The 99,374-nt window shown below is 42.7% G+C and carries 76 protein-coding genes, 3 tRNA genes and 1 pseudogene; 21 read left to right on the top strand and 59 right to left on the bottom strand.

All coding sequences use genetic code 11. The features are described 5' to 3' along the window. Window positions 1-226 precede the first annotated feature (226 nt). From M2135_RS11810 to M2135_RS11790, 5 genes are all read left to right on the top strand, one after another. Window positions 227-1,153, top strand: a complete 927-nt coding sequence (locus M2135_RS11810) for a hydrogen peroxide-inducible genes activator (protein ID WP_280748711.1) — start codon at window positions 227-229, stop codon at window positions 1,151-1,153. A gap of 278 nt (window positions 1,154-1,431) precedes the next feature. Then, entirely contained in the window at window positions 1,432-2,277 is an 846-nt protein-coding gene (locus M2135_RS11805; protein ID WP_280748710.1) for a prephenate dehydratase, read from the top strand. Continuing rightward, window positions 2,252-3,454 carry an aminotransferase class I/II-fold pyridoxal phosphate-dependent enzyme gene (locus tag M2135_RS11800; protein ID WP_280748709.1) on the top strand — a complete coding sequence of 401 codons (1,203 nt, stop codon included), beginning with the start codon at window positions 2,252-2,254 and terminating at the stop codon, window positions 3,452-3,454. Before M2135_RS11805 ends, M2135_RS11800 begins: the two co-directional genes overlap by 26 nt. Window positions 3,455-3,503: 49 nt before the next feature. Then, a complete protein-coding gene (locus M2135_RS11795) occupies window positions 3,504-4,568 on the top strand; it encodes a bifunctional 3-deoxy-7-phosphoheptulonate synthase/chorismate mutase type II (RefSeq protein ID WP_280748708.1) in 1,065 nt (354 codons plus the stop codon). A gap of 33 nt (window positions 4,569-4,601) precedes the next feature. After that, window positions 4,602-5,375, top strand: coding sequence for a prephenate dehydrogenase/arogenate dehydrogenase family protein (locus M2135_RS11790; RefSeq protein WP_280748707.1), 774 nt, complete (start codon window positions 4,602-4,604; stop codon window positions 5,373-5,375). A gap of 97 nt (window positions 5,376-5,472) precedes the next feature. Here M2135_RS11790 and M2135_RS11785 read toward each other — a convergent pair whose 3' ends face one another. Continuing rightward, window positions 5,473-5,979, bottom strand: a complete 507-nt coding sequence (locus M2135_RS11785) for an RNA polymerase sigma factor (protein WP_280748706.1) — start codon at window positions 5,977-5,979, stop codon at window positions 5,473-5,475. 713 nt (window positions 5,980-6,692) lie between these two features. Here M2135_RS11785 and M2135_RS11780 point away from each other — a divergent pair. Further along, window positions 6,693-7,100 carry a DUF5053 domain-containing protein gene (locus M2135_RS11780; protein ID WP_280748705.1) on the top strand — a complete coding sequence of 136 codons (408 nt, stop codon included), beginning with the start codon at window positions 6,693-6,695 and terminating at the stop codon, window positions 7,098-7,100. 164 nt (window positions 7,101-7,264) lie between these two features. Here M2135_RS11780 and M2135_RS11775 read toward each other — a convergent pair. The 4 genes from M2135_RS11775 to M2135_RS11760 form a co-directional block, all read right to left on the bottom strand. Then, window positions 7,265-7,339: transfer RNA gene (locus M2135_RS11775), tRNA-Val, on the bottom strand. 335 nt (window positions 7,340-7,674) lie between these two features. Continuing rightward, complete coding sequence (gene corA / locus M2135_RS11770) at window positions 7,675-8,745, bottom strand: magnesium/cobalt transporter CorA (protein ID WP_280748704.1); 1,071 nt, start codon at window positions 8,743-8,745, stop codon at window positions 7,675-7,677. Between the two features lie 59 nt (window positions 8,746-8,804). Continuing rightward, window positions 8,805-11,276: a Smr/MutS family protein gene (locus M2135_RS11765; RefSeq protein ID WP_280748703.1), complete on the bottom strand. Its 2,472-nt coding sequence runs from the start codon at window positions 11,274-11,276 to the stop codon at window positions 8,805-8,807. 15 nt (window positions 11,277-11,291) lie between these two features. Next, on the bottom strand, window positions 11,292-12,713 hold the full coding sequence (locus M2135_RS11760) for a PDZ domain-containing protein (protein ID WP_280748702.1): 1,422 nt from the start codon (window positions 12,711-12,713) through the stop codon (window positions 11,292-11,294). A 216-nt stretch (window positions 12,714-12,929) separates the two neighbouring features. Between M2135_RS11760 and M2135_RS11755 the strand changes: the two genes are divergently transcribed. From M2135_RS11755 to M2135_RS11740, 4 genes are all read left to right on the top strand, one after another. Then, entirely contained in the window at window positions 12,930-13,511 is a 582-nt protein-coding gene (locus M2135_RS11755) for a nucleotide exchange factor GrpE (RefSeq protein ID WP_280748701.1), read from the top strand. Window positions 13,512-13,548: 37 nt separating this feature from the next. Next, window positions 13,549-14,706: a molecular chaperone DnaJ gene (gene dnaJ, locus M2135_RS11750; RefSeq protein WP_280748700.1), complete on the top strand. Its 1,158-nt coding sequence runs from the start codon at window positions 13,549-13,551 to the stop codon at window positions 14,704-14,706. 198 nt (window positions 14,707-14,904) lie between these two features. Next, window positions 14,905-15,456, top strand: coding sequence for an RNA polymerase sigma factor (locus tag M2135_RS11745; protein WP_280748699.1), 552 nt, complete (start codon window positions 14,905-14,907; stop codon window positions 15,454-15,456). After that, complete coding sequence (locus M2135_RS11740; RefSeq protein ID WP_280748698.1) at window positions 15,457-16,680, top strand: outer membrane beta-barrel protein; 1,224 nt, start codon at window positions 15,457-15,459, stop codon at window positions 16,678-16,680. Between the two features lie 65 nt (window positions 16,681-16,745). Here the strand turns inward: M2135_RS11740 and M2135_RS11735 are convergent, their stop codons facing one another. From M2135_RS11735 to M2135_RS11725, 3 genes are all read right to left on the bottom strand, one after another. Further along, a complete protein-coding gene (locus M2135_RS11735; protein WP_280748697.1) occupies window positions 16,746-19,112 on the bottom strand; it encodes a BamA/TamA family outer membrane protein in 2,367 nt (788 codons plus the stop codon). Between the two features lie 67 nt (window positions 19,113-19,179). Further along, window positions 19,180-20,487: a Na+/H+ antiporter NhaC family protein gene (locus M2135_RS11730; RefSeq protein WP_280748696.1), complete on the bottom strand. Its 1,308-nt coding sequence runs from the start codon at window positions 20,485-20,487 to the stop codon at window positions 19,180-19,182. 323 nt (window positions 20,488-20,810) lie between these two features. Further along, entirely contained in the window at window positions 20,811-22,475 is a 1,665-nt protein-coding gene (locus tag M2135_RS11725; RefSeq protein WP_280748695.1) for an AMP-binding protein, read from the bottom strand. Between the two features lie 209 nt (window positions 22,476-22,684). Here M2135_RS11725 and M2135_RS11720 point away from each other — a divergent pair, with 209 nt between their 5' ends. The 4 genes from M2135_RS11720 to dgt are packed head-to-tail and all read left to right on the top strand — an operon-like array spanning window position 22,685 to window position 29,446. Beyond that, window positions 22,685-24,556, top strand: coding sequence for an FAD-dependent oxidoreductase (locus tag M2135_RS11720; RefSeq protein ID WP_280748694.1), 1,872 nt, complete (start codon window positions 22,685-22,687; stop codon window positions 24,554-24,556). A gap of 6 nt (window positions 24,557-24,562) precedes the next feature. Beyond that, the gene (locus M2135_RS11715) at window positions 24,563-26,656 is read left to right on the top strand and encodes an alpha-galactosidase (RefSeq protein WP_280748693.1); all 2,094 of its coding nucleotides are present in this window, start codon (window positions 24,563-24,565) and stop codon (window positions 26,654-26,656) included. Window positions 26,657-26,684: 28 nt separating this feature from the next. Continuing rightward, window positions 26,685-28,079, top strand: a complete 1,395-nt coding sequence (locus M2135_RS11710; RefSeq protein WP_280748692.1) for a carboxylesterase family protein — start codon at window positions 26,685-26,687, stop codon at window positions 28,077-28,079. Between the two features lie 38 nt (window positions 28,080-28,117). Further along, window positions 28,118-29,446, top strand: a complete 1,329-nt coding sequence (gene dgt / locus M2135_RS11705) for a dGTP triphosphohydrolase (protein ID WP_280748712.1) — start codon at window positions 28,118-28,120, stop codon at window positions 29,444-29,446. Here the strand turns inward: dgt and M2135_RS11700 are convergent. The 7 genes from M2135_RS11700 to M2135_RS11670 form a co-directional block, all read right to left on the bottom strand. Beyond that, window positions 29,432-30,946 (bottom strand): STM4011 family radical SAM protein, encoded by a 1,515-nt coding sequence (locus tag M2135_RS11700; protein ID WP_280748691.1) that lies wholly within the window; start codon window positions 30,944-30,946, stop codon window positions 29,432-29,434. The two genes, dgt and M2135_RS11700, sit on opposite strands and share 15 nt — an antisense overlap. Next, window positions 30,943-32,217 (bottom strand): STM4012 family radical SAM protein, encoded by a 1,275-nt coding sequence (locus tag M2135_RS11695; RefSeq protein ID WP_280748690.1) that lies wholly within the window; start codon window positions 32,215-32,217, stop codon window positions 30,943-30,945. The genes M2135_RS11700 and M2135_RS11695 overlap by 4 nt, the downstream gene beginning before the upstream one ends. Next, window positions 32,214-33,020 (bottom strand): STM4013/SEN3800 family hydrolase, encoded by an 807-nt coding sequence (locus tag M2135_RS11690; protein WP_280748689.1) that lies wholly within the window; start codon window positions 33,018-33,020, stop codon window positions 32,214-32,216. Before M2135_RS11690 ends, M2135_RS11695 begins: the two co-directional genes overlap by 4 nt. After that, window positions 33,017-34,000 carry an STM4014 family protein gene (locus M2135_RS11685; RefSeq protein WP_280748688.1) on the bottom strand — a complete coding sequence of 328 codons (984 nt, stop codon included), beginning with the start codon at window positions 33,998-34,000 and terminating at the stop codon, window positions 33,017-33,019. Before M2135_RS11685 ends, M2135_RS11690 begins: the two co-directional genes overlap by 4 nt. After that, a complete protein-coding gene (locus M2135_RS11680) occupies window positions 34,001-35,083 on the bottom strand; it encodes an STM4015 family protein (RefSeq protein WP_280748687.1) in 1,083 nt (360 codons plus the stop codon). Between the two features lie 7 nt (window positions 35,084-35,090). Further along, window positions 35,091-36,134, bottom strand: a complete 1,044-nt coding sequence (locus tag M2135_RS11675; RefSeq protein WP_280748686.1) for an MBL fold metallo-hydrolase — start codon at window positions 36,132-36,134, stop codon at window positions 35,091-35,093. 63 nt (window positions 36,135-36,197) lie between these two features. Further along, a complete protein-coding gene (locus M2135_RS11670; RefSeq protein ID WP_280748685.1) occupies window positions 36,198-37,271 on the bottom strand; it encodes a metallophosphoesterase in 1,074 nt (357 codons plus the stop codon). A 661-nt stretch (window positions 37,272-37,932) separates the two neighbouring features. Here M2135_RS11670 and M2135_RS11665 point away from each other — a divergent pair. Both M2135_RS11665 and M2135_RS11660 read left to right on the top strand, forming a co-directional pair. After that, a pseudogene (locus M2135_RS11665) lies at window positions 37,933-39,118 on the top strand (6-bladed beta-propeller). Between the two features lie 134 nt (window positions 39,119-39,252). Beyond that, window positions 39,253-42,105, top strand: a complete 2,853-nt coding sequence (locus M2135_RS11660; protein WP_280748684.1) for a TonB-dependent receptor — start codon at window positions 39,253-39,255, stop codon at window positions 42,103-42,105. A gap of 63 nt (window positions 42,106-42,168) precedes the next feature. On the opposite strand, the gene M2135_RS11655 is transcribed toward M2135_RS11660, so the two are convergent. The 11 genes from M2135_RS11655 to M2135_RS11605 all read right to left on the bottom strand — a co-directional run bounded on the left by M2135_RS11655 (window position 42,169) and on the right by M2135_RS11605 (window position 50,200). Further along, complete coding sequence (locus M2135_RS11655) at window positions 42,169-42,597, bottom strand: SufE family protein (protein ID WP_280748683.1); 429 nt, start codon at window positions 42,595-42,597, stop codon at window positions 42,169-42,171. A 4-nt stretch (window positions 42,598-42,601) separates the two neighbouring features. Further along, window positions 42,602-43,603: a M28 family peptidase gene (locus M2135_RS11650; RefSeq protein WP_280748682.1), complete on the bottom strand. Its 1,002-nt coding sequence runs from the start codon at window positions 43,601-43,603 to the stop codon at window positions 42,602-42,604. A 58-nt stretch (window positions 43,604-43,661) separates the two neighbouring features. Next, the gene (locus tag M2135_RS11645) at window positions 43,662-45,437 is read right to left on the bottom strand and encodes a membrane dipeptidase (RefSeq protein ID WP_280748681.1); all 1,776 of its coding nucleotides are present in this window, start codon (window positions 45,435-45,437) and stop codon (window positions 43,662-43,664) included. Window positions 45,438-45,447: 10 nt separating this feature from the next. Then, window positions 45,448-47,403, bottom strand: coding sequence for a DNA topoisomerase (ATP-hydrolyzing) subunit B (gene gyrB, locus M2135_RS11640; protein ID WP_280748680.1), 1,956 nt, complete (start codon window positions 47,401-47,403; stop codon window positions 45,448-45,450). Window positions 47,404-47,578: 175 nt separating this feature from the next. After that, window positions 47,579-48,088 carry a mechanosensitive ion channel domain-containing protein gene (locus tag M2135_RS11635; RefSeq protein WP_280748679.1) on the bottom strand — a complete coding sequence of 170 codons (510 nt, stop codon included), beginning with the start codon at window positions 48,086-48,088 and terminating at the stop codon, window positions 47,579-47,581. Window positions 48,089-48,135: 47 nt separating this feature from the next. Then, a complete protein-coding gene (locus M2135_RS11630) occupies window positions 48,136-48,477 on the bottom strand; it encodes a hypothetical protein (protein WP_280748678.1) in 342 nt (113 codons plus the stop codon). Between the two features lie 17 nt (window positions 48,478-48,494). After that, window positions 48,495-49,010 carry a DUF4833 domain-containing protein gene (locus M2135_RS11625; RefSeq protein ID WP_280748677.1) on the bottom strand — a complete coding sequence of 172 codons (516 nt, stop codon included), beginning with the start codon at window positions 49,008-49,010 and terminating at the stop codon, window positions 48,495-48,497. Window positions 49,011-49,154: 144 nt separating this feature from the next. Next, window positions 49,155-49,226, bottom strand: a tRNA-Glu gene (locus M2135_RS11620). A 66-nt stretch (window positions 49,227-49,292) separates the two neighbouring features. Continuing rightward, a complete protein-coding gene (gene rpsT, locus M2135_RS11615) occupies window positions 49,293-49,547 on the bottom strand; it encodes a 30S ribosomal protein S20 (protein WP_280748676.1) in 255 nt (84 codons plus the stop codon). Between the two features lie 61 nt (window positions 49,548-49,608). Beyond that, a tRNA-Glu gene (locus tag M2135_RS11610) sits at window positions 49,609-49,680 on the bottom strand. 133 nt (window positions 49,681-49,813) lie between these two features. Then, entirely contained in the window at window positions 49,814-50,200 is a 387-nt protein-coding gene (locus M2135_RS11605; protein WP_280748675.1) for a DUF2721 domain-containing protein, read from the bottom strand. Between the two features lie 54 nt (window positions 50,201-50,254). On the opposite strand from M2135_RS11605, the gene recO reads away from it, so the two are divergent. Continuing rightward, window positions 50,255-50,980, top strand: a complete 726-nt coding sequence (gene recO, locus M2135_RS11600; protein ID WP_280748674.1) for a DNA repair protein RecO — start codon at window positions 50,255-50,257, stop codon at window positions 50,978-50,980. A 19-nt stretch (window positions 50,981-50,999) separates the two neighbouring features. Here recO and M2135_RS11595 read toward each other — a convergent pair whose 3' ends face one another. The 8 genes from M2135_RS11595 to M2135_RS11560 form a co-directional block, all read right to left on the bottom strand. Further along, on the bottom strand, window positions 51,000-52,451 hold the full coding sequence (locus M2135_RS11595) for a PKD domain-containing protein (RefSeq protein ID WP_280748673.1): 1,452 nt from the start codon (window positions 52,449-52,451) through the stop codon (window positions 51,000-51,002). A gap of 51 nt (window positions 52,452-52,502) precedes the next feature. Further along, complete coding sequence (locus M2135_RS11590) at window positions 52,503-54,440, bottom strand: IgGFc-binding protein (protein WP_280748672.1); 1,938 nt, start codon at window positions 54,438-54,440, stop codon at window positions 52,503-52,505. 26 nt (window positions 54,441-54,466) lie between these two features. Continuing rightward, window positions 54,467-54,919, bottom strand: a complete 453-nt coding sequence (locus M2135_RS11585; RefSeq protein WP_280748671.1) for a hypothetical protein — start codon at window positions 54,917-54,919, stop codon at window positions 54,467-54,469. A 1,188-nt stretch (window positions 54,920-56,107) separates the two neighbouring features. Beyond that, window positions 56,108-57,112 (bottom strand): histidine kinase, encoded by a 1,005-nt coding sequence (locus M2135_RS11580; RefSeq protein WP_280748670.1) that lies wholly within the window; start codon window positions 57,110-57,112, stop codon window positions 56,108-56,110. A 377-nt stretch (window positions 57,113-57,489) separates the two neighbouring features. Next, window positions 57,490-58,449 (bottom strand): radical SAM protein, encoded by a 960-nt coding sequence (locus M2135_RS11575; protein WP_280748669.1) that lies wholly within the window; start codon window positions 58,447-58,449, stop codon window positions 57,490-57,492. A 72-nt stretch (window positions 58,450-58,521) separates the two neighbouring features. After that, entirely contained in the window at window positions 58,522-59,613 is a 1,092-nt protein-coding gene (locus M2135_RS11570) for a GTP-binding protein (RefSeq protein WP_280748668.1), read from the bottom strand. Window positions 59,614-59,643: 30 nt separating this feature from the next. Beyond that, window positions 59,644-60,456, bottom strand: coding sequence for an MIP/aquaporin family protein (locus M2135_RS11565; protein WP_280748667.1), 813 nt, complete (start codon window positions 60,454-60,456; stop codon window positions 59,644-59,646). Window positions 60,457-60,498: 42 nt separating this feature from the next. Then, entirely contained in the window at window positions 60,499-61,512 is a 1,014-nt protein-coding gene (locus tag M2135_RS11560) for a hypothetical protein (protein ID WP_280748666.1), read from the bottom strand. A gap of 451 nt (window positions 61,513-61,963) precedes the next feature. On the opposite strand from M2135_RS11560, the gene M2135_RS11555 reads away from it, so the two are divergent. The 4 genes from M2135_RS11555 to M2135_RS11540 all read left to right on the top strand — a co-directional run bounded on the left by M2135_RS11555 (window position 61,964) and on the right by M2135_RS11540 (window position 67,214). After that, entirely contained in the window at window positions 61,964-64,318 is a 2,355-nt protein-coding gene (locus tag M2135_RS11555) for a carboxypeptidase-like regulatory domain-containing protein (RefSeq protein ID WP_280748665.1), read from the top strand. 71 nt (window positions 64,319-64,389) lie between these two features. Beyond that, window positions 64,390-65,433: a histidine kinase gene (locus tag M2135_RS11550; RefSeq protein WP_280748664.1), complete on the top strand. Its 1,044-nt coding sequence runs from the start codon at window positions 64,390-64,392 to the stop codon at window positions 65,431-65,433. A 3-nt stretch (window positions 65,434-65,436) separates the two neighbouring features. After that, window positions 65,437-66,504 carry a histidine kinase gene (locus M2135_RS11545; RefSeq protein WP_280748663.1) on the top strand — a complete coding sequence of 356 codons (1,068 nt, stop codon included), beginning with the start codon at window positions 65,437-65,439 and terminating at the stop codon, window positions 66,502-66,504. Next, window positions 66,501-67,214 carry a LytTR family DNA-binding domain-containing protein gene (locus M2135_RS11540; protein ID WP_280748662.1) on the top strand — a complete coding sequence of 238 codons (714 nt, stop codon included), beginning with the start codon at window positions 66,501-66,503 and terminating at the stop codon, window positions 67,212-67,214. Before M2135_RS11545 ends, M2135_RS11540 begins: the two co-directional genes overlap by 4 nt. Window positions 67,215-67,492: 278 nt before the next feature. On the opposite strand, the gene M2135_RS11535 is transcribed toward M2135_RS11540, so the two are convergent. The 25 genes from M2135_RS11535 to M2135_RS11415 all read right to left on the bottom strand — a co-directional run bounded on the left by M2135_RS11535 (window position 67,493) and on the right by M2135_RS11415 (window position 98,979). After that, window positions 67,493-68,770 carry a PQQ-like beta-propeller repeat protein gene (locus M2135_RS11535; RefSeq protein ID WP_280748661.1) on the bottom strand — a complete coding sequence of 426 codons (1,278 nt, stop codon included), beginning with the start codon at window positions 68,768-68,770 and terminating at the stop codon, window positions 67,493-67,495. Between the two features lie 14 nt (window positions 68,771-68,784). Continuing rightward, a complete protein-coding gene (locus M2135_RS11530) occupies window positions 68,785-70,050 on the bottom strand; it encodes a glycosyltransferase family 4 protein (protein WP_280748660.1) in 1,266 nt (421 codons plus the stop codon). Window positions 70,051-70,092: 42 nt separating this feature from the next. After that, entirely contained in the window at window positions 70,093-73,224 is a 3,132-nt protein-coding gene (locus tag M2135_RS11525) for an ABC transporter permease (protein WP_280748659.1), read from the bottom strand. After that, on the bottom strand, window positions 73,221-73,892 hold the full coding sequence (locus M2135_RS11520; protein WP_280748658.1) for an ABC transporter ATP-binding protein: 672 nt from the start codon (window positions 73,890-73,892) through the stop codon (window positions 73,221-73,223). Before M2135_RS11520 ends, M2135_RS11525 begins: the two co-directional genes overlap by 4 nt. 57 nt (window positions 73,893-73,949) lie before the next feature. Next, window positions 73,950-75,104 (bottom strand): PQQ-binding-like beta-propeller repeat protein, encoded by a 1,155-nt coding sequence (locus M2135_RS11515; RefSeq protein WP_280748657.1) that lies wholly within the window; start codon window positions 75,102-75,104, stop codon window positions 73,950-73,952. A 54-nt stretch (window positions 75,105-75,158) separates the two neighbouring features. Next, window positions 75,159-76,124, bottom strand: coding sequence for a 2Fe-2S iron-sulfur cluster-binding protein (locus tag M2135_RS11510; protein ID WP_280748656.1), 966 nt, complete (start codon window positions 76,122-76,124; stop codon window positions 75,159-75,161). A 17-nt stretch (window positions 76,125-76,141) separates the two neighbouring features. Continuing rightward, window positions 76,142-77,059, bottom strand: a complete 918-nt coding sequence (locus M2135_RS11505; protein ID WP_280748655.1) for an MBL fold metallo-hydrolase — start codon at window positions 77,057-77,059, stop codon at window positions 76,142-76,144. A gap of 6 nt (window positions 77,060-77,065) precedes the next feature. After that, the gene (locus tag M2135_RS11500) at window positions 77,066-79,474 is read right to left on the bottom strand and encodes an NAD(P)H-dependent oxidoreductase subunit E (RefSeq protein ID WP_280748654.1); all 2,409 of its coding nucleotides are present in this window, start codon (window positions 79,472-79,474) and stop codon (window positions 77,066-77,068) included. Between the two features lies 1 nt (window position 79,475). Beyond that, complete coding sequence (locus tag M2135_RS11495; RefSeq protein ID WP_280748653.1) at window positions 79,476-81,278, bottom strand: PQQ-binding-like beta-propeller repeat protein; 1,803 nt, start codon at window positions 81,276-81,278, stop codon at window positions 79,476-79,478. 34 nt (window positions 81,279-81,312) lie between these two features. Beyond that, the gene (locus M2135_RS11490; protein WP_280748652.1) at window positions 81,313-82,635 is read right to left on the bottom strand and encodes a 4Fe-4S binding protein; all 1,323 of its coding nucleotides are present in this window, start codon (window positions 82,633-82,635) and stop codon (window positions 81,313-81,315) included. Between the two features lie 12 nt (window positions 82,636-82,647). After that, window positions 82,648-83,220: a ferredoxin gene (locus tag M2135_RS11485; RefSeq protein ID WP_280748651.1), complete on the bottom strand. Its 573-nt coding sequence runs from the start codon at window positions 83,218-83,220 to the stop codon at window positions 82,648-82,650. A 6-nt stretch (window positions 83,221-83,226) separates the two neighbouring features. Beyond that, entirely contained in the window at window positions 83,227-84,267 is a 1,041-nt protein-coding gene (locus M2135_RS11480; protein WP_280748650.1) for a hypothetical protein, read from the bottom strand. 115 nt (window positions 84,268-84,382) lie between these two features. Further along, window positions 84,383-85,303, bottom strand: coding sequence for a hypothetical protein (locus M2135_RS11475; RefSeq protein ID WP_280748649.1), 921 nt, complete (start codon window positions 85,301-85,303; stop codon window positions 84,383-84,385). A gap of 6 nt (window positions 85,304-85,309) precedes the next feature. Next, window positions 85,310-86,734: a PQQ-binding-like beta-propeller repeat protein gene (locus M2135_RS11470; protein ID WP_280748648.1), complete on the bottom strand. Its 1,425-nt coding sequence runs from the start codon at window positions 86,732-86,734 to the stop codon at window positions 85,310-85,312. Window positions 86,735-86,809: 75 nt separating this feature from the next. Next, complete coding sequence (locus M2135_RS11465) at window positions 86,810-88,015, bottom strand: PQQ-binding-like beta-propeller repeat protein (RefSeq protein WP_280748647.1); 1,206 nt, start codon at window positions 88,013-88,015, stop codon at window positions 86,810-86,812. A gap of 39 nt (window positions 88,016-88,054) precedes the next feature. Then, window positions 88,055-89,254, bottom strand: coding sequence for a PQQ-binding-like beta-propeller repeat protein (locus tag M2135_RS11460; protein ID WP_280748646.1), 1,200 nt, complete (start codon window positions 89,252-89,254; stop codon window positions 88,055-88,057). Window positions 89,255-89,287: 33 nt separating this feature from the next. Beyond that, window positions 89,288-91,012 carry a prenyltransferase/squalene oxidase repeat-containing protein gene (locus M2135_RS11455; protein WP_280748645.1) on the bottom strand — a complete coding sequence of 575 codons (1,725 nt, stop codon included), beginning with the start codon at window positions 91,010-91,012 and terminating at the stop codon, window positions 89,288-89,290. Continuing rightward, window positions 91,009-91,881: a prenyltransferase/squalene oxidase repeat-containing protein gene (locus tag M2135_RS11450; protein ID WP_280748644.1), complete on the bottom strand. Its 873-nt coding sequence runs from the start codon at window positions 91,879-91,881 to the stop codon at window positions 91,009-91,011. Before M2135_RS11450 ends, M2135_RS11455 begins: the two co-directional genes overlap by 4 nt. 10 nt (window positions 91,882-91,891) lie before the next feature. Beyond that, a complete protein-coding gene (locus tag M2135_RS11445) occupies window positions 91,892-93,445 on the bottom strand; it encodes a polyprenyl synthetase family protein (protein WP_280748643.1) in 1,554 nt (517 codons plus the stop codon). 11 nt (window positions 93,446-93,456) lie between these two features. After that, window positions 93,457-94,674 (bottom strand): radical SAM protein, encoded by a 1,218-nt coding sequence (locus M2135_RS11440; protein ID WP_280748642.1) that lies wholly within the window; start codon window positions 94,672-94,674, stop codon window positions 93,457-93,459. Further along, entirely contained in the window at window positions 94,671-95,381 is a 711-nt protein-coding gene (locus tag M2135_RS11435) for a ferredoxin family protein (RefSeq protein ID WP_280748641.1), read from the bottom strand. Before M2135_RS11435 ends, M2135_RS11440 begins: the two co-directional genes overlap by 4 nt. A gap of 172 nt (window positions 95,382-95,553) precedes the next feature. Beyond that, entirely contained in the window at window positions 95,554-96,843 is a 1,290-nt protein-coding gene (locus M2135_RS11430; RefSeq protein ID WP_280748640.1) for a PQQ-binding-like beta-propeller repeat protein, read from the bottom strand. 34 nt (window positions 96,844-96,877) lie between these two features. Beyond that, on the bottom strand, window positions 96,878-97,717 hold the full coding sequence (locus tag M2135_RS11425) for a carboxypeptidase-like regulatory domain-containing protein (protein ID WP_280748639.1): 840 nt from the start codon (window positions 97,715-97,717) through the stop codon (window positions 96,878-96,880). 57 nt (window positions 97,718-97,774) lie between these two features. Then, on the bottom strand, window positions 97,775-98,707 hold the full coding sequence (locus M2135_RS11420) for a PQQ-binding-like beta-propeller repeat protein (protein ID WP_348537115.1): 933 nt from the start codon (window positions 98,705-98,707) through the stop codon (window positions 97,775-97,777). A gap of 11 nt (window positions 98,708-98,718) precedes the next feature. Further along, a complete protein-coding gene (locus M2135_RS11415; protein ID WP_280748637.1) occupies window positions 98,719-98,979 on the bottom strand; it encodes a hypothetical protein in 261 nt (86 codons plus the stop codon). Between the last annotated feature and the right edge of the window lie 395 nt (window positions 98,980-99,374).

Genomic DNA, 99,374 nt, shown 5'->3' with positions numbered 1-99,374 from the left:
TATGTTTGTAAACTCTTTTAAGGACCATGAGTGTTTTGGTCTTTTTCGAAACTTAGAAACAGTCAAACTTGACAACCAATTTTAGGACGGGACAACGTCTGACAAATTTATCTCTCAAATGTTTCTGAAATTGGTTCTGCATGCATTTCTTTATTCGTTTAGTGAGTGCAACAAAATATATTTTGTATTTTTACATTCCGCGAAAGCGAACAAACCAATAGACAACATGAACATACAACAACTCGAATACATATTAGCGGTAGAACGTTACCGCCACTTTGCAAAGGCTGCAGAACATTGCCATGTGACCCAACCGACACTCAGTATGATGATACAAAAACTGGAAGACGAGTTGGGAGTCAAGCTTTTTGATCGGAACACCCAGCCCGTATCTCCTACCCCGGCAGGGCGTAAAGTGATCGAACAGGCACGTATCGTTCTTCAACAGACTGCGTTGATCAAAGATATTGTCACCGAGGAGGAGCAGTCGTTAAAAGGAACATTCAAATTAGCTGTTCTACCGACAATCGCCCCCTATTTATTGCCCCGTTTTCTTCAGCAACTGAATAACAAATATCCGGATTTGGATATCCGGATCCTTGAAATGCAAACCAGTCCAACCATTTCAGCTTTACAGAAAGGGGATTTGGATGCTGCCATTATCGCCAACCAACCAACCGAATCCTTCTTAAAAGGAGATATCCTCTTTTACGAACAATTTTACGCGTATGTAGCCCGCAACGAATCTATTTTCAAAAAAGAGATGATCCGCACGGCTGATATCAGCGATGAGCGATTATGGTTGTTGGATGAAGGGCATTGTTTTAGAGACCAATTGATGCGATTTTGTCAGATGGAAAAGGTCAAAGTTCGTCAGGCCGCTTATAAACTGGGAAGTCTGGAGACATTTATGCGGATGGTCGAGAGCAACAATGGCATCACATTTATACCGGAACTGGCTGTTTATCAATTAAGCGACGGGCAAAAAGAGTTGGTTCGCCCGTTTGCCATCCCCAAGCCGGCCAGAGAAATTGTATTGGTCACCCGGAAAGATTTTATCCGACACACCATTTCCCAAATTCTTATTGATCATATAAAAGCGTCTGTTCCTGAAGAGATGCGGACACTTCAAGGAGGGTTAAAAGTGGTCTGACCGCATACTTTTGAGTAGTACAGCTATAAAAAATTACTTTTTACTTGTTTTTTCAAAAAAATCATTACTTTTGTGCCCAACAATGCGACAAATACGCAAATGAACAAGTTTAGCTTTACATATTATTATTTTTACTTTTATTTTAGCAGAATAAAGGCAGGAATTTGTATGTAACGCATTGATAGATGAATATATAATAAGATCAATAAAACGATATAAGTCCTGCCGAGTACGGTGGGACTTTTTTTGTGTGTTGAATTTTGAAAACAGAAAGACAGATGAAAAAGAAAGTTGCCATTCAGGGAATAGCCGGTTCGTATCACGCGATAGCTGCCCATCATTATTTCGAAGATGAAACGATCGAATTAGTCGGTTGCAATTCTTTTAGAGAAGTGATTCACACTGTAAAGAAAGATCCTGCAGTGTTTGGCCTGATGGCTATTGAAAACACAATCGCCGGAAGTCTATTGCAAAATCATGAGTTGATCCGTTTAAGCGGATTGAAAGTGTTTGGCGAATACAAACTACACATCTCCCATTCACTAGTCGCACTTCCCGGTACATCTATTCACGAAATTACAGAAGTCAACTCACATCCTATTGCGCTAATGCAATGCGCTGATTTTCTGGATACATTACCCAATATCAAATTGGTAGAAAAAGAAGATACGGCCATGAGTGCCCGATGGATTGCCGAAGACCAACTGAAAGGGCATGCGGCCATTTGTGGAAAACAGGCAGCAGCCATTTATGACATGGAAATTCTGGCAGAAGGGATCGAAACCAACAAACGCAATTTCACCCGTTTCCTGGCTATTGCCGACAGGTGGACAGCGGAAGATCTTATCCGCAAAGAGGATATCAACAAAGCGTCATTGGTTTTTGCACTTCCACATACTTCCGGAAGTCTGTCCAAAGTACTCTCCATTCTCTCTTTTTATGATATGAATTTATCCAAGATACAATCGCTCCCGATTCTGGGTCGCGAATGGGAGTATCTCTTCTATATTGATCTGACTTTCACAGATTATACCCGATACAAACAAGCATTAGATGCAATCATTCCATTAACAAAAGACTTTAATATTTTAGGTGAATATGCAGAAGGAAAACAAAGTGTGTAAAATCACACCCGCAGATAGAGTCAATGAGGTTCAGGAGTACTATTTCTCTACCAAACTGAAAGAAATAGCCCGAATGAACAGTGAAGGCAAAAACGTCATTAACCTGGGGGTTGGAAGTCCCGATCTTCCCCCTTCCAAAGAGACGATTCATACATTATGCCAACATGCACAGAGTGCCAATGAGCATGGATATCAACCGTATATCGGTATTCCTGAACTTCGCAGAGGTTTTGCGGATTGGTATAAAAGGTGGTATCAGGTTGATATTGACCCGGATACGGAAATTCAACCGTTAATCGGTTCCAAAGAAGGCATTCTTCATATCTCGATGGCTTTCCTTAATCCGGGCGACGCTGTTTTAATCCCTAATCCCGGATACCCCACCTACTCGTCTGTCAGTAAACTGGTAGGTGCTCAGATTAAAACCTACGATTTGACTGAAGAAAAAGGTTGGATGCCCGACTTTGAGCAATTGGAACTGAGCGATCTATCCAATGTTAAACTCATGTGGGTCAACTATCCACATATGCCAACCGGTGCAAACGCGAGTGTGGCGTTATTTGAAAAACTGGTCGATTTCGGACATCGTCATGGTATCATCATCTGTAATGATAATCCGTACAGCTTTATTTTAAATGATCAACCGTTAAGCATACTCAGCATACCCGGCGCCAAAGAGATCTGTATCGAGTTGAATTCCATGAGTAAATCTCACAATATGCCCGGGTGGCGAATCGCAATGCTGGCTACAAATGCCCGGTTTGTCCAATGGATATTGAAAGTAAAAAGCAATATCGACTCCGGACAGTTTAAGCCCATGCAGTATGCCGCTGTTGCAGCACTCGACTCGCCCCAGGCGTGGTATGAAGAGATGAATCAGACATACCGCAGCAGACGGGAACTAGCCGGAGAGTTAATGGATCTATTAGATTGTACATACGACAAGAATCAGGTCGGTCTTTTCTTATGGGGGCGAATACCCGATTATATAGAGAATGTTTCTACTTTTGCGGATAAAATACTGTACGAAGCTCATGTGTTTATCACACCTGGTTTTATCTTCGGCAGTCAGGGCGAACGTTATATCAGGATCTCTCTTTGTTGCAACGAAACGACTTTTAAAGAAGCGATCAATCGGCTCAACAAAATTCAAACAGCTTATAAAATCGCCATATAAATCACTCAATTAAAACAATTTATAATAAAAAATCAAACAACAGCATATCATGACATTAGAATCAATCATGCTTCCCGGAATAAATACGCAACGACCAATGGTCATCGCCGGCCCTTGTAGCGCTGAAACAGAAGAACAAGTAATGGCAGCCGCTCGCAAACTAGCCTCATTCGGCATCAAAATATTCCGTGCCGGAATATGGAAACCGCGAACAAAACCGGGAGGCTTCGAGGGTGTCGGCGCAGCTGGTCTTCCATGGCTAAAACGGGTTAAAGAGGAAACCGGTATGTATATTTCGACCGAAGTAGCAACCAAAGATCATGTACTTGAGGCGTTGAATGCCGGTATCGATCTTTTATGGATCGGTGCCCGAACAACCGTCAACCCGTTTGCTGTGCAAGAAATTGCCGATGCGTTAAAAGGGGTCGACATTCCTGTATTGGTCAAAAATCCGGTCAATCCCGATCTCGAATTATGGATTGGCGCTATCGAACGGCTACAAGGAGCCGGTATCTGTCGGATTGGAGCAATTCATCGCGGGTTCAGTTCGTATGACAAAAAGATATACCGCAATCTTCCTTTATGGCATATCCCGATTGAACTGCGTCGCAGACTACCCGATTTACCCATCTTTTGTGACCCCAGTCATATCGGAGGGAAACGTGAACTGATTGCACCTCTCTCACAACAAGCCATGGACTTAAATTTTGACGGGTTAATTATTGAAACCCACTGCGATCCCGACAACGCTTGGAGTGATGCCTGTCAACAGATCACCCCTGATGTATTGGATTATGTGCTCAATCTATTGGTGATCCGTGATGCGAATCAAACCACAGAGAATCTCAGTGAATTACGCCGGCAAATTGATCAGATCGACGAACAACTGCTTGAACTTCTGGCCAAACGTATGCGTATATCCAAAGAAATCGGGATTTACAAAAAAGAGCACAATATGCCAATTCTTCAGACGCCCCGTTATAATGAGATTTTAGAGAAACGTTCTCACCTGGGAGAAAGCATGGAACTGAGTCCTGATTTTATCACAGAAATCCTTAAAGAAATCCACGAAGAATCTGTTCGTCAACAGGTGATCGTCATGAACGAAAGATAAGATAAAACGAGCCATTAAATGAAATAATAACAGATGAAAATATTGATATTGGGTGCCGGAAAGATGGGATCTTTCTTCACCGATCTGCTCAGTTTTAATCATGAAGTAGCTGTATTGGAAAAAGATCCGAAACGAATGCGTTTTATCTATAATGCAGTCCGCATGCAATCACCGGAAGAGATTACGGACTTTGCTCCTGAATTAGTCATCAATTGTGTTACACTAAATTACACCATAGAGGCTTTTCAGACTGTCATTCCTTATTTACAACCCTATTGCATCATTGCGGATATCGCTTCGGTAAAAACGCATCTGAAAGCATTTTACGATACCTGTGGATTCCCTTATGTCTCTACTCATCCGATGTTCGGACCGACTTTTGCCAATCTCGGCAAACTGGAGAAAGAGAATACGATCATTATCTCCGAGGGAGATCATCTGGGTAAAATATTCTTCAAAGACCTCTACGCCGGTCTGCATCTGAATATTTTCGAATATACTTTTGAAGAACATGATAAGGTGGTTGCCTATTCATTAGGCATCCCTTTTGCTTCAACAATGGTATTTGCTGCAACGATGAAACATCAGGATGCTCCCGGCACCACATTTAAACGGCATATGAAAATTGCCCGAGGGTTGCTTTCCGAAGATGATTACCTGTTGACAGAGATTTTGTTTAATCCAAGAACTCCACATCAAATCGAACGGATTCAGGAAGAACTGTCTTTATTGTTGGATATTATTCGAAAAAAAGACAGTGAAGCTATGAAAAAGCAACTCCAAAAAATCAGAAAAAATATTGAATAGGGATTCTGTAGATCAAATCATTTTATTCAAACAGAAAAGCCGGCTTTCCTTATCGGAAAGCCGACTTTATATATAATGGACGGTTTAATTATGCTATTTATGCATGAAAAGCCTTCAACGACTTCTGTAAATCCTGACGTGCAAAAAAGATGCGACTCTTAACCGTTCCTAACGGTAAATTTAGTTTATCCGCAATTTCATGATATCTGTAACCGCTGACAAACAACGCGAACGGAACCCGTAAATCATCACTTAAACGCTCTACAGCCTTGTTGATCTCCTGCAACTGATAGGATCCGTCAGGTGAATCATAGCCCGACTCACTCATCACTTCCAAATTATAGATATCAGCACCCTGATCTATGACAGATTGTGTACGCACGATTTTATGATAATTGTTAATAAAGATATTCCGCATCACAGTCATGACCCAGCCTTTAAAGTTCACATTATCGACATACTTTTCCTGATTATCTAACACTTTAAGTGTGGTATCCTGTAATAAATCAGCCGCATCATCTTTGTTTGCGGTTAACATCAAAGCAAAATTCATTAAATTGTCCTGCATCCCTAATAATGTCTTCTGAAATTGTAGTGTGTTCATACCCTTGATTTTTAGTGATTTTTTGTTTTACCCGTCCTCTTTATTGAAAAGGATACCCAAATGTAGGGAGAGCAAAACAAATGCAAAATTTATCCCCAGACAGATTTCGACTAAACTTTGAAATTGTTCATTTTGCACCTTTCCGACCAAAAAATGACCATATTTTACAACTCTTTCAAGTCGGCCTTTTCGGATTTTACAACAAACCGATTACAATTTGCAACTTTCATGTTTACCCAAAAACTAAATTAAAGCCTTTTTTATACAGAGTACTATATGTAGAAAATCTATTGCATAGATCTTCCCATCCGGCAGCGTTCATGCCAGTTCAAAACTGACATAAACAGAGGTTTTGAAATAATGCGGCCAAACAGATCATTGATGGGGGATATTTTCGATTTCAGATCTGAAAGCATAAAAAAAGTTGCTGAAATACTTGAATAATAAGCAAAAGCATATTATATTTATATTGTCAAGTTGATCAAGTTATCTGAAATTGTGAAGAACAAAAAAGACCTTGAAAGAGATATTAAGAAGCTAAAAGAGGATTTACAAGTCTATTTAAGACTTGCGCCGATTTTAGGAGTAACAGAAATGGAAAAGGAAAGAGTCGCAAAGTAGTTTTTAGACGACATCCTAAACCGAAAAAATAGATTAGAAAACGAGTAATCAACAAACCCCTTCTCCGGAGGGGGGGCTAAAAAAATCTAACAATGGATATTAAAAACTTAATGATCCGGATACGTGAAGCTGATCCGGAAGAAAAAGAAATCCTAATGAATCAGATAAAACACGAATTTGGCAATCTTCCTGAAAGCGAACAGGAGGAAGTCAAAAAACTGTTTTTGGAATCATGGGACAACAAGTTGTCCGAAGCAAGAGAAGTAATTGAAAAAATCGATCTTGCTTTAGAGATAGAACAGATATCGAAATATGTATCTTTGTCCGCGATTTCTAAAGAATATTTTGGAAAATCAAAGGAGTGGCTATATCAAAGGATAAAAGGTTATTCTGTAAACGGCAAAAAAGCAATGTTTACTAACGAAGAAAGAACTATCCTTTCAAATGCCTTGAAAGATATTAGCAACAAGCTAAAAGACACATCTCTTAAAATAGCTTAGGAGGTTAGCTTGACAGCTTTTAACCCCGGCTGCTTTTAGTGGTCGGGGTTATTTTTTTGATAATTCCTTCAAACAGTACGAAAATTAGCGAAGATAAACGAATAAACAATATTGTAAAGCTATTTATTTTACAACAAAAGCCGCTATTCAAGCGGCTCTCATTGTGAACTGTGCCGGATTCGAACCGGCGACCCCTACCCTGTCAAGGTAGTGCTCTAAACCAGCTGAGCTAACAATTCGTTGCAAACTTAAAAAAAATATACGATTTAATCTGTTATTCGCTGTACAAAAAATCTCCCCTTTTGCTGTACCCTCGTGAATGAATCCAAACAAAAACCGTAACGTCGCTGTCGGTTTATTTGATGCATCATAAACACTTTTCTGTTAGAGGTACGTCTAAATTCATTTAGAGGTACGTCTAAATCCGTTTAGAGGTACGTGTAAAATAATTTAGAGGTACCTCTAACAAAAAACAGACCTACGTGTAACAAAAAAGTAGTCTGTATACGACAGAAAAACAGTCAGAATCATGTTTTTATGTCCATAGGATGATGTAGAAAAAATAGATAGTGCTTCAATATCCCTTTCTTTTCATAAAATACCAGGTCAATCCGCCGACGACAAAAATGGCCAGCCAGGCTATTGCATAACCATGAGGCCAGTTGAGTTCGGGCATAAAGGCAAAGTTCATGCCCCATACCCCAACCAGGAATGTTAAAGGGATAAATAAGGTGGAGACAACGGTGAGTTGTTTCATTATGGCGTTCATGCGCATGTCGTTGTTTGAGATATACAGGTCGACTAATGATGAGATAATATCGCGGTTACTTTCATTGGTCTGGATAATGAACTGGATCTGGTCGGACAAATCGGTATAGACCGGAAGCATATCCGGAGTGATGAGTCCGCTCTCGCTACGCAACAGTTTAGGGAATTGTTCTTTTAGCGGTTGACTGTTTTTACGGATAACCATATAGTCGCGTCGGCGTTGCTGGATATCCGACCCAAAATTCTTTTTCTGTGCATCCGTATCTAACAACTGATCTTCGATCTCTTCCAGAAGTTCCTGCACTTTGGATGCCGACTCTACCAGGTTGACAACAATGGTATTCAATAAAAAAGCGAGTAAAAGCCCTGTTCCTCTCTTTCGTATATGGAGTAAATCATCTTTTAAGGCATCCATCACTCTGTCGAATACGGGATTATTGCTCTCAGTAAAAGTAATCACGATATTTTCAGTCACCACGATACTGATATGTTCCGAATGGAGTTCGTTGTTTTCATCATAGTAGCTGGAGTTGAGAATAAGAAGTAAACGTTTATGATACTCTTCGATTTTAATGATATGTTGCGGGGTCAGAATATCCTTTGCATCCAGATTATTCAGGCCGCACTCCTGCACGATGCGTGTTATTACATCCGAATCGGTGAGTCCGCTTATCTGAAACCAGTTGACGACATCAGGGTGCGTCAACTTGCTGAAACGGCTCTCTGTGGTTTGCACATTTTTTGTATGCAACACATTTTCATTGTACTGTGTCAAACGGATATTGGTCTCCGTATCATGCACACCCACATAGTCGTACTTATCCGACAGACGGTGATTATTCTTCTTTTTATGTTTTTTATTCGCGGAATGCGTCATGAATGCCCCTTTTCTAACTTCTCACTTCTTACTTCTAAATTCTCACTTCTAATCTATTATCATTCCAACTCCACAACAGTAATCCCCGCTCCTCCGAACTGAATGTGTTCGTCGTGATACTGTCTGATTCCAGGTACCGAGCGCAGATAATCACGTATCAACTGCCGCAATATACCGGTTCCCGTGCCATGCAGGATACGTATCCTTCCTGCTCCGACCTGTATCGCATCGTCTACAAAATAAGTAACAGCCTGAAGCGCTTCGTCTCCTCTCATTCCTCTAACATCGATCTCCTGCTTAAAGTTTATTTTCTTTTCGTGCATCTCATCCACGGTCTGCGAACTGACAAACGTACTTTTCGGCGATTCGCGTTTGATTTGTCCTTTACTGACTTTTTCGAGTTGCTCCAATTTGACATTACTTTTTATCATTCCAAAAGCGACAAGTAGTTGTTTCCCTTGTATCTCCATCACGGTTCCGACAGATGTTTGCCCTTTCAAACGCACAAAGTCTCCAATTTCGATCACATCCCGGTTAAACGTCTGCTGGTTTGAAATCCCTTTCTGTGTCTGTTTCTTTCGTTCATTACGTTCCTTGATCTTGGCCATTTTACGGGCGATCTTTGCATCTTCCTCATCGGCATTGAGCACTGAGGCTTTAAAGTCATCAAGTGCCTTACGGGCGAGTTTGGTCTGTTCTTTTTCCGCCTGTACTTTTTTGATATCACGGATAGTGGTCTCTATTTGTGCATTGGCCTCCGAAAGAATACGTTGTGCTTCGGCTTTTGCTTCGCGGATAATCTCTTTCCGTTGTTTATTTACCGTCTCCAGATCCTGTTCATACCGTGAAGTCACATCTTCCAGTTTTTTCTCTTGTTGACGAATATTCTGTCTTTTTCCTTCCCAATAACGTTTATCCCGAACAATATCCTGCAGATATTTATCCATATTGACATAATCGACTCCAACCTTCTCGGAAGCATCAGTGATCACCTCTTCGGGCAGTCCGATCTTCCTGGCTATTTCAATGGCAAAAGAACTTCCCGGATTCCCGATCGACAGTTGAAACAGGGGTTGCATATGATGCCGGTCGTACAACATTGCTCCATTGACAATACCTTCGGTCTCTTCGGCAAAATGTTTCAGATTCTGATAATGGGTCGTAATTACCCCATAACTCTGATTGCGGTTAAAGCGGTCTAACAGCGCTTCCGCTATGGCACCACCGATCTGAGGTTCTGTTCCGCTACCAAACTCATCGATCAGGATGATTGTTTTCGCATCGCAATGTTTGACGAAATATTTCATATTGGTCAGATGCGAACTATAGGTACTCAGGTCATTCTCTATGCTCTGTTCATCTCCTATATCAATAAATATCCGGTTAAAAATGCCTGTCTTTGAACTTTCGTGAAGCGGTATGAGTAAACCACACTGCAACATATATTGCAACAATCCGACAGTTTTCAAGCAGACTGATTTCCCGCCGGCATTAGGACCGGAAATAATCAATAGCCTTTTTTGCGCTGTAAGTGTAATATCCAGCGGAATGACTTTTTTACCTTGCCGCTGATGCGACAGGTAAAGTAAGGGGTGCACGGCTTGCCCCCAATCCAGCTGTTGCATATTTTCCATAACCGGCCGAATCCCCTGTATCTGCCCGGCAAAAAGGGCTTTGGCGCGAATAAAGTCGATATCGGCCAGAAATTCATACGATTGAAGGATGTCAGGGATCAAGGGGCGAAGCATATCCGTAAAAGTGGTCAATATCCGGATAATCTCCCGGCGTTCTTCACCTTCCAGTTCACGTATACGGTTATTGGCTTCGACCACCACATCCGGCTCGATAAAGACCGTTTTGCCACTTGCCGATTCATCATGGACAATGCCTTTTATTTTTCGCTTAAAAGCCGGAGCAACAGGGATCATCAACCGTCCGTCGCGCATCGTCGGCGCAACATCTTTATCTACGATACCTTCCGACTGGGCGGCGCGAAGGATGGATTGCAGACTCCGGGAGATGCCATTCATCGTTGTGGTCATCTCTTTACGTAGTTGTGCCAGTTCGGGAGAGGCATTATCTTTTACTTTTCCGAATTTATCCAGGATGGCGTCGATCTGTTTGATTAGTTGAGGAAAAACCAATACATCTCCGGCCAACTCTGTTAAAGCCGGATATAACACTTCGCCTTCTGTGGTCGGTTTGAAAAAGCGGACAATTTCATTAATGGTTTGCAAAGAGCGTTTTAAGTCAAACACCTCTTTCTCATCCAACCAAGTTCCTTCCGGACGGATACGCTTAAGGGAATAACGCACATCATAAAAATAGTTGGCCGGGAACTCTATATCACCATGAATGATACGAACAAACTCTTCCGTCTGATTCAATCGTACAGAGACTATGTCGAACTCGGAAGAGAAATTCATTTCTCCTACCCGTTCTACCCCTAAAGGGCTTAAACATTTTTCGGAGATTAGTTGGCGTATTTTATCAAAACCTGTTTTCTGTTCAAAATTTTGCGGATATATCACGTTGTCAATATTCTTTTAATTAATTCCAATCGTCAACTCCGTTCGGATCGTAGGACGGATAATGACTTCCATTTTATTTTTACCCCGCGCGATATGGAATGTACAGGCATTATTACCTGCAGGATTGACATAGGGGGTAAAATAGTATAAATAAGAAAAAGCTGTACGGAATTCACTTTTTTCAATCGCAGTGGTGACCAAAGGATATTTATTGGTATCCCAATACATACAATACCTGAATCCATTAATATCGGTATAAATAGTTTCAGGATCGCGATAAATCATCGTTTTCTCTATGAATTTTTTATACCCGTCACTGAATGCTTCTGCCGAATGGTTCATCGCATTGGAACCGATACGTTCTATAATATCCCCGGGGCGTATGCCTGCAGCATAAGCCGGAGAGCTGCGATCGACATCGAGCACCTGTTCCAATCGATCAATATTATAACTGATTCCGGTATAGTTATATGATTTTTTATTTACACTAATGGGTAAATACTGCCCGTACTTCACATAGGGGTATTGCATAAACATCAAAGGGATATGCAGTAGAGCATACTCTTCCAGACGGAAAGGTTCTTCCAGCTTTTCATTGGCTATACATTCCCACAGTACACGCCCCGGAAGTTCACGCTGATCGATAAACCTCAAACCCAACTGAAGCAAATAAGCTGCTTCGGCCTCTGCTGCGAAATAACTTAAAAAAGGAAGTTTCACCATCTTGTTCTGTGTAAAATCATAGCGAAAAGACGCTTCTTTATCCACCAATATTTTATTTTCACCGACATAATTGGGGTTGGCATTAAACATATAATAGGATTCAATCAACATATCGGGCTGGTCGTTATCCACTTTCAACCCTTTTTCGATCAAGACCTTTTCGACGACTCCATTAATGACTGTTTCCAGATTGCGATTACTCTCTTCGATCGGAGCAAATGAGAATGTTTTGATTTGGTCGAAATCAAAGGCATCCTCAGTTGTTGTCGTTGTAAATGGACAGATAAATTCCCGCTCGGTAGTAGTCTCCAGGCTGTACATATTATAAGCCGAAGCCAGTTGATCTTCCGAAATGGCATTCTGTGGCTTACACTGCTTGGAAATTAAGACTTTCTTCAACGGACTTGTCATATTCCGCACGCCAATCACCACCTCATTGTTTCCTGACGGATTCAATAACATCGGGATTTCATCCACTGCGATCTGAGCAATAGGTATTCCATCTATTTCTTCGATAATATCATCTACTTTAATCCCCGCTGATTCAGCAGGTGAATAGGGAGTTACCCGGTTCACTACCGGCTTATTCAGTCCCCAATGCGGATTTCCACTTATTTCATAGGTAAACCCTAAACGACAAATTGAATTTCGACCTTGTGCAACACTTAAAACGGCGATCAAAAAGAGTAATACAGATAGATTTATTTTTCTCATAATACAACGATATTCTCAGTCATGACAAGTATAATTGTCTGTTAATAAGACAAAGGTAAAGATATTTTTCAATCACTCGGAACAGTTGGCAGTATATTTGATATTATAATAAATGGATATGATGAATAGTTGTATAAACCGGGAGAATGCTTTTGGACGCATTCCCCTTATTATCTATCTAAAAACCAACAAGTAAATAAAAAACAAAGATAAATTATGAATACGACAAATCAGCATGGAGAGTCTAAAAGAGTCCCTACAAATGAAGATGAAGAACTGATTGAAACGACAAATTTGCAGAAAGAACAGTCAGATGCGGCAGACGAAAAGAAAGAAACTGACAATCTGACGGACGTTGAGGCATTAGAGGTTAAATATAATGACTTAAACGATGCTCATCTTCGCCTTATGGCCGAATTCGACAACTACCGTAAAAGAACATTACGTGAAAAAGCAGAATTAATCAAAAGTGGAGGTGAATCGACTCTGATACATATACTCCCGGTTGTCGACGATTTTGAAAGAGCGCTTCAAAACGTTCGTGTAGCGGAAGATATTGAAGCTGTGAAAGAAGGGATTGAACTTATCTACAACAAGTTTATCTCATATCTTTCTCATCAGGGAGTCAAACCGATCGAAGCGATAGGAAAACCGTTTGACACAGAAATGTTTGAGGCAGTTGCTATCATACCTTCACCGGAACCGGAACAAAAAGGGAAAGTCTTGGAAACAATACAAACCGGATATACATTACACGATAAGGTTATTCGTCACGCCAAAGTCGTTGTAGCAGAGTAAAGGGAATTTTCTGACGACAAATAGAACAAATACATAAATGGCTAAAAGAGATTATTATGAAGTATTAGGTGTTACACGTGATGCTTCTGCCGAAGAGATAAAAAAAGCGTATCGCAAAAAAGCTATAGAATACCATCCCGATAAAAACCCGGGGAATCAAGAAGCCGAAGAACTCTTTAAAGAGGCCGCCGAGGCGTATGATGTATTAAGCGATGCTCAGAAGCGCCAACGATATGACCAATTCGGACATGCCGGCGTAGGCGGTGCATCTTCATCCGGTGGTGGTTTTGGCGGCGGGATGTCGATGGATGATATATTCTCTCAGTTCGGAGATATCTTTGGCGGACATTTCGGATTTGGGGGGTTCAGTGGTTTTGGTGGAGGTTCACGAGGAGGTCGCCGGGTAAACCGAGGTTCCGATTTAAGAGTGAAAGTAAAACTCAACCTAAAAGAAGTCGCCAAAGGTGTAGAAAAGAAAATCAAAGTCAAAAAACAGATTACATGTAAACATTGTCATGGCAGTGGAGCGGAAGACGATAAAAGCGTCAAAACATGTGATACCTGCCACGGCAGCGGTGTGGTTACACGGGTAACAAATACATTCCTGGGGCAGATGCAGACACAGTCGGTCTGTCCGACCTGTGAAGGCGATGGCAAAATCATTACAAAAAAATGTACGGTATGTGAAGGGGAAGGTATCGTTCGTGACGATGATATTATCACAATCAATATCCCGGCCGGAGTAGGCGAAGGTATGCAATTATCGATGAGCGGAAAAGGAAATGCGGCACGTCATGGAGGGGTAAACGGCGACTTGCTGATTCTGATTGAAGAAGAGCCGCATCCGGAGTTAATTCGTGATGAAAACGATCTGTTATACAACCTGTTGTTAAGTGTTCCGCAAGCGGCATTAGGAGGAACCGTTGAAGTGCCTACCATAGAAGGAAAAGCAAAAGTAAAGATTGATCCGGGAACACAACCGGGTAAGGTACTTCGCTTACGCAACAAAGGATTGCCTTCTGTCAACAGCTATGGTACAGGCGACTTATTGGTCAATGTCAGTGTGTATATTCCCGAGACATTGTCTGATTCGGAAAAAGAGATTATGACCGGTTGGGAGAATTCGCCTAACTTTCAACCGAATAAAACCATGAAAGAAAAAATATTCAGTAAATTCAGACATATGTTTGACTAAGTCAAACGTCGTAGAAACAAAGAAGGGCTGTCCAAGAATAATATTGGATAGCCTTTTTTGTATGATCCGGAAGATGTTCAGCAAACAGGAGATAACTCTGGGCATCTTCACTTTTTTCCGCATTTCAGTCAAAAAAAATTATTTTTATGCAGTATAATTCAACTATGTGCATTTATCTATTAAAGTACGGAAAAATTGATGAGTGAGTCCGAGATGATCTCTGGTTGCCGGGAAGGAGATAACAGTTCCCGCAAAAAGTTGTATGAACTTTATGCGGAGAAGATGTTACGTCTTTGTTACAGGTATACGGGAGACATGGACATTGCGCATGATCTCTTACATGACGGTTTTATTAAGGTATTCTCAGCAATATCTTCTTTTACCTCAAAAAGAGAGGGGAGTTTAAATGCCTGGCTGAATAAAATATTCACCAATACAGCACTGGAATACTTACGTAAAAAAGATTTATTGAGAACAGGAATCTCTTTAGACCATATTGCCGAATTACCAGAAGAACCAGAACCAGACGCAAGTCTGATTTCAATAGAACAATTAATGAAATTTGTCACTGATCTTCCGGTCGGGTATCGTACCGTATTTAATTTATATGTTTTTGAAGAATGGTCGCATAAAGAAATTGCTCAACACCTGCATATCAATGAGAAATCGTCAACATCCCAGTTAAGCAGAGCCCGTAAAATACTGGCCGATCGCATCAGGGAACAACTAAAAAAACAGGAGAGAATCTGAATGGGAAAAAAGAACGATATCATACAAACATACCGTGACCGGAAGGATGAACTCCAGCTTCCCCTGCCCAATGATGGTTGGAAAAAGCTTGAAAAGGAGTTAACCGGATCTGCACCCACAAAATCAGTCATGATGCGTTGGTGGCTGGTAGCGGCTATCGCTTTATTGTGTCTGTTTATCACCCTCCCTTTATTGTTTCATAAAAGTGATGTTCCGGTCATATCCGAGAATGTGGAGATAGAAAAAAAGGAGACGAAAGCACCATCTATCAAACTCATAGAAAGCCAACCGATCGTCTCTCCTTCACCCCTTATCGCCTCCATCGTAGATAAAAAGCCGGTCGAAACAATGGAAAAACAGACAAAAGAGGAGGTGAATAAATACGAAGATCATCCCCCAAAGGAACCCGAAAAGGAAAAAGAGGAAATCCTTCTTGATGAGGAAGAAAAGCCTATTACAGAAAGAAAAGCGATTGGTCCGCCTCAGGAGTCCGGATCTGATCTGCCTGAATCAACGGATGATGAGAATAAAAATACGAAAACCAAACCGATTTCGCGTGGTTCTATCGGTTTTATGACCGGAACATCCGCTTTCTCCTCCGGGTGGGGAGGTCTGCAATCGGATATGGTGACCAACCCTGCCCCAATGGAGCCGGGAGAAGAAAACCCGGAAGATCCGGATCCCGAGACAAGAGCCAGCTTTAATCAACAGACTCCCGCACTCCGATCCGAACTACCGCTCTCTTATACGCATCGGTTACCTTTAACTGTTGGAATTTCAATCAGAAAACATATCACAGATCAATTCGCCTTGGAAAGCGGACTGGTTTACAACTATCTATACGCCGATTTAAAAAGAGATGACACCAGAGGATATATCGGCCATCAAACGGTTCATTATCTGGGAGTGCCGATTAAAATCAACTGGTTGTTTTTCTCCAAAGCGAACTTCTCCTCTTATCTTTCCGGCGGAGGAATGCTTGAGTATTGCCTTTCTGCGCGTCAAAAAATCAACGATCATCATTTTTCTGTTGCTGCAGATCGGTGGGAAACCTCATTAAATGTGTCAATAGGTCTCCAATATCAATTCCATAAACCTTTGTCGATCTTTATTGAACCCGGATTCAGTTACTATTTCAAGGCCGACGAACGAAAGATAGAGACAGTCCGTTCCGATCACCCGTTCACCTTTAACATATCAGCCGGCATTCGTTTTTCCTATTAAACATCAGCCTTATTCTCGTATTTTGTATTGAATATTTCAGCAAACAGAAAAGTTATCCCAGTGGATCAAAAAGGATATCCGACCGCAAAATGCCATGCGAAATTATGTCCGAAATTCGGATCTTTAATCGCCCATTTACGCGAGCCGCTTTGTTGAGGATCATACGCTTTAAATCCGGTATCAAAACGGATCAGGAAAAAATCAAAGTCCATACGAAGACCTAAACCATAAGAAACCGCAATCTCCTTATAAAAACGAGAAAAATCAAAATTCCCATCAGGTTGATCCTCTTTATAATGCCGGATGGTCCATACATTGCCGGCATCCAGATAAGCGGCCAATTCAAATTTCCAAAAAAGTTTCGTGCGATATTCCATGTTGACATCCAACCTGACATCACCCACCTGATAGGCAAAATTAAGACTATCCCGAAGCGGCATACTGCCCGGTCCTAACCGTCGGGCAGACCATCCACGCACACTATTGGCTCCTCCCGAAAAATAACGTCGTTCGAACGGCAGAACTTCTGAATTACCATAAGGTATACCTACCCCTACCCCTAAATGAAAAGCCAGTGTATTCCGACTATCCAGAATAACCGCTTTACTCATATCCACATCTATTTTCGTAAACTGCGAATAATTTGTACCAAACAGGCTATAACGTCCGTTTTCATCTTTCTTAGCCTGGGTCAGGGATGAAGCAGCATGTAACAAATTCCCGGCCAGTTCAAGGGAAAATCTGAACGAATGATTATTTCTTAATCGATTTTGCGGATTAAAATTACTGAATGAATAGGTATATCCCGACGACATGATAAACTGATCAGAATAGTTATAGAGCTGAATCAGTTGAGGGAGATCAGCATAGAAGGTAGAGTCTTTGCTTGGCAAAAACACATAGTCGACGTCTACCAACTTAAACGTATGCCGCGCCATGGTATTATTACGATCATACCAGATGTAATTCCATCCGGCAGAGACAATCGCCCGTTCATACTCCGGACGACGTTGCCGGTTATAACTCATCTTCAACTCTGTAGATGCGCGTATTTTGCGTCTGAAATCATTACTGACAAACGGAAACAGAAAACGAGGGAACAAGATAGACATATCCCCTCCAAGTTCCCAGTAGCTGCCTTGTCCGCTCCCTTTATTTGTCGACAACGACTCATACGCCCCGCGCACACGGGCAGAGAAGGTTTCAGCGCCTTTAAAGATATTCCGGTGCTGATAATTTAGACTTGATGCAAATCCCAGATCGCCGGCTGAGTTTGTCCCATCCAATTCTACACCGAAACTTTGCAGTTTGGCCGGAGAGGTCAGTATGATCGCATTCAGTTTAAGCGTATCGTTTTCCTCCGATTCCGTAAAACGTATATTGATATTTTTTAAAGAGCGCAATGCGGAAAAAGCAGAATACGTCTGTTCGACATTCCGCTCATTATACAGTTGACCGGGAGAGAGGTAAGAACTGTTAGCCAATACACCCGGCCGGACACTCTTCCCATTGACGCCATACAGGATCCGGATACCATTCCGTGTCACCGAATCGGTCGGAATAAAACGCGTCACTTGTTCATCCAACCCCAAGGCGTCATAATCGGTTAATATGGTTACGTTTTTGATATAATACTGACGATGTGTCGTATCAGCAACTACCCCATTTCCAGTATTTATACGGTATGGGCGCAACAACATTTCAACATCCACCCTATTCTGATTCAACGAACTATCCGCCAGATAAGCCAGGTAGTCCCTGTTAAATGCATAATAGCCATTCCGGCGCAATAAGGTAGAGATCCTTTGCCGTTCAAGATCAAGATTATCACGATCAAAAAGCGTTCCACTACCCACTAACGGCGTATATCCTGCTTCCGGCACCGAGCGGAATGTAGTAGCCAAAGCCGAACGGCGTGGTGCCTGAAGCCGGGCAATACTATCGATCTTCGAATCATCCAAAGTCATCGTATACTCCCGGATACGGTAAGGTTCGTTTGAGGTAATATGATACGTGACAATCGCTTTTTTCTGGCGGGAAGTATCGATGGAGGTGACAACCTCTGCATTCACATACCCTTTATTAAATAAAAAGCGTTCCAGTTCATTCGTCGATTGCTCAACAAGCGTCGTATCCATTATGACGGGAGCCTCTCCCATTCGGCGCAGTTGTTTGTTCACCCATTTATTGCCATCTCTTCCCGACCAGCCATAGACGTAGAGTTGCCATTTCATTAAGCCGAAAGCCTTAAAATTGGGTTGTTGGCGCAGGTAAGATTTTAATTCGGCAGGTTTGTAATCCGGATTATCGGAATCTATACGCACTTTATCCAGCAGGTACTCGCCTTCATTGACAAACTTCGTCGTACTACACGAAGCAAACAGGCCTATGAGTATAAAAACAAACCATATCCTCCCGGATTTTTTCATCATCTTATCTTCGATTTACAGAAACAAATGTAGGCAATATTTGATAAATCAGAAAACAATATATTCCGGTTCATCGACTGTATTTGCGTGGATAATTAAACAGTATAGACAAAACACCTCCCAACCCTAATAAATACGGGTAATACAGGTAACCCATGATTTCAATCGGAGAGACCTGACTCAAACCTGCTGCCATAAGGAGTTGTGCCCCATAAGGAATTATGCCTTGCACAAAACAGGAGAAGATATCCAATAAACTGGCACTTTTCCGGGGATCGACATGAAACTTATCAGCGATATCTTTGGCAATAGGTCCGGCCATAATCAAGGCGATCGTGTTATTTGCCGTACACAGATTAGCAAAACCGACCAGAGCGGCAATACTCCCCTCCGCCCCTTTCGGAGACTTGATATGAGTCGTCAACTGTTGGATTATCCAGTCAATCCCTCCGTTGAACCGGATCATTTCAAGCATTCCGCCAGCCAATAAGGTGACGATAATCAATTCGCCCATTCCCATGATCCCATCGCCCATAGCGCCGCACCAACCCCAGAGATCAAAACCTTCTGTAGCCAACCCGACAAAACCCGACAATAGAATTCCGATCACCAGAACCAACAATACGTTCATCCCACTCACAGCTATAATCAAAACAATCAGGTAAGGAAACACTTTGATCCATTCGATCTGTTCCACCATATACCCTCCACTATGCCCACCTCCTACAAAAATATAGATGATAGCTGTCAGTATCGCTATCGGAAGCGCAATCCGGATATTCACCTTGAATTTATCAGACATGCGGCAGCCTTGGGTACGAGTCGCTACAATAGTGGTATCGGAGATGAAAGAGAGATTATCACCAAACATAGCACCACTCACAACGACTCCCAGCATTAAAGCCGCAGGGAGTCCGCCACGTTCGGCTATTCCCACAGCAACAGGCGCCAGTGCCACAATGGTGCCGACGGAGGTGCCGACAGAAATGGAGATAAAACAAGAGGCTAAGAATATCCCGGCAGCCAATAAGTTTTCCGGCAATAAAAACATGGCCAGATTCACTGTCGCATCGACAGCCCCCATTATTTTAGCGGTCTGAGCAAATGCGCCTGCAAGAATAAAGATAAGTACCATCAACATGATATTGCTATTGGCCGCTCCACGACAAAATTGCTCGATCCGGTGTTCCAATTTACCACCTTTTGAGATCGCTATCGCCACAACCGAAGAGATCAGAAAAGCCACAGTGATAGGCATTTTATAAAAATCACCTGCGATCAGGCTGACAACAAGGTATGTCACCAGAAAAACCCCTAAAGGAATTAAGGCCCACGGATTTGGCGAGTGATGCAATGGCGAATTTACGGTGTTATTCATAGGCGCGAATCCTTGACGGATGATTTTTACGGGAAACAAAGGTAACTTTTTTCAATGGATGACAGAATGGTTACGGTCTTATTTCTGCAATTAAAGGATCACTTCCCTACACTATCTGAAAGACTTTTTTGTCAGACGTAGATCTGTTTTTTGTTAGAGGTACCTCTAAAATAATTTAGAGGTAGGTGTAAATCGATTTAGAGGTACGTCTAAATGAATTTAGACGTACCTCTAACAGAAAAGTGATTCAAACGCTTCACTTTTACGATCTGTATGTTTCAATAAAGTGATGGTGTTATTGGCGTTTGTAAACGCTCTCACTTCTAAATATCTTCTTTCGGCTGATATAAATAGCGCCGTATACTTCGTTTGGGCGTTTTCTCGAATTCTTCCTGGAATAATTTAAAGGAAGAGACACGACTGTAGGCCGGAATCTCCTTATTCAACTGATCGATATTGGTTTGCATAATACCTTCAACGGCTGAATGTTCAATACCATCTTTATCCATATCTTCCAAGTTTGGATAAATCAATGCAACGATCTTTCCACTTTGTGATATCACGATAGATTCGGCTACATACGCCATATTATTCAACTTATCCTCTATCTCTTCCGGATAGATATTTTGTCCGTTAGGACCCAGAATCATCGATTTACTCCGTCCGCGAATGTATAAGAAACCGTCTGCGTCCATTGTCCCCAAATCACCCGTCCGCATCCAGCCGTCTTCCATCATCACCGATTGAGTGGCTTCCTGATTTTTATAATATCCCAACATCACATTTGTTCCACGCACAAGAATTTCTCCTACCACTTTCTCGGGCGATTCGGAATCTATCCGAACTTCCATACGATCGACGATACGTCCGACCGAACCTTGTTTAAAAGTATCCCATTGTTCATAAGCCACCAACGGGCCACACTCCGTCAACCCATAACCGACCGTATATCGGAAATTGATTACACGAAGAAAACTCTCCACCTCCTTATTCAACGCCGCTCCACCAATAACTACTTCTCCAAAATTATCTCCAAATGCTTCATCAAGCTTTTTGGCGACCACCTGAAGTATTTTTTTATTGATAAAAGGAACATTCAATAAAAACTTATTTAGCGGTTTCTCCAATTGAGGAAAAATACGGTTCTTAACAATCTTTTCGATGATCAACGGAACAGCCAATATCAGCGTTGGACGGAGGGTGGCAAAAGCCTCTGTTATGATTTTCGGGCTGGGTGTACGTGTCAGAAAATGCACATGACACCCTTTGCCAACGGAGTTGAGGATCTCAAACGCCAACCCGTACATATGCGCCATCGGAAGCATACAGACAATATTGTCTCCCGCTTTTACAAATGGCACATTCTCATTGGCATATTTCGTGTTACTCCACAGACTGCGATAGGGCAACATCACCCCTTTTGAAAAACTGGTTGTCCCTGAAGTATAATTCAACACGGCCAATTCTTCCGGATCTTCTTTATGATAATGGATATCTTTCGTGCCAAACGAGGCGGGATATTTCTTTTTAAAATAAGTATCGATCTGTTCGCGCACAGAAAAGACCGTTTTCTGCTCTGCCGAAATGATTGAGAAATCATCCAATAACATGAACAACTTGACCTCCGGCATACATTCCTGTGTCATATTCTCCCAGTTATTTCCTCCTGCCAAAACGGCTTTTGCTCCTGAATGATTGACGATATGATGTATATTATCGGGCTTAAAATCATGCAATATAGGGACAACGACCGCACCATAGGCTAAAATACCAAAAAAACTAATGGCCCAGTTCGATGAATTACGACCTACCAAGGCTATTTTATCTCCTTTTTGGATTCCGGCATGTTCGAAAATAATATGCAGTTTCTCTATACGATGGGCGACATCTTTATAGGTGTAGGTTTCTCCTTTATAATCAGAGAAAGCTGGGAGCCCCCAATACTCTTTTATACTATCTGCTATGATTGCTAAAAAACGCTTTTCCATTTTTTTCTATTTTATTGAATAACTCCAGGTTATACCCCTTTGTTGCAAACTTACGTAAAATCTTTGGATTATATAAACAATCGATCTTATGCAAAAGGAATAACCTGTTTGAATTTATCCAAAAAAAAATAACCCGGCAAAAACAAACACTTTTTTATTTATCTTTGGTTGCATTTTGTCTGATTGATTACCTTTAATTTAATATAATTATGAGAACTAACCTGAACATTTGTTTTTTATTGGTTTTAATGCTTTTCTCTCCCTTATTGAATGCTGCTGACCTCCTGGTCGAAGCTGAAAATTTTAAACATAAAGGGGGATGGGTTGTTGATCAACAGTTTATGGATCTGATGGGTTCTTCTTATCTGATGGCTCACGGGATGGGTCAACCTGTGCAACCGGCTTCTACGTTGGTCGATTTTCCGGAAACGGGTACTTATGATGTATTTGTGCGGACATTTAACTGGACATCCACTTGGCATAAAGGGGAAGGTCCGGGGAAATTCAAATTGGGTGTTGGAGATCAGATACTCCCTGAGGTGTTAGGAGTTAAAGGTGACCAATGGATGTGGCAACGTGTGGGCGAGGTAAAAATCAATAATCGTCAGACGACTGTCTCACTGCATGATTTAACGGGATTTAACGGGCGTTGCGACGCCATTTATTTTACAACTCAAAAAGGGAATATCCCTCCTTCCGACCAGGAAGAGTTAGCCGCCTTTAGAAAAAAAATGTCCGGATTTCCGGACATTCCGAAAGAGTCGGGTTCATACGACTTGGTGGTTATCGGTGGTGGAATAGCGGGTATTAGTGCGGCGGTGTCGGCTGCCCGGTTAGGATGCAAAGTAGCTTTAATCAATGATCGTCCGGTATTGGGAGGAAATAACAGCTCGGAAATACGTGTACATCTTGGAGGAAGGATTGAAGCCGGTCTTTACAAAGAGTTGGGTAGTTTACAGAAAGAGTTCGGCCCTGAACGTGGAGGCAATGCGCAACCGGCCGACTTCTATGAGGATGATAAAAAGATGGATGTCGTAACGGCAGAAAAGAATATCTCACTTTTTTCAAATTGTAGGGTGACAGATGTCAGAATGTCGGGACAAAAAATTCAAGCGGTAGTCGGTCGACATATTGAGACAGGTGAAGAGTTGATTTTTAGAGCGCCTCTGTTTTCTGACTGTACGGGTGACGGGACGGTCGGTTATCTGGCTGGTGCCGATTTTGCCATGGGACGTGAAGGCAGCGAAGAGTTTGGAGAAGAGACTGCTCCCGAGCAGGGTGATAAGATGACAATGGGTTCATCAGTGCAGTGGTATTCGTTGGAACATGAAGAGACACAAGGATTTCCTCGCTTTGAATATGGTGTTGAGTTTAATGATCAATCCTGCGAAAAGGTTCCGATGGGTGAATGGACCTGGGAGACCGGAATGAATTATGATCAGATCTATGATTTTGAACGGATCAGAGATTACGGACTGATGGTGGTTTTCTCGAACTGGAGTTACCTGAAAAACAGGTTAAAAGAAAATGAACCGTTTAAAAACAGAGCATTGGAATGGGTCGCTTATATTTCAGGGAAACGGGAATCAAGACGTTTGATAGGCGATTATATGTTGAAAGAGAGTGACCTTAAGAATTATGTGGTGTATGAAGATGGTACTGCCGCTACGACATGGAGCATCGACTTACATTATCCCGATCCGAAAAACACAGCGAATTTCCCGGGGGCTGAGTTTAAATCGATCGCGGTACATATGCCGATTCATCCCTACCCGATACCGTATCGATGTCTCTATTCGCGGAATGTAGAAAACCTGTTTATGGCGGGACGGAATATCAGTGTGACGCATGTGGCGCTGGGTACAATCAGGGTCATGCGTACTACGGGTATGATGGGAGAAGTTGTCGGAATGGCAGCTACGCTGTGTAAAAAACACGGAGTAAACCCGAGAGGCATTTACCAATCGCATCTGAACGATCTGAAAGTGTTGATGACAGAGGGGATTGGCAAGAAAGGATTACCGAATAATCAACAGTATAATGAAGGAAGTACACTCGGTGAATTTCCTGGTAAAAATTAATCGTATATGAAGAAGGTTGTCATCAGATTTTGGGGACTGATTATTGGTTTGCTTTTAATTCCTTTTCAGGGGAATACTATTCAATTCCGGTTTGTCGAAGGTCGTTGTGTGGTTGAATTGAGAAATGATTCCCTCTTCCTTGAAAACGACTTGATCAAACGATCATGGAAATGGAACGGAGGGCATCTTGTTTCTGCGGGATTATGTGATAAAAAGAATGACATTCATTGGGAGGTCAACAACAACAAACCGGATTTATTATTGCCGGGCGAGAAGGATATGGGAGTAGAAGCACTTATCGATGCTGAGATTATTGAACCTTCACTTCAATCTGTTAAACACGTTCAGGTAGCTATACATTATAAATTAGGCACATTAGAGATCAAAAGGTTGTTTAAACTGTACGATGCTGTGCCGGCTATTGCCTGTGAATTCTTTATCCGCGGGAAAGCTTCACAAAATTGGGTCAGGTCATTGAGCCATGCTGCCGATCTGCAGAATATTGAAGTGTTAACATCCAATACAGAAGGAGGTAAAGTGCCAACTCTTGACCATCTCTCACTTTCTGGTAAACACTGGAAGATTGAAGCGGTAGAATTTTTCGATATTACCGACCGCTTCAATACATTGGTTCGTCCTGTTCATGCGCTCTCCTACCGGGATTGTATCTACAGAGGCAACCTATTATTTGCAGAAAACACAGAAAAAGGAGCCGGATTCTTTATGTTGAAAGAAGCACCTACCTCCAATGTACAATTACATTATCCCAATGGAGATTTTCTGACGAATAATGGTTCTTTTCAAATGATCGGTATTGGTGTTGACAGTATTGATCTCAAACCGGATGAATGGACTAAAACCTATAGTTATGCTACCGGGGTATTTCGTTCAAATGAATTTGAAAAGCGAGCTGCATTGAGGAGTTATCAGATGCAACTTCGTCCTTTTCTGGCAGACCGGGATGAGATGGTGATGCTCAATACCTGGGGCGACCGAGGGCAAGATACACGGGTGAATGAAACGTTTTGTCTCAATGAACTGGAGTTGGCATCACAACTGGGCATCACACACTTTCAGATCGATGATGGATGGCAGGCCGGACGTAGTGCGAACTCCGCTTTTGGCGGTTCGTATAAAAACATCTGGGACAATCCGAATTACTGGACTCCCGACCCGGATCGTTTTCCTAATGGATTGGCTCCTATTGTAAAACGCGGGAAAGAGTTAGGCATCGAGGTTTGTTTGTGGTTTAACCCAAGTATTCAGCATGATTATGCTGATTGGGAAAAAGATGCCGATGCACTCATTTCGCTGTATAACACCTATGGGATACGGACGTTTAAGATTGACGGGACAGCTATACCAAATAAACTTTCCGAGAATCGTTTGCGTAGTTTGTATAATAGGGTGATGGAAGCGACAGGCTGGAAAGCAGTATTGAATCTGGATGCTACGGCTGGTAGACGAGGCGGTTATTTCTTTTTTAATGCATATGGTAATATATTCTTGGAGAACAGATATACCGACTGGCAAAATTATTATCCTTACTGGACATTACGTAATTTATGGATGTTATCGAAGTATGTCCCGCCACAAATGTTGCAAATCGAGTTTCTGAATAAATGGAGAAATACGGAAAAATACGGAGATGACAGATTCGCTCCTTCACAATACGCTTTTGACTACCTTTTTGCAATTACGATGGCCGCACAGCCTTTGGCTTGGTTCGAAGCAGCCAATTTACCTCAGGAAGCGTTTATTACAGGAGAACTTATTAAAACATATAAAACGATTCAACATGACCTTCACCAAGGGTATATTCTTCCTATCGGAGAAGAGCCCTCAGGCAGATCATGGTCGGGTTTCCAATCCGTGAAAGAAAACAGTGGCTATTTTCTGATTTTCAGAGAAAATAACGAACAAACCGTTTGTAAAATCCCTACATATCTGAAGGCTTATCAATCGATCAGATTAACGCATCTGGCAGGTTCAGGCGACTCTTTTGAAACAAAAACAGATGCCAATGGAGAAATCTCTTTCTCTTTGCCGGAAGTCAACTCTTTCGGACTTTATCGGTATGTTGTCAATTCGCAACAATAAGATTTTTCATTACAAAAAAAATAGAATTATGAATTCCAATTTATTCCATCCACTACTTTTTGCATTTGTCATTTGTCTATCTCTTCTATTTATACAATGCCAGGAGAAAAAGAGTTCTTCACTGGGTCATGTGAGCGTTGAAGGTGGAGTAGTCTCGGGAAAGATGACTTCATCTCCTGATGTGATGCTTTTTGCCGGAGTGCCCTATGCAGCTCCTCCGACAGGCGACCTGCGTTGGCGGGAACCTCAACCGGTGATCCCCTGGGAAGGAGTCAAAACCGCGACTGAGTTCCCCAAAATTTGTCCGCAGTATGGCATGGAACCAGGTTCGTTTTATGAAAAAGAGTTTTACCAGGATGGATTGCCGGAGACAAGTGAAGATTGTCTATACCTGAATGTATGGACTCCAGCGAAGAGCAATCAGGAGAAATTGCCGGTAGTCATGTGGGTACACGGTGGCGCTTTTGATCATGGTTGGGGGCACGAACTTGAATTTGATGGTGACGCATTTGCCCGAAAAGGAGTTATTCTTGTAACAATCAATTACCGGGTGGGCGTATTCGGTTTTATGGCACACCCTTGGTTAGATGAAGAATCTCCCAAGAATGTTTCTGGTAATTATGCCATTCTCGATCAGGTTGCGGCTTTAAAATGGATCCGAAATAATATTTCGGGATTCGGCGGTGATCCGGATAAGATCACAATTATGGGACAGAGCGCCGGAGCACGCAGTATGATGGCCTTACTCGCTACCCCGCTGACCAAAGGCCTGATTCATGGAGCAATTATCCAAAGTGGTGGAGGTTATCGCAGAGGAAGGCCGATGCCGACTCTTCAGGAACAGGAAACAGGATGTATCGCTTTTGCCGACTATTTAGGGGCAAAAAACCTGGAAGAATTAAGGACTGTTCCGGCAATACAACTGATGGATTCAAGAAACAGATTTAATACCGAACGCCGGGAGAACAACGAAAGTGGTTTCGCTTTTTCAACAAATATAGACGATTATGTTTTTCCGGAAGATATCGATGTCTGCCTGGATAATGGTAATCAACACCTGATTCCTGCCATTATCGGTTATAACTCACAAGACGGTTCACCTGAAAATCTGAAACGGGCAGCCACCGAGTGGAGTACCATCCGTATATCACAGGAGCAACCCAACACCTATATTTATCTTTTTCAACGCCAGATGCCTGGAGATGATGCCGGAGCATTCCACTCCGCAGAATTATGGTATATGTTCGGAACACTGGAGCGCAGTTGGCGTCCGTTTACAATACAGGATCGTACACTTTCTGAAAAGATGATTGATTACTGGAGTAACTTTATAAAAACAGGTAATCCGAATGGCAAAAATTTGGAAAGATGGACACCATACGACAATGAACAGAAGTTCATCAAGATCTTAGATATTGAATAATTTCTACCTTTGTGGACGAAATTGAATCAAAAAATATGATGGAGTGGACCCGATTACTTTCCGACAAACGGTTCGGAATGGAAGAATATAGTGACCGTAAACATGAACGTACTGATTTTCAGCGTGACTATGACAGGCTTGTTTTTTCGTCTCCTTTCAGGAGGTTGCAGAATAAAACACAGGTTTTTCCACTTCCGGGTCACATTTTCGTCCACAACCGACTGACTCACAGCCTTGAGGTCTCTTGTGTCGGTCGGTCGCTCGGAAATAATGTCTCCAAAGGACTGATCAGAAAATATCCCGACGGCAGTCCGAATCTGTCGGAGATCGGGGCTATTGTCTCAGCGGCCTGTCTGGCTCATGATATGGGGAACCCTCCTTTCGGACATTCGGGCGAAAGGGCTATTTCAGCTTTCTTCGATGAAGGCGGAGAAGGGGAAAAATGGAAAAATGATGTTCAAAAAGAAGGAGGTCGTTGGTCCGATTTTGTTCACTTTGAAGGTAATGCGAATGCCTTACGTTTATTGACGCATCAGTTTCTTGGTCGCCGTAAAGGCGGATTTGCCTTGACTTACAGCACGCTTGCTTCAATCATTAAATACCCATATTCCTCGAATTTATCGGGTAAAAAAGGAAAATTCGGTTTTTTTCAAACGGAAGAAGAATCTTATTTGCGAATTGCAAAAGAACTGGGTATTTGTTGCAATCCGAGCGAACCGGAGAAGTTTGCCCGTTATCCATTGGTTTTTCTGGTAGAAGCAGCAGATGATATCTGTTATCAGATTATGGACATTGAAGATGCCTGTAAACTACATATTATCACTTACGCTGAAGCGATCGATTTATTGATTGACTTTTTTGAAGGAGAAAAAAGAGAGCATATTCTCCGTATCATGAAAATGGTGGATGATAAAAACGAACAACTGGCTTATCTGCGCTCAAGTATTATCGGGTTATTGGTGGATGAATGTTCGCGCGTATTTTTAGAGAATGAAGAAACTATTCTGAACGGCACATTCGGGTCTCCTTTAATTGGACAGATCAGTGACCCTGCAAGAAGTGCCTATGCAAATTGTTCGAAAATGGCTTGTGATAAGATTTACCGGGCAAAGGATGTGGTCGATGTGGAACTGGCCGGCCATCATATCTTTAGCCGGCTGATCAATATATTTACCGATGCTTTGATGCACCAGGGTCAACCATACAGCAAACTTTTATTACAACGTATCCCTGAACAATATGATACAAATGTGACTTCCACATACGGCAAGATTCAGTGTGTACTGGACTTTATCTCTGGAATGACCGATGTCTATGCATTGGATCTCTACCGCAAGGTCACAGGAATGGGTTTACCTGCCGTCTGAAAAAGGTTCGAAGAACAACGGCAGATGATCGGGATTCAAGATATAATGAACAGATTGGCGTAATCCTTTCTCCGCTTCTATAACCCCGCAAGGATAACCCACTACTGAGAGCATTTCCCAATCGTTCATGGAATTTCCTATGGCGACCACCTTTTCAGGATGAAGATTCATCTTTGAACAGATGGTCAATAATCCGTTTTTCTTCCCGGCTTTAGCATCTACGATAGTCAGGACAGAACCTTTTTCCTGTATATTGTATCTATCGCCAAGTAACGTCCTGATTTGCTCTGTACTTTCAGACAAAACAACTCTTATCACATATTTGTAAACACCATTTTCCGCCTGATATTCCCGGATATAATAATCTTCATCAATTTCCGGAAGAGGAATAAGAGGGGTTAGCGGAATATATTCATTTTGTCCATTATAACACAAATGCCCCCCATCGGCAAAAACACCTCCGGTAAACAATAAAAACAAATTTCCCAAACGGCGCTTAGCCAAATCAAACGGAAGAGATGTAGCCAGATAAAGCGGTATTTTACCCGCTAATAGCTTTAATGCGTCTCGGTAAGAATCAGGTATTTTACCTTGTCCGTCTGTCAATGTTCCGTCAATATCAAAGAACATCGCTTCTACTTTCCGCTTTTCGGGAATACGAAAGAATCCCCCCTCTCCCATCATTTGGGCTAAAGGGGTATTTTTAAGATTACTATATGCAATATAGCAATCACATCGTTCCTTCCGGCAAAAGGGTTCTGTTAAAGAAGAAAGAGACGTTATACGGCCAACCTTCAAAGGGTTGCGGGGACAAGGATAGACATCCCCCGAATGATCGATAAAAACAGTCTCACGCCCCCCACTACAGACACGCATATCCGCTTTTGCATTTCTGTAATCAAACAGAAAAAACGGGTCTAAAGAGGTAAAACAAGCTAAATCTTCATCGGTCAACAGTTCCGTTTTCCCCTGCATGGCATTAATAAACAAATAGATTCGTTTATCCAGTTGCTCACGTAGTAAAGCGATGGTTGCTTTACTTTTCTTATGACCGACAACACCGACGCATACATCCAAACCGGATTGATACAACCCGTGTACCTTCTCTACAAAAGTCTCCGGTTCAACCATCTCCGGATGAAAACTCGCCCACAACTTTATCTTTGAACGATCGGCCTGCAGTTCTTTTATCTGTTCCAAAAAGAGATCCGGAGAAAAAGAGAGGTTGGTCTGACAGGATATACCTCTGACCTGTGGCAACAAGGATAAGCGAATCAGAACCTCCCTGTAATAAGGATGTATCAGTCCTTCCCCATAAGGGATAAATAGAATACGCACAGGTTCGGTCAGTAAACTGATCTGTTCATAAAAAAGACGAAGCGACTGTTCCTCCTTCTCCCAGTCGACCACGGAACTCTTCTTTCCGAAAGAACAATACGAACAGTGATAGTTACACGACTTCAGTCTGCTCCTAAAATAGATATTCCGAACCGTACTCATACTAATAGATATGAATCCATACGTTCTTTCACTCCGGAGGAGATAAACCGTTGACCGATATCATCAGAAAAGGCCATACCTTCGGCTGTTAAACGGATAAAACCGCCCTTATCCTCCACATATCCCTGATCGATAAGCGATTGAAAGAGGTGCGCCGGCAGATCCGTTTCAAAACGACGTCTGTAATCCTCCCGTTCAATTCCACGATAATACATCAGATTTTTAATGATATACCGTTGTTGTTTCTCTTCCTCAGATAAAAAATAACCATTCGTTATATGGGTAAAATCTGTCGTTTGAATGTACGCATCTATAATAGATCTGATGGCAGGTTGACTCACGGCATAAGGCGTTGCAAAATGAAAATTACCCACATAACTACGTCCGCCACATCCGCAGGAGAGGATCGTCTCGTCACCACAGGTATATTCCAGGTCGGTCGTTTTATTCCGGACAAACCGCCTCATGGATGTTTGCGTAAATCCTTCTCCGGTCAATAAATCACGTCCACCTTTATACATCTCGAAAAGCAGTTCATTCCTCGCCTTCGTCGAGATCCTCACACCCCTTCGCACATAAAGCGGATAAAGAAACAACTCCGTGGGCTGATACGTTATCGCTTTTTGAATAATAGACAGAAAACTGTCTACCGTCTGCCCCTCGATACCATAGATCAGATCCATATTAAACTGAGGAAAACCGATCTGAGCAATTGCATCCAAAGCAGTTTCAACGGTTTCGATAGTTGTTTGCCGCTTTATCTGCTTCAACTCCCCGGGAAGAAAACTTTGAACCCCCATACTCAGCCGCGAAATCCCTTTCTCTTTCAGCAACCTTAATTTGTCGACACTTGCATAATCAGGAGAGGTCTCGATAGAGGTAAATACCTTTTCCGGTGATATCCCGAATTTTAATGCCAGATTGAACAAACGCTCCAACTGGCCGGTAGTCAATACCAAAGGCGTACCACCTCCGATGGCAAAAGAACTGAATAATAAATCCTCCGTCAACTCCGACAATTGCAATACATGCCTCTCCACCGCATCCAGATAGGCATCTATCCGCGAGGCATTACACCCCTGTTCTGAAAACAGATTACAGAATCCACATTTATACCGACAAAAAGGGATATGAAAATAAAGGCCAGCATCCTGTTTCCCCAACGTTTTGATATAAGAAGCTATATCAACCGAAGGGTTTAACATCCGATAGGCAGTCTTATGCGGATAGCTGTACATATACTGTAAATATTGTGGAATTCGTCTATTCATTTCAGGATAAAATGTTTATAAGGAACAGTATAAACAACTTCGTGCGACACACAATGGTTTGTAAATCCATCTTCGCCGTAACAGGTGCCATGATCAGAAAAAGCGATCACCAAGGCGCCGCCACGTTGACTGAAAGCGTCGAATAAGCGGGGCAACTGACTATCCACGTAACGTAATGCTGCCGCATGTGTCTGTCTGTCATCTGCCTTTTTCCCCTCCAGATAATGGTAGTTCGGATAGTGGATCGCCGAAAAGTTGATATACATAAACAGCCTTTTATCCAAGGGATAATCGGCGATTTTGTCGACAGCAAAGTCAACCTGGTTTTCCGCACTATGTTTCTCCGGGCAACCGAATGTCGGCTTCCAGTAGCTTTTATGAAAATATCCGGGAAAGACCTTTCCGATTTCATTGAGTTTACTGAAAAAACGCACACCACCGATACAGATCGTCTCATAACCATCCTGATACAAACTTTCGACAAACGTAGCTGTCTCAAACTCATAACTACCCGGCGGAGCGACGCGACTTGTGCCGACCCGTTTGGGATAAAAAAGCCATTGCCTCTCCTTAAAATCGTGCGCATCAGCCGGCGAAGGGAAAAAACCTGCAAATATGGCGAAATGAGAAGGATAGGTGAAATTACCCGGTGCATGCCTTTTCTCCCAGCCTCCACCATAGCTGTTAAGTACCGGTGTTCCGCCGGATCGCTCTTCAGCTATGGCCACATCATAACGCAAGGTATCCAGACATATCATCAGTATATCCTGTTTCCCTATAATCTCACGCATATCTATATTCATACAAGCGATAACTGTTCTTTGTATATGTTGTTTTCGTGATATATATCCCGGTGAATATGGTCGCCCTGCCCGTTTACTTCGATAATATAAGGGAGCATCGTATCTCTTTCTATAAGTATATCAACCCCGCCATATTGCAACCCCGACAATTCGACTGCACGAACACTTTGTCTGTCTATTTCTTCTTTCAACTCTTCCGGCAAAAGAAGTTCGTCAAATGACTCTGCCCTGTTATTCAGATGCAAATTCGTAATAACCCCTTTACTGCATCTGACGACTACATATTTGGGTTGTCCGAATTGAACAACCACTCGTAAGTCATAATTTTCACCTTCAAAACTGTCTTTCACCACCCACTCTTCGACCAGGGCTCCTTGCTGAAAGACGGTATCTGTCAATAATGCGATCGTTTTCAGATCCGTAAACCGGTTGATGCGTTTGGTATTAAACACATAATCCTCTTTCAACGACAAAGTTGTATAGGCCACCAATCCCCCCGATTTCCGATGTTGCCTCAATGCCATTATTCCACCCGCTCCAGAGCCGTAGCGGGGTTTGATAAATACTTTCGAATGACCACCCGAGGAAAGCAGACAGATCAATTCGTCAAAACAGGTAATCGCAGAAGACAATAAAGGTGTTGTTGGCAATCCGGAAAGTCGTTCTTTATTTTTCACCTTATCCAAGGTAGACAAAATAGCCTCCGGACGGTTCAGAAAGCGGACTTGATCTGCAATATGCATCAAACGAATACGTTCCAACAAGCGAATATAGTCCCTGCATAATTGATGATATATAACAAAACCGGCCTCCTGATAAACAGGAGGTTCCAGCTTTATCAGTACATGATCATAACCGGAAAGACTGTTTTCCAACTCATCGTATGTGATGAAACGGGTATCGATACCAAGATCCGTCCCCGCTTTGATAAAATAAGTTGTCCGGAGAGAAACTTCGTTACTGACGACCAGCGCCTGCATTTATTCCGTGATCAAAGGGAATCCGCCCCACTCTTCGTAGTCTTCGTCGATATCCTGTGCATCGGAAACATTCACCTTTACCGGCAATTGAGATAACTTCTTCTGCATCTCTTCCGTCAGGTAGTTATACTCCATATCGATAAACTTAAGGTGTTTGAGTTTATCCACATTATCGAGCAACAGTTGTCCACCCTTATCGGTTAATACACCTGCCGAGATATCCATTGTTTCCAACTGAGGCAAGATATCCGAAGAAAGGAACAATTCTACCACCTGATCTTCTTCTACGGCATTTATGATACCGAGATAGTTCAGTTTCGGAAATTTATTTTTTGAGAATAATGGCTTAAACTGATCGATCGAACCATCATATCCGTAATCATCTACCCCTACATACAGGATTAATTTCTCCAGATTGGGAAAATCCGATTTGATCACATCGTCGACAACCGAAGTAGGAAGCCCGCCACTGATAATCTCCAAAGAGATGATCTCCGGACGTTGTTTTTGTCCGATACTTAAACCATTCGTCCCTTTTATTTTCAAATCCTTCAGTTTAGGCATACCATCCAACAAAACCGACAAATCGGTTTGCTCGATCCACGACACCTCCGATTCTTCCCCGTCGATATCCCCCCAGAACAGTCCTTCGATATGCGCAAATTTCTCTTTATGGGCAATCATGCCATCAACCAATTCCTGACAATCACCCGATTCGTAGTCCCAGCAACCGATGGTCAACTGTTTGATGTCAGCCAACTTTTTATCATTCAAAATCTTATCCAACAAATCCTTCTGTGTTTTCCCGTTATCGTAATCATCATACGATAGCTTATATTTCTTGGCCTCCACCTTCATCTCTTTGGCCGCCTCTTCTGCCGTTTCGACATACCCTTTTTTTGTTTTTTCGGCAATCAGTTTATTGGCTTGTTTTTCGGCCTCTTCGGGCGAAGCAAATGTTTTTTCCTGGAATTGCCCCTCTGTGCCGAGTTTACCATAATTCACAGTAAAGCCGTTACCCTGCAGATCAATACTCCAAAATTTCTGGGATTTAAAATCCTGAAATACAAAGACTCGTTTCATACGTCATTTATTTTGTTATTTGATAAAATTCTCCCCACCCCATCACCAGATAGTCACGTTTGATCGCTTCCATTTTCTGGAAAGTCAGCCAAAAGGCTTCCCGGTGGTCGATGGTATGTCCCATCTCATTTTCATGCCCGGTAACAACCAATTTCGGTTTAAAGCCTTCCACCAGGTCGTTCATCCGGTGCGTCCAACAGTTCACCACCAAGACATCCAACGAAGGTATTTCTTTGTGGATATCGACAATCCACTCCATATCCTCTTTATTGTATTGATCGCCGATATGGGCAATCGTTTGTTTTTCGGGCATTGTTACAACATAAATATTATTGATCAACTCGCTCTGATGACCAGGGAAAATCTTGACCGCTACGCTCTGCCCCCGACCAAGTGTCAACTGCTTTTCCACAGGTTGTTCAAACCGCAGGTGCTGCACCTCTTTATTCTTCTCCCATAAATTGGTTGGAGCGATGACCGGTTTGCCGGCTTTCAGAAACAGATCGGCCACTACCGGATCACCATGATCACCATGATTATGCGTGATAAACAACGCATCACACTGATCGACAATCCGGGCGATCAGCGAATCGGGAATCATCGTTTGACCATTACATGAACCACGGACAAGATCAAAAGCAATGGCTGCCGACGGAGTACGGACGACAAAACCATCGTTATACACTTTATATATTTTCATCCCTTCACTGACCGGCTCACAAAGATCCGCAACAACCTTATTGACACGTGACAAGAGGAAATGATTGAATGGCTCACTGTTGTCATATTTGGTTTCATGAAGCATAGCATCCAGAGTATAAAGAGCCAGTTTCCGAGCCATCGGTGCTCCTGTCACCGGAGGATTTTCGGTTAATGCCTGGTCGATCAAACCAAACATATGGAAAGCCTGATTATGTAAATAGGCTTCCGATTTTCCCCAGAAAGCGCCCTCTTCTCCCGCGTTCGTGGCCTGGGCGTTCACCGGCTTGGGCATAAATAAAAAGAGGCAAAGTCCGCCTGTACAGATCAGTGTGTAAAAGAAGTTTTTCATACAGCATTATTTTTTTGAGTAGCCCAATACGTTTACAGGTCACTCGGGATTTATATTTACGATTTACTCCACGACAATATCAAATTGGTCAAAATCTCCCGTCCGGTGCGCCAGATGTTTGGTGGAAGGAGAGATCCCGAACAAAGGAGAATAGGTTTTGACCTTGATCGTTTTGCCATCAGGCATAAACTCCAGGATGCGCAACCATCCGTCGCCTCCATTGCCTTCCCAGCCACCACCAAGAACCTGCACGTTGAACATCATCTGATGTACATTTCTCCCGGCCACATTCTTGTCGACCCGGTAAGCCACTGAGTCTTCAAAATCTCCGGGATTTCCGGTATGCCCACAGATCACCATACAGATATTACTCGACGGCTCGATCAATTTCTGCCAGATCGCTTCCCCCCAATTGTGTGGCGCGATACTGTATTTTTCATTATCGGTTCGTTGGGCTGTGCGTTGACGAAGGAAAGAGTGCGTCATAAAAATTACCTTATGATCGCGATATTCTTCCTTGGCAGCCAACTCCTTAGCCCAGTCGAGCACCTCGTCGCGCGGAGCAAACTCGGAAGTGATCACCAAAATCTTACCCCAGTGCGGTTCGACAAACTCATAAGCCGAGTTTTCCAACGACTCCGCACCGTTCCTGTTGGGATATACGCTGACACAGATATCCCGCCATGCTCTGTTGCGCTCAAAAGGAAAATATTCAGGGAACTGGGTACGGCTATTCTCCGCACTGCGATAGCCATAATCATGATTACCGGCAGAAATAATATAAGGCACTTTGTGGTCTAACCGTTCGAAAGCACGCGAGACAGCACTCCACATCTCCCGGCCGGTCTGATTGACCATCTTGCGGTTGCGCACAATATTCTCATTCTGCTCAACGAGATCACCGGTACACAATACCGCTTTGATATGAAGTTGATCGACATTATCCGCAATCCAGGCCGTACAGAGCTCAAACAACGGCTGATTGATATCATACTTTATGTATCCTTGCGGATCACCCAGCAGAATCATAGAGAACGATCCTGGGTTTGTCAGTTGTTGTTGATCCGCCCGTTGCTGTGCAACAGTAGTGAAAGCGGTACTCAATAGACAACAGATAGCGAGTAGTAAGTTTTTCATGTTATATTATTTAAAGGTAAATTCGATTTGGAGTGTGTGGCTCATTCATCTCCTGCAAAAATATATATTTTCCAAAGATATAAAATTTATACCGGGTCTCAAAAGCGACCAAACGCTTTGATGCAGATCTAAATAATTAAGTAGGGAGACGCTCTATCTGCTTTTTTCTATCATCCTAAGGATATAATAACATTATCTCAAGGATATAAAAACATCATTCTGACTGTTTTTTTGTTACACCTACCTCTGTTTTCTGTTAGAGGTACGTCTAAAACAATTTAGAGGTACGTCTAAATCCGTTTAGAGGTACGTCTAAAATCATTTAGAGGTACCTCTAACAAAAAAGTGTCCATTATATTTCAAATAAACCGACGGCAAGGTGACGGTTTTTGTTTGGAATCGTTTTACCAGAACTCTTAAAGGAGGGATTTTTTTGATCCTCAAAGGATCTTATTGGGATAGTCTGTAATAAGACCATGGTTTATATAGATATTAAATGAAATTTCGATTGTTGATTCGCCGCATTTTTTTTAATAATCCGCAACAAAATAGAGAAAAATGCTTATCCTTGTAACGGGTTAAATAGGGAGATTATGATAAATCGTAGATCGCCCTTAATCAATGATAAGCTTCATCTAATATTTACTTATTAAAATAGGATATGAAAAATCCATTTACAATTTCAGCTACGCTCCTACTTCTATTAGTTGTTGGTGGTAGCATGTACACAATCGAATACACAAGACGATGAATTTATTACTGTCGATGTGACGGCAAAGTATCCTAAGAAGGAACTGATTCTTCAAGACATTATGGATGTAGAATATATCCCTTTGGAAACTACTGAGGAATTTATTACCCAAGGTGTGGTCATGGATATTGGCCAGGAACTCATAATTGTAAGAAACCGGATGGTAGATGGGGCTATTTTTTTCTTTGACAGGAGTGGTAAAGGTTTAAGAAAAATAAACCGAATGGGACAAGGCGGGGAAGAATATTTTGTCTATCTGTCGGGAGGTTTCATTTTAGACGAGGATAAAGAAGAAATCTTTATAAACGATGGTATTCGGTTTTCATTTATTGTATATGACTTATATGGTAATTTTAAAAGAAAAATCCGATATAAAGAAGGACCTTTTATAACCAATGCATTTAATTTTGATAAAGATCATATCTTATGCATGGAAGAATTTTGGCCGGAATATGATGAGATCAGTCATAGAAATTCTTTTTTTCTTATATCCAAAACGGATGGGAGTACGAATGAAGTGGAAATTCCTTTTAAAAAGAAATTATCTACTATCTTAACGATACAAAATGAGCAAGGAGATGTTATCGATGCATTCGGACCTCTCAATTGCCTTATCTCACCTTTTCAAAATAATTGGATATTAACCGAACCGTCATCTGATACCATCTATCGTTATCTTTCTGATGCTACTATGCACCCCTTTATAGTGAGAACCCCATCAGTGCAATCAATGCATCCTGAAATATTTCTTTTCCCGGGTGTTCTGACCAATCGCTATTATTTTATGCAAACCATAAAAAAGGAGACTGACCCGGTTAACGATACCGGATTATTGACTACGAATTTAGTTTATGATAAGCAGGAAAAAAAGATATACCAATATGCAGTAAGCAATAGAGACTTCATGCATAGAACTGAAGATTTGTCAGTAAGAGCAGTAAATCAAGACTCCTTTTATTTTATATTGGAAGCTTATGAACTGGTTGAAGCCTACGAAAAAGGTTTTCTTAGCGGTGAGTTAAAAGAAATCGCCGCTAACTTAAACGAAGAGTCCAATCCTGTGATTATGCTGGCGAAGTATAAAAAAACAGAATAACACTTGACGAGTATTGTTAACAAAAGAAATCCTCCGTTTCGTTAATAAATGTAAATGATTTAACCCGGCATTAAACTTAAACTGTTAATTCCGGTCTATCCTTTCGTACTTAAATCAAGTAAAGCATTTTTATTATGAAAATTGGAAGATACCTTTTTGTGTTGTTTTTGACGCTCTTCTCTTTTGCGGCTTCCGCGCAACAAAATGTAAGAGTGACGGGTAAAGTAGTTGAGGCGGGTAATAATACACCTATTGAACAGGCAACTGTTCGCCTATTAAGTGTGAATGATAGTACCTTTATTGGAGGTGTCGCCAGTAGCGCAAATGGTAATTTTGCGTTGAACAATATACGACCAGGCAATTATTTATTGCATATCTCATTTGTCGGATACGAACCTTTATACCAGCCGTTGCAAATTTCGGGACGTACCAATCCGGTCAATGTGGGCACTATGGAACTGACGGACGGAGCGATTCAGTTAGGCGCTGCGATTGTTACCGGGAAAGCGCCCGAAATGGTGGTACGCAACGATACGATCGAATATAATGCCGAATCGTTTAAGGTCACAGAAGGTTCCATGCTGGAAGACCTGTTAAAGAAAATGCCAGGTGTGGAAGTCGATAGTGAAGGAAAGATCACGGTCAATGGCAAAGAGATCAAAAAAGTATTGGTCGACGGAAAAGAGTTTTTTACGGATGATCCGAAAGTGGCTTCCAAGAATCTACCGTCCAATATGGTCGATAAGGTACAGGTACTGGATCGCTTAAGCGAGATGTCGCGTATGACCGGCTTTGACGATGGAGAGGAGGAAACGGTTATCAACTTAACGGTGAAACCCGGGATGAAATCGGGATGGTTTGGAAACGCATACGGAGGTTATGGCAGTAAAGACCGGTACGAAGGAAATATGATGGTCAACCGTTTTGTCAACAACGATCAGATCTCCGTTATGGGTGGATTGAATAATACGAATAATATGGGATTTACTGATCTGGCCTCTACGATGTTCTCCGGTATGGGAGGCGGCGGTGGTGGTGGCGGCCGTATGATGATGGGTGGCGGTGGCGGCTTTGGTGCCGGTAACGGAATCACTTCTTCCGGAAATGCAGGATTGAATTTCAGCAAAGCGATCAACCCCAAACTAACATTCGGAGGTAATGCCCGCTATTCGCACTCAGATAATGAAGCGATCAGCAACTACAACAGTGAAAACAACAGGGATGAAGTCGCCTTTGAAGAAGGGGATAACTATAGCAACAATAAAAGTGATAATTTCGGAGCCAATTTCCGTTTGGAATGGAAACCTGACGATAAAACAACGTTGCTCTTCCGGCCTAACTTCAGCTATAGTCAGACTAATCGGATATCCAACGGTTCTTCCATGGGTTGGGATAGAGACAGTGTTCTGCTCCAAACACAAGAGACCAGGAACCACTCGAAGGGTGATGGGTTCGATATCAACGGACAACTGGAATTCAGCCGTCGTTTGAATGATGACGGACGTATCTTAAGTGCTTCCTTTTCAGGAGGAGTTAGTGACACGGATTCCAATTCAGACACATATAACAATGTGGAATATACCAATACCGATGATATCCTGCTGGAACAACGGGTTAAAAATGAGAACACCGGATTTAACTATAGAGGTTATCTTTCATGGGTAGAGCCGTTGGGTCGGAATAATTTTATGCAGTTGACCTATAGCATCAATCAACGCAAACAAGAGCAATTGAAAAATGCCTATAATCAAAATATTGAAACAGGCGACTATACTGAGATCGACACATTGCAATCCAAGAATTATCGGAACAATTTCATTAATCAACGGATTAGTTTGAGTTTCAAATCCATTCGTGAGAAATTCAATTATACATTGGGTGTCAATTTTGACCCGTCGTATAACAGCAGTGAAAATTTTATCGGAGATACGACTTTATTTAAAATGAGCCGGAGCGTTTTCAATGTCTCTCCAATGGCTCAGTTAAGATATAATTTCAGTAAACAAAGCAACCTGCGAGTTGATTACAACGGTAGAGTGAGTCAACCTTCGATGACTCAGTTAATGCCTGTGCCCGATTATTCACAGTTGACGAATATAGTGGTTGGTAATCCTGATCTGAAACCACGATATGTGAACAATATGTCGATCCGTTATCAAAGTTTCGAGCCTGAAAAGCAATTAGCATTTATCGTTATGGCTAACGGAAGTTATACCATCAATGATATTATCAGTTATAGTATTAATGAAGGAGGAGGTACCGGTAACAGAACCACCACCTATAAAAATATGAATGGCAACTATAACGGAAATCTTCGTGTGATTATGAATACACCATTGAAAAACAAAAAATTCACGATCAATACCATGACCATGGCTTCATACGGCAACAGCAAGGCACTTACCGGATATCGACAGGCTAACGATGAGATTTTGGACAGCCTGAATGTGAATAAAAACCTGGTATTGCAGGAACGTGCCGGTATTGATTTTCGCTCAAGTTATCTCGATTTAGGAATCAATGGCAATATACGTTATAACAATAGCCGGAATACCAACGGGACCAACAACAGGGAGGTCTTTGACTATGGTGTAGGAGGTAATATGACAGTTTATCTGCCTTATGACTTCAAGATTGAAAGTGACATTTCATGGACAAGTACTTCGGGATATGACGAAGGTTATCAGGATGATGTTGTGCTTTGGAATGCTTCGGCTTCTAAATCGTTCCTGAAAGGGAACCAGGCCACATTGCGTTTCAAGATATACGACATACTTAAACAACGCCTCAATTATTCCTATAATGTGTCTTCTACCGGCAGTTCATTTGTTCAGTACAACACTTTAAGTAGCTATTTCATGGTACACTTCATCTATCGATTCAGTATATTTAAAGGTGGAGCAAGTATGAATGATATGCGTCGCGGTGGACCGGGCGGTGGACGTGAACCGGGTGGTCCGGGCGGACCTCCTCCGGGAAGAATGTAAAAGAAGAAACCCCGTAAAAAGTATATATGCTTTTTACGGGGTTTCCTCTTTTATCGAATGACTCTAATGATTATTTTCCTTGGCTTTGAATGCCAATGCATACATCCGCATCTGTTTGATCATGGATACCAACCCATTGGAACGGGTGGGCGAAAGATGTTCTTTCAGACCTATCGCATCAATAAAATAAAGATCCGTATCTAAGATCTCTTGTGGGGTATGATCGGATAAGACTTGTATCAGAAGAGATACAATGCCTTTTACAATTACAGCATCACTCTCTCCCTGAAAATGAATCAAACCGTCCTGACAAGTTGCATGTAGCCAAACGCGACTCTGGCAACCTTCGATCAGGTTACTCTCCGTTTTATATTTGTCTTCCAATGGAGCAAGAGAATTTCCCAAATCGATCAGTAAGGCATACTTATCCATCCAGTCGTCAAAGACTGAAAATTCTTCGATAATCTGGTCTTGTATTTCGTTAATAGTCATTTCTTCATTTATTCGTATAGATTACTTCTAAAACTGTCTGTCCAACAGCTTTTAATGTCTCACGGTCGATATTTTCCATTGTATCATTCACTGTATGCCAGTAGTCACCAAAACCGTTCGGGTTCTCCGGATCATAATTAACAATATCGACACTTGGTATGTGAAGGATTTCATTGACGGCTACATGATCATCCATAATTGATCCTTCCTGTATATTAATAAAATATTTCCCATACCCTAAATTACGGGCCGCATTCCATATTTTCTCCACAATTGGCGCAGCATGATACATAGAACCTCCTTCTTTATAAAAAGTAGCATTTTTTGAACCAACCATATCCAGTAGGATTCCATATTCGGCTTTATAGTTAGCCACATGCGGACGCCTTGCCCAGAACTGTGAGCCTAACGCCCAGAAGCCATTGCCACGATGAGTAGCCAAGCGATGAGGCCCATAATCCTCCGCATCAAAAAAGATGATATCAATGCCGATTCCCGGATCTGTTTGATTGATTTGACGTGCAATTTCCAGTAATACTCCTACTCCACTCGCTCCGTCATCTGCTCCGTCAATAGGCGTATAATGATTGGCCGGATCAGGATCTTCATCGGCATAGGGGCGGCTGTCCCAATGGGCAAACAGTAATACACGTTTCTTATTCTCCGGATGATAAGACCCGATAATATTACGTGCATCCAACAAAGTTCCGTCATAAGCGGCCAGTGTAGTCTCTTGTTCGTAGATCTGGGCGCCAAAGCGTTTCAGTTCGGCCACCAGATAGTCGCCACACATTTTATGTGCTTGAGTATTTGGGACACGGGGACCAAAAGCGACCTGATTAGCCACATAGGTATAAGCGCTATCCGCATTAAAAACAGGTGCAATGGAAGCGACTGTCGGTTGAACAGATTGTACAGAAGTCTGATCCTCTGAAACCTGTTTATTCCCACAAGAGAATAAAAGACATATTGTGAGGAAAAAAAATGTTTTCAATGTATTCATCATATTCTTTATTTATGCGGCAAAGATAGTGGGAAGTAAAAAGAAACAAAAGAATAATGTATTATTTCTGTGCTGCATCTTGTACCTGTCGCCATACACGCATGATGTTGCCGCCCCAGATTTTTCGTAGATCTTCTTCGCTGTAACCGCTCTCCAGTAAACGAACGGTTATATTGATCAGTTCATTCGTCGCACTACATCCGAGCACTTCACCATCGCCATCGAAATCGGATCCGATACCGACAGAATCGACTCCGACTAATCGGATCACATACTCTATATGCGCAATCACATCGGTTAATGAGGCTTTATCTTCTTCTTTATTTATAAATCCTTTATACAAACAGATCTGAACCACACCCCCATGCGCAGCTAATGCTTTCAGCTGGTCATCAGATAAATTCCGCGGATGATCACAAAGTGCACGGACAGATGAATGTGAAGCGATAACAGGTTGTTTGCTTTCCGCCAAGACATCATAAAAAGTCGATTCCGCAGCATGAGACAGGTCGATCATTATTCCCAAACGATTCATCTCTTTAACCACCTCTTTACCCAAAGGGCTCAATCCTCCCCATTCGTTATTTCCCCGAGCCGAGTCGCAAATATCATTATCTCCATTATGACATAATGTGATATAAGAAACGCCCATCTCTTTAAATAATCGGAGATTCTTCAACTCCTTCCCTATGGCATACCCATTCTCTACTCCCAGGACAACAGCCTTCTGATTGTTTTGCTTCAATCGAATAAGATCATCTGTTGTATAGGCTATTCCCATTCGTTGAGGGTTTAATTGCTCTTGATATTTGACCTGCTTTAAGCGTTCTATAGCATAGGCGGTTGCATCATTCAACCCTTTCTCATCTCTCTCTCCCTGTGGGATATAAGCCACCATAAAAACAGCATCTATCAAACCTTCCTCCATAAACGGAAGATTTACTTTTCCTCCTTCTTTCTCCCCTAAATTAAACGTTTCAGGAAAGATCATCGGCGTGTCGGTATGTGAATCGATGGTTAAAATACGATGATGTATTTGTTTGGCCTTATGGAAGTATACGGCTTGTTGTACGTGATAACGAAATAATTCAAGCATCAATTCGTCTGCATTGGATGTCATTGCCTCCGGATGCCATTGCACACTCAATATCGGTAATTCAGGATGTTCCATGCCTTCATTTATACCGTCCGGCGCCGTTGCTGTTGAGATAAACCCCGGAGCAATTTCTTTAATGGCCTGATGATGAAAGGAATTCACCAAGACAGTCTCTTCTTTCAAGATGGAACGGAGTTTTGTCTCTCCCTTTTCCAGAAAAACCGAATGGGAAGGGTATTCGCGCGACAGACTCTGGCTATGCTTCAACAACTCATAATCTATCTGTGAATGAATATCCTGATAAATACTTCCGCCAAAGGCAACATTCAACATCTGATGTCCCCGACATATTCCCATGATCGGGATTTGCCGGTTGGAAGCCAGACGAATAAGTATTAGATCATACTCATCCCTAAATGTATCAACATCTTGTAATTGAGGAATAGGTTCATCAGATAAATAAAGCGGATTGATATCTCCACCGCCACTTAACAAAAGACCGTCTATATGGGATACAATTTCAGTCAATGCCGGTAGATCAGTCATCACCGGTATCAATAGTGGGACTCCACCAGCCTTTAATATGGATTGGATATAGGTCTCGGCAATACAAGAAAGTCCGTCTTTCCGGTTAGCGGAGATTCCTATACGGGGAGGTCGATAGTTTTCTTTTGCAGGTATATAGTGATCGACTTCCCTGTACAGGGCCTCTAAATTCGGACGACGGACCTGTCTGTTCATGATTGTTTATTTATGCATCTATCTTCGCATAAGTTGCGTTCTCTTCAATAAATTCACGACGAGGAGCCACCTCTTCTCCCATCAACATAGAAAATATCTGATCGGCTTCAAAACCGTTCTCAATCGTGATCTGTTTCAGTGTTCGGTTCTCCGGATTCATGGTGGTATCCCACAACTGATGGTCGTTCATTTCTCCCAAACCTTTATAACGTTGGGTATGTACCTGGTTTTCGTTTCCGGCAGCAAATTTATCAATGAACGCCTGACGTTGTTGCTCCGTCCAGCAATACTCTTCATTTTTCCCTCTCTTACAGAGATATAACGGAGGAGTAGCCAGATAAACATAACCATTATCAATCAGCGCCCGCATACGACGGAAGAAAAATGTCAGAATCAATGTGGCAATATGGCTACCATCCACATCGGCATCGGTCATGATAATCACCTTATGGTAACGAAGTTTATCCAAATTCAACGCTTTAGGATCTTCTTCGGTACCGATGGTCACCCCCATAGCTTTATAAATATTCTGAATCTCTTCGCTATCAAAGATCTTATGATCCATCGCTTTTTCCACATTCAGGATTTTACCACGCAAGGGTAGGATAGCCTGAAACATACGGTCGCGTCCCTGCTTGGCTGTTCCACCTGCAGAATCTCCCTCGACAAGGAATAATTCACATTCAGCAGCATCTTTGGATGAACAATCGGCCAACTTACCAGGAAGTCCACCTCCCGTCATCGGTGATTTGCGCTGCACCAATTCACGTGCTTTACGAGCTGCCTGACGTGCTTGTGCGGCAAGAATCACTTTATCGACAATGATCTTGGCCTCTTTCGGATGTTCCTCCAGATAATAACCTAACGCTTCTCCGACAGCTTGGTCTACAGCGCCTGTTACTTCACTATTCCCCAATTTTGTTTTGGTCTGCCCTTCAAACTGAGGTTCAGCTACTTTTATAGAAATAACCGCAGTTAATCCTTCACGGAAGTCATCACCCTGGATTTCGACTTTTGCCTTTTCCAGTAATTTGGAATCTTCGGCATATTTCTTCAACGTCCGGGTCAACCCACGACGGAATCCCGCCAAGTGCGTACCTCCTTCTATCGTATTGATATCGTTCACATAAGAGAACACGCTTTCATTATACGATGTATTGTAAGTCATGGCAACTTCCACAGGAATCCCATTCTTTTCGGTAACAATATGAATCACATCCTGTACCAGTTTTTCCTTGGCACGGTCAATATAACGGACAAACTCTTTCAGTCCCTCTTCCGATCGGAAAATCTCCGACTTGTAACTACCATCTTCTTTCTGAACACGTTTGTCTGTCAATTTCAATGTGACCCCGGCATTAAGGAATGCCAACTCACGTAAACGCGTAGCCAGAATATCGTATTTGTATTCTAAGACAATAAAGATAGAATCATCCGGTTTAAATGTAATCCGCGTACCGGTTGCATCAGATTTTCCGGTTACTTGGAGATCACCCAATGCTTTCCCACAGGAAAACTCCTGCATATAGACTTTCCCGTCACGGCGAACTTCCGCTTTTAAATAAGTCGACAAAGCGTTCACACAAGAGACCCCTACCCCGTGTAATCCTCCGGATACTTTATAAGAATCTTTATCAAATTTCCCACCGGCATGCAGTACGGTCAGAACGACTTCCAATGCCGACTTTCCTTCTTTTTCATGATAATCTACCGGAATACCCCGGCCATCATCGGTTACAGTTATCGAATTATCTTCATTGATAACTACATCAATATTTTTACAAAAACCGGCTAGTGCTTCGTCAATAGAGTTGTCAACGACTTCATATACTAAGTGGTGGAGACCTTTTTCGCTGATATCGCCAATATACATGGCCGGCCGTTTACGTACCGCCTCTAATCCTTCAAGTACCTGAATACTGTCTGCCGAATATTCTCCGTTAGTATTTCTTAATTCTTCACTCATGAAATTATTCCTGTTTTAATCAATAATTACCTGTTTTCAAAAATCCAACAAATATAGTGAAAGCCGAACACAGAATCAAGCTTGCTTGAATTATGTTAAGGCGCATCCTATACTCTGCAAATATACTTAAAAATAACCACATAGCGAAATCCACTCCACCAAATCACCGGACTATTTATTGCACGGAATCCACTCCTTTTTTCACTGAAACAATCTTTTGTAAAAATAGGTTGTTGGGTATAACGATCAACTCCCCTTCGATTGTCCGGATATGGGTATAAAATGTCTGGATATTCTCTATCGTTGCAATGATTGGAATGTCTTTATCAATAATATGAATCTGGTCGCCTACCCGGAACGGAGCCGTAAAAAACAAAATCAGACCTGCCGTTATATTACTCAGAATCGACCACTGTGCAAAAAAGGCGACCCCTATCACCGCAAAAACAGACGACAATCCCAACAGTATGTTATGCGGCTGCACGCCCCAAACAATAGCTATCGTAAAGATAAACAGTATATTTAAAAGAATAGACACCACTTGTTTCACCTGCAAGATCCGCTGTTGCGGCATCTGAATCAATTGTCCGTATTTCACGATCAATTTGTAAGAAACATATCTCGACAGGGGCAATAAAACGACCGCAATCCCAGATGCGACTATTTGAGGTATATATACATTCATAACGACTCCTTTTTTTTCGTACAAAGATACAGATTCTCAAAACAGAGTTATTGTTTCCGTTGGAAAAGCATGAAGAGAAGTCCGGTTAACTTCAGAGCGATTGCCATATAGAAAAGAACATCCCGTAAAACAGGGAGATGGAATACGGTTTTAAATAAGACAGAGATACAGATCAATACGACCCCTGCCACAATCAACAACAACCATAACGTCGGCTTAAAACCCTTTTCACGAAAAACATCAACTAAAAAAAGCCCCTTCAGCGAGATCGCCAAACCAAACAATATCCAGAAAAAAAGCGAAGGCACACCAAGCCCTCTCACAAAGAAAGCGGCACACAGTATCATCAAACCGCTATACAGAAATACTTTTTTATCGATCTTCTTCATAAGTGTTAATGAGTCGACTATTTTTTAACCCGTTCAACAACAACATCTTTCGTTGCAATAGCCACTCCGCGCAATTCAACATATTCCACACTGAGCGAATTACCCTCCTTTGCTTTCACAAAAAGAGACTGAAGCTGCGACAGCTGATTGTCAATCAACAAAACACAAACATATTTTCCATCAAGTCGCTGAATAGATAGATTTCTTCCCGGGTAAGCGCTCAAAGTAACCTCAATCCTATCTTCCTCCTGAGAAACGACCTTATATCCATAAGCTAATCGCCGCTGTATCGCACTTAATTCCTTTTTCTCGCCAGGGGATTCTTCGCGGTTTACCCAATAAACACTCATCGGATTTTTCGCATCAAGTTGTCCATCTTTTAATTGGACGTCATAACAAACAAGGTTTTTATTTTTACTCCGCTCAATATAAAACAAACGGGAAGGCGTCGGATAGGTCTGATCCTGCCCAACCAACCGGAAAGGCAAAACGAGTACAGATAAATATAAAAAAAACAAAAGATCTTTTCTCATATCAATTCATTCAAGAATCGACAAAGATACGATTTCTCATTCAAACAGTCGGGGGAGGTAAAAAAATAAGTTGTAAAACAGCGTAGTAATTTTATATCGCGTAGTCTCTTCAATTGTCAATTCACCATTGTCAATTAAATTTTGTAGCCCATAGGGGAGTCGAACCCCTCTTTCAAGAATGAAAATCTTGCGTCCTAACCGATAGACGAATGGGCCATAGGTTCAAAAAAGCCGGGCTTATGATCAGTCCGGCTCCACTTTATCGTAAAAGTAAAGTACCTTTTATCCTAATTTCTGAATGTGTTTAGCCAATTTAGACTTCAGATTAGCCGCTTTATTCTTATGAATAACATTCTTCTTAGCCAACCGGTCTAACATGGAACAAACTCGCGGATACAATGCCTGAGCCTCATTCTTATCCTCAGTAGCACGCAATACACGCATTGCATTTCTTGCCGTTTTGGCATAATATCTGTTATGCAAACGTCTCGTGTTTGTCTGTCTGATTCTTTTAAGTGATGACTTGTGATTTGCCATTTTCTATTTATCTTTTTAATTATCTTCCTAATTGTCAATTGCCCATTGTCAATTAATTGCGTAGCCCATAGGGGAGTCGAACCCCTCTTTCAAGAATGAAAATCTTGCGTCCTAACCGATAGACGAATGGGCCAAATTGTCAAAGTTCTCACTTTTAGCAATCTAAAAAACACCTTTCCCGATTGCGACTGCAAAGATAGACGTTCCCAATAAATTACCAAAACATTTTAAAGAAAAATTCGTTTTATACCCTGAATTTATTTTAGCTATTGATCGATATCCTCCAGATGAATCTCCAACGCTTTAACGGAAATATTTATTTCCCAGATACATACCCCCAACGAAATCGCCAATAAAATCAACGCCACCCCAAACATCCAAGCAGCGATCAACTGGAAAGAGATATAAATAAAGAACATTGCCAATACACAAAACAATAAACTGACAATACCCAATATCTGCATCAAACGAATCAGATGTAACCGTTTCCTCAGATTAGCGATCTGAGCAATATCTTTGGGATCTTGGGTTTGTTGATGACGCTCCTTTAACGCACGTACCACACTGGCATACGAAATAAAACGATTGGTATACGCCAATAAAATCAGCGATATGGCCGAAAACAACAAAGAGGGTGTAGTCAGATCCAACATAATTCCAGCTGTTTGTTTATCTTTCACTATCTTTACCCCACAAAGATAGGAATTATGCTGAGTAAAACACGTGGGATCGTCCTTCATTCGATCCCTTACAACGACAAATACGCCATTATATATATGTATACGGAAGCTTTTGGTCGTGTCTCCTATATGGTCACACAACACCATGGCAAGAAAAGCGTCGTATCTAAAGCGTTGTTTATGCCCCTGTCGGTACTGGAGATGGAAGTAGAACATCTCCACAAGCGCGACCTACAACGCATCCGGGAAGCCAAATCGTGTTATCCGTCAACCTCACTATACATCAACCCCATCAAAAACACAGTCGCTCTGTTTCTGGCCGAAGTACTGTTCCGGGTCATCAAAAACACAGAAGCCGACCAGAGATTGTTCGACTATTTATACCAAACCATTCATTTATTGGAAAACGAAAATCAGGGAATTGCCAATTTTCACCTGGTGTTCCTGTTAGGGCTCCTCAACCATTTAGGCATCCACCCCAATGGCGACGCTTACAGACCCGGATTCTACTTTGATCTACAAAACGGTGTATTCGCACCCCATCCTCCTTCACATCGTCATTTTCTAAACCCGGCGGAAAGTACTTTTTTTGCCCGTCTCTTACGGATCAGCTTTGAGAATATGTCGCTCTATGCTTTTTCCAGAAAAGAACGCCGGGTAATAATCGAACATATTTTCGACTACTACCGGCTTCATCTTCCTGATTTTCCGGAAATCAAATCTCTTTCCGTATTACAAACGATTTTTGATTGAAACTCTCATCAACACCCACTCAATAAAACTCCATAGCAGAGATATTATGATTCACCGGCAGCACACAAGAAGCTACTTTTACACTGAATCGTTGACGTTGATTCGTGATTTCCGCACCATCGGCTTGGCGGAACACCCTTACCGTAAGGGTATATACACCTTTCTTGTCATAAGTATGCGTATGGCTTTGAGTTCCGCTGATATTTGTATCAGTAATAATGGGACTACCATCACCAAAATCCCATTCGGTATGCGAAACGGCGTCAGCACCCGGACTTGTTGATATAGTCACGTTAAATGTCTGCGGTGTATTTTCACAAAACGAGTCGTCACCATCCAATGAGACATTAAACCAGGAAGGAGCAAAAGAAGGCAATCCCCAAATAGCGCCAGAACCATTTAAAAAATTCTCAAAAACATGTATATTAAGACTGCTTATATCATCATCCGGGTTCGTAATAACCCCAAATCGATACGTGCTGCTACCTGAACTCTGGATTGAATAAACCCGCCCATCAGAACCAGTCTGACATGTACCTAATTCACTACTGATAAGAGTAGGAGCCGCTGTTTCAAAATCGTCAACCGGAATAACATAAAGAGGTGTATTCAGATAAGATAAAAATAAATTTTTCCCTTGAGGCGAAAACTCCAAACTATAAAATCCCGCAGTCATCATAGTAAATTTGCGTATAATCACATTACTAATAACTCCTGTTTCATTATCAAAATCAGCAAAGAAAACCTCTTGTCCATCATACATTGTATGACAAATTTTCTTTCCATCAGGAGAAAGTTTCATATATCCCTGACTTGACTTTCCTGCTGGATATGCCGTTCCCGGTATATTATTTATTACGGTAGGAGCAGAAGGCATGCCATTTTTAGTGATCAACCAGGAAAACAGATAAGGCCCGCATCGGTGCAACAACCAATAGTCTTTCCCATTGGCATGAATTTGAGAAGTTACATTTTCATATAATTGACCTTGCGTTACTGTCGTCTGTGGGACAAGAGTATTAATATTTGTAACCTCACCTAAACCTCCGTTCGCATTCGCATCAAAGATGCTATAATAAAGAATTTTACAACTATTGGATATAATAAAATATTTCCCGGGAGTTTCAGGATATGGAATAAGTATTCCGGACTGAGCGCTTGATGTATTTCCATTCAAGCCTGATGCTATTTGAGTCTTATTTTTATTATACACTTTCATCCCATCTGAGGCAACAATTAAATTTCCATCCGCATCAGACAAGGTAAAACAACCTTCATTGGTAGAAATCGGACCTACTTCTAATGTTGGCATACCATCAACAGCCACACCGTTCTTATCGTTAACAGTTCGTGTGTTAATAAAATCAAGTCCTACGTTTCTACCAAAATACCAATGCCCTGCCTGTTTTTGTGCTTGCGTATTAACAAAGACGGCTGCAATCGCTAAAAAAACAAATAAATATTTCCTCATTATCATTTTTGTTGACTATATAACGGTTTAAAATACTGTTTAATTTTTTCATCAATACCCCATCACACTCGTATTATGGTTCACCGGCAGTGAACAAGAGACCACTTTAACGCGCGCCGGTTCGCTGTACACCGTTTGCGAGCCGTTGGATAATACGACACGATAATAGACAACTCCCCGTTGACGGCTGACCAGATCATAATGGCTCGATGTTGCGCCCTGGATATCCGTCCAGGTAGAACGGTTCGGACTGGATTGCCATTGATAGGTCGTTGTTCCCGAAAGGGTAAAACCACAGGTCAACCGCTGTGTATTACCGATACAGACCTCCGGATCATTCGGCGTAATTTCAAAAACAGGATTCGCTTTCCACACCGATCCGACATATAGAGAGTCGGCTGTCGTTCCGTTATAACGTACCGACATGGTAAGCGTATTTGCTCCCACCCTCAGTGCCGACGAAGGGATGGTCAGTGAATGATTGATATTTGTATTTTCAGTGACCGTATACTGTGTTCCGTTAACCAACCATTTCACCGATGAAAACGGCTTTTCAATGGTTCGTTTGATACTGAGATTGTCGCCATCTTCGAATGAATGCGTCGCTTCAGTGGTCGCGGTGTAATAGGTGTCGGTATACGGCTGGGTTTTGGTTTGTACCGTAAAGTAGGTCTGCAGGTCGAATGCGCCCGCACCAGCCGTGATAATATACGATTCAGCAGGACCATAACCTGTCATATAAGCAACAAATCCGGAAGGATTGACGAGCTCGATCAACACATTATCCGATTGTGCGTAGTGCAGAGTAGTAAGCTGATAATTCGGATCAGTAGTGTTGGTATAGAACGTGGGTGTCACATTGACTGTGACACCATTACGTGTTTCCCTTACAATCATATTTTGTGCAGATCCGGCAGGGATCATAATATCTAATTGATGACGCTTGATTACACTCGCAGTCGTAGGAACAAACGGCGTAAGCACAGCTTGCGTGATACGCTGCTCCACTGGAGCCCACCATTTGATGGTAGGCGCATACCCCAAATAATGCCCGACAATAATCGGTTTATCTGCAATCAATTGAACTGGAGCCAGAGAATTATCCACACGAACAGCCGTGTCTAACTTAAATGTATTCACTCCATGTTTATCCAGATTAACTGTTGTGGTGGTAGCCCCCACTTTCTTTTGAATGACCGTCCCATCTTCCAAAGCCAAAATTTTTACTTGATCCTGTGTGTTGGTCGATGAATTTTCATACATAGGACTCAGATTCCACAAGAAGAAATTCTTTCCTGCGGTATTGGTTGGGAAGATCTGCTCGAAGTTGTGGTCACATCCGCCAGTTGTAACGGGCGAGCCACACTGTGCTGAAACGAATACGGCTACAGGATAATCGGACTCAACCGTATATCCGGTCATATCGGTAGATGAATAATAGGTATATTCTTTGTCAGTTCCCGTAAGGGATATATTGGAAGCAACTGCCGTTCCTGCAGAATTTTTAATAGTAAAAACAGTACCCGGTGTAGGCGGTATAATAGTAAGGCGTTGTACGCCTGCATTAGAAATATTGGTATAGTGAGTACCTAAAGCCTCTATGGGCAGTACGGTAGTCGCGTCAGTCGTTGCCGAAGAAAGGTTAATCGCATAAACCCCGATATTTTTGGTTGAAGTTATTTTCAGTATTTCATTAGATGATCCGGAAGAAGCAACCTCAATATAGCATTTATCCTTATCCACATCTTTTGTATATACGCCCGGCGTATATAACACATTGTTATCAAGATAGGTGCCATCACCGTATTGAGTGGTAATATAACACGATTCAGCCACTATATATCGGATTTGACAATCTACCGCAGTACCTGTCCTGCCATTATTTGATGTAAACGTCACATAAAATTCTTTACCCTCAGTCGCACTGTTTTGCGCATATAAAGAGAGGGAGAAAGTGGTTGCGATCAGAATCAAAAAAAATGTTCTCATTTGTCTAAAACAGGATCTATCTTTTTTCATCTTTCTATCTTATAAATAGTTACTACCTGATATTTTTCCCAAAGCAAAACACCGTTTTGCCTAAAGCCATAATCCACTTGTTGTGTCAAGTGTAGTTTCCCATCTACAAAAGTATATACCATCGACATCGGCGCGGCTGTAAACGGGCATTCTATTTTGCCTTCTTGCACCTGGTACTGTCCAGCAATATCCATTCTCGAATAAGATAAGGTAAGCATATCACCACTAAATTGAAGTTTGTCGGGCAATGCATCATAAAGTTTCTCTCTGGCAGAACTCAGTTCTACCGGAATAGTATTGCCGGGAGCTGTAATTTTTAACACGGTAGCTTCTTCCAGCACCCAACTCCCTGTTAGATTGACCTCTTGCGTATAAGCCGAAAGAGTAGTCGTTAAAAATGCTGCGACCAAAAATATGCGCAGGGTTAACACACACGATATTTGTTTCATTCTTTTTAATAATTAACGGTTAAAGAATCTATTTTTATTTAAAGTATGTTTTCTAATCCTTTAAACAGGGCAAATATACATATTTTTTCACAGTTCACTACTGTATCTGTTGAAAATCAAAGGTCAAACACATAAAAAGTGCTACAAGCAGATTGGATGTTTGACCTTTTCATCCCAACACAACTCACGGTGGGTTATAACGAATAAATATCAAGTAGGGTAAGATTGGAAGATGGGAACAGTTTGTGTGATCTTTATATTGTGTAATGTTTGAATATTTCAAAATTAGCAAGTGGACATTCTAAAATTAGTAAGTGGACATTCTCAGCTCCTTGCCTGGACAGGCGAGGGGGACCGCTGCCCCGCAGCGGTGGAGTGGTTGAGAGTATTGCAAGTGTTTTAGTAATAGACATTTAACTTTAAAACACAACCTCTCCACCCCCGCAAGCGGCGGTACCCCTCTCCTGGCCAGGAGAGGAACCCAGATAGCACTGGTCACTATATTGCATCTTCACATATTCTTCGATTTGAACCCTCTGTTTTCAGATCGAATACACATTCATTTAGACACCAAAAAACAACAAAAATATAACATATTGTCACATTTCAACCCTTTAAAAAAACACGCAAATCTTCACTCCGACTCATTTCAGGCCAAAAACACGATTATTCCCGTTTTTTTTGGAGTCAAACAGCCACTTTTCATCATTTCATCCACATCATTTTCAAATTTCATTGAGAAGAGCATCAACAATCATTGTGATCATTTTAAAAATCTTTTAGATAATTCAGGAAAAGGATCGTAATGATTTTTCAGGAGTAAAGAGAAAACAGAGAAAACGGACTGTTTTTACATTTATTCACTTTTCATTGCCTCAAAAAACTGAAACAAAACAAAATATCTATTTATTACTCAAATGGAATATCACGTTACAATGATGCCGAAATGATCGGCATCATTTTCTACGAATCATTCACCAAGCTACCGTTTGTCGCAAAATAAACGCTTTCTGTTTTTGCCAAACGCCATCAGAAGACGATATTTACAAACGCGCCTCACCCCTCACCCAAATAATGGCTTTAAAAAGGGGTTGAATTGACATTTTGACAATTTGTTCAATAAGAGATTCGATATTGAAAACAGATGGGTATCTGATTGGTATCAGCTCTGTAAAAATCTTCTATTAGTTATGCCAAAGGGAGGTATACATAAAAAACATTATCGTCGTTCGCTACTCTGATTTGTTTATTCAGAAGGAGGGCAAACCGGTTTTCAAGATTTTTCAGACCGGTACCATTGGTCTCCGGCTGAATAAGCTTAGGATAGACGGGATTAGAGACGACCAATTCATCGCGTTCGTTCAAACAAATATGTATATTCATTTTATGCTCACTGTCAATCGTGTTATGCACCACAATATTATCGATCAACGGGAGTAATGACAACACCGGAATTTTAAGGTTTAATTTCTCCTCTGCCACCTCTATCTCAAACGACAACTTATTGGCAAACCGCACTTCCATCATATACTGAAAAGAGTATATAAAATTCAATTCCTCACTCAATGACACCAGCCCTTTCTTTCCACTCTGAAGAATATACCGAAAGACATCCGATAAGGTGTTGACATACTCCTGAGTCTTGATATCATCCTTCTTACGGATCAAGGCAGAGAGTCCGTTCAGGGAGTTGAAAAAGAAATGTGGATTGATCTGATTGGTTAACGCATCGTAACGGCTTTGCAGATTTTCTGTCTTTAACCGTTCGATCTCCTGCTCTCTTTTTATCTGCTCCGCATACAACAACGAGACATGCCCTACAAATGTACAAATGATACATACGACCGAGAACTGAAACAACGCCATGGAAAAATGCAGCTTCTTCGTAAAACAGAAGTAAATAACAATCAGAAACAGGACAAAAGCCAGCGTACTGATCAACAATGTCTTAAACAGTCGATTCTTAAATGGAAGTTCTTTGATCTTCCATAAGTTATAACGCAATAGAAACCAGATAAACACAACAAAAAACAGATATCTGAAAAAGAACTGCACCCAATGCTTGAAATGCTGCGACTCATCTAAAAAAGACAACTCCCAAGGCAAACTGGCAATATTGGGATATATAATGAAAATGGCGCCAATAAAGGCGATAACCAGAAGCTTTGTTGATGTATATTTTAACAGATCCATGGCGACTCTAAATGAGGATGATTAATTCTGCTGCAAAATAGGTAATTATCACGATTTTTTATACGCAACAAACGAAGAACACGAAAAAAAAGAGATTAAAAGCGAAAAAAGAAAGGATATTGAGGTTTTATGTCTTTCGGCAGACAGAAAAAACCGGGGTAATACACCAATTAAATTACCCCGGTTTTCTGCGTTAAGGCTTCTGTTTTTGATTAAAGTTCCATCATGAGAATACGAAACACAAACTTATTATAAAATTGATTTTGCAATGTATAGTTAACCGGTTTTGTCGTTCAAATTTATCAAATCCTCCCGTACACGCTTCCTTTTTCCGACCAAAACGAAAAAGAGCTTACTCAAAACGAAATACATCCCGTTTATTTATACCCATATCCAAATTCATTCAACATTCCCCAGGCGGCTTCGGTATTGAATCCGCGACTTTGTTCGGTATGACTATCGGTATCCCGAGGGTTGGCTCCGACCTCTGCATAGAGTTGATTGACCCCGGCCATCAGTGCGGCCTGTATCGGCTCATGTACATTCATCGCCCGTGAAGGATTGACAACCAGATTGGTTACTGCCACAATCTTAGTCAGTTCTACGGCCGAAATTTGTCCCCGTTCATACAAAGGGGTTCCTTTGACGGCCGTTCGACGCATTGCGGCCATCACGGCTATCTCTAAATCACGTGCCCGCAGGATCTCTACGGTAATTTCTTCATACGTATGTTCCGGACCAATCGGTTCGATACAGTAATAGAGTTCCAATCCGGCGGCTTGAACGGCCTGAAGTGTCGCCTCACGCGCTTTCGGATCAGCCATTGTATCCACCCCTTCCCGTAACCGGTTGATATGATAAACTCCGGTGAAACCGGCTTCTTTTAACTGGCGAGCCATCTCTAAATCAAAATCACCGATATTGGCGACCAACTTTTGGTCATTTCGCAAAAGCGGACGCACCGCTTTTCCGACAGAAAGAAATTTGTCCTGCGGATAATCGGCTGTTGTCATCAAAAAGAAATCATCAAAATACCCTTTTTGCAAGTGGGCTAATTGCGAACAGATCTCCCCGGCTGTCTTTTCCCATTGTGAATCCATCGAATAATGGGCCGCTCCCATCGAGCAAAACGCACAATTGATCGGACATGGCTCGGCATTAATGCCAATCTGGGTAAAAACATATCCTCTTTGTCCGAACTTTTTTCTGGAGAGCTGGTTGGATAGCGCCAATAATTCAAAAAAATCATCACTCAGATTCTCTATTTTCAGCAGTTCGATAACTTCCCCTTCTGTTAACGTATAATCTCCTTTTCTGATTTTTGCTAATACATTCATTCTTTCAAAATTTAATACCTGTTTGTTTCTCCAAAGATAATACAAGAAAAACAAACAGGCTCTTTTATTTGATTAGACGACCTCGGTAAACCGATGAGTGGGTTGAGGACGTCCGGGCTGTAGATATCTCCAGGCCAGCACTTCCGTTGTACATTTTTCGCCGGTCATTCGGTCTAATGTTTCCCTGACGATCAGATCCAGATTCTCAGGAGTTGTTTCAACCCGGGCATTGACAATCAGTTTGGCTACTTCGCTTTTTCCCGCAGAACCCCGAAGAGAAACCGTATCGGCCGAGCCGGTCAGATTGCCTACGATATAATTTTTACCATTCTCTACGATCAATTTCACATGGCCTACAGCCAACTGATTATTGTCGAAAATATACGCAAGATCGGCCAATAACGCTTTGGCAAATGCGTCCCAATCGGTTGCTTCACCACGCAAGACCAGTGTGCCGTTAAGCCAACCCAAAACAGCCTCGCCATTGGCATAGATATCATAATCCATATCGACTAACCGTTTTCCGGCCTCCGTAGCGGTAGTGACTTCTTTGATCCACGCTTCTATTCCTGCTCCCGACAAGGCGCTAACGGTGAAAAGAGTAGCCGTTGGGAATGTTTTCGCTGTTTGTTGTTTTAGACGATCCAACTCCTCTGCATGCAGCAAGTCTGTTTTGTTGATTACGATGATATCACTCTCTTCCAATTGTTTGCGGTAGATATATGCGGCATCCGGATGTAATCCTCCATTCTCTCCATTCAGAATAGCTTCCAGACGAACAGGATCGGCCAAGACAGAAAGTGGTGCGACCTGCACTTCACGATTCCAGTACTGTTTTAATGGTTGCATAATGGTCGCCGACAAATCCGCACAGCTGCCTACCGGCTCGGCAATAATCACATCGGCAGCCACCTCTTCCCGTATCTGCTGAATGGCGTCGGTAAAACCATTGAAGTTACAGCAGAAACAACTGCCACTCACCTCTGCCACTTGCAGGTTGTTTAGTGCCAACAGTTCGCTATCGACCAACTCAGGAGCCTGGTCATTGGTAATCAGTCCGACACGTAAACCCTGTTGCATAAACTGTTGTGCCACCTGCCAAAGGAATGTGGTCTTACCTGCTCCTAAAAAGCCACCTGCAATAATTAATTTTGTTGTTTTCATATTTCTGATTCTAAATGATTACTATTTTCTTTATTTATCACAATCACAAGACCTTGACTCCTTTTTCATCACCGGTTCGACCACATACACAAAGAAATAAGCGGCAAATACTCCTCCGATAACCGGCCCTAAAATATAAACCCAGAAGAACCCACCGTTACTGTCGGGAAATGCGGCACTCCCCCATCCCATCATCCAGGCTACCAGACGCGGACCGAAGTCGCGTGCCGGATTCAGACCAGCCTGTGTAAGGGGAGCGATCAGGAAAATAATCGAAGCAACCGTTAACCCGATAAACACCGGTGCCAAAGCATCACTGGGCCGTCCGACATTACACCCTTCCGTCAAGGCAAAAATAAACAGTACCAACAGGAATGTACCGAATGTTTCGGCTGCAATCGCCAACGGCATGGAGACAACAGCAGTTCCACCAGGGATCGCATAGTATTCACCAAACATTTTAGCCGTCAGCATCGAATCGGTGGTTCCTCTGACAATGCCATGAGTACTTTCATAAGCTGCAATAGAGGGAGAAAAAAGCAAGTAGATTGTAAAACCGGCAATGATTGCACCTATAAGCTGAGCACCCAGATACCCCGGTAACTTACGGGCAGACATTCGCTTGCTGATCACCATACCGACTGTCACCGCCGGATTCAGATGTGCACACGATAAATACCGGGTCAGATAAATAGCCAGCATCACTCCTACGCCCCATGCCATTCCGATCTGGAATATACCGGTATACTCACCGAACAGTACCGCAACAGCCACAGAACCACAACCAAAAAGCACCAGAATAAATGTGCCTAATAATTCGCCTAAAAGTTCTTTTGAATTCATATAAGTTATTTTTGAATGAACGAATGAATCTATTCTGCCGATTTACCAGCTAAAGCCCAGATTTAAACTAATCGCGTGAAAACCATCCCCATAAAGAGGTTCAATATAGCGATAATTGGGCGAAACATACAGTTGCTTGATCGGATGATATTCCAATCCGGCAATAAGTGTATTCTTATTGGCAACTGATAACCAATCATAAGTAATACCTTCGGGAGTATCCGTATCCACATAGTCATAACGGCCATACAACTCAACCTTACTGCTTAGCGGAACACCGGTATATACCGAATAACCCTGATAATCACATCCGTCAATAAATGAACGATTGAATTGTTTGTTGAACTCAGCCCCCAATGAGAAGTGTTCATTCCGATAACCGGCAAAGACAGCCACTGTACGCTGACTCTTAAATGATGCGTTTTCAGCCAATGCATACGCCGGATAAAGATCTTCACTTTGGGTAAAAACATCACCATACGCCCGTATGAAAAGACCTTCCAACGGTTGAACGGTTAACCCTAAAGCATACTTATTGGAATTGTTGGTATTCAACTTCATCGTACCCTCCCCATTTGTCAGGGAAAAATCAGCACTTAGCCAGTCGGCAAACTTATATTTGGCTATAACTCCCAGATCGGAATCAAAACCGAAACCATTCAGATCCTGAAATGACTTCTCAATATAACGTCTTCCCCAAAAAGCCTCCGCCACACCAAACTGAGCCAAAGCAATCATACCGCCCCCAAGCGTCAGGTTCTTATATGCCCATTCGAGCATCACATAATGGAAGTTGACTGTACGGATCGCTTCACTATTCGCGTTAATATCCAATACGGTTGTTGCTTTCAAAGCATTCCCTATCTGTAACTGGTAACCTAAACGAGAACGGGTCAGATTGAACCCCGAGACGTCATTTGCTTTGCCTAAGCCGGCTGTATAGTCAGCAAAAACAACTACAATCGGACTACCCGATAACTCTAAATTTCTTAAATCCTGCGCATGAACAGAAGGGATTAGTACTGTCAAAAAGGATAACAAGAATAATCTTTTCATAAAAAGAGAACTTTTCTTTACTAATTTCATCATCTTAAACAATTAAGTAGTTATTGGTATCAGAAAGAAATATTCAAAACAAGACATCTATATTTGTCTTATTTTAAACCAATTATCAACCACAAATTTGCACATTATCAGACTGGGGTGTTTCACTTTTTCGATGAAAACGAAAAAATGAAACCTAAAAACGAAACAAAGCTTGTTCTGCGGGAATTTTAATAGATTTTATCTATGAGCGCGGATTTTATTGTTTTCACACCAAATATATTCTCCTTTCTGATACTGTTTTTTTTATAACTGTTTCAATTTTATCTGCTCAAATTTCACCTTCCGTCTCAAAAACGCCCCGGTTCGTCTCAATTTTCCAAAGAGCTTTTACGTAGCCTCTACATTTGCATCGTAAAAATAAATGGAATAGAAAATAGATCAACTTAAAAGTAAAAATGATATGAAATTTGTGAACCCATTGAGTTTGTTATGTCTCTTTTTGTTGTCGCTGACAGTGAATGCTCAGGACAAAGTGCCAACCCAGATTATCCGTGGAATTGTTGTCGATAAGGCTTCGGGAGCACCCTTACCCTATATTTCCATCGGCTTATTGGATCTTCCGTTGATGGGAGGTGCGACCGAGGAGGACGGAAAATTTGAATTGAAAAATGTGCCGATCGGACGTCATGATGTACAGGCCACTGCGATAGGATATGAGTCGGTTATATTCCGTGAAATAATGGTCACCTCGGCAAAAGAGGTGTATCTGGAGATCCAACTCAAGGAAAATATACAGGAACTGGGTGAAGTGGTGGTCACCAATAAGACCAACAAAGATCAGCCGTTGAATACCATGGCTCTTTCGGGGGCACGGATGCTGAGTGTGGAAGAGGCAAGGCGTTATGCCGGAGGTATGGACGACCCAGCTCGCCTGGCTAGTTCCTTTGCCGGAGTATCGCCCAGTGCGGGCAACAATGGGATATCCATACACGGCAACGCACCCCACCTGTTGCAGTGGCGATTGGAAGATGTGGAAATCCCCAACCCCAATCACTTTGCCGATATATCTGTATTGGGAGGAGGAGTCCTTTCTTCGCTGAGTAGCAATATCCTGGGAAATTCCGATTTTCTTACCGGAGCCTTTCCTGCAGAGTATGGTAATGCCGTATCCGGTGTTTTTGATATGCGGCTGCGTAACGGAAACAATCAAAAATATGAACACACATTACAGGCCGGAATATTGGGGATCGATGTGGCATCGGAAGGTCCTCTGAGCAAGAAATATAATGCCTCTTATATCTTTAACTACCGCTATTCCACGACCTCGCTACTGAGCAAGTTCGGGGGAGAAGTAGAAGAAGGCTCAACCATCGATTACCAGGATTTGAATTTCAAACTCAATTTCCCGACGCGGAAAGCCGGCGTATTCTCGCTGTGGGCCACTGCATTGATCGATGACTATAAAGTTACTCCGGAAAAAAATACAGAGAAGTGGGAAACGATGGATGACAGACAGTTCTCCTATGCCGATCAGACGATAGCTGCCGGAGGGATTACCCACCGTTACTTCTTGGGTGATAACGCCCAGTGGAAAACCTCTATTGCCACCACCTATTCGAAAAGCGACGCAAATATGGATGTAAAGGATTATTCAGGGAATATAACTCCGTATCTCAATTCAAAAAACGAATATACCAACCTGATCGCCAAAACCTCATTCAATAAAAAAATCAGTTCGCGCTTTACCAATATGACAGGGATCAACTATACCAAACTCTTTTATAAAATGAATTTCAACCTAGCGCCCCATGAAGGATATGCGATGGAGAACTTCTCTATGGGAGAAGGTAATACCAACCTGATATCTGCCTACAACTCATCGCTGATCGGCCTGACCGATAAAATAGACTTAAGTGCGGGGATACATACGCAGACTATGACTCTGAACAAAGAATGGACCATCGAGCCTCGTGCCTCATTACGTTGGCAGGCATCCGGCAAAAGCGCCTTTGCCATGGCCTACGGATTATACAGCCGTATGGAGAAGATGGATGTCTATTTTGTGAAAACGAAAGGAACAGCCGAAACGGCCAATAAAAAGCTAAAATTTACCAAGTCACATCACCTCATGCTTACCTATGATAATAAAATCAGCGACGATATGCACTTGAAAATCGAGCCGTATATCCAATTCCTGTTCGATGTTCCGGTAATGGCGGATAGTTCGTATTCGGTTCTGAACCGCAGAGACTTTTTTGTAGAAAACCCGTTGGTGAACAAAGGAAAAGGACGGAATTTCGGGGTCGATCTCACCTTTGAAAAATATCTGACCCACGGACTCTATTACATGGTGACTACCTCTCTTTTCGACTCGCGCTACTGCGGTGGTGATGGCAAGTGGCATAACACACGGTACAACCGCAATTACATCGTCAACACCCTTATCGGTAAAGAGTGGATGCTCGGTCGCAATAAACAAAACGTATTGAGTGTAAACCTAAGACTCACATTACAAGGTGGCGAACGGTATGCACCCATCGATGAACAGGCTACCATGAACGATCCTGACAAAGAAGTGCATTATGATGAGACACGAGCCTTTTCCAAGCAGCTTTCTCCTATGTTCCTGACGAACTATTCGATCAGTTACAGGATGAACAAGAAAAAAATCTCTCATGAATTTGCTATACAGGGAATAAACGTTACCCGGTATAAAGAATTCCACGGGCATGTATACAATACCAAAAAAGAGATAATCGAACCCTACCGGATAGCGACGGCATTAACCAATATCAGTTATAAACTTCAGTTCTGATAAATAATTCATAAAAAACTGTAACCCATTTTTCAGAAAGTATGTATCTTCGAAATCTATTTTACATCCGGATGAATCAACAATCATTCCTATATAACTTTTTATTAGATCCCTCCTACAAGCTGTGGAGGTATGCAGCCCTTATTCTCTTTTTCACGATTATCTCAGTCAATCAGGCGATAGTCGGTTATAAAGAGATCATACCTGTGATGGGGAATAAAGTCTATTGGATTGTTTTAAATACAATCTTGATGTATATGGTCACTGTCTATCTGTTTTTCAACCTTGTCTTGCGCTTTCTGTCGCTGGGGCAATACGGGCGCTTTGTCTTGATGATTATCCTATGCGCCACTCTTTTCACTGCCATACCCAATATTGTGTATGCTGTCTATCAGGAAGATTTTGATTTATTTGAAGAATGGGCTATTGTAGACAACCTCTCCGCCTTTATCATTTTTCTGTTATGTATTCCCGGGGTGGTTCTTCCTGTTTTTATCCGTAACTGGCTTTTGTCTGATCAACGACTCAACCAGTTGAAGATTAAACAGAAATCCTCGCAGATCGAGCAGTTGAAAGAGCAGATAAATCCCGCCTCATTCTTTAAAGTGCTCCATAAAAGTGGTACCCTGGTGAAAGCTGATCCGGACAAAGCCTCGGCTATGCTGATGAAACTGGGAGTATTGCTTCGCTACCAACTCTACGATTGTAACAGACCACAGGTATTACTTACCGCCGAGAAATCCTTTCTGCTGAATTTTCTGGAACTGGAAAAAATGCATGCTATAGGATTCGATTATTCCATCACAACGACCGGAAAAGTGGACAACATATTCATCTCACCCTCTCTCCTCCTGCCGTATGTGCAGAGTGTAGTCAATGCCTTTAATGGTCATAACGAAACGCGGCGTATCGACATCGAGGTCAAGAATGCGGAGGAGCAACTTTCCGTAACTCTACGGATAACAGGGCTGGAACATATCCCCCGTTTAAAAGAAGAATTAATAAAAGTGGAAGAGCGTCTCGATACGTTATACAAAGACCGGTATACGATAACTGTTTCCGATCAACAACCAGATGGAGAAATAGATGTGGATTTGCAATTACACATGAAATAAGCTATGCAGGAGCATCATCACAACAACATCATTATCCGGTTGCTGGTATCCCCCCGTCTAAGGATACTCCGGCATTTGTTTCTAGTTTTATTCACTTCTTCCATTGCTGCTGGTATAACCTGGTTTATGCTCGAAGAGCGGGAAACAATGACTACTCTGCAAAAATATGGTAGCCTATTTCTTTTTACTTCACTGTTCCTGGGAGGATGTTACCTGAGTATTTACCTGCTGACCCCACGGTTATTATTAAAGAACAGATGGGGTACTTACCTTTGTTCGGTGATGGGTATCGTATTAGGGATAATGATCGTCAGTGTGTTGGTTGAAATGCTCTTAGGCAACGAGGGAGAGACCGTTGAAGAAACGAGTATTATCCTGGGAATAATCTCTTTTATGTCTTCTTTCCTCTCTCTCACGCTATTGTTTGTAGGAACTTCCGCACTCGTTCTGTTTAAATACTGGATCCAGGATATGCAACAAGCCGAAGAGTTGGAATCTGCCACTTTGCAGTCCGAATTAAAGCTACTCGAGAATCAGATCAACCCTCATTTCCTTTTTAATATGCTGAATAATGCAAATATCATGATAAAAAGTAATCCCGACATGGCCATTCATATCATTGCCCGTCTGGAAGATATGTTGCATTATCAGATGAATGATAGTTCGCGGAAAGAAGTTACTTTAAAAGAAGAGATAGTGTTCCTAAATGATTATCTCGAACTGGAAAAGACCCGCAGGGATTATTTCAATTATACCATAACAAAAGAGGGAGAGCCGGATCATATACAGATACCTCCTCTGTTATTTATCACTTTCGTTGAAAATGCAGTGAAACACAACCAGGATAGCCGAACTGCGTCCTATGTATATCTATTGTTTCGCAAATCCGCAGGGAAACTCACATTCATCTGCGAAAATTCTATCCCTCGGAAATCTCCCGAAAAAGAGGTGGGAGGAATCGGCCTGACTAATGCGAAACGCCGGTTGGACCTGTTGTTTAAAGACAATTACCGTCTCGAACAAACAAAAACTGATACAAACTATACCGTTAAATTAGAGTTTCGATTATGAGATGTATTATCGTGGACGACGAGCCTATAGCTCGTGAAGGAATAAAATTGTTAGTCGCTGAAATTCCCCAGCTGGAACTACTGACCAGTTTTAATAATGCAGAGGATGCCTCGGTCTTCATCCATGATACGACAGTTGACCTGATCTTCCTGGATATCAATATGCCCGGCATTAACGGTATTGAATTTGCCCATAATATTCCCCGGCAGACTCTTATCATTTTCACCACCGCGTATTCCCAATATGCCCTGGACAGCTACGAGGTCGACGCAATCGATTACCTTGTCAAACCGATCGACCCCGTAAAATTCCGCAAAGCGGTAAATAAAGCCATTATATATCATTCGTTGTTGATCAACGAAGAGAAGAAACGGGTAGATGTGGAAGATGAATATATCTTAGTGAAATCCGACCGCAAGTATTTTAAAGTAAACCTGAATGAGATCCTTTTTGTCGAAGGCCTGAAGGATTATGTGATTATCCAGATGGAAAATCAGCGAATTATTTCCCGCATGACTTTAAAATCCATCCATGAATTATTGCCCCAAAGTATCTTTATTCGTATAAACAGGTCGTATATAATTAACACAAAATATATCGACTCATTCGATAATAATGATGTATTCATTAAAAATTACGAGATCGGCATCGGGAGTTCATACAGAGAAGATTTTTTTAAGAGCATTGCCACTAATAACGCGCTATACTGAACAAAACAAAAACCGTCACGTTGCTATCGGTTTTTTTAAAATATTATAAACACTTTTCTGTTAGAGGTACCTCTAAATTCATTTAGAGGTAGGTGTAAATCAGTTTAGAGGTACGTCTAAAATAATTTAGACGTACCTCTAACAAAAAACAGACCTACGTGTGACAGAAAAACAGACGAATCATGTTTGTTTTTCTATAGGATGATGTAGAAAAAAGAAGGTAGACTCTTTCGAAAACCAAACGAAAGAATAGCGCGTGCAAAGACAACTGATGTTGACTATTTCACCTTATAAGCCATCAGAACCGTTCCATGGCGCATATACAATGTACCGTTCACGATGACCGGATGCGCCCAATGAGGACCCTCTCCTTTTTCGATACGGAATTCACTGACCACATCAAACTTCTCACGACTCGGTTTTACCAGTCCCACTCCTCCACGACGTTCATCATAACAATACAACATACCGTCGGCAGCCACAATGGAGCCTTTCCCTTTTCCGCCGCTCCAGGCCTCTTCAAATCTTTTTTCTCCGGTATTCCAATCGAGACCTACCCAGTTGCCCTGATTATTATTGATCCAGTTGGAACCGTATATCGTACCGTCTACCAGGACATATCCTCCATGGTGCGTATCCAGGACATCTGTTTTCCACAACAAAGTAGCTGAAGTCATCGTCTCATTTAACTGCAACATATAACCACCGATATCATACCCATGACAGAAAAAGACACGTCCGTCTTTGAACAGCGGCGTATTCGGTGCGATATTCACCCACTCCGGTCTGGATGCTGTCATCGCTTCACTCCGCCAATCACTGAAAGTCCATTCGATATCCCCCGTATCAGGGTTAACACCCAACACCGTAGCGCCTGTCGATCCGATAATCTGCCGTTTCCCTTTATAAGTCACCAACATCGGAGATACATAAGCCCCTGTATCACCCAACGCACGGGTTTTCCAGACAACAGCTCCGGTCTGTGCGTTCAATGCCACCATCGTCGTCTGATCGCCCGAGGGGGTATAGATCACTTTATTATCAAACACCAAAGGGCATTCCGACGTTCCCCAGTTGCCTGTCTTCCGTTCGAACTGAGTGCCTCCATCGACTTTCCAGACGATGGCACCATCAGACGTATTGAAACAGACGATCTCTCCCGATCCGCTGATCACATACGCCTTATCGCCTTCAATAGCCGGAGTGGTACGCGTTTCCGGATAGGACTTATCCCATGGAGTACCATAAGGCACCTGGTAGATTTTCTTGCCGTCAAGCGTATAAGCAGAGAAGATCTCCTGTGTTTCATCCTCGTTCATCCCTGTAATATAAAGACGGTCGCCAACAATGACCGGACTGGAATACCCTTTCCCCACTTCGAATGATTCCCATAACAATTCGGGACCGTCGGCCGGCCAACTCTTAAGTAATCCTGTTTCCGGATAGATCCCGTCGCGGGTAGGTCCTCGCCAGCCATACGGAGATTGAGCGGTAGCCTCTCCAAAGATAAAAACCATCAATACAATGACATAAATAGAAACAAATCGTGTTTTCATAAGACTAATTATTTTTAATTGAATACTTTATGATATACTTCTTTTAATTTTTCTGCTAAGACAATGTCGCTGTACCGGGTTATCGAGAGGTCATTGGCACTGATACGGCACTGAACCATCAAGCTTTGATCGGTCAGTATGTGCTCTAATGCATCAGCCAAATGATCACTGTTATTCTCCTGATAGGTAATCCCGGCATCGCCAACAATCTCAGGGAAAGAACCTGTAGCCGGCTCGACAGCCGGACGTCCGGCAGCGAAAGCTTCACAGAGATAAAGTCCTACTCCTTCATTAAAACGTAAAGGCACGGAAAGGACAGTGATGGATTCGTAAAACGCAGCATGATCATCGAGACTGTATGATTCGCATATCTCGACATCGCTCTTGAATGGCTCAAGCATTTTCCTGATTTTTTTCAAAAAAGCCTTATTCTCTGCGGTATACCCGCCACCGATCTTTAACCGGAGTCGTTTGACTGAATCTCGTTTTTTGAGTTGAATGAATGCCTCCGCCAGAATATCTAATCCGTTCTCATAATTCATCCGGTAAAAGAAACCGATTACAGGATCCACCGGATATGCGGGGGCATTGTATTTACTTCGGTCAACACCCGGATAAATCACCTCGACATCTATCAGTTGCGGGATACGCTCACGGATAATTTCCTTATAGAAATGGCTGGTAGTGATAAAACGATCGATATAATGCAGGTTATCCGCGATGCCTTTCCAGGCTATTCGGGCATATTGATCTTCCAAACTATCGATCCATACTTCTTCATCCTGAACAGAGCAGATGATAGGTATATCCAACTCCTCCTTAATCGAACGCGATATACCCAGTAACAATGTACTCGAAAGATGAATAATATCCGGTCTGTCCTGACTTTTCAGCCACTCGATCAATTGGTTGACCTGATCTGTAAATGCCGGATCTTCTCCGGTAATCATAGCCAATGTCATATCTTCTGTTCCCCGGGCTGAAGTGGTACCCGACATGGATGAAGCGACCTTCAACATCCTGTCCGAACCGGTAAACCGTTCGAGCCATTTCGGCATTTTCCGTTTACCGAAAAACTTCTGAGCCGTATAAAACGTAGTAGCCGGGAAAAACAACGGTGTATCTGCCTGAAAAGATGCATGTCGCAACGGAAGGTAAAGCGGCATGACAATCACTTCATGCCCGGCTTTACGCAAAGCTGATGCCTGTAGATTATCACGGAAACAGTTTCCGCAATAAAACGAATCGCCTGAGCCGGGTATGATAAAAAGTATCTTCATAATTTGTTCAAAAAGTTCAATGATCTTCGAACTTATACCCTATTAGCTTTGAATCTTGAATGCAGAACTTTGAACGGATTCTTTGACTGATTTTCTGACAAAGACAATCACACATATCACAAAGAATATGGCAAAGAGTAAAGCCAACAACCATACCCAAAGGCTGGTGTTCATAAAACTGATGCTTACTCCAACAAGGGCGCTTATTACACCTGTTAGGATTGCATATAATGGAACCAATAGGTTCTCCCGGTAAAGAGTCTCCTCAATCCGGTTATTAGTGAATCCTAATGTTTGATATAATTCAATCTCTTTTCTGCGCATAGCCAGGTTCTTACGGATAACGATAATAAAACTAACTATGCCGATCAGTAGTCCCAATCCTCCTAATGTCAGGAATATAGTGAGGTAGGTATCTGTAACCGTATTGAACTGTTTCAAGCGGTCATTGGTCGTCGATACATTGACCCCGTATTCGTTCAAGGCTTGAGAAAGCAATGTTTTAACCTCCTCCTTTTCATCTTCAGCCGTTTTCAATAAGAATACTTCACAGCCTGTAGTCTCTTCCCATATCTCACGGAACAATGTGCGGTCGATCATAATATGCCCTTGGAAAACGGAGTTGGATAATGTTCCGATCAGTTGTATACCGACACGTTTTCCCCCGTCTCCTTCATACCAAAGGGTGTCGCCGAGATTCATGACGAGACTCCATGTTAAGACGGTTGCGTCTACTAATGCCGGATAGACCGAATCGGTCTTTTGTTGCATCCGGTCGAACACAGCTTCCCTTTCAAGGGGATATAAACTCAGTTCAATTTGAAAATCACTTTCAGTCAATGCTTGCATATCTACACCTAATACGGTAGGAGTTGTTACTTTATTCAGATTTAAGCAACTGGCATCATCGGCATTATAACGCAAACATTGTAATATCGTTGTCTCAGTAGACAATGCTGTGAGCGACAATCGTTCTCTACCCGCTTGGGTAGCCATATTATGATAAACGGGTACCGTACTCTCACACCAGAGAGTATACCCACCTGTTCCGGTACGGAGTTGTGAACTATCAGCAAAGCCCTTCCGGTTAAGTCCTACCGAGAAAACGATAAAGACACCGGTTGCGAGGGCAAAGAAAGAGAGCATCGCCTGTTTTTTATTGATATATAAAGGAGCCCATATCAGTTTGGAACTTGTCAGGCGCCCTTGTCTCTGCATTCCATTCCTGCAAATCACATAATCTCCCCAGATGGCTGCTGTCCCCATCAGAATAATGCCGACCAATACAAAAAGCGTAACCGACTGAATAAAGAATAGATTCACGAGAATAATCCCAATAGCGACAAAGCCTGATAAAACGGCTATTCCCTTTTTTGTGCGTAAAGAGTATTTTTTCTTTCCTAACCGTTGTTCTTTTTTCTTCAGCGAGCGGATGATTGTTCGGCGTAGTAACCCTAAAGAGAGACCGATTCCGACCAGAAAACCGACAAGAATAGTCAGGATTCCCGGATAAACGGAAAAACCGTCCGTATGCGTAGCGCCTTTCCAAACGCTTCCGAGCAACCACATAATAAGGACTGTATATAATAAACCCGCAATAACACCGGCCACGGACGAAAACAGTACGACAGGCGCAGATTCTTGCCATAACATCCGTACTATTCTTTTTCGGGTAAATCCCAATGCTTTCAACAGGTCTATTTCATTCCTACGCTGGTAGAGCATTTCCGACAATGGTACCAGCATCAGTAAAATTGCAGAGACAATAATAAAGAACCCCAATGCCAGGAACAGACTGGAGAAGTCGACCCCGTTTCTGGCTGCGTATATACCGGCTTCACGGGGATAGATCAACTGGATACCAAACATTTCTGCCCGCAGTCCTGACAGATCAGGTATTGCATCGGACACCCGGATTGCTGTAGCAGTGCCATATTCATTACTCCAGTCGTTTGCAACGGCCTTATAAGATATGATCGCTTTGGGTGTACTGCCGTACAATTCCCAATAGTTCTCATCTTCTTCTTTGATCTTATCCATTTCGATGGGAAGATCGCTATCCCAGTCGGTACAACGTTCGACATCCGATAAACCTGGGAATTCGGCACTCAACGTCGGATCCTCCTGTAATTCGGTCAATGGAACGATTCGGGCAACCGTCAGTCGGAGAGAATCGGTACGGAGTGTCTTTAAATCATGCGCCGTATAATAAGTGAGTCGGATTTGATCGCCGACTTTAACATGGAGCCTCCGAGCCGAATAATCCGAGAGAATGACCTGATCGGCCTGTAGTTCTTCATCCTTATAACGGTCAACTGCAGAAACAAAAGAATAAGGGATGGTTCGATCATCCCGTTCTATGGCATTTGCCAGGTAAGAGAACAGGCGATTGGGTGCAGTGTTTGCTTGTATAATGTGATCAACGACCTCTTCCTGTAGGAAGACACGATCGGAAATAATCTCTGTAAATCCGTCCCTTTGCCTGACAGATAATCCTGACGATGAATAATTCCAGACTTTTCCTAAATCTGCTGTATTGATTTCATTCGGAGAAAGGATCAGATTGATTTTTCCTTTCACTTCTTGTACCTCCGCTAATTCCCTGCGATCGACAAAAACGTTGAAAGGGATCACCTGTTCGTTCTTCATACTGATATTTCCGCCTTCTTCCACTTCTACTATTCCGTCGAAAGAAAGGCGTAAACTGGTTGTATAATTCTCCGTCACAAAAAGGGAGCCTGAAGGAATCAGACCGGTAGCCGGTAAACGTAAAACAAGATCACCGTTATCCTGTCCGAGTTCTTTATATAATGCCCGGTTTACCTTCACTTTGCCGGATGAGATGGACAGGTCATCCGTTCCCCAGACAAAGACCGGCACCAATTTTCCGTTGGAGGAGATGAAACCGTTTGTCAATAATATGGCTCGGGAAGAACCGACAAAAAGAGCGTTGGCGGCTAACTCCTCTTCCATAAAGGCGTTGCGTGAGAAAATAATAGTTTCGGTATCACCAAGCCTTTCCGTTACCCGTTGAACCAATGTCATACGAACGGAGTCGCCCACAACAAGGCTACCGACTATAACCGCTACGGTAATCAGTACCGCAGCCGCAACCAGTTTGTAGTAGCGGGTGTAATAACGTATGTTTTTATGTGTCAGTTCCCTGAATTTCACAATAAGACTCCCTCTTTAAGCGTAAGAATCCGATGAGCGAAAGATGAAGTCTCATCAGAATGTGTAACCATAATAATGGTCGTATGTAATGTTTGATTAATTTCTGAAAGTAATGAAGCGATATTCCGTGCGTTCGCGGCATCCAACTGTCCTGTCGGCTCATCAGCCAACAACAAGAGCGGTTTCATGATCAATGCACGGCAGACAGCCACACGGCTGGCCTCTCCTCCGGATAAGGTAGAAGGATATTGATGCCCTATTCCCTCTATATGCGTTAGTTTTAGTAATTCGTTCGCATACGTTGTTTGTTCATCGTCCGATTCGGAAGCGTATGCCAAAGTCGGGAGCAATATATTTTCTAAAGCTGTATACTGGGGCATCAAACGGTGATCCTGAAACACAAAACCGATATCTCTATTCCTTATTTGGGAATGATCGATACGCGTATCAACCATTTCTTCTCCGTTCAACAGGTAATTGCCCGTATCGGGTTGAAGTAATGTACCTAAAATGGATAATAAGGTTGTTTTTCCCGAACCGGATTGTCCTTTCACAGCTATAAACTCTCCTTTTTCTACATTCAGGTTTATTCCGCGGAGAACGTGATTCAGTTTGTTCTCACCATCTCCGAAACTCTTCCTTATATCTGTAAGTTTAATTAATGACATATATTTTTTAGTTCAAAAATTCTACCTTGAACCCTAAAATCCGAAAGCCTTCGGATTTTAGTCTTTCCCGAAGCAGAATAGGGTTCCTTTTGTCGTTAGTATAAAGAAATGGTTCTTTATAATTGCGGGTGAACCGACGATTTGTTCTCCGGTATCATATTCCCAAAGTAATTCTCCGCTTTCTGCATCCAGTATGGAAACAATACCTGTTTTTGTACAGATAATAACCTTATCATCACATACGACGGGTGAACTTTCTCCCATATTTCCTTTCATCATGTATTTCCAGTTCTCTTTACCAGTTTTACGGCTCATGGAGGTGAGATGCCTGTCTCCTGTCACAAAATAATAAGCTTCACTGGATATCGCCGGAACAGAGACAAATGAACCGCTTTCACTATTGCCTGTAACAATCTTCTTATGGCGGATGATCTTTCCGTTCTCCAACATCAGTTTATAAATACTTCCGGAGTAATCGCCTACATAACAATAATCTCCCATAATAGCCGGTGAAGCGGGCACATAGGCATCGAGTAATAAAGAGTCTGTTTGTATACCTGTCTGACAGTCAATAATCCTGACCCAAGAATCGCAACCTCCAAAGATGACATGTCCTTTCCATAATGCAGCCGCACCATTCAGATAATAGCCCGATTCAAACTGGCTCAACATTTCTCCGGTTTTAGCATCTACACAATAGAGGTAATTATCATAACTCCCAAAAACAACGGCTTTCCGCTTTCCGAACTTAGTCAGATTCGGGGAAGCAGAGACTTGTCCCATTGTTTCATAATTCCAGATCGTATCGCGTTTAGCCAATGAGATTGCACTCATATAGCCGTCGATTCGACCGATATACAATACAGAGTCATAGATCATCGGTGTAGCTTCTACCGCTGTCTGAAAATCATATTTAAACGTCTCTTTTCCGTTTATATCGACTCCTCTCACAAGCCCTCTGCGATCACACCAATAGGTCGTACCCTTATCTACGACAGGGGAAGAGACTGTACGGACATCACTTTTAAATGTCCATAACAACTTCGGTTTTTTAGGAAGCTTAGTATTTGTATATCCACTCAGTGCCGCATCTCCTCTGAACAAAGGCCAGTCCATCTCCCCGTCATTTCCTGAAAAGTCGGACTTGCCCCCGCAACCAAACAGCAGGAACAATATTCCACCAAGTATTGCCAATAGTCTCATAATCTTCATCTCTTTTTAGTTCAAAGTTCAAGGTTTAAACCCGGAACATTGAACCTTGTATTTTTAAACTTTATATAGTGCTCCTGTCGGACATAATTCAGCCAGTTCTTCCCTTACATTATTCTTATTTTCTTCCGGCAGAACAACCTGCATACCAAAACCTCTGTCTTTAAACGTAAAACCGTTTTCACTGTTATAAACACATAATCCGCAACGGATACACTTCGCCTGCTCAAACCACAGGTTTCCGGTCACATGCATTTTTGTCATCACGGGCAATGTAGAATTCGCTTCATACCGTGTCCGTTTTATTCCTTCTGTCGTAGCATATAAACGCAACTTGCAATCCGTCCTTCCGGCACAAGCACAATGCAGGCAGTTGGAAGCCGTATTGACAGTTGCTTTTAATCGCTCCCGTTCTGTCGGCGTAAATCGTCCCAACCGGGAAAGATACATATTCTTTGTCTTCGTATGTTCTGTTCTATCGGCTTCAACACCGGATGGTTCTCCTTTCTCAACCACTTCTTTGATGATCGCGCGAATAGTTACAGCTTTATCGATGGTACCTCGTCGACATGCTTTTTCACAAGGGGCTTTACAGGTATCACAGGCTATTTCTGGTAGTTGAAATGAAGCTTCAATTTCCGCATACGCTTTATTATATACTCCGTCATCATAATAACCCAGCATCTTCTCTACGTCCAATCCTTTCGGGCAGACCATGGTACAAGGCGCTTCACAATCGGCACGATGATCGCTCAACAGCAATTCGAGCGATAAGGAACGAACGAGTTTAACCTCTTCACTTTCTGTTTCTATATCCATCCCCTCTGTCGGTAAAGTCGTACACGAAGGTATGATCTGTCCATTGGCACTATTTTTAACGGCACAAACCATGCAGGACGATTTATGCTTCGCTCCTTTCCCATAACATAAAGAAGGAACAGTATAACCGAGCCGACGAGCCACTTCGATCAGGGTTTCGCCGGGCAAAACTTCTACAACGGTATTATTTATCGTAATATTCATAGATTACTCTTCTGTTTTTATCGCAATACCCCTTCGCAGGTACACGTCAATATGTAACGATACCCATCAGCCGCATTGCCTTTTATTTTAACCATTCCCGGGTACTCTATATGCATCCCTCCAATTTCCACATTATTATCAGCAACATATTTGAGTAAACGTTGACGCGATTCTACCGCTTTCGCCGGATCTGTATCATACGTTACCGCCACCTGCGGATAAGGCATCTGAATCGGCATCGCATGTGCCAGATCACCCCAGATGCAATACTCCTCTCCTTCCGATTCAAGCAGATAGGCGGTATGACCTGGAGTATGTCCGTAAGCGGCAATGCCACGAATGCCGGAAACGATTTCATGATCCGTCCCTTCTAACTCCCCCGGCACAAACAGTTCCAGTTTATCTTTATATGCATCGATCACCCGGCGTGCCTGAGTAAAGCCGCCTCTGCGGTCTTCCGGTAAGCGCTGCATTTCCTGATCGCTCATCCAGTAATCGTATTCTGGTTTCGGAATATAGAGGATGGCCGAAGGAAAACTCTTCTTCCCGTCTTTCAATAAACCTCCAATATGGTCGCCATGCATATGAGTCAGTAAAATAATATTGATAGCTTCCGGAGTCTTGTTACAGGATTCCAGATGGGCAAACAATTTCCGGCCGAATCCGGCATCTACCAGAATCGTGTTTTCCGGTGTTTCCAACAGAAATGCATTGACCGCATTCGGGAAAGTGCCTTCCGGTACATATTGCTTCAACATTTCGTCGGTTGCGCCGATCAAAATATCCTTACTGCCTTGTTGTCCCCCTTCGGGAAGAAGTGTTATATTGATCTGACCGAGACTATAAGTAAAAGGATACTCTTCAACCTGCGCTGCCACTTGAAATGTAGCCAGAAAGACCCAAAGACATGTAATCAACAATTGTTTACTCTTCATAATATATTATGCATTAACAGTTTCTTTTTTAGGTTCTTTGAGCGAGACCTTTTCTATCGCATCATAACTGCACTCATCAATACAAAGTCCGCATAATACACAAACAGATGTATCTATTGTATGCACTTCGTACGGGGTATACGGAATGGCATCTACCGGACAAGCTTTCGCACATTTGGTACAGCCTATACATTGGTCGGTAACGATATATTTAACCATATCCTTACAGGTTCCGGTTTTACATACTCCGTTCACATGTTCTATGTATTCTTCGCGGAAATATTTCAAAGTGGTCAGTACCGGATTGGGTGCTGTCTTACCTAAACCGCATAAGGATGATTTCTTAATATTTAAAGCCAGTTCTTCCAGTGTGTCAATATCTTCCATAACGGCTTTCCCGCTACATATTTTCCCCAAAAGATCAAGCATCCGGCGTATTCCTACACGGCAGAAGGTACATTTTCCACAAGATTGGTCACAGGTAAAACTCAGAAAATAACGAGCGATATCGACCATACAGTCATTTTCACTCAATACAACTAATCCACCGGAACCCATCATGGCACCCATCTGATTAAAAGCATCGAAATCGACCTGTACGTCGCATAAATGGGCAGGAATACACCCTCCAGAAGGACCTCCGATTTGTACAGCCTTCAGTTTTTCTCCTTTTTCTACCCCGCCTCCAAGATCTTCTATGATTTGATTCAACGTTATTCCCATCGGGACTTCTATCAATCCGCCATGACGTATTTTGCCGGCCAATGCGAACACCTTGGTGCCTTTACTTCCCTTTGTACCGATCTGACTATAATGATCGTCACCATTTCTGACAATATAGGGGATCTGACTTAATGTTTCGACATTGTTCACCAACGTAGGAAGTCCGTTCAATCCTTCAACAGCCGGATACGGAGGGCGTTGTTTCGGGAATCCGCGCTCTCCTTCTATAGAAGCGATCAAGGCTGTTTCCTCTCCACAAACAAAGGCACCTGCGCCCTCGAATATGGATATTTCAAAAGAGAAATCACTTCCCAAAATATTTTCTCCGATCAAATGATGCTCACGGCATAATTCGATGGCCGAACGAATACGAACGACAGCCAACGGATATTCGGCACGGATATAAAAGATTCCTTTATTGGCTCCCACTGCATAACCAGCAATGATCATCCCTTCGATTACACGGAACGGATACGATTCAAGCATCATCCGATCCATAAATGCACCTGGATCACCTTCATCACCATTACAGATCATATATTTCTCTTTCTTATCCGATGCAGCAACTATTTCCCATTTCTTGCCGGTTGGGAAACCGCCCCCTCCACGTCCGCGAATACCACTCTTCAGAATCGTATCGATCACTTCCTGCCTTGAATAAGACAACGATCTTTTCAATGCATCGAAACCCTTATTCGCCATATACTCCTCCAAATTCAACGGAGCAAGGAATCCAAACCCTTCAGTAGATATATGTTTTTGACCGGACAGAAAACTATCGATGACTCCTGTTCTTTCATTCTGTGGTTTCCAGATTACATTATCCCAGGTGATATCGGTATGAAACGTATCTACCTGATTAAGAAAGGTGTTCTTTAATCGCTTCAGATAACCGGCCGGTTTGAAATGGTGATGAAGAATTTCTTTGATCTCGCTTGCTTTCACATTCGGGTAACGTGTGATTGTGCCATCAGGTAGAACAACATCGATCAACGGCACTTTATTACAAACCCCGACACACCCTACCGGTTTTATATTTACCTCGATACCCAGTTCATTGGATGCTGTCTGTAACTCACTGTAAATATCGGTCGATCCGCTGGCCTGACAACACGATCCCATTCCGAGTCGAATCTCTCCGGCCACCTGACGTTTGGATATTTTACTCTCCTCTGTCTCCTTATCATCCTGAAGAGAAAGAAAATCTTCAATCACTTCATTCACTTTTCCCGGTAGAACATGTCCGTAGATCTTTTCATCGATCTGAACAACCGGGGCCAGCGTACAACAACCAAGACAGGCAATCTTCTCTATAGAGAACAACTGATCATCAGTCGTTATATTGTCATCCGTCATCTTCAATTCCCTGCGGAACGAATCATAGACATTCCCGGCACCTTTCACATGACAGGCCGTGCCTGTACATACTTTAATCAAGTGCTTCCCATAAGGGATATGCCGGAACTGGGAATAAAAAGTCGACACACTGATTAGCTGTGCCCGGTCGATCTCCGTCCGTTCATAAATACGTTCGACCGCATCCGAAGGAAGATAACTGAACTCCTCCTGTATGGCCTGCAACAAAGGAATAATTATATCCCGGGATGTCCCGATCCGATCGATAATCGCATCTATACGAACGATCATCTCTTCCTTTGTCCCAGCCTTGTTATTTTCACAATTACACGCCATATCAATTTGCTGCTACACAGTAAATACTATTTTCAGTACGCACAACGATCTTTCCATCGGTAAAGGCCGGAGTGGCAAAGGTTCTCTCGCCTGTTTCAAATGAATCCAACAAATTGAAATCATTAGTTGCAGAGAATATATGCATCTTACCATCATTGCTGAAAAGGTAAATTTTCCCCTCTACAATCATTGGTGACGAATAAAACTCCGTATTCAATTCATGTTCTTTACGCAATTCTCCGGTTTGTGTATCAAACGCAGCTAAAACCCCATAGCTGGTGGCTATATAAACATTATCTTTTGTAGCTACCGGACTGGCTACTTCGGGTAAAAAATCATTCCCTTCCCACAAAACACTTCCGTCAGTCGCATTTATTGCTACTAGCTTTGAGTACTCACTAGCTCCAAAAACAATACCATTTGAACTACATGCACTAGCACCCACTTCACCGGTAAGACACTCTACCCGCCAAAGCTGCTCGCCATTATTCGGGTTGTAAGCGGTCATCGCCGGATTCCCCATCAATACCAATTGAGGAGAGTTGTTTACAGAAGCAATTATCGGTGAGCTCCAGGTCACTTTCTCTGTTCTACTCTTACTCCAACGCTCAGCGCCTGTTGCCAGATCCAATGCAATAACCTTAGGAGCATTACTATTATCATACTGCACGATCAACAGATTACCGAATATTAGCAAAGAGGATGCATAGCCATAGTGATTATCGGGAACTCCCAAATTTTTCGCCCACACCTGATTGCCATTCATATCAGCACAGATAACATCCCCTGTTGCGAAGATAGCACACACCTGACTACCGTTTGTTGCCACACTCGATGCGGCCAACCCTGTGTCTTCTGTTGTTTTAGGCATCTGTGAAGGAGATCCTGGAATACCTGTTGCTGCCAGTTTCCAAAGCTGCTCTCCCGTATTCAGATCATAACAGTAAAGTTCACGAGCCTGATCATCGGCTCCGGAGAAAAACACTTTATTCCCGTTAATCACCGGTGAATTATATCCTTTACGCGGAATAGGCTGTTTCCATGCGATATTGGTACCACTGCTTAAATTCCACTTCGCCGGTACTCCTTTTGCTGAAGATATACCATTCGAATTATTTCCACGGAAACCATTATGAGTAACTCTGGAGACGGCTGGTTGCGGTGCTGCTTCTACTTCACTTTCACCTTCCTGGATTTCCTCAACATCAGCGACATCTCCTGTTCCTTCGTCGGCAACGACCTCTTCTACAACAGCTTCTTCCTGTATAGCGGTTGATGTCTGATTATCTTCCTGTTGCACCTCTGCCATCATCTCTACTTCAGCGGTTTCTTCCGTTGATACACTTGTCTGCATATATGGCGAACTCATGAAGACAAAGGCCAATGCTACTGCTGCTATCCCAACAGCTCCCCACGTCACATATTTACGGGCATTCGATTTAATCGCCCATTCATCGATCGGGTCGATTTCCTTATCCGGGATATTCTTATCTTTGGCGAAATAGAACCTAACACAAACGATAAATACCATTAACATCCCTAAAAGGATATAAACACCATTCAGCAAATGATCTAACCGCACGAAATAGGCTTTACGAGCCAATAGATCCAACTGACGGATTTGTTCCTGCAAAACCGGATTATTGGCATTCGCATCATTTACTTCCTTTAATGTTTCAACAATTCCATCTTTAAGAGGAGTTGTATCTCTCACCTGAAAATAGTTCGTGACCAGCATTATCGATAAAGTCACTATAAAAACAGCCGAGACGAGGGCTACATTTCTGAGAATCGCTTTGTTCATATGTATATAATTCAAAAGTTCAAATATTCAAAGTTCAAGGTTCAAGGTTGTTAGCAGTCTTATCAACTTTAAACGTTGAATCCGGAATCTTAAACACCGGGCTTTGTCCGGTATTCTGCGGGCAATAGCTAAAACACCTTCCGCAATCCACGCAAGCGGCATGATCGATTTCATACAGCTTACGGGTTCGTTTAAGCGAGAGCCCGATCAGCGCCATGCCGATCACCAGTCCGATAAAACCACCCGCAATTGTGGAATAAAGTTTAAAGTCGTCCTGTATGGACTCATATTTCTGTGTCAACTCTTCTATACTCTTCCCTTGTCCATAAAAGGCTTCCAACTCAAGCGGAAGAACATCCATCGGCTCTGTCTCGTACTCCATCACCATATCATATAAACGAACATCCTTATTCGCACGGCTCAGTTCGCTGCTGGCCATACGCATCAGGATGGCACCCGCCAGTATCATTAACGGCAGAACAACCGCATAAGCCAGGATACGTTTCACGCCATCCATACGACTTTCTTTTACTTTATTATCATAAGGAGCTTTAATGGCATCCACCGGACACGCGTTATGGCAAAGTTCGCAATTGATACAGGGGCTCTTCGTGATCTCTACTTTCCAGATCGAAACCCGTGAGAACAGGCTCAACAAAGCACCATACGGGCAGATAAAACGACAGAAAGGCCGTCCCACAAAGATCGAAAGAAGCAACAATGCCGCACCGAAAACAATCAGCCCTATATCTCCTCCCAAACGGAAGATACCGATAAACGGATCGAACCGGCAGATGATAAAACTGCTCCGCGTTACAGCATACAATACCGCAAAGATCAGATACAGCCACGGGATAAGTCCCAGTACGGTAGTCACCGTTCGCGACAACCTGTAACTCTTTATATTCACCAACTCCTGCAATGCCCCGAACGGACAGACTCCCGCGCAGAACACCCTCCCGAACAGAAAGGCAAACAAGACCGGCAAGATAAAGAATAACAATACTGACACCGGCAATATATAGGTATTATCGACCAACGCCAGCGAAACATTCTGTATCGAACCGATACTGCAGATACAACCACTCCGGTAGAAGCCGAAATAAGCCACCGAAATAATCGACACCCATACGACCGGCTTCCGTGTACGCTTCCTGATCACCGCCCATGCCACGATGCCCATCAGGACGACCAATAACACGATGTCGATAACCGTCCAAAGCGTTTCGTTCGGTACCGGATACTGCAGATCCGGGTATTGATAGCCCGATTCGAAGTCAGGCTTAGGGAATCTGTTCTGAGCTTTCGCTACGACAGTCAACAACAGCGACATCCATATATAGAGTTGTCTTTTCATACGATCTAATCTTTAGTCTTTCAGTTTATAGGCATAGGATTTGGGAACACGAGTAATCGCGTCCGACGCACAAACCAATGCAATCTTACATTCGTTACAATCTTTACACAATTCACGTTTCACCTGCAGGTAAAGGGATCCGTTACCAAACGAACCGCATCCTTTCACACACTTACCGCATCCGTTGCATAAGTCCTCATCGATCGTATATTCGAAATAAGGATCTTCCACAAATACACGTTTGATAGCACCGGTAGGGCACATCAGGTTCTCGGCCGCCGTATTCAGTTCCTTCACATTCGAGCGGTAATATCCTCCACAAAGGTCACAATACCCGCACACCCTATTGGCATGGATACACTTAACAGCGGAAATAGGCAACACACAATCCGTCTCACAACGTCCGCACTGCGTACATTTATCCGGATCGATCTGCCACAAGAGCGTCGACTCCTCCCCCTTCACTTTATGGGCCAAGCCACCGGCAACAGCCAGTATCGATCCTCCGGCCACCACCGTGCCGATCGTCTGCAGGAACTTCCGCCGGGCAATCGGGCTATTCTTTGGTTCTTTTTTCTCTTCCATGATTCATCAAATTGTTATTCCTTCACGCAATGGGCAATTCACGCTACAACCCGAACAGGCGGTGTTGGCAGCTAATACTTTATCGTATTGGAAAGTGGATATCATGCGCTGACCCGTGACGAACAGTTTATCGTCTGTCACCTTTACGTCATACGCCATATTACCGCCTCCGAGCATTTTACTATCGAGCAACACGCTGCGGAACTGTCCGTCGGGACTGTAGCAGCTGATACGCGGTTTCCCTTTCTCCGACGTGATAATCTCTCCGGTAGAGGTATACGCCAGATGTACCGGGTTACAGCATCCGCAGAACAGGCCGTCGGCACCACCCGGCTTACCGAATGCGCCCAGGTATTCGCCGTCGAGCGTATAGCTTTCGATCAGGTGACGGCCGGAGTTGGAGCAATACAACGTCCCGTCGACATGCGTAATGCCAAACGAGTAACTTGGTATAATAAATCCGTTGGGGCTTTGGATGAATTTCACAAAGTTACCCTCGGTGGTATATTTACAGATGTTCTTATTGGCCGCGTCAGTAGCAAAGACATAGTCGCCGGTCACTGTGAATGAGCAATAATCCGACTCCTCGCTACATGCTTCCCAATCCAGCAGATATGCTCCTTCGAGGTCATAGGCCTCGATACGCGAAGGGAATAATAGGTAGATGCGGTCGTCGAAAACAGCGATATCTCTAATCCGGCTGGCTACGGCGAAATTATTCAACAATGTACCGAAACGGTCATATATGTATATATTATTCGACGCTGCAACTACCAGTTTCTCTCCGTAGATCTCAAAGCCTTCGATCTGATCCGGTACGTTGAACGACGAGACCAGCTTGTAAGGAGACGCGAATTCCTGACGCGCGGTCAGTCGTCCTCCATTGCCGGACGCATTTGTCTGCAATATACCTTCGGGTATAATAAACATTTTCCGCAATAAAGTTCCGGAAACACCCAATATTGTTCCCCCGGCTACCACCGAGCCACAGACCTGCAAAAACCGTTTGCGGGATATCTTCTGAGTATTTTCTTTATTCGGTTCCATATACTATCTATTTATGCTGTATAATTAATTATTTTTTCTATTTACTTTTTTGCACCTCGCCTGTTCTACGGACGGAGAATAGCCTGTTCTCTGTAGTGCTCTCTCTTTTTTCTCTTTAACTCTCCACTTTCAACTGATACACGTTTATCTTATCCTTCCCTGCAACGAACAGGATATCTTTCAATGCCCTTACTTCATAAGCTTTATTTCCGCCACCCAGAAGTCGGTTGTTCAACAATACTTCTTTAAACTCGCCATTCGTTCCGTAATAACAAACCCGCGGATTACCTTTCTCGGAAGTGATCAATTCGCCATCCGTCGTAAACGAGATATAGGCCGGATTACAGCATCCAGCAAAGAATCCGGCTTCACCGCCGGGACCGCCGAAGGCTGAGATAAACTCACCGTCCAATGTGTAGGTTTCAACCAGATGTCGTCCGGAGTTCACGCAGTAAATGGTATCATTCCGGCTTTCGATATCAAAATTGTAACTCGGGATGATAAATCCGCGTGGACTCTGGATGAATCGCCTGAAACCGCCTTCGCGGGTATATTGGCAGATGTTCTTATTGGCAGCGTCGGTGACGAAAACATACTCTCCGGCAATGGCCAGCGAACAATAATCCGACAACTCGCTACAGGCTTCCCACTCATGGATCAACTCACCTCCGTGCGAATATACTTCGATATACGTCGGATAGAGTACATAAATGCTGTCTCCGCTGACAGTGATATCCCGCACATCCGCTTTTACCGGGAAGGACGACTGTTGCCGACCTCCGGTATCATAGATATATACCGACTGTGTTGCTGACACATATAGTTTATCATCAACCAGCTCAAAACGATTGACCTCAGCCGGCAGATCAAATGTTGCTGTTTTTGTATACGGACTGACAAAAGGTTCGGTATTCGCCGCTCCTGTATCTGCATAGATCCGTTCTTCTTTATTCAGAGAAGTCACCATATACCATACAAACCCTGCCACTAATAGGAATATGGCCAGATTCAATGCTATTTTCAGTTCTTTCCTCATATTTGTTTATACCACTTTAATACATTTAACCACATGCGCATCCCGGACGATCAACATGCCGTCGGCATACGCCAATGGACCCCATGCGTCGGCTCCTTCCATAATCCGCTGCTTCTTGAGTAGTTTCATTCCACGTTGCTGCACTTCATACAGATAGAGTTCACCGTCGTCTTTAAATACAAACAAATGGTTGTTGACAACCAGATAAGGCCCCAGCCCGAAGCGCTCATCTGAAGAGGAGGTCCAGACGGGTGTATGCAGGTCAGAAGGGGAATAACAAACCAGGCGTCCACGCTGCGCACCACCGTCTTTCGGCATCACACTGATGATCATGTTATTATACAAGATCGGCGTTTGCTGTTCGCTGGACAGTCCTTCGCTAGGCTTGTACTGGTCGACAATAGAAGCGGTCCAACCCGAACCTGTACGGTCTACTTTGAGCAGTGCTCCACCGGTACCGTAACCAGCCACCAGGAAGATCTGGTTGGAGGAAATCTGCAAAGGGGAAGGCGCCACTACGGAAGGTTGCCATTTATTGATGTCCCACAGCAGGGTTCCACGGTCTGCCTCTTCGGCTGATACGCCACATACGCCTCCGACACCGATATAGACATAGGTTTTCTTTCCGCCCAGCGTCATCGGCATAACAGATGAATGCGACATGGCATACTTCAGCGTATTCGGGGTTGTCCAAACCACCTCACCGGTCTGCACATCTACACCTGTTAACAGGACTTCTTCTCCCGCGGGAGCGAGGATCAGAATACCGTCGTCGACACGCGGACATTGCCCGGTATACCAGAACGGTACCTCCGAGCCATACTCTTTCTGCATATCCAGTGCCCATTTCATGTCTCCGGTTATAGGGTCGCAACACATGACATGTCCTTCGGGACCAATCGTAATGATATAATCGTCGCCGATCGCCGGTACGGTACGTGAAAAACCGTGATTACGTTTAATGGGCACGCGGTACCACCGCCGCCAAAGTTCCTCTCCTGTCTCCAATGAGAAACAACGCAGCGCATCCGAACTGAGGTCCTCATTATAGTCGAGGAAGTATGCTCGTCCGTTATAGATCACGGGGGCGGCATGTCCTTCGCCGGTATCTACGCTCCACAGTACGGGGAATTCTTCGCTGCCGGTATTCAGTTGCTCGGGAGCCTCGATAATGTTTCGGGTCTGATCGCCCCGGAAGCTGGTCCATTTACCGGTCAGTCCGGAAGGAATTTCACCTTCATACTGCATAAAGAATTCACCGATCTTCACTTCGTTGGCCGCACGCGCCAGTCCTTCCGGACGGTTATCGGCTCCCGGATTCTGAAGCGTCAAGTCCTCACGGGGCGTATACACATGCCATCCGATAAGAATACCCAGATAGAGTATTATTACACCTATTGTTACGCCTTTTACAATGTTCTTCTCTTTCACAACTTATTCATTTTATATCCGGACAAGCCCGATCATATTCAAAGTTCCGAGTTCAATGTTGTCTCCAACTTTCAACTATTTAATCTTATACGCCATCAACGTATCCCCATGCCTAACATATAACACTCCTTTATAAATGACAGGATGCGCCCAATGCTGCTCTGTTCCGAGAGTAATGGGAAATTTACTGATTATCTCAAACTTCTCTGAATTGGGTTTGACCAATGCCATTTCACCTTTCTCCGAATAACAATACAACAAGCCATCGGCTGCAATGATATTACCTACACCAATCGTATTGTCGGAATACATGACTTTCCCTGTATTCCAATCTACACAATACCAGTTTATGCGATTACCTGGGCCGTAGACGTAATCGCCATATTTCATCATATGCCCTGTGGTATGCCCCAGTTCCTTAATCTCCCAGACAGGCGTGACCTTCCTTCCGCCATCAGTCAGCTGAAGCATGAGAGCGCCCTGGTCGTAAGCGCTCATAAAAAGCAACCTGTTACCACTATACACCGGTGTGTTGGGATGTTCGCTGAAGCGGTTTGTATGGGCATACGACCAAAGCATTTTGCCGTTCGTCACGTCTAACCCGAGAATATGGTCACCCATCATAATAACAATCTGTGGAATTTCCTGATCGTCGAGAAAGATCGGTGTCCCGTATCCCGATATTCCTTTCATCCCTTCAGAACTCCAGATGATATCACCGGTCGTTTTATTCAAGGCAAGGACATTATGTGTGGGGCCTCCCGGTGCAATAATCAACTTTTCGTCGATGATCAGCGGTGGTCCGTTCCAGCCATGTTTGGTATTCTCTCCCCCGTAATCCGTTGCGTAATTCTTTTTCCACAACAGTTTCAGGGTATTTATATCGTAGCAAAACAGTTCGGCGATTCCACTTACAACATATACCTTTCCCTCGTGGGGAATGGCCGTGCTGCGTGTGCCGGTAAAGTTATCGCCGGTAAATTCAGTGCCGTACTCTACTTTGTTCAGTAGTTTACCATTCATATCCAATACATACAGATAGCCTTTCCCATCAGTGAATCCGGTAACAAACAATTTTCTCTGATCTATCGAGACGGAAGAAAACCCGAAACCCAACCCGTCGAAATGCCAAAGCAATTCAGGACCATTGGTAGGCCATGATTTAAGCAACCCAGTCTCATAATAGACTCCCGTACCATCGACACCTCTCCACGGGATATTATCCTGAGCAGATAATACCAACGTGGTAAAAGAAAGCAATGCGACTATAACTGTCTTCATATTTAACATATTATATATTGTTTGAAACCTTGAACGCTTCTATATCTTATACGCCATTAACGCGTCGCCATGACGAACATACATAACGTCTTTATAAATCACCGGATGCGCCCAATGCTGCTCTGTACCCATAGTAATCTTGAACCGACTGACGATATCCAGCTTTGCAGGTGTTGCTTTGGCCAGAATCATATCTCCCTTGTCGGTATAGCAATAAAGCATATTGTTATTCGCAATAATAGTTCCCATTGCCAGTCCGCGTTCTTTGTACTTAACCTCACCGGTTTTCCAGTCTACACAAAACCAGTAACGGTTGCTGTCGCCCGAACCATAGACATAATCACCAACCTTAACCATTGCACCGATACGGTTGTCCAGTTCTTCAGAGAACCATACCTGTTCCACACTTCGCCCGCCATTGGTCAGGCGCAACATCGTGGAACCTCTTCCGTAGCCGCTGGTACATAAGATCATATTGTCGCCATACACCGGCGTATTTGCGTGAACCGACCAACGATTCGTATTTTTATGTGACCATAGTTTCTTTCCTGTAGCAGCCTCGATACCGATAATATGGTTGGCTGTCATCGTTACGATCTGTGGCACCTCCTGGTCACTAATATATAACGGTGAGCAATAAGCAGACAGATCGCCTTCACCCGGACTGCTCCAGATCAGTTCGCCGTTGTCTTTATTTAATGCCACCACATTATGTTGCTTACCTCCGGGAGTAACGATCAGTTTTTCTCCGATAATCAACGGAGCTTCATTCAGTCCCCATTCTATATTCGATGCATTGAACTCTTTTAACAGGTCTTTTTGCCAAAGCAGGTCGAGGTTATTCGCTTCAAAGCAATACAAACTACCCATGCCACTCACCAGGTAAACCTTTCCTTCGTTTACCGTCACAGTTCCACGCGGTCCGACGTAATTCTTATCCCATTCCGGGCCATACTCCTTTTTATTCAGTAACGCACCGTTTAAATCAAAGACATAGATCAGCCCTTTGCCGTTTTTTAAACCCGTCAGATAAAGCCTTCCAGCCGTAATAGCAACCGACGAATGACCCTCTCCCAGTCCTTCATAAGACCATAACATCTCAGGACCTTTCTCCGGCCATGACTGCATTAAGCCGGTCTCATTATAAATACCGGTCCGGTCATTTCGCCACTGGATATTATCCTGTGCATAAGTGATCAACGTCATAAAAGACAATAGAACTAAAACTCCTCTCTTCATATTATATACATTATTGGTTCGAAGTTATCTTCTCTAATTTTGAACGTTAAACTTTCTATATTTCTTAATCGCATTCAAGGCAAACGTGATATTATATAATTCTTCCGAATACCATAACCGGGAGAAATACAGTCCGATGGGCTCAGCCCGGAACAATTCTCCTTCCTGATATCTCCGGTACAGAAAATCAAAAGCCCGTTCCATAACATCTGCGTTGCTATCAGGAAATGAAGCCAATGCACTCAATGCCCGTGAAGTCAGAGTGACTTTAGAAGCAACATCTTTTGCTCCACCCCATCCGCCATCTTCATTCTGAGTAGAAAGGATATACTGAAGTCCCTTTCCAATCATCTCCTGAGCGACAGGCTCCCCGGAAGTCGAAAGATACTCTACGGTCATTGCTGTTCCATATACCGGAGAACGTTCATCGTTGGCGTTCTGGTCACCAAACCATAAAGGTGTCCATGAACCATCAGCCGCCTGTATACTCCGCATCCAATTCAACATACGACGAATACTTTTCTTACAACGTTGCTGTAAATCGACGGGTAATACTTCCAACCACAGTTCAAAAGCCAATAATGAATGAGCCGATATATCAGGGCTACTCCGGTCGAAAGGCAACTTACCCCAACCTTTACAAAAGGTCGGCATACCTCCGTCACTATTTTGTAAAGCCAATAGCCACTCTATTCCTTTTCCCACTTCCGGACAATAGACACCGTCCTGTAGTATATGAAGTGCGACTAATGCTCCTGAAGTATCATCTGCATCAGGCACTGCACCCGGCAAATCCGTCCAGGCCCATCCCCCTTCCTTTGCTCCGGTAAATGGATGCTCGAAAGTAAATGCATTCAGTTTAATTGTTTTAGCCAGCCTTTCTTTATCTGTGATATCATCTCCCAAGGCTCTTACACTTAATGCTGTCACCCAGCTTGCCAGATCTGTATCTATCGGCCAGGCTCCATCTTCCCGGACTGTGTTGGTTAAGAAGCCTGCTGCTCTTTGTGTAGCAATATGCTCACGATAACCTGCTCCGGTCATACACATCGCCACAAAAGCAGTAAGAGGTGCAGCTTCAAGGAATCCGCCGTTATCCGGTTGTAACTTCTCAAGCACTTTCAGTGATTTCGGGATAAACGACTCACGCAATGGGGAAAACAGATTCTTCTTCCCTTTTCTATAACGTAGTATACCGACAGCTATCAAGGCTGGTATAGCATAACTGACTACCGGCAACTGGAAGAATCGAAACAATCGTTGCGGAAACACAGAAAGTTCAAACGGCAATTGAGGTATTTTATCCCAACTCGTTATAACCCCGGCTAAAGCACACATCACCAATATAGGAGCAGAAAAAGTCAAATCCGTCCCATAATAGGTCAATACACCTTTTATAATATGCTGATCGGTTGAACCACCGAACTTTTCATTCAGATACTCTTTCGCTTTCTCCGGTGCTTCGCCTACTGCATAGAGCGAAGCATAGGTAAGCAGTGTTGCCGTTAGGTTAGACGGACTCTCAAGGCTATCTCCCCATGAGCCGTCGTCATGCATGGATCTTTTCAGCCATTCGGCGCCATGTTGAATATAGGAAGCATATTTCTCCCGATCAATCATATAGAGTGCAAATACGGATACGGAAGTAGAAATGGCACTCGATGAAAGCTTTCCTCTCCACATATACCCCGGAGAGCGTCGTTGTATCAACTCTTCCCGCAGGACATCAATCATTTCATCTATCTGCTTTTCCTTCATAATATGCCTAATATTAATAGTCCGTAAAAAGTATATTCAACATCACTCACTGACTCCAAAAGAGTAGCAGAAAAACCTCCTGAATCCAACCAATGCGCTTCAATAAAGTCGCGAGGAGAATATATCGGTTCCATACCGTAAGCATTTAAGACAAATAAAGCGGTTGCGGTTGACAAAACGTCAGGTAACGGAGCTCCAGGTGTTGCACAAAACCCACCTGATTCTTCCTGTAAACCACGCAAACAATCAACATCTCTATTCGCCTTATACCCATTCAATTGTCCAAGTACAGCCAGGGCTGCAACCGTAGCATTAGTTGTTGCAGTAGCCGAACCTTCCAGATTGGCAAAACCACCTCCGGCTACTCGATACCCATCCAATGCATCTATAAACTCCTTTTTGTTTCTCACTGTCTGCCGGGTATCTTCCAACAAAGACAAGTAAATAAACTGCGTATAAGGAGAAAACATATCATTGTTCGGCAAACCGGAGAATTTATTTAATGCCTTCACTGAAGTCGAAAAAATAGAATTCAATAAATAACCGACTTTTCCATCCTTAAATAAACGGTACAACATCCGGCAACGCATATAAGCGGCATAATGGATAAGATCCATATCATCAGGCTGCTGCTTTTCCAGATAGGCTGTTGCCTTAGGAAGTTGTAAACGAAGCCCCAGCGTATAGGATAACATCCAGCCAAACAGGGTGTAATATAAATCTTCCTGTCCGTTTTTATTGACAAACGTATCATCAGTCGTCCGTTGCGACTCAACAAAACCCAATACCCGTCGGAGCGCCTCTTTCCCCAGCTGCTCTTTCCCTTTTTGCAGGGTATTGAATAATTTGATGGATAACGTCTCTTTCATTGATCTGTTCCTATTTCAATATCCGCTTTGTCACACGGAAAAGCAAGCGTTTCAGCTCCATATTTCCAATCTCTTGCAAAGCCTCTAATGCTTGCTTATTATATTGTTTAGACATTTGTTTGACCTCTTCTATCGCCTCCTGAAGCAGCGGTTGATGCTCCGGAAGATTCAAAAAAGCTTTCAGATCATCTGTTTGCAGAAGAGCCTCTACAAAAGGCTTATCCTGACGTTCGCACAATACGGCCAACACGGCGGACGGACGTAAGGCCAGCGGCTGATCGGTTTCAAAGTCCTCTACATCATCCTGCAACTGATAACCAATCCCCAAAGCCCTGGAATATTGATGAAGAATCTCCCGAAGCGGTTCATCGTCACCACCACAAATCAATCCCATAATCAATGAAACATCGAAGGCCGGAACAGTCTTATTACAGAAAATATCGAGTACAAAGTCCATGGTCAACGGCCGTGGAGAACGGCTCCATTCCAGTTCCATACCCTGCCCCTTACATAGAGCGATATGTGCTTCGGCAGATACTTTCAGTAACTCCATATGACCACACCGGGTCAACAGTCGATACCCTTCTCCTAAAAGCATATCGCCCACATTAATTGCTATAGAATCACCATAAATCGCATTGACGGTTTGTTTTCCATAGCGGATGGAATCATTATCTTGAATATCGTCGTGTACCAGTGATGCTTTATGAAAACATTCCACTGCAATAGCTGCCAATTGTACCTCTTCCGGTATGTTCTCTTCATCACTTAATGACTGATAAACCGCTGCCAATAAATAAGGACGCCACCGTTTACCTTCTCCGCCAAGCCATTCGGCTGAGACCTGTGATGTCTGGTCATTATCTCCTGATAATATACGGCTTAAGTTCTCCGGTGTAAACCATTCGGTAACCTTTGCCTTTAAATGTTCATGATCGAGTAATTTCAACTCCCGTCCAGATTGCATATTGATCATCTGGGCTACATAATTTTCATCGACATTCGTATCTTTGCAACCGGCTATATTCAAAGGAATAGCCAAACCGGGTACGGCATTGTTTATCAGCAAAGGGAATGCTTTTTCAAGCGACTCCAGGCAACTGACTCCAATCACGGTCTCTACTGTACCACTTTGAATCAATCCCATGACTGCGGTAAACCCTTCAGCAACGATACTCATCATACCAAGACTATCGGCTTTCTCCTGTAAATCAGGAATCGAACAACGATTACATTTATGGCACAACAATCCTAACTCATCCACTTCCCCCTGACATTTGGAGGAATGAGACAAACATTCGGGTATCAATAAGATACGTTTATCATAAGGGATGGAGGCCACCACATCACGCCAGACACTATTATTGATCTCTACCATGATCCAGCCTTTGGTTTCCGGATCCAGACCACATTCCCGGATCAATTGATCGGCAAGGTCAGATAGGTTATCCATCGATAACGGCGGACCGAGCGGCTGGTCGCTCACGAGCTGGTTGATCATACCTCGCAAGAGCGTCCGTTCTTTTAGCGTCTGTGGGACACTATATATCTGTTCTTTTCCCATAAACCTTCATTTTATCCGTATGCACCAAACCCAAAGAAATATTTTTTCTTGACCAGTCGATAGAACACATTCTCTTCCGGGATTTCCTCTCCCTCCAGATGATGTCCTGCGATAGGGGTCATCTTTTTATACTCTTCCAGTACGACACCGCGGCTGGTGGTATCAATCGCCTGATGTTGTATCAGAAAATCGACCATCTTCTGCGGATCTTCCAACAGGATACATCCCCGGGAACTTTCGGATGTCATCCGTCGGAAACCAGCCAAGAACTCCGAATTCTCAAAAATATCCACCAGATTGGACGCGTCTTTGTTGATAAATTCCTTCGCCATTTGCAACGGCGGACAAAACTCAACACCTCCGGAGGGCGAAATATGATGACTCATGCCCGTTGCCCCCGGACAAAGCGCATTCCCTTTGGCATCCCAATACGTTTCGATAATAAACAATGGCGCATTCTTGCGCTGCTCCACAATAAAGCGGCGAAAAGCCAATATCTGCTCCTTATCCAACGCATTTTCCGTATTCGGATTCGCCCCTACCGGACGATAAATATAGTACCATAAATAATGAGCACCTTCTTTCGCTATTTGCTCGATATATTTACGATTGACCAGGTCGTTATAATTACTTTTACATATACTGGCGGAAGCACCGAAGATCAATTTAGCTTTTCGGCATGCGCGTACTCCGGAAAGTGTCCGTTTAAACACTTCACTCTTTCCACGACGCAGATCGCTCTCCTCTTCCAATCCTTCAATACTGATCAACGGAGTCACATTTCCCAATTTCTTCAATCGCATAGCGACCTCATCCGTAATCAGGATCCCATTGGTAAACAGTTGAAAATAACATTCGGAATGTTTCTCAAAAATATCCAACAGTCCTTTATACATCAATGGTTCTCCACCAAAGATGCCGAAAAAGAACGAACCTTTTTTCTTACATTCCGTAATAATACCATCCAACTGCTCAGGTGTCAAAGCCCTTTTACCTCCAGTCGTTACCCAACAACCACTGCAAGCCAGATTACAGCTTTCCGTAATAGAGATCATGACAAAAGCCGGAAAAAAGGGCTCTCCCCGCTCCTGCCGCTTCTCAAAACGGTTGATATTGCGCATGCTCTGCCAACCGAAGTTATACATAAATTTCCATACCAACCGGGGGGAACATTCCCGTGGTACACGTAACGCAGCATTTGCCGTAGCTATATAGTCTTTAAATCTCATTTGTTGTCTCTTTTTAACAGGGAAACACTGGCCCTGCGTTGTTCCAAACGCATACGTAAAGCGTCTGCATAAACTTTCTTCGTATCCAGCGCCAAGGCCTGTTCTTCATCCTGTAATCCTCCGTTAATCGGTGATTTCTCATATTTCGGAAAAATTATCGCTTTAGAGGGACAAATACGGGCACAAGCCGGACAATTATTTTTGCAGTTTTGTGGCTGTGTCACTCTTACCCGCCCTCCTTCATTGGAGTAGACTCCGAACAAACAGAAGTCATGACATTTTTCACACTCACTACATTTGTCTTTATCAATCACCGGATACCAGGCATCTCTGCCTGTTTCTACCGGGAATGCACCGATTTCATCCATAAACAGGTCGTTACCGGATCGATTCTGTTCCTCAACGATTATATTTAGCTGACTACATATCTCCTGAATGGATGAATTACGTATATCAACGATTTTCTCAGGAACGATGTCTTGTGTTTGAAACAATGCATGTACTGCGCGCGGATAACAGGCACATATCGTATGCGAGGCGATCTCACTTAATCCGGCAGACGACTGCATGATCATCCGACACAGATCGGGAATTATCGTTACAAGATAACCCTCACTTTTCATGGCTTCCGCAATTTCGCCTACTTTATTTTTATCGATAAACGATCGTGAAGCACATGCACATATAGTCACTCTTTTGTCTCGCATTGTATGATGATAATAAAACGAAATTATTCGTTTACAAATTTTAAAAAAATATACTACAAATCTTCATGATCTTTCGTGAAAACGAAAAAAACAGGACTTATCACGAATACAGGATTAATCTAAGGTTTCAATCGGCAGATACCCGCAATAGTTTTAATTCATATTTGGGATCTTATTCTTTAATCTTATAGGCCATCAGAGCACTTCCATGCCGTATATACAAAACTCCATGATCGATTACCGGATGCGACCAATGCGGCCCTTCACCTTCTCTTATACGGAACTGACTGACAATATCCAATCCCCCGGCATTGGGCTTTACCAATGCGACTGTTCCCCGCCGCTCTTCATAACAATAAAGCATCTTATCCGCAGTAATCACAGATCCTTTGCTCCCTCCTCCGGGCCATGAAGCCTTATAGGTTGTTGCGCCTGTATTCCAATCGACGGCAACCCAATTGCCGCTATTGTTGTTGAACCAGTTTGAGCCATAAATAATATGATCGACCAGCACCATTCCACCGGTATGAACACTTAAATCATCATTCCGCCAAAGTGTCCGGACAGCCGATCCGTCTTCATTCAATTCCAGCATATGGGAGCGCATTTCGTAGGCATTACTGATAAACAGACGTCCGTCTTTATAAAGAGGCGTATTGATGCATATTCCATCCATACCTCTCTCGGCTACAAAATCCCAGTCATTATATTGCCATAACATCTCACCTGTTTCGGGATGTACGGCATACAGATAATCCTCGGAAAATCCAATAATCAGTTTTCGCCCGTTGTGGACAATTAGAAGTGGAGAGACATGCGAACAGAGGTCGTTCAACGAAGGTGTTGTCCAAATTGTTTCTCCGGTCAGGGCATCCAGAGCAACCATCGTCGTCTGATCTCCTCCGGGAGTAAATATCACTTTATTGTCAAAGACAAGAGGCGATTCTGAGATACCCCATGTATTCGTTTTTGCACCGAATTTTTCATTCCCATTGACAGACCAACAGATACTCCCGTCATTTACCTGCATGCAAACAATCTCACCTATACCGCTGATCACATAAACCCGATCCTCTACGACCATCGGGGTAGTACGGGTCTCCGGATAAGACTGCGACCAGGGTTTACCATATTTTACCTGATAAAGTTGTTTCCCGTCAATGGTGTACGCAGTGAGTATTTCATTCTTCTCTTCAATATCCATGCCGGTTACAAAAATCTTATTCCCGACAACGACAGGGCTGGAATATCCTTTTCCTGCATTATTAACACTCCAAAGCAAGGGAACTCCTTCTTCCGGCCACTTTTTAAGCAGTCCCGTCTCCTGATAAATTCCATTTCGGTCAGGTCCTCTCCAACCGTTCGACAATTGTGCATGCATTTGACCACAGATGATCCATGCAATAAGCATGACTAAGCCGTACATTTTGTATTTTTCAATCTCCAGGGATTTTATTTTCATTTGCCGTTCTTGTATGAATACGATTTCTCTTTTCTTATTTTTCAACATCTACTACCACACTAATACTGACTCCAACAGGAGCCGTCTGCCACTCTCCCTGACTTGTTTTTCTAAAATATGTCGTATGCTTCTTGCTTGAACAAAAGACAAGTTCTCCTTCTCCTAAGTCTTTGATGTGTTCTAATGTAACAAGGAAATCTCCATCAACTGTAATATCATGCGGCATCAGATCAACCGAAAAAGTGTCTTCAAGTAACTCTTTTGAGGCGCTTATATAGATCGGTTTTCGTAGGATATTTTCAAAAGTCTTCTCATCTTTAACACGGTATACATTCAGACGATAGAATATCGTGTCGTATGAACATGACGACACATTGATATTTACTTTTTTGAGTATGGCACTCTTTTTTACTTGCATCAGTATACCACATTCATAACCAAGCATATTGTGTTGAAATCCCGCACTTATTGACTTAGACGTTGTTTTAACCCCTAATAGACTCTCCTTAAATACTTTTGGCCTAACCTCCACTTCTCCAAGATTGTAAGCCATCTCTTTCAGAAAAATAGTTTCTCCTTCTCTTATTTCGGATATTTCAGCAACATAAGGCTCATAACCAATACATGAAAACAAGAGAGAATCATTTTCATATCGGGATTCCAGGAATAGGTCGAATTCTCCCTTTTCATTGGTGACGGTTCCAACATTTTTACCCACAATGCCAATATTAACATATTCAATAGGTCTTTTACCCGATCCGGAAAGAACCAGACCGGAAATATCTTTTTGTCCCCAAAGTGAATGCCCTATGAGCATACCAAATACACACAAAACAAATTTCTCTTTCATTACCTCCCCTTTTGTTTTAGTCATTCGATTATTTATTATCCAAGCAAAACGGAGCCTTGAAGTAGAACCGTAGACTTTAAACTATTTAATCCGGTAGGCCATCAACGTATTGCCATGTCTGACAAAAAGTATTCCTTTATAGATCACCGGATGTGCCCAATGTTGCTCGGTTCCCATCGTTATGGGATATTTACTGATCAGATCAAATTTTTCAGGCGTTGCTTTTACTAATGCCATTTCTCCTTTTTCAGAATAACAATAAAGCATACCGTCGGCTGCAATTACCGCACCGATCCCTATCGTCCGATCTTTGTATTTTTGTTCATCTGTTTTCCAATCCAGGCAAAACCAATACTTATTGTTATCTCCTGATCCGTAAACATAATCACCTATTTTGACCACTCCTCCTGTTTTTGAATCGAACTGCGTATTTTCCCATACTTTCTCTACACCTCGGCCACCATTGGTCAATCGCAACATAACCGAACCTTTGCCATAACCCGACGTACACAATAACAGATTGTTGCTGTACACAGGGGTGTTCGGATGAATATTCCGCTGGTTATAATAAGGATACGACCATATCTTTTCTCCTGAATCCGCATTAATCCCCAAAATATGTTTTTCTGTCATCGTCACAAGCAACGGTACCTGTTGATCGGCAATATAAAGCGGTGAACAATAAGCCGATAAATCCCCCTCGGCCGCACATTGCCAGATGAGTGTCCCGTTATTTTTGTTTAATGCAACCACATTCTGTTCTTTTCCACCCGGAGTAATAATCACTTTTTCTCCGATAACCAAAGGGGATTCATTAACTCCCCACCGGATATTGGAAGCATTGAAGTCCTTTTCGATACTCTTCTGCCAAAGGATATCCAATGTTTTTTCATCCATACAGACCAGATGACCTGTGCCGGTATAAATATAGATTTTACCTTCACTAATCGTAGGAGTACCACGTGAGCCGTTATAATTCACACTCCACTCCGCACCATAACTTTTTTTGTTCAGTAGTTTCCCGGTCAGATCGAATACATATAAATACCCAGTACACCGGTCAGGCCAGTCATATAAATTTTATCCGCTGAAACAGCAACAGAAGAATGTCCCTCTCCCAAATCGTCGTAATGCCATAACAGGGCAGGGCCGTCAGCCGACCATGATTTTAACAAACCGGTCTCTTTATAGATTCCGGTACGATCAGTTCCACGCCACTGGATAATATCCTGCGCACACAGACTAAACGGTAAAAGGGATAGCAAAACGATCGTTAGTTTTTTCATATTTCTTCCATTTTAAATTTTCAAAGTCTCCAAAAAAAATCCATAGCTATGCAAATATAAGGGTAACTGATAGATTTGCTATCGCTTATCCCATAAAAATAGTTATCTGCATTGCTTTAAACTTATACGGTTTGCATTATTCGTGCGAAAAGTCAAAATCTTCAGGGATTTATTGGGATATTTGTCTTATAAAAGAATCGTTTGACAATTGTCGAACGATCATTTCACATCTGTCGAACGATCGTTTGACAGTTATCGAATGATCGTCCGACAATTGTCAAACGAATTTATCTCTCGAATTTTGACTTATCCTAAAATTGGTTGTCACATTTCGTCACTGTTTACTATAAAAGTTGACACAACCAAAACTCATCCCTAACAAGGTTGTCATTTTG

The sequence above is a fragment of the Parabacteroides sp. PF5-9 genome (genome assembly GCF_029893105.1).
Classification (GTDB): domain Bacteria; phylum Bacteroidota; class Bacteroidia; order Bacteroidales; family Tannerellaceae; genus JARXWG01.
This window is presented reverse-complemented; position numbering and strand designations above follow the sequence as displayed.

What these genes read in the sequence shown, in the direction of transcription:
- M2135_RS11810 (WP_280748711.1), top strand. Translation starts at nt 227, where the DNA reads ATGAACATACAACAACTCGAATACATATTAGCGGTAGAACGTTACCGC.
- M2135_RS11805 (WP_280748710.1), top strand. Translation starts at nt 1,432, where the DNA reads ATGAAAAAGAAAGTTGCCATTCAGGGAATAGCCGGTTCGTATCACGCG.
- M2135_RS11800 (WP_280748709.1), top strand. Translation starts at nt 2,252, where the DNA reads ATGCAGAAGGAAAACAAAGTGTGTAAAATCACACCCGCAGATAGAGTC.
- M2135_RS11795 (WP_280748708.1), top strand. Translation starts at nt 3,504, where the DNA reads ATGACATTAGAATCAATCATGCTTCCCGGAATAAATACGCAACGACCA.
- M2135_RS11790 (WP_280748707.1), top strand. Translation starts at nt 4,602, where the DNA reads ATGAAAATATTGATATTGGGTGCCGGAAAGATGGGATCTTTCTTCACC.
- M2135_RS11785 (WP_280748706.1), bottom strand. Translation starts at nt 5,979, where the DNA reads ATGAACACACTACAATTTCAGAAGACATTATTAGGGATGCAGGACAAT.
- M2135_RS11780 (WP_280748705.1), top strand. Translation starts at nt 6,693, where the DNA reads ATGGATATTAAAAACTTAATGATCCGGATACGTGAAGCTGATCCGGAA.
- corA (WP_280748704.1), bottom strand. Translation starts at nt 8,745, where the DNA reads ATGACGCATTCCGCGAATAAAAAACATAAAAAGAAGAATAATCACCGT.
- M2135_RS11760 (WP_280748702.1), bottom strand. Translation starts at nt 12,713, where the DNA reads ATGAGAAAAATAAATCTATCTGTATTACTCTTTTTGATCGCCGTTTTA.
- M2135_RS11755 (WP_280748701.1), top strand. Translation starts at nt 12,930, where the DNA reads ATGAATACGACAAATCAGCATGGAGAGTCTAAAAGAGTCCCTACAAAT.
- dnaJ (WP_280748700.1), top strand. Translation starts at nt 13,549, where the DNA reads ATGGCTAAAAGAGATTATTATGAAGTATTAGGTGTTACACGTGATGCT.
- M2135_RS11745 (WP_280748699.1), top strand. Translation starts at nt 14,905, where the DNA reads ATGAGTGAGTCCGAGATGATCTCTGGTTGCCGGGAAGGAGATAACAGT.
- M2135_RS11740 (WP_280748698.1), top strand. Translation starts at nt 15,457, where the DNA reads ATGGGAAAAAAGAACGATATCATACAAACATACCGTGACCGGAAGGAT.
- M2135_RS11735 (WP_280748697.1), bottom strand. Translation starts at nt 19,112, where the DNA reads ATGATGAAAAAATCCGGGAGGATATGGTTTGTTTTTATACTCATAGGC.
- M2135_RS11730 (WP_280748696.1), bottom strand. Translation starts at nt 20,487, where the DNA reads ATGAATAACACCGTAAATTCGCCATTGCATCACTCGCCAAATCCGTGG.
- M2135_RS11725 (WP_280748695.1), bottom strand. Translation starts at nt 22,475, where the DNA reads ATGGAAAAGCGTTTTTTAGCAATCATAGCAGATAGTATAAAAGAGTAT.
- M2135_RS11720 (WP_280748694.1), top strand. Translation starts at nt 22,685, where the DNA reads ATGAGAACTAACCTGAACATTTGTTTTTTATTGGTTTTAATGCTTTTC.
- M2135_RS11715 (WP_280748693.1), top strand. Translation starts at nt 24,563, where the DNA reads ATGAAGAAGGTTGTCATCAGATTTTGGGGACTGATTATTGGTTTGCTT.
- M2135_RS11710 (WP_280748692.1), top strand. Translation starts at nt 26,685, where the DNA reads ATGAATTCCAATTTATTCCATCCACTACTTTTTGCATTTGTCATTTGT.
- dgt (WP_280748712.1), top strand. Translation starts at nt 28,118, where the DNA reads ATGGAGTGGACCCGATTACTTTCCGACAAACGGTTCGGAATGGAAGAA.
- M2135_RS11700 (WP_280748691.1), bottom strand. Translation starts at nt 30,946, where the DNA reads ATGAGTACGGTTCGGAATATCTATTTTAGGAGCAGACTGAAGTCGTGT.
- M2135_RS11695 (WP_280748690.1), bottom strand. Translation starts at nt 32,217, where the DNA reads ATGAATAGACGAATTCCACAATATTTACAGTATATGTACAGCTATCCG.
- M2135_RS11690 (WP_280748689.1), bottom strand. Translation starts at nt 33,020, where the DNA reads ATGAATATAGATATGCGTGAGATTATAGGGAAACAGGATATACTGATG.
- M2135_RS11685 (WP_280748688.1), bottom strand. Translation starts at nt 34,000, where the DNA reads ATGCAGGCGCTGGTCGTCAGTAACGAAGTTTCTCTCCGGACAACTTAT.
- M2135_RS11680 (WP_280748687.1), bottom strand. Translation starts at nt 35,083, where the DNA reads ATGAAACGAGTCTTTGTATTTCAGGATTTTAAATCCCAGAAATTTTGG.
- M2135_RS11675 (WP_280748686.1), bottom strand. Translation starts at nt 36,134, where the DNA reads ATGAAAAACTTCTTTTACACACTGATCTGTACAGGCGGACTTTGCCTC.
- M2135_RS11670 (WP_280748685.1), bottom strand. Translation starts at nt 37,271, where the DNA reads ATGAAAAACTTACTACTCGCTATCTGTTGTCTATTGAGTACCGCTTTC.
- M2135_RS11660 (WP_280748684.1), top strand. Translation starts at nt 39,253, where the DNA reads ATGAAAATTGGAAGATACCTTTTTGTGTTGTTTTTGACGCTCTTCTCT.
- M2135_RS11655 (WP_280748683.1), bottom strand. Translation starts at nt 42,597, where the DNA reads ATGACTATTAACGAAATACAAGACCAGATTATCGAAGAATTTTCAGTC.
- M2135_RS11650 (WP_280748682.1), bottom strand. Translation starts at nt 43,603, where the DNA reads ATGATGAATACATTGAAAACATTTTTTTTCCTCACAATATGTCTTTTA.
- M2135_RS11645 (WP_280748681.1), bottom strand. Translation starts at nt 45,437, where the DNA reads ATGAACAGACAGGTCCGTCGTCCGAATTTAGAGGCCCTGTACAGGGAA.
- gyrB (WP_280748680.1), bottom strand. Translation starts at nt 47,403, where the DNA reads ATGAGTGAAGAATTAAGAAATACTAACGGAGAATATTCGGCAGACAGT.
- M2135_RS11635 (WP_280748679.1), bottom strand. Translation starts at nt 48,088, where the DNA reads ATGAATGTATATATACCTCAAATAGTCGCATCTGGGATTGCGGTCGTT.
- M2135_RS11630 (WP_280748678.1), bottom strand. Translation starts at nt 48,477, where the DNA reads ATGAAGAAGATCGATAAAAAAGTATTTCTGTATAGCGGTTTGATGATA.
- M2135_RS11625 (WP_280748677.1), bottom strand. Translation starts at nt 49,010, where the DNA reads ATGAGAAAAGATCTTTTGTTTTTTTTATATTTATCTGTACTCGTTTTG.
- rpsT (WP_280748676.1), bottom strand. Translation starts at nt 49,547, where the DNA reads ATGGCAAATCACAAGTCATCACTTAAAAGAATCAGACAGACAAACACG.
- M2135_RS11605 (WP_280748675.1), bottom strand. Translation starts at nt 50,200, where the DNA reads ATGTTGGATCTGACTACACCCTCTTTGTTGTTTTCGGCCATATCGCTG.
- recO (WP_280748674.1), top strand. Translation starts at nt 50,255, where the DNA reads ATGCTGAGTAAAACACGTGGGATCGTCCTTCATTCGATCCCTTACAAC.
- M2135_RS11595 (WP_280748673.1), bottom strand. Translation starts at nt 52,451, where the DNA reads ATGAGGAAATATTTATTTGTTTTTTTAGCGATTGCAGCCGTCTTTGTT.
- M2135_RS11590 (WP_280748672.1), bottom strand. Translation starts at nt 54,440, where the DNA reads ATGAGAACATTTTTTTTGATTCTGATCGCAACCACTTTCTCCCTCTCT.
- M2135_RS11585 (WP_280748671.1), bottom strand. Translation starts at nt 54,919, where the DNA reads ATGAAACAAATATCGTGTGTGTTAACCCTGCGCATATTTTTGGTCGCA.
- M2135_RS11580 (WP_280748670.1), bottom strand. Translation starts at nt 57,112, where the DNA reads ATGGATCTGTTAAAATATACATCAACAAAGCTTCTGGTTATCGCCTTT.
- M2135_RS11575 (WP_280748669.1), bottom strand. Translation starts at nt 58,449, where the DNA reads ATGAATGTATTAGCAAAAATCAGAAAAGGAGATTATACGTTAACAGAA.
- M2135_RS11570 (WP_280748668.1), bottom strand. Translation starts at nt 59,613, where the DNA reads ATGAAAACAACAAAATTAATTATTGCAGGTGGCTTTTTAGGAGCAGGT.
- M2135_RS11565 (WP_280748667.1), bottom strand. Translation starts at nt 60,456, where the DNA reads ATGAATTCAAAAGAACTTTTAGGCGAATTATTAGGCACATTTATTCTG.
- M2135_RS11560 (WP_280748666.1), bottom strand. Translation starts at nt 61,512, where the DNA reads ATGAAAAGATTATTCTTGTTATCCTTTTTGACAGTACTAATCCCTTCT.
- M2135_RS11555 (WP_280748665.1), top strand. Translation starts at nt 61,964, where the DNA reads ATGAAATTTGTGAACCCATTGAGTTTGTTATGTCTCTTTTTGTTGTCG.
- M2135_RS11550 (WP_280748664.1), top strand. Translation starts at nt 64,390, where the DNA reads ATGAATCAACAATCATTCCTATATAACTTTTTATTAGATCCCTCCTAC.
- M2135_RS11545 (WP_280748663.1), top strand. Translation starts at nt 65,437, where the DNA reads ATGCAGGAGCATCATCACAACAACATCATTATCCGGTTGCTGGTATCC.
- M2135_RS11540 (WP_280748662.1), top strand. Translation starts at nt 66,501, where the DNA reads ATGAGATGTATTATCGTGGACGACGAGCCTATAGCTCGTGAAGGAATA.
- M2135_RS11535 (WP_280748661.1), bottom strand. Translation starts at nt 68,770, where the DNA reads ATGAAAACACGATTTGTTTCTATTTATGTCATTGTATTGATGGTTTTT.
- M2135_RS11530 (WP_280748660.1), bottom strand. Translation starts at nt 70,050, where the DNA reads ATGAAGATACTTTTTATCATACCCGGCTCAGGCGATTCGTTTTATTGC.
- M2135_RS11520 (WP_280748658.1), bottom strand. Translation starts at nt 73,892, where the DNA reads ATGTCATTAATTAAACTTACAGATATAAGGAAGAGTTTCGGAGATGGT.
- M2135_RS11515 (WP_280748657.1), bottom strand. Translation starts at nt 75,104, where the DNA reads ATGAAGATTATGAGACTATTGGCAATACTTGGTGGAATATTGTTCCTG.
- M2135_RS11510 (WP_280748656.1), bottom strand. Translation starts at nt 76,124, where the DNA reads ATGAATATTACGATAAATAATACCGTTGTAGAAGTTTTGCCCGGCGAA.
- M2135_RS11505 (WP_280748655.1), bottom strand. Translation starts at nt 77,059, where the DNA reads ATGAAGAGTAAACAATTGTTGATTACATGTCTTTGGGTCTTTCTGGCT.
- M2135_RS11500 (WP_280748654.1), bottom strand. Translation starts at nt 79,474, where the DNA reads ATGGCGTGTAATTGTGAAAATAACAAGGCTGGGACAAAGGAAGAGATG.
- M2135_RS11495 (WP_280748653.1), bottom strand. Translation starts at nt 81,278, where the DNA reads ATGAACAAAGCGATTCTCAGAAATGTAGCCCTCGTCTCGGCTGTTTTT.
- M2135_RS11490 (WP_280748652.1), bottom strand. Translation starts at nt 82,635, where the DNA reads ATGAAAAGACAACTCTATATATGGATGTCGCTGTTGTTGACTGTCGTA.
- M2135_RS11485 (WP_280748651.1), bottom strand. Translation starts at nt 83,220, where the DNA reads ATGGAAGAGAAAAAAGAACCAAAGAATAGCCCGATTGCCCGGCGGAAG.
- M2135_RS11480 (WP_280748650.1), bottom strand. Translation starts at nt 84,267, where the DNA reads ATGGAACCGAATAAAGAAAATACTCAGAAGATATCCCGCAAACGGTTT.
- M2135_RS11475 (WP_280748649.1), bottom strand. Translation starts at nt 85,303, where the DNA reads ATGAGGAAAGAACTGAAAATAGCATTGAATCTGGCCATATTCCTATTA.
- M2135_RS11465 (WP_280748647.1), bottom strand. Translation starts at nt 88,015, where the DNA reads ATGAAGACAGTTATAGTCGCATTGCTTTCTTTTACCACGTTGGTATTA.
- M2135_RS11460 (WP_280748646.1), bottom strand. Translation starts at nt 89,254, where the DNA reads ATGAAGAGAGGAGTTTTAGTTCTATTGTCTTTTATGACGTTGATCACT.
- M2135_RS11455 (WP_280748645.1), bottom strand. Translation starts at nt 91,012, where the DNA reads ATGAAGGAAAAGCAGATAGATGAAATGATTGATGTCCTGCGGGAAGAG.
- M2135_RS11450 (WP_280748644.1), bottom strand. Translation starts at nt 91,881, where the DNA reads ATGAAAGAGACGTTATCCATCAAATTATTCAATACCCTGCAAAAAGGG.
- M2135_RS11445 (WP_280748643.1), bottom strand. Translation starts at nt 93,445, where the DNA reads ATGGGAAAAGAACAGATATATAGTGTCCCACAGACGCTAAAAGAACGG.
- M2135_RS11440 (WP_280748642.1), bottom strand. Translation starts at nt 94,674, where the DNA reads ATGAGATTTAAAGACTATATAGCTACGGCAAATGCTGCGTTACGTGTA.
- M2135_RS11435 (WP_280748641.1), bottom strand. Translation starts at nt 95,381, where the DNA reads ATGCGAGACAAAAGAGTGACTATATGTGCATGTGCTTCACGATCGTTT.
- M2135_RS11430 (WP_280748640.1), bottom strand. Translation starts at nt 96,843, where the DNA reads ATGAAAATAAAATCCCTGGAGATTGAAAAATACAAAATGTACGGCTTA.
- M2135_RS11425 (WP_280748639.1), bottom strand. Translation starts at nt 97,717, where the DNA reads ATGACTAAAACAAAAGGGGAGGTAATGAAAGAGAAATTTGTTTTGTGT.
- M2135_RS11415 (WP_280748637.1), bottom strand. Translation starts at nt 98,979, where the DNA reads ATGAAAAAACTAACGATCGTTTTGCTATCCCTTTTACCGTTTAGTCTG.